Annotated in this window: 103 protein-coding genes (1 of these 103 running past the window's edge); 57 read left to right on the plus strand and 46 right to left on the minus strand. The window is 62.4% G+C overall.

The window, feature by feature from the left end; genetic code table 11:
* On the minus strand, nt 1-820 hold the 5' portion of the coding sequence (locus tag AC1MH0_RS21685) for a restriction endonuclease (RefSeq protein WP_480966205.1). Its footprint begins 329 nt before the window's first position; 820 of the gene's 1149 nt are visible here — the first part of the coding sequence; it begins with the start codon at nt 818-820; its stop codon lies off the left edge, out of view.
* 725 nt (nt 821-1545) lie between these two features.
* Between AC1MH0_RS21685 and AC1MH0_RS21690 the strand changes: the two genes are divergently transcribed.
* Together AC1MH0_RS21690 and AC1MH0_RS21695 are read left to right on the plus strand one after the other, a co-directional pair.
* A complete protein-coding gene (locus tag AC1MH0_RS21690; protein WP_480966206.1) occupies nt 1546-3531 on the plus strand; it encodes an ATP-dependent nuclease in 1986 nt (661 codons plus the stop codon).
* Complete coding sequence (locus tag AC1MH0_RS21695) at nt 3528-5252, plus strand: UvrD-helicase domain-containing protein (RefSeq protein ID WP_480966207.1); 1725 nt, start codon at nt 3528-3530, stop codon at nt 5250-5252. The genes AC1MH0_RS21690 and AC1MH0_RS21695 overlap by 4 nt, the downstream gene beginning before the upstream one ends.
* 216 nt (nt 5253-5468) lie before the next feature.
* Here AC1MH0_RS21695 and AC1MH0_RS21700 read toward each other — a convergent pair whose 3' ends face one another.
* Nucleotides 5469-10016: an NACHT domain-containing protein gene (locus AC1MH0_RS21700; protein ID WP_480966208.1), complete on the minus strand. Its 4548-nt coding sequence runs from the start codon at nt 10014-10016 to the stop codon at nt 5469-5471.
* Between the two features lie 212 nt (nt 10017-10228).
* Here AC1MH0_RS21700 and AC1MH0_RS21705 point away from each other — a divergent pair, with 212 nt between their 5' ends.
* Together AC1MH0_RS21705 and AC1MH0_RS21710 are read left to right on the plus strand one after the other, a co-directional pair.
* Nucleotides 10229-11245, plus strand: a complete 1017-nt coding sequence (locus tag AC1MH0_RS21705) for a hypothetical protein (protein WP_480966209.1) — start codon at nt 10229-10231, stop codon at nt 11243-11245.
* 208 nt (nt 11246-11453) lie between these two features.
* Nucleotides 11454-12434, plus strand: coding sequence for a hypothetical protein (locus AC1MH0_RS21710; RefSeq protein WP_480966210.1), 981 nt, complete (start codon nt 11454-11456; stop codon nt 12432-12434).
* Between the two features lie 15 nt (nt 12435-12449).
* Here the strand turns inward: AC1MH0_RS21710 and AC1MH0_RS21715 are convergent, their stop codons facing one another.
* Nucleotides 12450-12767 carry a hypothetical protein gene (locus AC1MH0_RS21715; protein WP_480966211.1) on the minus strand — a complete coding sequence of 106 codons (318 nt, stop codon included), beginning with the start codon at nt 12765-12767 and terminating at the stop codon, nt 12450-12452.
* Nucleotides 12768-12918: 151 nt separating this feature from the next.
* On the opposite strand from AC1MH0_RS21715, the gene AC1MH0_RS21720 reads away from it, so the two are divergent.
* The 7 genes from AC1MH0_RS21720 to AC1MH0_RS21750 all read left to right on the plus strand — a co-directional run bounded on the left by AC1MH0_RS21720 (nt 12919) and on the right by AC1MH0_RS21750 (nt 22172).
* Entirely contained in the window at nt 12919-17052 is a 4134-nt protein-coding gene (locus tag AC1MH0_RS21720; protein ID WP_480966212.1) for a hypothetical protein, read from the plus strand.
* Nucleotides 17049-18053 (plus strand): site-specific integrase, encoded by a 1005-nt coding sequence (locus AC1MH0_RS21725; RefSeq protein ID WP_480966213.1) that lies wholly within the window; start codon nt 17049-17051, stop codon nt 18051-18053. The genes AC1MH0_RS21720 and AC1MH0_RS21725 overlap by 4 nt, the downstream gene beginning before the upstream one ends.
* Nucleotides 18050-18601, plus strand: coding sequence for a hypothetical protein (locus AC1MH0_RS21730; RefSeq protein WP_480966214.1), 552 nt, complete (start codon nt 18050-18052; stop codon nt 18599-18601). The genes AC1MH0_RS21725 and AC1MH0_RS21730 overlap by 4 nt, the downstream gene beginning before the upstream one ends.
* A 60-nt stretch (nt 18602-18661) precedes the next feature.
* A complete protein-coding gene (locus AC1MH0_RS21735; RefSeq protein WP_480966215.1) occupies nt 18662-19993 on the plus strand; it encodes an AAA family ATPase in 1332 nt (443 codons plus the stop codon).
* The gene (locus tag AC1MH0_RS21740) at nt 19990-20823 is read left to right on the plus strand and encodes a hypothetical protein (protein WP_480966216.1); all 834 of its coding nucleotides are present in this window, start codon (nt 19990-19992) and stop codon (nt 20821-20823) included. Before AC1MH0_RS21735 ends, AC1MH0_RS21740 begins: the two co-directional genes overlap by 4 nt.
* A gap of 190 nt (nt 20824-21013) precedes the next feature.
* The gene (locus AC1MH0_RS21745) at nt 21014-21262 is read left to right on the plus strand and encodes a hypothetical protein (protein WP_121905628.1); all 249 of its coding nucleotides are present in this window, start codon (nt 21014-21016) and stop codon (nt 21260-21262) included.
* 715 nt (nt 21263-21977) lie between these two features.
* The gene (locus AC1MH0_RS21750) at nt 21978-22172 is read left to right on the plus strand and encodes a hypothetical protein (RefSeq protein WP_147453230.1); all 195 of its coding nucleotides are present in this window, start codon (nt 21978-21980) and stop codon (nt 22170-22172) included.
* Nucleotides 22173-22400: 228 nt separating this feature from the next.
* On the opposite strand, the gene AC1MH0_RS21755 is transcribed toward AC1MH0_RS21750, so the two are convergent.
* Complete coding sequence (locus tag AC1MH0_RS21755; RefSeq protein ID WP_259466944.1) at nt 22401-22826, minus strand: MerR family DNA-binding protein; 426 nt, start codon at nt 22824-22826, stop codon at nt 22401-22403.
* A 69-nt stretch (nt 22827-22895) separates the two neighbouring features.
* Between AC1MH0_RS21755 and AC1MH0_RS21760 the strand changes: the two genes are divergently transcribed.
* Genes AC1MH0_RS21760 through AC1MH0_RS21770 form a run of 3 tightly spaced genes read left to right on the plus strand, consistent with a single transcriptional unit; the run spans nt 22896 to nt 23808 of the window.
* Nucleotides 22896-23270, plus strand: a complete 375-nt coding sequence (locus AC1MH0_RS21760; RefSeq protein WP_121905630.1) for a mercuric transporter MerT family protein — start codon at nt 22896-22898, stop codon at nt 23268-23270.
* An 8-nt stretch (nt 23271-23278) separates the two neighbouring features.
* Nucleotides 23279-23563 carry a cation transporter gene (locus AC1MH0_RS21765; protein WP_121905631.1) on the plus strand — a complete coding sequence of 95 codons (285 nt, stop codon included), beginning with the start codon at nt 23279-23281 and terminating at the stop codon, nt 23561-23563.
* Nucleotides 23560-23808, plus strand: a complete 249-nt coding sequence (locus AC1MH0_RS21770; RefSeq protein WP_310886175.1) for a GDCCVxC domain-containing (seleno)protein — start codon at nt 23560-23562, stop codon at nt 23806-23808. Before AC1MH0_RS21765 ends, AC1MH0_RS21770 begins: the two co-directional genes overlap by 4 nt.
* Nucleotides 23809-24102: 294 nt before the next feature.
* On the opposite strand, the gene AC1MH0_RS21775 is transcribed toward AC1MH0_RS21770, so the two are convergent.
* Nucleotides 24103-24411 (minus strand): hypothetical protein, encoded by a 309-nt coding sequence (locus AC1MH0_RS21775; protein WP_121905632.1) that lies wholly within the window; start codon nt 24409-24411, stop codon nt 24103-24105.
* Between the two features lie 521 nt (nt 24412-24932).
* Here AC1MH0_RS21775 and AC1MH0_RS21780 point away from each other — a divergent pair.
* Entirely contained in the window at nt 24933-25472 is a 540-nt protein-coding gene (locus AC1MH0_RS21780) for an Abi family protein (protein ID WP_259466947.1), read from the plus strand.
* 183 nt (nt 25473-25655) lie between these two features.
* Here AC1MH0_RS21780 and arsH read toward each other — a convergent pair whose 3' ends face one another.
* From arsH to AC1MH0_RS21865, 17 genes are all read right to left on the minus strand, one after another.
* On the minus strand, nt 25656-26402 hold the full coding sequence (gene arsH, locus AC1MH0_RS21785; protein WP_121905634.1) for an arsenical resistance protein ArsH: 747 nt from the start codon (nt 26400-26402) through the stop codon (nt 25656-25658).
* Nucleotides 26402-26725: a YnfA family protein gene (locus tag AC1MH0_RS21790; RefSeq protein ID WP_121905635.1), complete on the minus strand. Its 324-nt coding sequence runs from the start codon at nt 26723-26725 to the stop codon at nt 26402-26404. The genes arsH and AC1MH0_RS21790 overlap by 1 nt, the downstream gene beginning before the upstream one ends.
* Entirely contained in the window at nt 26722-28008 is a 1287-nt protein-coding gene (locus AC1MH0_RS21795) for an arsenic transporter (protein WP_480966217.1), read from the minus strand. The genes AC1MH0_RS21790 and AC1MH0_RS21795 overlap by 4 nt, the downstream gene beginning before the upstream one ends.
* The gene (gene arsC, locus AC1MH0_RS21800) at nt 28008-28436 is read right to left on the minus strand and encodes an arsenate reductase (glutaredoxin) (protein ID WP_121905637.1); all 429 of its coding nucleotides are present in this window, start codon (nt 28434-28436) and stop codon (nt 28008-28010) included. The genes AC1MH0_RS21795 and arsC overlap by 1 nt, the downstream gene beginning before the upstream one ends.
* A gap of 11 nt (nt 28437-28447) precedes the next feature.
* Nucleotides 28448-28780: an ArsR/SmtB family transcription factor gene (locus tag AC1MH0_RS21805; protein WP_121905638.1), complete on the minus strand. Its 333-nt coding sequence runs from the start codon at nt 28778-28780 to the stop codon at nt 28448-28450.
* 193 nt (nt 28781-28973) lie between these two features.
* Nucleotides 28974-29324 carry a DUF3147 family protein gene (locus tag AC1MH0_RS21810; RefSeq protein ID WP_121905639.1) on the minus strand — a complete coding sequence of 117 codons (351 nt, stop codon included), beginning with the start codon at nt 29322-29324 and terminating at the stop codon, nt 28974-28976.
* Nucleotides 29325-29356: 32 nt separating this feature from the next.
* Nucleotides 29357-30274, minus strand: coding sequence for a cation diffusion facilitator family transporter (locus AC1MH0_RS21815; protein WP_121905640.1), 918 nt, complete (start codon nt 30272-30274; stop codon nt 29357-29359).
* Nucleotides 30274-30711 carry a CopM family metallochaperone gene (copM, locus tag AC1MH0_RS21820; RefSeq protein ID WP_259466945.1) on the minus strand — a complete coding sequence of 146 codons (438 nt, stop codon included), beginning with the start codon at nt 30709-30711 and terminating at the stop codon, nt 30274-30276. The genes AC1MH0_RS21815 and copM overlap by 1 nt, the downstream gene beginning before the upstream one ends.
* Complete coding sequence (locus AC1MH0_RS21825; RefSeq protein ID WP_121905642.1) at nt 30708-31391, minus strand: ZIP family metal transporter; 684 nt, start codon at nt 31389-31391, stop codon at nt 30708-30710. Before AC1MH0_RS21825 ends, copM begins: the two co-directional genes overlap by 4 nt.
* Nucleotides 31392-31422: 31 nt before the next feature.
* The gene (locus AC1MH0_RS21830; RefSeq protein ID WP_121905643.1) at nt 31423-31803 is read right to left on the minus strand and encodes a hypothetical protein; all 381 of its coding nucleotides are present in this window, start codon (nt 31801-31803) and stop codon (nt 31423-31425) included.
* Entirely contained in the window at nt 31800-32375 is a 576-nt protein-coding gene (locus AC1MH0_RS21835; RefSeq protein ID WP_480966218.1) for an SRPBCC family protein, read from the minus strand. Before AC1MH0_RS21835 ends, AC1MH0_RS21830 begins: the two co-directional genes overlap by 4 nt.
* The gene (locus AC1MH0_RS21840) at nt 32362-32694 is read right to left on the minus strand and encodes a DUF190 domain-containing protein (RefSeq protein WP_480966257.1); all 333 of its coding nucleotides are present in this window, start codon (nt 32692-32694) and stop codon (nt 32362-32364) included. Before AC1MH0_RS21840 ends, AC1MH0_RS21835 begins: the two co-directional genes overlap by 14 nt.
* A gap of 5 nt (nt 32695-32699) precedes the next feature.
* Nucleotides 32700-35945 carry an efflux RND transporter permease subunit gene (locus AC1MH0_RS21845; protein ID WP_465238542.1) on the minus strand — a complete coding sequence of 1082 codons (3246 nt, stop codon included), beginning with the start codon at nt 35943-35945 and terminating at the stop codon, nt 32700-32702.
* A 3-nt stretch (nt 35946-35948) separates the two neighbouring features.
* Nucleotides 35949-37112: an efflux RND transporter periplasmic adaptor subunit gene (locus AC1MH0_RS21850; protein WP_183128848.1), complete on the minus strand. Its 1164-nt coding sequence runs from the start codon at nt 37110-37112 to the stop codon at nt 35949-35951.
* Nucleotides 37112-38482, minus strand: coding sequence for a TolC family protein (locus AC1MH0_RS21855; protein WP_465238543.1), 1371 nt, complete (start codon nt 38480-38482; stop codon nt 37112-37114). The genes AC1MH0_RS21850 and AC1MH0_RS21855 overlap by 1 nt, the downstream gene beginning before the upstream one ends.
* A 65-nt stretch (nt 38483-38547) precedes the next feature.
* Nucleotides 38548-38898: a hypothetical protein gene (locus tag AC1MH0_RS21860; RefSeq protein WP_259466931.1), complete on the minus strand. Its 351-nt coding sequence runs from the start codon at nt 38896-38898 to the stop codon at nt 38548-38550.
* Between the two features lie 67 nt (nt 38899-38965).
* Entirely contained in the window at nt 38966-39616 is a 651-nt protein-coding gene (locus AC1MH0_RS21865; protein WP_121905548.1) for a cation efflux transmembrane domain-containing protein, read from the minus strand.
* A 70-nt stretch (nt 39617-39686) separates the two neighbouring features.
* On the opposite strand from AC1MH0_RS21865, the gene AC1MH0_RS21870 reads away from it, so the two are divergent.
* Entirely contained in the window at nt 39687-40079 is a 393-nt protein-coding gene (locus AC1MH0_RS21870) for a MerR family transcriptional regulator (RefSeq protein WP_121905549.1), read from the plus strand.
* Nucleotides 40080-40182: 103 nt separating this feature from the next.
* The gene (locus tag AC1MH0_RS21875) at nt 40183-40392 is read left to right on the plus strand and encodes a hypothetical protein (RefSeq protein WP_121905550.1); all 210 of its coding nucleotides are present in this window, start codon (nt 40183-40185) and stop codon (nt 40390-40392) included.
* 8 nt (nt 40393-40400) lie between these two features.
* Here AC1MH0_RS21875 and AC1MH0_RS21880 read toward each other — a convergent pair whose 3' ends face one another.
* The 3 genes from AC1MH0_RS21880 to AC1MH0_RS21890 form a co-directional block, all read right to left on the minus strand.
* A complete protein-coding gene (locus AC1MH0_RS21880) occupies nt 40401-40784 on the minus strand; it encodes a MerR family DNA-binding protein (protein ID WP_121905551.1) in 384 nt (127 codons plus the stop codon).
* On the minus strand, nt 40781-43246 hold the full coding sequence (locus AC1MH0_RS21885; protein WP_480966219.1) for a heavy metal translocating P-type ATPase: 2466 nt from the start codon (nt 43244-43246) through the stop codon (nt 40781-40783). The genes AC1MH0_RS21880 and AC1MH0_RS21885 overlap by 4 nt, the downstream gene beginning before the upstream one ends.
* Before the next feature lie 226 nt (nt 43247-43472).
* The gene (locus AC1MH0_RS21890; protein WP_052148874.1) at nt 43473-43841 is read right to left on the minus strand and encodes a hypothetical protein; all 369 of its coding nucleotides are present in this window, start codon (nt 43839-43841) and stop codon (nt 43473-43475) included.
* 279 nt (nt 43842-44120) lie between these two features.
* Between AC1MH0_RS21890 and AC1MH0_RS21895 the strand changes: the two genes are divergently transcribed.
* Both AC1MH0_RS21895 and AC1MH0_RS21900 read left to right on the plus strand, forming a co-directional pair.
* Nucleotides 44121-44336: a hypothetical protein gene (locus AC1MH0_RS21895; protein WP_084214899.1), complete on the plus strand. Its 216-nt coding sequence runs from the start codon at nt 44121-44123 to the stop codon at nt 44334-44336.
* A 26-nt stretch (nt 44337-44362) separates the two neighbouring features.
* Nucleotides 44363-44812 carry a four-helix bundle copper-binding protein gene (locus tag AC1MH0_RS21900; protein WP_052148873.1) on the plus strand — a complete coding sequence of 150 codons (450 nt, stop codon included), beginning with the start codon at nt 44363-44365 and terminating at the stop codon, nt 44810-44812.
* A 1-nt stretch (nt 44813) separates the two neighbouring features.
* Here the strand turns inward: AC1MH0_RS21900 and AC1MH0_RS21905 are convergent, their stop codons facing one another.
* From AC1MH0_RS21905 to AC1MH0_RS21925, 5 genes are all read right to left on the minus strand, one after another.
* Nucleotides 44814-45113, minus strand: coding sequence for a DUF1622 domain-containing protein (locus tag AC1MH0_RS21905; protein ID WP_480966220.1), 300 nt, complete (start codon nt 45111-45113; stop codon nt 44814-44816).
* A gap of 105 nt (nt 45114-45218) precedes the next feature.
* Entirely contained in the window at nt 45219-45923 is a 705-nt protein-coding gene (locus tag AC1MH0_RS21910; RefSeq protein ID WP_480962200.1) for a cytochrome c3 family protein, read from the minus strand.
* Nucleotides 45911-46579, minus strand: coding sequence for an iron reductase (locus AC1MH0_RS21915; RefSeq protein ID WP_037527189.1), 669 nt, complete (start codon nt 46577-46579; stop codon nt 45911-45913). The genes AC1MH0_RS21910 and AC1MH0_RS21915 overlap by 13 nt, the downstream gene beginning before the upstream one ends.
* Entirely contained in the window at nt 46580-48445 is a 1866-nt protein-coding gene (locus tag AC1MH0_RS21920) for an FAD-binding oxidoreductase (protein ID WP_480966221.1), read from the minus strand.
* 85 nt (nt 48446-48530) lie between these two features.
* Nucleotides 48531-48875: a hypothetical protein gene (locus tag AC1MH0_RS21925; RefSeq protein WP_128081994.1), complete on the minus strand. Its 345-nt coding sequence runs from the start codon at nt 48873-48875 to the stop codon at nt 48531-48533.
* A gap of 404 nt (nt 48876-49279) precedes the next feature.
* On the opposite strand from AC1MH0_RS21925, the gene AC1MH0_RS21930 reads away from it, so the two are divergent.
* From AC1MH0_RS21930 to AC1MH0_RS21955, 6 genes are all read left to right on the plus strand, one after another.
* Complete coding sequence (locus AC1MH0_RS21930; RefSeq protein WP_480966222.1) at nt 49280-50773, plus strand: PAS domain-containing sensor histidine kinase; 1494 nt, start codon at nt 49280-49282, stop codon at nt 50771-50773.
* A complete protein-coding gene (locus AC1MH0_RS21935; protein ID WP_183937280.1) occupies nt 50769-51389 on the plus strand; it encodes a response regulator transcription factor in 621 nt (206 codons plus the stop codon). Before AC1MH0_RS21930 ends, AC1MH0_RS21935 begins: the two co-directional genes overlap by 5 nt.
* 66 nt (nt 51390-51455) lie before the next feature.
* Nucleotides 51456-51875 carry a response regulator gene (locus AC1MH0_RS21940; protein WP_480966223.1) on the plus strand — a complete coding sequence of 140 codons (420 nt, stop codon included), beginning with the start codon at nt 51456-51458 and terminating at the stop codon, nt 51873-51875.
* A gap of 97 nt (nt 51876-51972) precedes the next feature.
* The gene (locus tag AC1MH0_RS21945) at nt 51973-53286 is read left to right on the plus strand and encodes a type II restriction endonuclease (protein WP_183937281.1); all 1314 of its coding nucleotides are present in this window, start codon (nt 51973-51975) and stop codon (nt 53284-53286) included.
* Nucleotides 53287-53354: 68 nt separating this feature from the next.
* Nucleotides 53355-54236 carry a DUF4396 domain-containing protein gene (locus AC1MH0_RS21950; RefSeq protein ID WP_037527313.1) on the plus strand — a complete coding sequence of 294 codons (882 nt, stop codon included), beginning with the start codon at nt 53355-53357 and terminating at the stop codon, nt 54234-54236.
* 89 nt (nt 54237-54325) lie between these two features.
* On the plus strand, nt 54326-54658 hold the full coding sequence (locus AC1MH0_RS21955; protein ID WP_480966224.1) for a four-helix bundle copper-binding protein: 333 nt from the start codon (nt 54326-54328) through the stop codon (nt 54656-54658).
* A 46-nt stretch (nt 54659-54704) separates the two neighbouring features.
* On the opposite strand, the gene AC1MH0_RS21960 is transcribed toward AC1MH0_RS21955, so the two are convergent.
* The 4 genes from AC1MH0_RS21960 to fliE all read right to left on the minus strand — a co-directional run bounded on the left by AC1MH0_RS21960 (nt 54705) and on the right by fliE (nt 56878).
* Nucleotides 54705-54974 carry a flagellar biosynthetic protein FliQ gene (locus AC1MH0_RS21960; protein ID WP_480966225.1) on the minus strand — a complete coding sequence of 90 codons (270 nt, stop codon included), beginning with the start codon at nt 54972-54974 and terminating at the stop codon, nt 54705-54707.
* Between the two features lie 43 nt (nt 54975-55017).
* Nucleotides 55018-55944, minus strand: a complete 927-nt coding sequence (gene copD / locus AC1MH0_RS21965; protein WP_480966226.1) for a copper homeostasis membrane protein CopD — start codon at nt 55942-55944, stop codon at nt 55018-55020.
* Nucleotides 55945-55948: 4 nt separating this feature from the next.
* Nucleotides 55949-56317: a copper homeostasis periplasmic binding protein CopC gene (gene copC, locus AC1MH0_RS21970; protein WP_037527181.1), complete on the minus strand. Its 369-nt coding sequence runs from the start codon at nt 56315-56317 to the stop codon at nt 55949-55951.
* Nucleotides 56318-56434: 117 nt separating this feature from the next.
* Nucleotides 56435-56878, minus strand: a complete 444-nt coding sequence (fliE, locus tag AC1MH0_RS21975; RefSeq protein ID WP_480966227.1) for a flagellar hook-basal body complex protein FliE — start codon at nt 56876-56878, stop codon at nt 56435-56437.
* A gap of 511 nt (nt 56879-57389) precedes the next feature.
* Between fliE and AC1MH0_RS21980 the strand changes: the two genes are divergently transcribed.
* The 4 genes from AC1MH0_RS21980 (at nt 57390) to AC1MH0_RS21995 (ending at nt 61781) form a co-directional block, all read left to right on the plus strand.
* Nucleotides 57390-57830: a periplasmic heavy metal sensor gene (locus tag AC1MH0_RS21980; protein ID WP_480966228.1), complete on the plus strand. Its 441-nt coding sequence runs from the start codon at nt 57390-57392 to the stop codon at nt 57828-57830.
* A 9-nt stretch (nt 57831-57839) separates the two neighbouring features.
* On the plus strand, nt 57840-58415 hold the full coding sequence (locus AC1MH0_RS21985) for an RNA polymerase sigma factor (protein WP_037527173.1): 576 nt from the start codon (nt 57840-57842) through the stop codon (nt 58413-58415).
* A gap of 271 nt (nt 58416-58686) precedes the next feature.
* Nucleotides 58687-61011 carry a multicopper oxidase domain-containing protein gene (locus tag AC1MH0_RS21990; RefSeq protein WP_183937217.1) on the plus strand — a complete coding sequence of 775 codons (2325 nt, stop codon included), beginning with the start codon at nt 58687-58689 and terminating at the stop codon, nt 61009-61011.
* A complete protein-coding gene (locus tag AC1MH0_RS21995) occupies nt 61011-61781 on the plus strand; it encodes a copper resistance protein B (protein ID WP_480966229.1) in 771 nt (256 codons plus the stop codon). The genes AC1MH0_RS21990 and AC1MH0_RS21995 overlap by 1 nt, the downstream gene beginning before the upstream one ends.
* Before the next feature lie 307 nt (nt 61782-62088).
* On the opposite strand, the gene AC1MH0_RS22000 is transcribed toward AC1MH0_RS21995, so the two are convergent.
* The 4 genes from AC1MH0_RS22000 to AC1MH0_RS22015 all read right to left on the minus strand — a co-directional run bounded on the left by AC1MH0_RS22000 (nt 62089) and on the right by AC1MH0_RS22015 (nt 64528).
* A complete protein-coding gene (locus tag AC1MH0_RS22000) occupies nt 62089-62559 on the minus strand; it encodes a YybH family protein (protein WP_480966230.1) in 471 nt (156 codons plus the stop codon).
* A gap of 10 nt (nt 62560-62569) precedes the next feature.
* Nucleotides 62570-63259, minus strand: a complete 690-nt coding sequence (locus tag AC1MH0_RS22005) for a DUF2231 domain-containing protein (protein WP_306286113.1) — start codon at nt 63257-63259, stop codon at nt 62570-62572.
* Between the two features lie 78 nt (nt 63260-63337).
* A complete protein-coding gene (locus AC1MH0_RS22010) occupies nt 63338-64105 on the minus strand; it encodes a MauE/DoxX family redox-associated membrane protein (protein ID WP_037527169.1) in 768 nt (255 codons plus the stop codon).
* A 201-nt stretch (nt 64106-64306) separates the two neighbouring features.
* The gene (locus AC1MH0_RS22015; RefSeq protein WP_183937219.1) at nt 64307-64528 is read right to left on the minus strand and encodes a hypothetical protein; all 222 of its coding nucleotides are present in this window, start codon (nt 64526-64528) and stop codon (nt 64307-64309) included.
* 192 nt (nt 64529-64720) lie between these two features.
* Between AC1MH0_RS22015 and AC1MH0_RS22020 the strand changes: the two genes are divergently transcribed.
* Nucleotides 64721-65098 (plus strand): DUF305 domain-containing protein, encoded by a 378-nt coding sequence (locus tag AC1MH0_RS22020; protein WP_037527165.1) that lies wholly within the window; start codon nt 64721-64723, stop codon nt 65096-65098.
* 191 nt (nt 65099-65289) lie between these two features.
* Nucleotides 65290-65619, plus strand: a complete 330-nt coding sequence (locus tag AC1MH0_RS22025) for a hypothetical protein (protein ID WP_128081993.1) — start codon at nt 65290-65292, stop codon at nt 65617-65619.
* An 80-nt stretch (nt 65620-65699) separates the two neighbouring features.
* Here AC1MH0_RS22025 and AC1MH0_RS22030 read toward each other — a convergent pair whose 3' ends face one another.
* Entirely contained in the window at nt 65700-66596 is an 897-nt protein-coding gene (locus AC1MH0_RS22030) for an NAD(P)/FAD-dependent oxidoreductase (RefSeq protein WP_480966231.1), read from the minus strand.
* A gap of 207 nt (nt 66597-66803) precedes the next feature.
* Here AC1MH0_RS22030 and AC1MH0_RS22035 point away from each other — a divergent pair, with 207 nt between their 5' ends.
* Nucleotides 66804-66983, plus strand: coding sequence for a hypothetical protein (locus tag AC1MH0_RS22035; protein ID WP_183937220.1), 180 nt, complete (start codon nt 66804-66806; stop codon nt 66981-66983).
* Between the two features lie 495 nt (nt 66984-67478).
* Here the strand turns inward: AC1MH0_RS22035 and AC1MH0_RS22040 are convergent, their stop codons facing one another.
* Both AC1MH0_RS22040 and AC1MH0_RS22045 read right to left on the minus strand, forming a co-directional pair.
* The gene (locus AC1MH0_RS22040) at nt 67479-68762 is read right to left on the minus strand and encodes a glycoside hydrolase family 130 protein (RefSeq protein ID WP_037527161.1); all 1284 of its coding nucleotides are present in this window, start codon (nt 68760-68762) and stop codon (nt 67479-67481) included.
* Between the two features lie 78 nt (nt 68763-68840).
* Nucleotides 68841-69950, minus strand: a complete 1110-nt coding sequence (locus AC1MH0_RS22045; RefSeq protein WP_480966232.1) for an acyltransferase family protein — start codon at nt 69948-69950, stop codon at nt 68841-68843.
* Nucleotides 69951-70279: 329 nt separating this feature from the next.
* On the opposite strand from AC1MH0_RS22045, the gene AC1MH0_RS22050 reads away from it, so the two are divergent.
* Nucleotides 70280-70957 (plus strand): YgjV family protein, encoded by a 678-nt coding sequence (locus AC1MH0_RS22050; RefSeq protein WP_183937222.1) that lies wholly within the window; start codon nt 70280-70282, stop codon nt 70955-70957.
* Nucleotides 70958-71045: 88 nt separating this feature from the next.
* Here AC1MH0_RS22050 and AC1MH0_RS22055 read toward each other — a convergent pair whose 3' ends face one another.
* Complete coding sequence (locus AC1MH0_RS22055; RefSeq protein WP_480966233.1) at nt 71046-71564, minus strand: DsbA family protein; 519 nt, start codon at nt 71562-71564, stop codon at nt 71046-71048.
* Nucleotides 71565-71922: 358 nt separating this feature from the next.
* Between AC1MH0_RS22055 and AC1MH0_RS22060 the strand changes: the two genes are divergently transcribed.
* The 17 genes from AC1MH0_RS22060 to AC1MH0_RS22140 all read left to right on the plus strand — a co-directional run bounded on the left by AC1MH0_RS22060 (nt 71923) and on the right by AC1MH0_RS22140 (nt 87490).
* Nucleotides 71923-72213, plus strand: a complete 291-nt coding sequence (locus AC1MH0_RS22060; protein ID WP_480966234.1) for an HU family DNA-binding protein — start codon at nt 71923-71925, stop codon at nt 72211-72213.
* Nucleotides 72210-72710, plus strand: coding sequence for a Ros/MucR family transcriptional regulator (locus AC1MH0_RS22065; RefSeq protein ID WP_183937224.1), 501 nt, complete (start codon nt 72210-72212; stop codon nt 72708-72710). The genes AC1MH0_RS22060 and AC1MH0_RS22065 overlap by 4 nt, the downstream gene beginning before the upstream one ends.
* A gap of 442 nt (nt 72711-73152) precedes the next feature.
* Nucleotides 73153-73428, plus strand: coding sequence for a hypothetical protein (locus AC1MH0_RS22070; protein WP_037527298.1), 276 nt, complete (start codon nt 73153-73155; stop codon nt 73426-73428).
* On the plus strand, nt 73425-73865 hold the full coding sequence (locus AC1MH0_RS22075; protein WP_037527296.1) for a periplasmic heavy metal sensor: 441 nt from the start codon (nt 73425-73427) through the stop codon (nt 73863-73865). Before AC1MH0_RS22070 ends, AC1MH0_RS22075 begins: the two co-directional genes overlap by 4 nt.
* A gap of 10 nt (nt 73866-73875) precedes the next feature.
* Complete coding sequence (locus AC1MH0_RS22080) at nt 73876-74463, plus strand: RNA polymerase sigma factor (protein WP_480966235.1); 588 nt, start codon at nt 73876-73878, stop codon at nt 74461-74463.
* Nucleotides 74464-74628: 165 nt separating this feature from the next.
* A complete protein-coding gene (locus AC1MH0_RS22085; protein ID WP_480966236.1) occupies nt 74629-76590 on the plus strand; it encodes a copper resistance system multicopper oxidase in 1962 nt (653 codons plus the stop codon).
* Nucleotides 76587-77822: a copper resistance protein B gene (locus AC1MH0_RS22090; RefSeq protein WP_480966237.1), complete on the plus strand. Its 1236-nt coding sequence runs from the start codon at nt 76587-76589 to the stop codon at nt 77820-77822. Before AC1MH0_RS22085 ends, AC1MH0_RS22090 begins: the two co-directional genes overlap by 4 nt.
* A 14-nt stretch (nt 77823-77836) precedes the next feature.
* Nucleotides 77837-78412 carry a c-type cytochrome gene (locus AC1MH0_RS22095; RefSeq protein WP_480966238.1) on the plus strand — a complete coding sequence of 192 codons (576 nt, stop codon included), beginning with the start codon at nt 77837-77839 and terminating at the stop codon, nt 78410-78412.
* Between the two features lie 25 nt (nt 78413-78437).
* Nucleotides 78438-79196 (plus strand): PepSY domain-containing protein, encoded by a 759-nt coding sequence (locus AC1MH0_RS22100; RefSeq protein ID WP_480966239.1) that lies wholly within the window; start codon nt 78438-78440, stop codon nt 79194-79196.
* On the plus strand, nt 79196-79786 hold the full coding sequence (locus tag AC1MH0_RS22105; protein WP_480966240.1) for a DUF305 domain-containing protein: 591 nt from the start codon (nt 79196-79198) through the stop codon (nt 79784-79786). Before AC1MH0_RS22100 ends, AC1MH0_RS22105 begins: the two co-directional genes overlap by 1 nt.
* A gap of 235 nt (nt 79787-80021) precedes the next feature.
* Nucleotides 80022-80414, plus strand: coding sequence for a DUF305 domain-containing protein (locus AC1MH0_RS22110; protein ID WP_480966241.1), 393 nt, complete (start codon nt 80022-80024; stop codon nt 80412-80414).
* Between the two features lie 74 nt (nt 80415-80488).
* A complete protein-coding gene (locus AC1MH0_RS22115) occupies nt 80489-80938 on the plus strand; it encodes a DUF411 domain-containing protein (protein WP_480966242.1) in 450 nt (149 codons plus the stop codon).
* A 150-nt stretch (nt 80939-81088) separates the two neighbouring features.
* The gene (locus AC1MH0_RS22120; RefSeq protein WP_480966243.1) at nt 81089-81457 is read left to right on the plus strand and encodes a hypothetical protein; all 369 of its coding nucleotides are present in this window, start codon (nt 81089-81091) and stop codon (nt 81455-81457) included.
* A 90-nt stretch (nt 81458-81547) separates the two neighbouring features.
* The gene (locus AC1MH0_RS22125) at nt 81548-82801 is read left to right on the plus strand and encodes a TolC family protein (RefSeq protein WP_480966244.1); all 1254 of its coding nucleotides are present in this window, start codon (nt 81548-81550) and stop codon (nt 82799-82801) included.
* Nucleotides 82798-84012 carry an efflux RND transporter periplasmic adaptor subunit gene (locus AC1MH0_RS22130; RefSeq protein ID WP_480966245.1) on the plus strand — a complete coding sequence of 405 codons (1215 nt, stop codon included), beginning with the start codon at nt 82798-82800 and terminating at the stop codon, nt 84010-84012. Before AC1MH0_RS22125 ends, AC1MH0_RS22130 begins: the two co-directional genes overlap by 4 nt.
* Nucleotides 84009-87164, plus strand: coding sequence for an efflux RND transporter permease subunit (locus AC1MH0_RS22135; RefSeq protein ID WP_480966246.1), 3156 nt, complete (start codon nt 84009-84011; stop codon nt 87162-87164). Before AC1MH0_RS22130 ends, AC1MH0_RS22135 begins: the two co-directional genes overlap by 4 nt.
* 2 nt (nt 87165-87166) lie before the next feature.
* Nucleotides 87167-87490 carry a copper-binding protein gene (locus tag AC1MH0_RS22140; protein ID WP_480966247.1) on the plus strand — a complete coding sequence of 108 codons (324 nt, stop codon included), beginning with the start codon at nt 87167-87169 and terminating at the stop codon, nt 87488-87490.
* 39 nt (nt 87491-87529) lie between these two features.
* On the opposite strand, the gene AC1MH0_RS22145 is transcribed toward AC1MH0_RS22140, so the two are convergent.
* Together AC1MH0_RS22145 and AC1MH0_RS22150 are read right to left on the minus strand one after the other, a co-directional pair.
* The gene (locus AC1MH0_RS22145) at nt 87530-89485 is read right to left on the minus strand and encodes an FTR1 family protein (RefSeq protein ID WP_480966248.1); all 1956 of its coding nucleotides are present in this window, start codon (nt 89483-89485) and stop codon (nt 87530-87532) included.
* Nucleotides 89485-90111: a cation efflux transmembrane domain-containing protein gene (locus AC1MH0_RS22150; RefSeq protein ID WP_480966249.1), complete on the minus strand. Its 627-nt coding sequence runs from the start codon at nt 90109-90111 to the stop codon at nt 89485-89487. The genes AC1MH0_RS22145 and AC1MH0_RS22150 overlap by 1 nt, the downstream gene beginning before the upstream one ends.
* A 94-nt stretch (nt 90112-90205) precedes the next feature.
* Between AC1MH0_RS22150 and AC1MH0_RS22155 the strand changes: the two genes are divergently transcribed.
* Complete coding sequence (locus AC1MH0_RS22155) at nt 90206-90607, plus strand: MerR family transcriptional regulator (protein WP_121905647.1); 402 nt, start codon at nt 90206-90208, stop codon at nt 90605-90607.
* Here the strand turns inward: AC1MH0_RS22155 and AC1MH0_RS22160 are convergent.
* On the minus strand, nt 90604-91836 hold the full coding sequence (locus AC1MH0_RS22160; protein ID WP_480966250.1) for a pepsin/retropepsin-like aspartic protease family protein: 1233 nt from the start codon (nt 91834-91836) through the stop codon (nt 90604-90606). The two genes, AC1MH0_RS22155 and AC1MH0_RS22160, sit on opposite strands and share 4 nt — an antisense overlap.
* 115 nt (nt 91837-91951) lie before the next feature.
* A complete protein-coding gene (locus AC1MH0_RS22165; protein ID WP_480966251.1) occupies nt 91952-92743 on the minus strand; it encodes a transporter in 792 nt (263 codons plus the stop codon).
* 770 nt (nt 92744-93513) lie between these two features.
* On the opposite strand from AC1MH0_RS22165, the gene AC1MH0_RS22170 reads away from it, so the two are divergent.
* The 6 genes from AC1MH0_RS22170 (at nt 93514) to repC (ending at nt 97875) form a co-directional block, all read left to right on the plus strand.
* Nucleotides 93514-93825, plus strand: coding sequence for a hypothetical protein (locus AC1MH0_RS22170; protein ID WP_480966252.1), 312 nt, complete (start codon nt 93514-93516; stop codon nt 93823-93825).
* Nucleotides 93826-94058: 233 nt separating this feature from the next.
* A complete protein-coding gene (locus AC1MH0_RS22175; RefSeq protein WP_480966253.1) occupies nt 94059-94550 on the plus strand; it encodes a helix-turn-helix domain-containing protein in 492 nt (163 codons plus the stop codon).
* A 28-nt stretch (nt 94551-94578) separates the two neighbouring features.
* Entirely contained in the window at nt 94579-94920 is a 342-nt protein-coding gene (locus tag AC1MH0_RS22180) for a hypothetical protein (protein WP_267389353.1), read from the plus strand.
* A 20-nt stretch (nt 94921-94940) separates the two neighbouring features.
* Entirely contained in the window at nt 94941-95420 is a 480-nt protein-coding gene (locus AC1MH0_RS22185) for a hypothetical protein (protein ID WP_267389352.1), read from the plus strand.
* On the plus strand, nt 95390-95860 hold the full coding sequence (locus tag AC1MH0_RS22190; RefSeq protein ID WP_267389351.1) for a MarR family transcriptional regulator: 471 nt from the start codon (nt 95390-95392) through the stop codon (nt 95858-95860). Before AC1MH0_RS22185 ends, AC1MH0_RS22190 begins: the two co-directional genes overlap by 31 nt.
* A gap of 680 nt (nt 95861-96540) precedes the next feature.
* A complete protein-coding gene (gene repC, locus AC1MH0_RS22195) occupies nt 96541-97875 on the plus strand; it encodes a plasmid replication protein RepC (RefSeq protein ID WP_480966254.1) in 1335 nt (444 codons plus the stop codon).
* Nucleotides 97876-98140: the final 265 nt, after the last annotated feature.

Consider the following 98140-nt stretch of genomic DNA (forward strand, 5'->3'; position numbering starts at 1 on the left):
TGAGCGTGGAAACCGCTTGGGGCGTGACCAGCTTCGACTTGTCGCGGATGATCCCGTCCCTCGCGTCCCTGCACCAGTCGCGCACGTCGGCGGAGGTGGCGAGTGTCATGGGGATGCTAGTCCGGCCGGCGAACTTCCGCGCCGAGGGGAGGTAGTCGGAGGTCGTCACGAAGATACTCTTCTGGGCCGCTTCGACGTCGGCCACGCCATGCAGCGCGGCGACCGCGGACAGGTCAATCTTGTTTCTCGGGGCGTATCGCTTGGCCTGCACCAGCGTCAGAATGTCGCCCAGCGGATCCCTCTGGAGCACCCGGACGTCGATGCCGCCGTCGTTCGAGCCGGGGCCCAGCTCGCAGGTGAAGCCCTGGGCCTGAAAGATGCGGAACAGCAGCGTCTCGAACTCGCGCCAGGTGAGGCGGTGCAGGTCCTCCGGGCGCTTCGCAAAGTGCGAATATAGCTCTTCGTGGACGTCCGCGACGTCCTGTTGGACCAGCCCGCACACCCATTGCCAGTTCTCGCGATCGACAAAGGGTCGAAGCAGCGGGCTGTCGTCTTCGGGGTATATGTGCGCGCTGACGCTGTCGCTCCGCTCATACCAGAAGCCCTGACGCTGGAGCAGCTCGAAGAAATCCATGTCGAGACCTTCGAACTCGCCGTCGAGGGCGCGTCCGAGATCGCCGTCGAAGTGCAGGATCGTGACCACGGGTGTTTCCCCAGGCTGACCATCGATCCGATCGGCATAGGTCTGGAAGCCACAGTCGAACCATAGCTCATGGCGGGTCGCCCACTCCTGTATGGAGCGCTGGAGGTCGGCGACCACGTCGTCGAGCTCAGCATCGGTCGGTGCCGATGCGGCAGGGCTAGGGTCGTGGTGCTCAGACATCTCGTGGTTTCAAGCCTGTCAGATGCAGGATACCTGAGTCGCCCGGCGGGCTGATCTGGACCTCATCCGACATTCTGGCGCGTCCTCATGAGGCGGCAGGCGAGCGTCTGATCGCCCCACCGCGTGGCGAACGTTTCGGATATCTCGAACCAACTTCCGTCATTGCCGGCTCCATGGTTGCGTCCCATGCAGGAGCACTGGCACTCGTGTCCGACCGCGTTGAGGCAAGCGGGGGAGCAATTCTCCTGCTCACGGTAGGGCTGGATCACATAGACGGCGCCGAAGGTCGTAAGCGCACGTTCCACGAAGTCGTTGAACCAGGCTTTGGGTATCTCCCAGCAGCGCTTGCCGGTATTCCATGCGGGCGAGGTGCGTCGGTCGTTGTGGAGCCAGGACCGGTTTGTCTCCGCATATGGAAGCCGTAGCCGCAGCAGCTCTCCCTTCCCGGTCCTGCGAAGGATCACCGGGATTTCGCGCTGGTTCCAGATGCTTGTGAGTTGCTCCCCGTCCATACCGATTGCCTCCAAGGTCGATCGTGTAACCGCAGGCGGTCGGGCTGGGCTCGCGCGCAGCTTCGGTCTGATCCCGTTCGGATCGCTTTCACATCACTCTCGCCGATGAATTGCCGCTCGTCTATGCGTACCAATAGAAGAGGGGGATCGATGTTTCTCAAGCGCGTCAAGTTGGCTAACTTTCGTTCCTTCGACGATGCCCATCTCGAGCTGCAGAGGGACCTGACGGTCCTAGTCGGCGAGAACAATGGTGGGAAGAGCAATGCGATCGACGCGATCCGCCTGCTGACGCTCCCGCTGGGTGGTCGTCGGGAGATTTACTGCGAGCCCACCGATGTCCGCTTCCAGTGCGGCGCCGCTCAATTCGAACTGGAGGCGCATTTTGCGGAACTCTCGGTGGGCCAGCAGGGGCGCCTAATCTCTGCAGCCACCGATGCCGGTCTGACGAATGCCTGCTTCGGCCTGCGCTTCGATGGTAGTCGGCAGGGGGCGAGACCGCAGCTGTGGGCCGGCAAGGACGGAAACGCACCCGAACCGAACTGTCATGACATGGTCCGACACGTCTATCTGCCGACGCTGCGCGACGCAAAGCGAGCCCTTGCATCTGGTAACCCGACTCGCATCATGGCCCTCTTGAACCACTTCCTCGAGGGAACGTCCGCCTCTGATCTTGCAAAGCAGCTTTCACGGACGCGTAGGCACGATGTGCTGGTCAAGGTCGACGATGCCGTGGAGAAGGGCCTTTCGGCTTTGACGAGCGGCGTGCGCCGGCAGGCCGCGACGCTGGGCTTCGCGTCGGACGAGGGGTTGATCGACATCGCCCGCGATTTGCGGTTCAAGCTCGCCGATCACGGCGTCGATCCAGAGGATTTGCGATACTCCGGGCATGGCTACGCGAACCTGCTTTTCATGGCGATCATTGCGGTCGAGTTGGAGAAGGTCCGAAGCACGGATCTGACACTGTTCCTCGTAGAGGAGCCGGAGGCGCATCTTCATCCGCAACTGCAGGCCGCGGTTCTGTCGTTCTTGCGCGAGCAGGCGGAGCAGTCGCGGAAGAGCCTCGCGACCGACCACGGTCCCGCGGGCGAGCTGCAGGTGGTTGTGGCAACGCATTCGCCGAACCTCTCGGCTTGGGTCAGCAGCGATAGGCTGGTGGTATTCAAGTCGGTGATAGCGTCGGCTGGCACCGCGGGAGTGGCTAAGCCGCCCGGACCGGGATCAATAGACGCCAGCATCATCGAAGACGTTCTTGGCCATGAGGCGGGTGCCGATGGCAAGGCGGCCGCGGAGTCCGTCGCCGAGGCGATATCGGCCGTCGTGCCGCGTCGTGCGACACGGTGCCTGTCTCTGGCCAACATGCCGCTTAAGGATCTCGATCGTCGCAAGGTCGATCGCTACCTTGATGTGACAAAGGCGGCTCTCTTGTTCGGCGGACGGGCACTGCTCGTTGAAGGGATAGCCGAGGCGCTGCTGCTGCCGGCCATTGCCAAGCGCCACGTCCTGAAGGACCACCCGGAGAAGCTCAGGCTCTTCAGGTCTGCCGTGTTTATTCCCATCGACGGCGTCGATTTCGCGCCATACGTGACTCTTCTCCTGACCGAACTTGAGGGTGCGCGGATTGCCGACCGCGTCGTCGTGATGACCGATGGCGACAGGGGGCTGCAAAAGGACACGGAGGACGAGGGAGAGGGTGACGTTCCGAATGAAGGGACCGCGGCGCCGGCCCACGACGCCGAGGAGGTCTCCGAGATCGAGGCCGCCGCCGACGACGATTACGGGCTGATTCCAGGTGAAAGGAGGAGGCAGGCCTTGGAGAAGCTGGTCGGCGGGCTAGGCGCGATCGACTACTTCACGGCGGTCACGAGTACCTATTCGTTGGAGTCGGAACTGATCGAGGCGGGCAACGCAGACCTTCTTGAGAAGGCCTACCTCGAACTGCATCCGCGTTCGAAGAAGAAGTGGAGCGACGCCATGAAGCTGACTGGCGACGAGCGGGCTGCGGTGATCCACCGCATCTTTAAGAATGCTCGAAAGGGTGACTACGCCCAAGTGCTGGCGCGACTAATCGAGGACGGCGAAGAGTTCGTAGTACCACCCTACATCAAGCACGCCATCGAGCAGCTGGTTGCCAAATGAGCGGAGATTACGCGCCAACCAAGGAGCAGCTAGCGGTGATCGGGCATGACGGCCCGGCGTTTGTAACCGCCTGTCCAGGTGCGGGAAAGACGCGGACGATGGTCGAGCGGGCTCGACTTCTGCTGTCGGATGGCCGGGATCGCCGCGGGGTTGCCTTCCTGTCGTTCACAAACGCGGCGGTCAACGAACTGGAGGTGCGCCTCCGGAGCTTCGGGATACTACCGACGCCGCTGTTCCCCAGCTTCATCGGCACGTTTGACAGGTTTCTTTGGCAATTTTTCGTAGCGCCCTTCGGAATGGTGGGCTGCGACGTCGCGCCCCAGCTGATCCCGGACAAGGGCGACTGGATCGTGCAACCCTATGAGAAGATGCAGGAACTGCCTCTAAAGGCGTTCGACCGCAAGACAGGCAGATTGAACCGCGAAATCGCGGCTGAGGAGGGCTTTGACGCAAATCGAGACGCTACCAAGCACGAGGCTCTCGCACTCCGGATGCTCGCCTCAGCCCGCTCGAAGGGGCATGTTGATTTTGAGGACGTACGCGCCAGCGTGAAGGGACGGCTTGCCGACGGAGACTTCGCCGGACGGCTTGGAAAAGCCCTCGCAGCCCGGTTTAAAGAGATCTTTGTCGACGAGGCGCAGGACTGCAATCCCGACGATCTCGAGATTGTGCATTGGCTTCGGATTTCCGGGCTGATCGTCAAGGTGATCTGCGATCCGAACCAGTCGATCTACCAGTTTCGCGGAGGGATCACCGACGAGCTCTACAGGTTTGCCGAGAGCTTTGAAAATGACGACAGGCTGCCGATGAGCGGAAACTTTCGATCAACGCCGGCGATATGCGCCGCGATCGTCGCATTGAGGCCGTCCTCGGCGCGCGGCGTGCCGGACCGGGCGCTCGGGAATCACAAGCACGATCCCACTACCATGCATGTTCTCTCATACGGTGGAACGTCGGTGCCGGCGGCGATCGGCGTAAAGTTCGGCGAACTCGTGAAGTCGCATGGCATCGCGGTGGCGGATGCGCCCATATTGGCTTCAAGGCTGCAGAGCGCAGCGCGGGCTATTGGGCACCCCGTCACGAAGAACACGCAGCACAAAACCCTAGTCCTCGCCAAAGCCGCCACGGCTTTCCACTTCTCTTTCAACCTGGGCAACCGGCGCGAGGCGCTGTCCAATCTTCACCGCGCGATCCTGCTGGTTCAGGGGAGGATCGAAACCGCTGGCGACTATCACCGATATGTGTTGTCGGAAGGCCTGGAGGATGGTCGTTGGCGCCCCGAGATCATTGATGCTGCGGCGGCGCTGAAGTTCACGCCGGGTATGTCCGCCGACGCGTGGCTAGATAAAGCCCGCAACGCGTTGGCACCCGGGCTCCTGACATCCGGCGGCATCAGGCAGCGGCTGAAGTCTAGCAACGACCTGCCGACCGCCTTGGCCACTCCGGCCGCCGCTGCGCATCCGACGCGGACGATCCACTCGACGAAGGGCTTGGAGTTCCCTGCCGTGTGCGTCGTCCTGACGAGCAACAAGGCGGGGGGCATCCTTCAGCATCTTGAAGGGGCATATCGTCCCGAGTTCGCAGAGGACGCCCGAAAGATCTACGTTGCAGCGTCAAGGGCGGAGAGGCTCCTCGTGATGGCGATCCCGAAAAGCCAAGCAAATCGATTGCAGACCCTTCTTAGAGAGAATGGCTGCTCAATGACCCGTCACGACATCTGACGACACGGTCTATTTCCGCCCGCACGGCTTTAAGCCGGTTTAATTGGAAGGGAGTGATTTCTCGCAGCACACCATTCTGGCGATTGCTGGTGAAGACTACCTGGAATGCGAAAGCGCGCGGCGATCACTTCCCCGTATTGGATGGAAAGCCGCTCGTTAAAGCGGAGCGGCTCGCTCCCGCGGACTCAGGTTCGGGGAACTCCGCTCCGCCTTTTATCAACGATAGGCAAGGAATTCTGCGAGTTGCTCCTTGCCGGGTCCCTTAAGCTGGAATTCGAGTTCGCCGCTAATCTCTGAACCGTCGAACCGGTAGATACCCCAATATTCGAGGTGGCCACCCCAGCCGCTTCGGTGTGGACGCCCGCCATGAGCACTCTTCTCTCCCGTGATTACCCAAATCAGCTCAAGGTCCTCTCGCCCCAGAAACGCGCTGAGCGCCGTACGATCGACAACGGCACCACTGTTCCCCGGCGTATCCGCGGATGGGTCCTTGAACAAAACACGTCCTTGGGCATCGCAATAGGAAAGAGAGAGCCCCTCGGCCAAGCGCAGATCGAGCCCGCGCATTAAACGCGGACCAGGGATGGTAAGATTGAAGCTTTCGACGACAGAATAATTGTGGCCCGAACGCTCGACATAGCGGTCAGCGATGGTTGCGAACGCCTCGATCTTGCGGCGGCCAATCTCCCATTCGCCGCGAATCTGATCATAAGCTGGATGCCAGGGATATTCACCCAAGTAGGCTCGCCAGGGTAGCTCGATCTCGGGCAAATGGTCGCGGTCGCGCTCGCATCGGCGCAATAGCCTGACCAGGCGATCGGCGTCGCCGCGCGGAACGAGCAATGAGTGAATCTTGTGCCAGGTCATGCGCAGCATGACACTCTCGCCTTCATCAATGACCGATTGATTGCGGCCCGCGGAAAGGTCGAGCATCAGCCAGCGACTGCCGTCGGGATCGGTGAGGTCCAACTGAGCCACAGCGTCCGGGACGTCGCGGCTTTCATCTTTCATCCAGGCGAGGCGGGCCTGTGGCGGGTCTTCGCGCCACCGGGGCGCATGAGGCGACCACCAGGTGGCAGGCTGCTTGCTCGAATCTCGGGCTTCAGTGCGCGTAACCAGAATCGTCGGGTCCATCTCGCGGGTGCCGACCTGCCAGGGCCCCCGATAGGGCTGCGGTTCGTCGCGATAGCTGCCATCGACGGCATAGATGTCCGACAGGCGCCCGGTCAGTTCATGAAAAGCGATCCATTGATACTTCTTGCCGATCCGCTCGATAAGGTGATCCCGGCGGTCGCCGCCCTGCATGTTGCGCTCGGCCACTGCAAATCGTGCTGGGGTCCACCCCAGATCATGCGCACGCCATCCGACCCATCGGCGCGCTATGTCGTGGCTTATATTGGGATGGTTTGGCTGCGCGTCGGAATCCCACATCGCGCGTTCCACCCAACCTTCGGCGTAGATATCGAAGTCGCGCTGCTCAGCTTCGTCGAGAAGTGCTCTGAACGCTGCGGCAGCCGCGTCACGCTCCTTCTCCACTTCGTCGCGGGTCGGGCCGTCTTTGGCTGTATTGGCGTCAGCCTGGTTGCGCCGATCGTCGAGATAGAAGTTGAAATCATACGGCATGGCCTTCAGCTGGCCCGAAAGTCTGATTAGCTCTTTCAACGCATCCTCGCGCTCGATCTTTCCCGCGATCGCGCGCGCGCTCCATTCATCATAGCGTGCCTCGTTCGACCGCCCGACTTCCTCTCGGGGCAATTCCAGAAACTGGTTGGCGAGTGGATCGGTTTCGTATCGCGCAAAATCACCATCTTCGACTGCGGAGCCGATAATGTCGTCGTGGAAAGATGAACCGCTGCCGTAGGTCTGCACGTAGCCAGCGAGCGTGGCATCATCGATGAGTTCAATGGGAGCGCCAGCCGGATAGGGCGGCCTGGCACGATCGAGCGAAACCGATGCCGGCAAGACGCCACGGTGTGCAGCCAGTTCGATAATGCCTCGCGCGTGATCTCGGATCAGTGCGTGCGGCGAGATCGTGCTATCCGCAAACACTGCGGCATTGGCAGCGTCCGCCATCGCAGCGAGGCCTTCGTTGCTGTGACTGCGGGTCGCCGCACCATATGCCGCAGCAAGGACGCGATCGACGACATAGGCGTCGTTAAGGCGGCCAAAATCGGCAATGAGCTGCGCGGCCAACTCACGGCGCCTTACTAACAGCACCGCCAACGCCTTCGTCGCCATGTCGCGAACCGCCCGGTGGCTGAGCGTGGTCAGCCAGGCCAGCGTGACTGCCGCCAGCCGGGCGCGCGCTTCCTCGATGGGCTTCAATCCGTTGACCAGCACCCATTGGATCAATGTGTCGATCGCGTTACCTTCATCGCGGGCGTGATAGGTCGCGCGCACGGACCAGAGTTCATCGCGCTCTGGTAGCGTCATCGGGCGCAACCAGCGATCGAGATGATCGGCGTTGAACGCATTGGCAGGCTCGGTCGCAACCGCGATCATCGTGTCGAGCCAGAGATCATCCTCCAGTCGGTCGGCGTTTTCCTCGAGCAGCTCAACGGTCCGCGCGCTGAATGCATCCTGGCGCCGCCACAAAAGGCTGCTGCGAAAGGCCGGCAAATGGTCATAAGCGGCCCATTCGTCATCGATCAGATCAAGCAGCTCGATTCCGTAGCGCTCGGGTAGCTGGACAGCGAAGGCTTCAGCGATTCCGGCGAAGCGATACGCGTTTTGTCCCATGACATAATCGCGCAGCGCGCTACCTTGCGCAAAAGCAGTAGCCGGATCGTTGGCGATGACTTCGGCGTCGAGCAAAGCCTGTGCGATGCAATGGTCGCTCAGACGCTCGAACGTAAAGCGGACCATCTCGGTGATGACCTGACCATCGACCTCTGGTTCGACCGTCAAGACGCCTTCATTCTCGAGTTGGAAAAACAGGCTTTGCTCGGCCTTGTTCTGCGAGGGATGAAGCCCTTCGAGGAGCGCGTGAACAGCATTCATCTGCAGATGGCCGCTCCGAGCGGCGACCATTGCGGCAGTGATGCCACTCAGCGCTTGTTCGATGATCCGAAGCCGGGGAAACAGGCCCATCCTTGCCGTGATCGCTTCCGAGACGGCCCCGAAATAGAAGTCGAATACGCCCGACACGCCAGCGAGCCCGCGGGGAAGCTCGCTCTCGCCGCGGCGCTCCAGCGCATCGCAGCAGGTGCGCAAGAACAACGGGTTTTCGAATTCCGGCGACAGATTGGGTGCCGCCATGCGCACGATCCCGCGCTGGTCGAGATAACGCTGTGCAGCCTCCGCCGCCCGCCCCGCAAAGCCCGGATGAGGGAGCCGCGGCAGCACGTTTTCGTCGATATCCGCGACAATGTAGGGAAGAAAGGTCGTGCGGCATGACAGGACCACCGCCACATGCTGGAACCGGTCCGCTGTCGCCAAGAAAGCGGCCAGACGATCCTTCCAAATCGCGATCCCGCCCCGCTCATTGATCGCATCGATCATGATCAGCGCACGCGTGCCCGCCGCTTCTCCAGCGGCATCAAGCGCGCCAAGCAGCTCGTCCGGGCTGACAGTGGTCAGCCCGAGCTGATCGCGGACCTGACGCCAGATTTCGCCATCGACAAAGCTCCCGCCGACCACCAGCACTGCCGGATAGCCATGCTTGATATGGTGATGTGCCACATCGGCCAGCAGGTGCGACTTGCCTACGCCTGCTTCGCCGGTCACGAGCAGGCGGTGAGCGTTCGCCAGTCGCGCCTCGTGCCGGTTTATCGATTCGGTGACGGTGTGAAGCGCCTCGTAGAGCTGATTGATGTAGTGATGTCCGCGCTGGATGGGATCTCGATCACCGGCACTCTGGCTGCGCAAATTCCAGACCTCAGCTGCGCAACTGCCCAGGGTCGTGCTGGCTTGATCGACCGCCTGCAACCAGAGGTCGAAGGGTATAATATCGGCCGGCCCCATCGTGCTCGTCCGGATACTCAGACTGATTGCGCGAAACGCAGCATCGAGCCCAGAGGCGGGCGCAGCGGCGGGACCATCCGCAAGCAATTTGGCAATATCGTCGGCCCCGCGGTGCCGCGCCGCATCTATATCGTCGGCCAGCTCGCAGAGGTCCTCGATAAAGGTGGGATCGCGTGCGATCGCGAACAGCCCGCGGCGAACCGGGAGCTCAATATTGAGTTCTGGGGTATAGCGCTTGCCGAGCGCAGCGCAGGTGATGTCGAAGCGCGTCTGGAACCAGTCGGGCGTGAAATGCAGTAAATCAAACCAGTAGCGGCGACGGCCGGCATAGCGCGGATCGGTGCGCGTCAGACGCTCGATCAGCTGGGTCTCATCCCACAGCTCGATCGTGACGACACGCGGCAAGATGGCCTTGGCGCGTGCCGCTACCCAATCGTTCCAGCGATCCTTTTGCGACTTGCGGTTTGCGACCCGCCCATCCGGCAGGTTGAACGGCATGCTGACGATGAAAAGTGCGAGATCTGGGTGATGAAGGACCGCGTTATCGAAGGATTCCTTCAGCTGCGATCCCTCGCTGCTGCCAAATTCGAAAAAATATTTTGCCTGCCAGCCGGTCTCAGACCCATCGGCTTCAACCCGGTAACATTCCAGTCCTGCATCGGCGCCCGCGCCCTTGCGGTGGAACGCAAGACTAGCCGGCGTTTCGAGTGCTGCCAACTGGCAGACCAGTTCCTCAAAGCCGCTATGCTGGCTCCCATGATGCGTACGGATGACACGGAAGTCGATTGCTGGTGATGGCATTTATTCTATCTCGAAAGGTGCAAAGACGTCCAGATCTGTAACGCCTAGAGACTGCGGTTATGTTCGAAACTCGACATTGTGCATCTCATCGGGGCCGTCATCATGGTATATGTCTCTGGCACAGCGGTGGAAGTGAGGAAAGAACGCTTCCGGCGCTCCCGAGAGGTGGCGCCGAGTTGATGAATGCCGTTGAAGTCCGCTAAGCTCAGCTCATGCTCACGCCCTATCAGCTTCCGTTCCTGATCCGATATTTCGATGGTATAGACGCGGCCGTTTCCCGGCGTCTGTCCCGCCTTGTCCCGCCAACAGAGACCACGCTGACGCAAGAGTTCTGCGCGTTAATGGATGCCGCGGCACAGCGCCGGGAGAAGTCGCTGACCTTTGATGCCGACGCGCTGCAGGAGGCCTTGGCGAAGCCGGGTGACATGGTCGATGTTGAATTCACGATTGAAGTCCATCAACACGGACAGCGGCTCGAAGCTTTCGTTTCACAGGCAGACTTCGGGCTAATCCTCGAATATGAGAACACGGTTCTTCCCAACCTTAATTGGCGCGCTGCTTACCTCATGCAGGCCAAACGGTTGTTTCCAGACCCGGGTGGCAGCTATTCAATCGCGTCCACCTTCGCGAGCACCTCGCCGGATCAGCAGCAACGGTTGCAGGATCTGGTCGAGATCCTAGGCAAAGAAGGTATTCGCTCTTGGCTCTATATGCCGTCTACCGATGGCTACGAGGCGGACTCGTCGAGCGCCATTCGCAATCTCCACGCCCGCAACGTCGCTGGAAACATCTTCGACTACGCCTTGGGTCTTGCGCTTCGCGACGAGCTGCAACGGTCAGGTGGAATCGACGCCGGCATGTGGGTAGCCGACCTGGCGGTCGGAACCACAGCCGCCGACGTGCACACGAATGCCTTCGTGGAGACGGATCCGTTCACCTGGTTCATTCTACAGCATTTCGGTCGTTTGTCCTCTCATTCGGAACGCTCGACCGAACTGCACGTCGAAAGCGTCCGGCGAGGAGGTTCCGTCGAGCGCGTGGCGAGAATCGCCGCGGGCGATCGCCTCGCCGCTCAGGAGCTGATCGATGAGCTCGGGGATAAAGCTCGCGACAAGAAGTTCGATCCGGGGACCATGACGGTCCTTCCCGGGCAAAGCGTTACGATCCGCGTGCGATCCGGTCCGCCTGACGGAGTCGATCTGCCGGTCAGCCGGGACGACAGGGGCTAAGCTGTAAAAGTGGAAGTGTGGCAGCCTCGACCAAAGGCCCCCCATCGCTGGTACACTATCTGCAACTTGTTGAGTCTTGCATCGGCAAGAACCCCGGGACGGTTCGTGCCGTGTGGAGCGAGACATAGGATATCATCTAGCCTTACCATCATCTCGCGCTTTTGGCGTCGTCTTATCCTCTGGTCTGTGCGCCGCTATGGGGGAGGTCATGTTCGAACATTCAGTCTTTGACCGTTATGATTGGCGAAAGGTGCCTCTCCACCGAGACGTTCATCTGATGGACGTACGGTGGGCACGGGAATGGGAAGTCGAGTGGATTAAGACTGCGCGTGCTGAAGAGGCCGATCCTTACACCGTTGGCTACGTCACGAACATCAGCGTGAACCGCGTCGCCGATAACGGGTTGGAAATCTCGTTCTACGCCAACACCCACGACCGCTTTCATGAGCTCAAGACCTTTCTGCCGGAAGACCGGATCAGGACATGCCTTGATATCTTTGGCTATGACTGCCGCCCCACAATGTTCGTTGATGGTGACTGGCTGGAGCGGCTGCACCTGCGCAGCAATTCGGTCTTCGCGCTGATCGACGCCGCTTACATGACCAACATGATCGAAACGGGCCGTTTATCACGCGAGAAGTTGATCGATCTTCGCGAGGCGATCGACGCCTTGGCCATGCGGACACCGGACGTCTCATTTATATCGTTCGCCGACAGCCTTCTCCTTAAATCAAACTGGACCGTCGGCATGGTCGGCAAAACCGCTGCCTACACCTACAGTCCGGAAGGCATGCTTCTAATCTACCGCGAGATCCGCGACATCTACCGCCGGGTACTTGATCTCGATGTCTATGGTGTTTTTGCACAAGGATCGAACGAATATTATGACGACCCACTGCTCCACATCGGTGGAAGTAACAATCACATAGCGCTGAACAGCCTCGGACTACCGTTCGCCCAGCTGCAGCAGATCGAAGCGGCTGCGCGGGCGGCAATTCGCAAGCGGGAACACGGCAGGTACGAGCTCTACCTCGACGGCGATCTTTTCAACTCACTGCGATTCAAAGATCATAATGACCGGGCGACACCTCAGTTCGCCGCCTACAAACCGAAGATGAGTGCAGTGCCAGGTACGTACTTCTATTATGAATGTGACGACCTCCTATCACGTCTCGAACCGGCAAGCTGAGCTTTAAGCATGCTTCTAGAACGGCGCTTTCTTGGGCCAGCGCTGCGCCCGCACCCGCTTGACCTCGCGCGCGTGAGCGCTACGTCCACGGCTTCCAGCATAGCCCTTGCCGGGAACATGCGTCTGCTTGTTCACCGCGAGCGCCTGAAGCCGCGGCAACTTCATTTCGGCGCAGTAGCGCTGGATCACGCCCAGGAACCAGCTCGCCGCTCGCCAGTGCAGCCCGATGCTGGCGCTGAGGTCCTTATAGCTTAGCGGCTCACCGCGCTTCGCGGCGGCAACGAGCTTTGGCCAGGCGCGCCGCGCGCGGCGGTGGTGCAGTTTCACGTCCATAGTCCGCGTTCCTCCTCCCTGAACATACCCGCCAACCGCGCGCCGGTTCCGAAGCCGAACGACAGCTAGTCGATCCAGTAGCGCTGTCCGATAAAGTCGATTCTCGGACAGCGCTTGGCGAGGGAGCGAAGTGGCGCTAAAACGGTCCTCGATGATCGATCGCCGCGTCCAGATCCTCGACGGTGCCGCCGACCAGCAGCCGATCACGACCGTGTCGGCGCTGCGCGACGTGGCGCACCTCGTGCTGTTGGGCGAGCCCGGTATCGGCAAGACCACGGTGATCGAAACCGAGGCGGCCGTCGCCGGCACCAATGCGATCAAAGTGCGCGAGCTTATCAACGAGACGGTGGAAGCACCGGCTGGCACGCTCTTCCTCGACGCGCTCGACGAGTATCGCATGGGAGCGACCGACCTCGGGCGGGTCGACGAACTCGTCAAGGCGATCCGTCGCTGCGGCGCGCCGCGCTGGCGGCTGACGTGCCGCGCCGAGGACTGGAAGAAGGCAGCCGACATTGCCGCCGTGAAACGCAGCACCGCTGGCGCCCCTGTTACCGTCGCACAGCTTTTGCCCCTCGATGTGACCGAGCAGCTCGCCGTACTATCCGCGCTGGGCGTGGCAGACCCTAACGCTTTCGTCGACAAGGCCCACACACTCGGCGCCGCCGGGCTGCTCGAGAGTCCACTGAGCCTGAAGTTGCTCCACCAATCGGTGATTGGCGGCGGTCCGTGGCCGACCACCCGTTTCGAACTCTTCGATCGCGCAACCTTCGCGCTCGCGCATGAGGACAACGACACCCACCGCCTCGACCATACCCGCGCGACTGCCGAAACAATTCTCGGAGCTGCCGCGAAGGCTTGTCTAGTTCTACTGGCGAGTGGCGGTCGCTTCCTGTGGCGGTCGGCTGCGCTTCCGCCAGGAGGTGACATTCGCGCCTATCTACCCGCGGCCGCAATCGGCTTTGATCCGTCGCTGGTCAGCGACACGTTAGGATCGTCGCTGTTTCGCGGCGAGGGTGAGGCCTTCGAGCCGGTCCACCGTACGATCGCCGAGTTCCTTGCCGGCCGAGCGCTCGCCCGCGCGGTCCAGGGCAGTCCGAGCGAGGCAGCACTCCCCCTCGGTCGGGCGCTGGCATTGATAACCGGGTCGGACGGGCGCGCGCCGTCGGATCTGCGCGGCCTCTATGCCTGGTTCGCCGCGCACCTTGCCGGCTTCGGCGAGGCCGCCGACGCGCGCCAGCTGATCGAGGCGGATGCGGTTAGCACCCTCGTTTACGGCGACGCCGCAGCTTTCGACACCGCTGCCAAGCGCGCGATTCTGACGAACCTCGATCGGCACGATCCGTACTTCCGTGCGTCAGAAGTCGGCGTGACCGCTGTCGGCGGTCTGGCCAGCGAAGAATTGGCCGACGATCTGCGCCAAGCGATCGAGGTGGGCGACGGCACGCATCGAATGATGACCGTGTACGAGGTGCTGGCTGCCGGCCGTCCCGTCGCCTCTCTTATGCCCACGCTTCGCATGATCACGCTCGACCCGGCGCGACCGGAGTGGCAGCGTACCCGTGCAATGGCCGCCTGGTTGAATGGCCAAGCCGACCCCGCCGCCGCACGCCGCGCCCTGCTCGACGCAATGGCGGGGGAAACGCCATCGGGCGCACGTGAATCGATGCGCGCCGAACTGCTTGCGGGCATGCCGGCGGCTGCCGTCAGCGATGAAGATATACGCTCGGTAGTCGCCGCGTTCGCCACGGCTCCCAGTGATAGCACCGTGATGCGGCTGTTCGGGCTGCGGATGGCGATCGAGACCGCGCCGCGTCCGAGTTTGTTCGATGCCCCGCTTACATGGCTTCCGTCCGAAAGCAGCCGCCGGCAATCGATTGATATCGAGAACTTCCTCGATCACGCACTCGCCGCCGCGATCAAGGCGAACCCAGACGTTGGCGCCGACCGGCTTTGGATGTGGCTGACCAACGCGCGCGAGGACCGCCTCTCTGGTCTTGGGGATGCAACGAGGCCCGCGCTGAAGGCCTGGCTCGATGCAGCCCCCGAGCGCAGTCTCGCGCTGTTCGAGGCGGTCCTCGGCTCCGACGATCCGGCCGAGGGGCCTTGGATGATCGGCACCTACTACTCGTTTATCGCCGGTCAGCCCGATGGCATGATGCTCGATCGGCTGACCACCTTGGCCGGAGCGGCGGCGGGGGACCGTCGACGCCGCCTGCTTGCGATCGCGGTGGAGATCGGCCGGCGCTACCCGGTTGGTGAAGCGGCTTACTGGCGCTTGCACGCCTACCTTGACGGGCTGCCGCGCGGTGCCAGGCGACTGCTCGCCGCTCTGTCGACGATCGAGGTAGAAACTTGGCGCCGGCGGCAGGCCCGGTCCACAATCCGCAACAGTCAAGCGGCCGTCACCCAGCGAGAGAAGGATCTTGCGACGCTTCGCCGGCTCGCGCCGTCGATGGCGGTCGGAGGCAACACTCAGGCGCTCAAGTGGGCGGCGCAGCACTATTTCCACCCGCGCGACAAGAAGGAGGAGGCGCAAACTCCGCTCGAGCGGATCACCGCCGTAACCGACGCGCCGGTGCTCGATGCAATCCTGTCCGGCTGGCGCCACCACGCGACCAATGACGTCGCGGGCGTCACGCCGACCACGCTCGGCGAGGTAGAGGCGGAACGGACCGAGTTCTACTCAGAGTATGCCGCTATCGCGGGCTTGCACCGGCTGCTCGCCGAAGCAGCGGCGGTCGATCCGGCGAGCCTACCGCTGACGCTCGCGATCATCGTTCTTCGCACCGGCTGGATCGCTCATGGGAGCGACGCACGGGACGAGCTCGACGCTTGGGCCTGGTCGCGGCTCAACCTCGACACTGCAGCGGGGAGTGCCGCCCTGCTCGCCTATTGGGAAGCGATCCTCGCCAAGGGCTATGTCGATAGCAATGCCTGGCACAAACTAGGCGTGACCGAGGGCGGCGACGCCGCGCGGGGAGCCCTGTCCCAGCTGCTCGGGCGGCATCCGCGCATGTTCGCGAAGATCCTGCGGCCCGTGCTGGCGGCCGCTGGGATGCTCCTCGATCGCGCTCACATTGAGTCGCTTGCCGCGGCGGCCCTAGCGGATACGGACCTCTCCCCCGAGCAAAGGGCGATTTGGTCGCTCGCCGCCTTCGCCACCGACTCTGTGAACCAGAGGGACAGGCTCGCAGGGCATGGAGATGAGCTGCTTTCCCTGTTCGACGGCCCTTCGGGAAGCGCCTTCCTCGACGCCTTTGAGAGGGGAAGCGACGACGAGCAGGTCGCGCTTGCCGCCGGCGTGTTTTCTGTGCTCGCGCCCAGCGCGGCGCCCTATGTGGAGCTGAAAAGCGGCCGCGTCCGCCCAGAATATCGTCTGAGCGAAGCCGCGAACGGCATGCTCAAACGGCTAGGCGGACTAGCCGTGCCGGCCGCAACCAGCGCGCTCGAAGCATTGCGCGCGCAGGTTGTCAGCTTTCCGGCGTGGGAGGCGGCGCTGCGACATGTGGCCGAACAGCAAGCGCGCACGCGCCGCGATCGCGAATATCTCCCGCCCCCGCCCGCAGCCGTGATGGCAGTGTTGGCGGGCAAGGCGCCGATCAACGCGGCCGACCTGCGGGCGATCCTCACGGCCGAGCTGCGACGGTACGGGCGCGAGCTTCGCACCGGCGCGAACAGCCCTTGGCGCGATTACTGGAACACTGACAAGTACGAGAAGCCTACCGAGCCTAAGGTCGAGAACGTCGCTCGCGACATCACGCTGAACCGGCTTCAGGATCGGCTCGCCAAGTACCAGATCGCGATCACGGGCGCGGAGGCACGCCGCGCCGACGGAACGCGCGCCGATGTGCTGGTGGTCAGCGGCGCCGGCCGCAACCTGCCAATCGAGGCGAAGCGCCATTATCATGGCGATCTGTGGACCGCTGCCTCAGGTCAGCTGCAGGGCTACGCGGCCGACGAGGGGGCTGACGGGTACGGCATACTGCTCGTTTTCTGGTATGGCGATATCGAGGCGCCGCCGGCCCGGCCCGACGCTGTCGTACCAGTCAGCGCTGGAGAGCTGGAGGCGTCGTTGATAAGCGACCTTTCCCCCGAGCTGCGCGCCACGACAGACGTGGTGGTACTCGATGTGTCTGCACCTGAGCGCGCGAAGCCCAAAGCCAAGAAGGCGGCGCAGCTGGCAAACTCGATTACCAAGGCGCCAGCCAAGCGGGTGAAGTCCACGTCGCCAAGCAACGCGGCGCCTGTCGGCCGCGGCCGAGCCCCGCGGGGAACAAAGGCGTGACCGAGCCCGGCGCGTCCGCACTCACGCAGGCACCGCGTAGCGAGGACGAGATCGCTCCGGTTTTGCCCGGCATCCTGGTGGCCGAGATCGAGAGTGCGGCCGCTTACGCCAAGGCGTCGCGAGCGACGTCCACACAGCGAGTCTATGCCTCAGACTGGCGGATATTCCTCGCTTGGTGCGAAGCACGATCGATCGAAGCGCTGCCCGCCGACCCGCGCGCCGTCGCGACATTTCTCGCGGCAGAGGCGGACAAGGGCGCTAAGCCAGCGACGATTGGCCGTCGCCTCGCCGCGATCGGCTACTATCACAAGCAGGGTGGCATGCAGCCGCCACAGGCGCGCGAGGGTGCGGCCGTCATCAGCCAGGTGCTCGGCGGCATCCGCCGAACCAAAGGAGTTCGGCCCATCCGCAAGCGTGCGGCGGACGGTGACGCACTCCGCGACATGCTGCGCGCGATCGAGGGAGACGGCCTGCGAAGCGTGCGGGACCGTGCGGTGCTAGCGCTCGGCATGGCCGCGGCGCTCCGCCGATCGGAGATCGTGGCGCTGACACTCGAGGACATCGAACTCGTCGCCGAAGGGCTGAAGGTGATCGTCCGGGGCTCCAAGACCGACCAAGAGCGCGCCGGCGTGGTCATCGCCGTGCCCGAGGGCCGGCGAATCCGCCCCAAGGCACTGCTGCTCGCCTGGATGGAAGCGGCGGCGCACCAGGATGGCGCGCTCTTCCGCAAGCTCACGCCCGCGGACAAACTGACGGCCAGCCCAATGTCCGATCGCGCCATTGCCCGACTCGTGCAGAAGCACGCAGCCGCGGCGGGCTATGATCCCGCTCACTATGCTGGCCACAGTCTCCGCGCGGGCTTCCTGACCGAAGCCGAAGCGACGGGCGCGAGCATCTTCAAGATGCAGGAGGTCAGCCGGCACAAGTCGGTGCAGGTGCTTGCCGCCTACGTAAGGAGCCGCGAGCTCTTCCGCGAGCACGCCGGGGACAAATTCCTTTGAACGTCGGGCTGGAACTGGCCAAGCTTGCCGCGCAATTTCTCGGCGCGCTCGTCGTAGCGAGGCTTGCAGTCGGCTGGGCGCTGCTCCGCTATAAAAGCGAGAAAACCTGGGAGCGTCGCCTCGCCGCATATGTCGATGGGCTGGCGGCGCTGGGCGAGATGCGTCTCGTGGTCGGTCGATGGCACGACGAGCTGATCACCGACCGGCCCGTGTCGGACGAGCAATCGGCCGCTCAGTTCACGCGCTACCAGGCTGCCCGTCGACGTCTCGACGAGGGCGTTGCCGTAGCCGCGCTTCTCCTGCCGCCCGAATCCGCGGGGTTGCTGGCCGGGCTGGACCGATCACTCGAGGCGAGCAGAGCTGGGCGCGACCAAGTCGACGATCTCGATCGGCAATATGGCGTGCTTGACCAGGCCATGAAGGAGTTTACGCGGCAAGGCCGCGCGGCGCTTGGCGCGGAGCTCGTTGCCGAGACCCCGGCGCGCACGAGCTGGGCGACGCGAATATCGGTTCGCTTGCGCCGGAGTGATCTCGGCACAGGCCCCTAATGCTGGCCTCTCGGCCATCCGCCGTATAGTCTCACAACTCCCGCCTGACCGGATACCCAAATGTTCCTACGCCAGCTGCGAATGCAAAATGTGAGGTCGATCCGGGACCTGAGCCTGTCGTTCGTTGCAGGCAAAGAGGGTCGGAAGTGGACTTACCTGCTGGGCGAGAACGGGACCGGAAAAAGTTCAGTCCTTCGCAGCGTCGCGCTAGCGCTTGCCGGTAGCGACAGCGCCGCAGAACTGGTGGGAACTCCCGACGACTGGATCAAGCTCGGCGCCGACCGCGCCCAGGTCGACGTTCAATACGCGAACGCTCAAGGCGACGAACGACGGGCCTGCCTGCGGTTCGAGCGCGGCATGAGCTCGCTCGATTTCGCGGTTCGCAACCGGTCCGATCTCGAGCAAATTGACGCCGCTGTCGCGAAGGCAGAGCGCAACTACTTCGTGGTCGGCTACGGCGTCACCCGCCGACCGCAGAGCTCCCGTCACTCTTTCAGCGAGGTGTCGACCTCGTTTCGCTCGCCGCGCGCGCGGTCAATCGCGACGCTCTTCAATCCCGAGGTGACGCTGATCTCGCTCGAGCAGTGGGCGATGGACCTCGAGTACAGACGCGGTCGTACCGGGCTTACGGCTGTTCGCAAGGCGCTCGACGGCCTTCTTCCAGAGGTTAAGTTCGACAGTATCGATCGCGAGCAGCGTCGCCTGATGTTCCGCACTCGCGACGGCGTGCTCCCACTGTCGGCGCTCTCGGACGGTTATCAGGCCATGGCGGCGTGGTGCGGCGACCTGCTGTGGCAGGTCACCGAGACGTTCGGAGATTACAAGGACCCGCTGAGCGCGCGTGGCCTCCTGCTGATTGACGAAATCGACATTCATCTTCATCCGCTGTGGCAACGCCGTCTGGTTTCGTTTCTCGACGACATGCTGCCGAACGTCCAGGTCATCGCTACCACCCACTCGGCGCTAACCGTTCATCAGGCCGGCGACGGCGAACTCTACTTCTTAAGACGTGACGACGAAGCGGGCGCTACCCTCCACGCCTATGAGGGGGCGCCGAACCGCGTGCTCCTCCCTCAGCTGCTCGAGAGCCCGCTGTTCGGGCTGACCTCGCTCGATTCACCTCAGGTGCAGGAACTACGCGAGGAACTTCGGCAATTGCAGGGCGTCGGAAGCGCCAACGGCCGCCGTTCCACTCGGAAGGAGAAGCGCGTCCGAGAGATCGAAAAGGAGCTCCGTAGCGCCTCCAACTGGGACGAGGTGCCGAGCTACCTGCAGCGAACCAATCGGCTGCTCGAACGCGTAGCGGCCAATCTCGCGCCTGCGGCTGAAGACGCGGCCATCGAGGAGATCGCTAAGCGCTCCAATCCCGATCGGAGAGCCGAAAGCGCATGATCAAGTTGCAGCGTCGCCGTTCGTCGGCGCACGTACCCAAGCGGTTTCAGCAGCCGAAATTGGACGTGGCAGCATCGGCGCTCGCCACGATCTACTACGATGCGCAGATCTCGGGAAAGTTCGCATTTGAGTCCAAGGCCTGGAAGCCAGCCAAGGGTGCGCTAAAGATCGATACCGGCGGAAAGTGTGCCTATTGTGAGACCAGCACCGAAGTGGTCGCGCATGGCGATGTTGAGCACTTTCGCCCCAAATCAATTTACTGGTGGCTCGCTTTCGCCTTCGACAACTATCTGTTCAGCTGCCAGATCTGCAACCAGAGCTTTAAGGGCGATCGGTTCCCTATCCTTGGTGCACCACTCGTGGCGCCCGTGATGCCGGCGGCGCTGCCGACCGGAGCTGCCTTGGAGGCGCTGCTCGCTTCCCTGGTTATCGACTCGACGAAACTCTCCGACCTGCAGGTGGAGGCCCTCTGGTCGGTTGAAGATGCCGACTTGCCCCATCCCTACCATGAAGACCCAGAGCGCCTATTTGTCTATGAACCCGACGACGCAAACCGTGAAATTTGGCTCCGATCCGCAGGTGGCGCCCGTGCCGATCGCGCCCTAGCTGCGGTGGAACAGGTGCTAGGCCTCAATCGCGAAGAATTGAGGCGGCTGCGTTACGCGCATTACCGGCCGATGGTGATCATCAACGCAAGCTTGCCACAACTCACACCATCGTTGCGAAATGATGCGATCACGGAGCTACGTATCCAGCAGGGTCGCACGCAACCATTCGCCGGAATGAAGCGGCATTACGCCCGCTCCTGGGGCCTGCCTGGTCCGTTCTAAACGCATGCAGCAGGTAATTAGCGGGAATCAGCGTTATTGCTAATTACAACGGCGTGGTAGGTGACGTGGAGAGCCTAACCCGGAGAATGAGTTTTGCGACACGGTGCGCCGCAAACGCCGACGCGTTCCTTTTTCGAACTGCATCCGTCGTATAGGTTCAAGGACACCCTCAAGCGTAGGCGGATCCACAATGGGCAATGTCGAGCTAACAGAGATGCAAAGGCAGATCCGCTCCATGAAGTTTGAACGCGGCACGCCGGATCAAATCGCACTTTGGCGCGACGATCTGGCCGAAGCGCGCGCGAACCTCGTCATCGAGGGGCTTGCGCCGACATCAGATGATGATGAGATGTTCGCAATGATGCTTGAAGAGGGCGTTCCACCACGATTGATGCCAACCCTTATACTTCAGCTTTACCGGCAGGACGGTCGCGGCTGAAATCTTGCGTTATCGGACGCAAGAATGAAGTCAGCTTTGGTTAAACCTTCTAGGCGTCTACAACGGGCGACTGAGTTGCATTTACTTAACGCCCATTTCTATCCAACTCGCCTGCGATCGCTGTCAGACCGCTGCTTCTGCCCGTGACTGCCATTTGGCGCCTTTTGGCGGTTACGTTCAAGGCCGGCTGATCGCGCCGCTAAATAAGTCCGTCGTGTCGCGCACTGCTCGATCAAGAAGCCAAGATCGCGTGCGTAAAGGATAGAGGGGCGCTGACATACGTGCTCGTTCTGGCGGCGCGATATAGCCTTATTCGCGATGCTGGTCAGTCACGAATGGTCGTCGAAAGCACGAACTCGCGGCCTTTCGCCTGACCATCCTTGAGTTGCATCTCGCGTATGAGCTTCCCGATTCGTGCTTTTGACGACCGATCACGACGGCGGCTCCGTCAGCACAACGTTGCCGCCCGCGCGGATGTGCGACGTCGCGCAAAGATTGTTGAGGGATCGCTACAGCCCAGACGATAGCTCAGATCTGCGAGTACCACTGGGGAAGCGGACAGGTCCACTAAGCCGCCGCAGGTATGGCGTATCTAGATGCTGTAAGGAAAAAAGCGTGTCTGCCGCGCCGGTGCCGATAAATTGAAATTGGGGTAGAGGAGGTGTGCCACGTGGCACACCTATCTTCCGCGGGAGCGAGAAGGGATATTCGAGCTATGGCAAAGGCGCAGCTTACCTCAACCAGCACTTCGGTTCGTGACCCGAAAACGGGTCGTTTTCAGATGGTTCGCGGCGTTGGTGCGCTCAACGGCCGCCTTATAATTGAAAAGGGCGTCGATCTTACCAAACCGATCGCGTCCCAGGTGATGAAGGGCGGCAGACCCCGCAAGAATGCATCTCCGAACCTGTAGAGACGCCTCGTCGAGAATAAGTCACACGCTTGCCGGCCTGGCGATAATGCCAAACGAACGCGCGGTCGGAATAATCAATTAGCAGTCGGGGCCTGCGCTTTACGCCGCTCCGTGCCGGCGCCCCGGATCTCGGATTGGTTGCCGCCTTCGCTGGTGACGATCGCTAGGCTGATGCGGGCTGCCCTGGCCGGGCGGGCGTAAGGCACGGCTTGGCATTATCAGAACAGGTCATTGACCCTCCGGTCCGGCCTGTAACGCCTCAAGGATAGGGCAGCCCAAACCGCCCCCGCCGTGCTCACACCGCGCAGAGATCGCGACCAACGTCTTCTCCAATCGCGCCAGGTCGCGCAGCTTGGCGCGCACGTCGGCTAGGTGACGCTGAGTGAGCGCATTGGCTTCGCCGCAGGCCTCGGATCCAGATCCGCCTAGACTGAGAAGCCCTCGCAGTTCGTCAATCGAGAAGCCGAGTTGACGACCGCGTAGTATAAACGCGAGTTGCGCCTCGTCGTCGGCCGAATAGAGGCGGTGCCCAGACTCTGTTCGATCCGGCGCGTTGAGCAGGCCGATTTTCTCGTAATGACGCACCGTCTCGATGTTGCATCTGAACCGCCGGGCAACGTCCCCGCGCTTCCTGGACCGTCCTGCAACCGCCATCGAAATACCTCTTGAACCTGTAGTTACTACAGACCCTATAATCTCTTCATACGAGAATCGGAACCTAGAATGGATCGACCTTCAGTACCCGGCAGCCCCGGTGATCGCCGTGCCGGCTGGCTCGCCGCAGGCGGCATCGCAGGCGCGCTGCTTGCGTCGTCCTGCTGCCTGCTTCCTCTCATTCTCGTCCTGATCGGCGTCAGCGGTGCGTGGATCGGCAATCTTGCTGTGCTCGAGCCCTACACCCCGCTGTTCGCGGTCGTGACGTTGGGGCTGATCGCAGTCGGTCTGTGGCACTCCTTTCATGCGCCGCCAACCAGATGCGCCGAAGGGGCCTGCGCCAGCACCCGTCGCCGGACGCTCACCCGGACAGTGCTCTGGCTTGGTGCCGTGCTGGTCATTCTCGCGCTTACCACCCGTTGGTGGGCACCCTTCTTCTACTAGGAATCTCAATGAATCGACATCTCGTGCTCACGCTCGCTGCGTTCTGCCTGCCCTCAGCGGCCGTCGCCGCCCCTGAACGCAGCGCCATGTTTGCGGTCAGCAATCTCACATGCCCGACCTGCCCGATCGCGGTGAAGGCGGCGATGGGACGCGTACCCGGCGTCAGCCACGTTACCGTGGACTTCTCGACCAAGGTCGCGACAGTGAATTACGACCCGGCGCGCGCGACGCCTGCAGGGATCGCGGCGGCCGCGACCAAGGTCGGCTATCCCGCACGGATTGCGACCCGATGAGCCGGGGGGCTTACGCGACGGCGATCGAACCAAGATCGACGATTACCTGTCCGAAGTGCGGACACGTCGAAACCGAGACGATGCCGACCAATGCGTGCCAATTTTTCTACGATTGCAAGGGTTGTGCCGCGGTGCTCCGGCCGAACGCTGGTGATTGCTGCGTCTACTGCTCGTTCGCCGACGTCCCATGCCCGCCCATTCAGGAAGCGCGGCTGACCGGGGGCGCGGCGAGTTGCTGCGGCTAGAGTTGCGGAAATGCAATCATCAAGCGCCGGGAATTAGCAGCCGCTGAGTGGCACTCCTTGAGAGCAGATAAACCAAGGGCCGCCCGTTTCGGGCAGCCCCGGCCTGTTAGTACCCTCTCGGGAAACGGACACGCCCGATAAGCGACCGCAGGTTCAATTTATTATATAGGGGCAGCGGAGAAGAACAAGCTCGATACCTGCCTTACGGCCCAAGGGTCCGGCGAGACTGATCGCGAGGGCCTTTGTGCTTCTTTTAGGTCTCGCGAACTTGGTGGATCGCTTTGATCGCCGGTGTCAACCCACCGCCTTGAAGGCACCATTGACGAAGCTGCCTCGCTCGACCTTACCGTTGAGCTTGCGGATCATCACGTCGGGATTGTCGCTGTCGAGCGAATAGAGCGGCACGTCCTTCTTGGCGTAAAGTCGGACACCGGCTTTTGCCAAACGTCCCGTTACCCGCTCGAGCGCTTGCGTGCTGACCTTCACGTTGTGCTGGACCACCGCCTTGGAAGGCGCGGGTGCAGTCACCGTCACGCTTCCGAAGCGGGTCTTGCGCCTTGTTACCTTGCGATTGCCGAGCTTAATGATCGCATCGGTCGCCATATCATACCCTCCCGCGGTTAGGCTAAATCATCATCTCAAGATAACGCCTGTGGCCTTTCTCGCTACAGCAGGTCGCTTGATCGACGTCGGTATCAAAGCACTTTCCCACAATCGCCGCCGAATGGCACCCAGCAGACGTTGCAGGTGTGCCACGTGGCACACACTCTCCTCGGTCACGCCTCTCTGGCGATACGCCGCACGTTCATCAATGCGACCAAATGGCCGATCAGCAGCGCATCTTCGGGGCGCGATGTTCAAGGCGGTTCCGGCAACGTTGAGTTGAAGGAGTGCGGACATTCCCGGGGGAAGCTGCATAACTGCCTCCCTGACCGGCTTTCGAATCTTATTTGAACCCTCATGCACCGCCGCCTATATCGGACGCAACATGGCCGTCCCCTCTGTTGCCGCTGGCATCAAGGGGCGGCCTTCTCCGTATCTGGGCCGGATGCTTGCGCCCTGTACGACGCCCTGTCTTTAGTTTCGCCGATCAGTTCGCGCTTCTCAAGCCGCGCGGCTTGGTCGTGCCGATCTGGACGGCAGTCGAGGCATGGGATTTTGGCACCTTGTCCTGGTTGCTCAAGATGGCGCATGCCAACGATCGTGCCGCCATCGCTAAACGCTACGGCCTTCTTCCCAACACGCTGGTGAGCTGGATCAAGACGCTGGCGTTCGTGCGCAACATCAGCGCGCATCATGCCCGTCTGTGGAACGCAGGCATCATCAATCAGCCGTTGGTGCCCAAGCCGTTCGAGGCACCGCAGCTCGTACATATTGGTAGCGATCTGGAGCGGCGCACGCGTGTCTGTGGTGCCGCGGCCGTAGCCAGCTACTTCGTCGTGCGGATCAATCCCGGGACATCCTGGCCGTCCCGCATGAAAGCACACTGGCAAGCCTTTCCGGCGATGCCGTTCGGAAGTCCAATCCAAGGCGATTTCTTGGCCGGCTGGGACGCAGAAGCGATCTGGGCCCGATCCAAGGGGTTTGCGGCACGACTCTGCCGGAGCCGGCTTTATCGGCACATTTCTGCCAACCGAGCCACCGTGCCGGCGTCTCAGCCCTGACGGGTTACGATCCTCCCGTGAGGTGTGCCACGTGGCACACCTATGGCCCCGCGCCCATGCGCGGCACTGAGCCCGTCAACCGCCGCAGCCCTCCCCCGGAGGCCCGCCAGCGCAGGGACCACCAAGTGGCTGCTCGCCGAGCGTCGTCAGCATTCACGTCGACTAGCGCTAAAATCTGTCAGGCTATCCTTGGCGGGCGGTCGCAATGCTCGACAGATCCGTCGCCGTGTCGATCGGCACGCCAGCTTCCTTCCGTTCCGAGTAGCGATCGACGAGCTGGACCGCATGAGGGCGCAGCAGCACCGTGAACCGCACCAGTTCCTCCATTACGTCGACAATCCGGTCATAGTAGCTGGACGGCTTCATACGCCCGGCATCGTCGAACTCGTTGAACGCCTTGGCGACGCTCGACTGGTTCGGGATCGTGACCATCCGCATCCAGCGGCCCAGCACCCGCAGCGTGTTGACGCTGTTGAACGACTGCGATCCCGCCGACACCTGCATGACCGCCAGCGTGCGCCCCTGCGTCGGGCGCATCCCGCCCATCGACAGCGGCAGATGATCGATTTGCAGCTTCATGATGCCGGTAATCTGGCCGTGCCGTTCGGGGCTGCACCACACCTGACCTTCCGACCACAGCGACAGTTCACGCAGCTCGTGGACGGCCGGATGGTCGTCGCCGGTGACCTGATCGGGCAACGGCAACGCCGAGGGATCGTAAATGCGCGTTTCGCATCCGAAGAATTGCAGCAGTCGAGACGCTTCCTCGACACACAGCCGCGAGAATGACCGCTCGCGCAAGGAACCGTAGAGAAGAAGAATCCGTGGCGGTGGATCACCAGCGCCGAAGCCAAGAGCAGGCCGATCGATCGCGTAGCGCCGATCAAGCGCGGGCAGATGGTCGGGGTCGGAGAGTGTTCGTACAGGCATCAGGCAGTTCGTGGTCCCAAGAGGATGATGCAGGTGCCGATCAGACAGAGCGCCGCTCCGCCGACATCCCAGCGATCGGGCCGCACGCCCTCGACAGTCCAGAGCCAGGCAAGCGATGCGCAGATGTAAATGCCGCCGTAAGCGGCATACGCCCGTCCTGCGGCATCGCTGTCCACGCGGGTCAGGAGCCATGCGAACAGGATCAGTGAGATGACGCCGGGAGCAAGCCACAAGGGCGACTTTCCCATGCGAAGCCATGCCCAGAAGGCAAAGCACCCGCCGATCTCGGCAAGCGCCGCGCCGATGTAGATCAGGGCTGTCATCCGATCGTGATCCTCAATGCCAAGGCGGCAAGCGTGACCAGCAGCACCGGCACGGTGAGCGTCACGCCGACCCGGAAGTAATAGCCCCACCCGATCCGCACGCCTTTCTGGCCGAGGACGTGAAGCCATAACAGCGTCGCGAGCGAGCCGATCGGCGTGAGCTTGGGACCGAGATCGCAGCCGATGACGTTGGCATAGATCATCGCTTCCTTCACCGCGCCCGTGGTATGAGCCGCGTCGATCGACAGTGCGCCCACCAGCACGGTCGGCATGTTGTTCATCACCGACGACAGGACGGCCGCGATCACGCCGGTTCCGAACGCGGCGACCCACACGCCTCCCTGAGCGGTGCGATCGAGCAGCGCGGCCAGATGGTCGGTCAGGCCCGCGTTCCGCAAGCCGTAGACGACCAGGTACATGCCGAGAGAGAAGATCACGACCTGCCACGGCGCGCCGCGCAGCACCTTGCCGGTCTGGATCACATGGCCCCGCCCCGCGATCACCAGCAGGAGGATCGCGCCGGCAGCGGCGACGGCGCTGACCGGCACGCCGAGGGGTTCGAGCAGGAAGAACCCTGCGAGCAACAACGCCAACACGATCCATCCGGCGCGGAAAGTCGCGACGTCGCGGATCGCTTCGCGGGGCGCACGCAGCGCGCCCACGTCATAGTCTTCCGGTAAGTCGCGCCGGAAGAACAGCAGCAGCGCGCCGAGCGTGGCGACGATCGACACCAGATCGACCGGCACCATCACGGACGCATATGTGCCGAACCCGATTTTGAAGAAGTCGGCCGACACGATGTTGACGAGATTCGACACGACCAGCGGCAGGCTGGCCGTGTCGGCAATGAACCCGGCCGCCATGACGAACGCGAGCGTCGCCTTGTCCTTGAAACCTAGTGCCCGCAGCATGGCGATGACGATCGGCGTCAGGATCAGCGCCGCGCCATCGTTGGCGAACAGCGCGGACACCGCCGCGCCGAGCAGCACGATCAGGACGAACAGCCGGCGACCATGTCCCCTGCCCCAGCGGGCGACGTGCAGCGCCGCCCATTCGAAGAAACCGGCTTCATCGAGCAGCAGGCTTATGACGATGATAGCGACGAACGCGGCTGTCGCGTTCCAGACGATGCCCCAAACGACGGGGACGTCGGACAACGTGACGACGCCCGCGAGCAGCGCCACGACGGCTCCGCCCATCGCGCTCCACCCGATCCCGAGGCCTTTGGGTTGCCAGATGACGAGCGCAATCGTGGTAACGAAGATCAGGCCGGCAAGAAGCATCAGGCGACGCGCTGACCCGAGGCATCGACCACCTGTTGTCCGTCTTCCTTCGCGAACGCGCCGAGCTGATCGTCCGGCAGCAGATCAAGCACGGCTTCGGACGGCCGGCAGAGCTTCACGCCGAGCGGCGAAACGACCAGCGGTCGGTTGATGAGGTCCGGATGCGCCATCATCGCGTCCACCAACGCATCGTTGGACAGTGACGTGTCGCTTAGGCCCAACTCCGCATAGGGTGTCCCCTTCTCGCGCAGCAGATCGCGAGGCCTCATGCTGGCGCGGTCGATCAGCTCGACCAGCAGCGCGCGCGAGGGCGGGGTTTTAAGGTACTCTACGACATGCGGCTCAATGCCGGCATTGCGGATCAGGCCGAGCGTGTTGCGCGACGTGCCGCATTCGGGGTTGTGATAGATGACAATATCGACGGCCATGGCGCGTCCTTTCAGCAGCAGGGGGTGAGTTCGGCGATCAGCGGGGCGCACAGCTCCGCATTCCCGGCGCAGCAATCCTTGACGAGGAACAGCGTCAGCGCGCGCAGGCCGTCCAGATCGGCACGATAGATGATCGAGCGGCTATGTCGTTCGGATCGCACCAGTCCGCCGCGGGCCAGAATACCGAGGTGTGCTGACATGGTGTTTTGCGGCACGTCGAGCTGGCGGGCGATTTCGCCCGCCGCCAGGCCATCCGGTTCGTGCCGCACCAACAGGCGAAACACGTCGAGCCGCGTTCCTTGTGCGAGCGCACCTAGTGCTGAAATTGCCGAGTCATTTTCCATATATCCAGATTAACAGATATCTGAATTAAATCCATCCTTGTTCTTGGCCTTATGCTCAACAAGCAGCTGCGTTTGGATGTACGTCCGTCGTCCAGGATCGCGTCGACGGTGTCGATCACACGCCGTGCCGACCATGAAGTAACAAAGATGCGGGGCGGATCGTCCCGCAAACCGGCATGCGGCGACAATGACGTTAGAGGCGCACACCGAGGCGCGGGGCGATAAAAACTAGCCCAAGATAAAGCAGCATTGTCAGCAGGCATCCTGCGCTAAGCGACAGCCAAAACGGCACATGGCGATCAAGCAACGCCGGGATCAGCAGAAACATCGGCAGCGACGGTAACACGAACCAGAACGTCGCGCCGGCGTGTGAGGCCATCAAAGCCCGATCTTGCGTGTCGCGCCACAACCATATCATGCCCAGCACCGAGACGAGCGGCAACGATGCAACCAACGCGCCGATGCCGGGACTTCGCTTGGCGATTTCCGACACGGCCGCGATGATCGCACCGGAGATCAGTGCCTTGATGACGACATAGAGCATCCGCCGGTTGTGACTTCTAATCGTCTCGCTGACTAGCGGTGAAGGTGTTGATCGTCCTCGCACGCTTGCGAAGGCGCTTCGGTCTGGATCGTCGAATGTTCGATCCCGAACCTTTCATCGAGCGTCGTCGTGACCGCAACCCTGACGCCATCGGGATCAACACCCTCGCCGAGCGTCACGTGCGCGGTGCAGTTGATCTCGTCGGTAGCCATCGACCAGACGTGCAGGTCGTGAACGCCAGCAACACCCGGAATGGCGGCGATCGCAGACCGGATTTCCGGCAGCTTCAGCCCGCCAGGCACGCCTTCCAACAACACGTTGATCGTGCCCTTGAGTAGCACCCAGGTTCGCGGCAGCACCCAAAGCCCGATGCCGACGGCGATGATAGGATCGACCCAGGTCCAGCCCGTAAACCGGATCGCAAGCGCGCCCAGGATCACGCCGACCGAGCCGATCATGTCGGCCCAGACCTCCAAATACGCCCCCTTGACGTTGAAACTCTCGTCCTTGCCAGCGGTCAGCAGCCGCATCGAGGCGAAGTTTACGATCAGGCCGATGACCGCGACGATCAACATGCCGGTCGACTGGATCGCTTGCGGCTCGCGGAAGCGCTGGATCGCTTCGTAGAGGATATACATGGCGACGACGAACAGCAGCATCGCGTTGAAGGTCGCGGCGAGGATCTCCAATCGCTTGTAACCGAACGTCCGCTTGTCGTCGGCAGCCTTCTTGCCAAGATGGATCGCCATCAACGCGATAACGAGACCGGCGACATCGGTCATCATGTGCGCCGCGTCGGACAGCAGCGCGAGACTGTTGAACACAAAGGCGCCGACCACTTCCGCAACCAAATAGGTCGCGGTAAGCGCTAGCGCCCATCTGAGCATCTTCGCGTTGGCACCGGCCGTATGGTCGTGGCTATGTCCGGCTTCGCCGTGGTCGTGGGCCATTATCGGGCTTCCTTCTTCGCGGCCTGCCGCTCGGCGAGCCATGTCTGCATTGTCTGGATTTCGGCTTGCTGCGTCCGGATCACCTCCTGCGCCATCGCACGGATCTTCGGATCAGTTCCGTTGGCTATCTCGGCGCGCGCCATTTTCACCGTACCTTGATAATGCGGGATCATCCCGCGCAGGAAGTCGGCATCGGGATCGCCGGTCGACTGCATCGCCATCCCGGCCTGTCCGTGGGCAGCGTTCGATCCGTGGATGGCATCGGTCGCACCCGCTTCGTTCGATGCGAACTGCCCTGCTGGTTTGCCGCCGGAACATGCGGACAGGGCAACCATGGCGGCCAGAAGCGCGCACCGCGCCGTGACGATCGACATTCTCTTCTCCTGACGGGGTTTGTTGCAGCGCCTATGGACGACGCCCACGATAAGGCCGGTCACATCGCGATCTCTTCGATCAGCAGCAGCGCGAGGAAGCCGACGAAAAACATGGCGCTGATGAGTGGTGAGTCCGGCTTCTCGTGCGCCTCGACCAGCAGCTCTTCGGTGACGAGGTAGAGCAGCGCCATGAGGCCGAAGCTCAGGAAACCGGTGATCCACGCCGGTGACAGGAGCGCCACCGGTTGCGCGACGAGCGCGCCGACCGGCATCAGCAGTGCCAGTGCGCAAGTCAGGCTGATCGCCTTAATCTTGCGATACCGGGACGTCAGGTCGTTGGTCAGCGTCAGGGCCAGGAACAGCACTTCGAGCGTCAATGCGACCGCCAGCAGGGTGCCCGCCTTCTCGCCGGCAATGAAAGCGAGGCCGAGGACCAGGCCATCGATCGCCAGATCAAGCCCGATCGCGGCGAGCAGCGCCACGGGGCCTTCAAATCGGCTTTCCGCCGCCTTGAGGCCGAGCATCACCGCGACACCGATCGCGCCGCCGATTAGCGTCGCGGTTGGCGATCCGCCGTGCATCACCAGCGGCAGGATCTCGGTCGCTGCCGCGGCGAACACCACGCCAGCCGCGAGATGCTGCATCGCCGCTACCAGCTTCTCGCCAGGCGTGCGCCAACCCGCAATGAGCGCGCCGATAATGATCGCCACCATAGGGATCAGGGAGAACTTGAGCGCTGCCATCGTCAGCGCTCCCAGCCATAGAGCGTTGCCATCATGACGCGTTTTCCTTCGTGCAGAGGATCGGGCGCTTGCCCGGTGCCTCGATCTTGATCTGATTGCCGGCGAAGGTGGCGCTTTCCACGTCGCCGACATATTGGAGGCCCTGCATCGGCGCGGTCAGGACGGTCGGCGCCGCGCGCGCGTCGCGCCGGAACTCGACCGTGAGGCCCTGATCCTTGTAATCAACGATGAGCGTCTGATCGTCGTCGCATCGGTAGAGATGGCGGCCAGGCGCCCCACTCGCCACGCCGCTGTCGCCGGCGTGAATTTCCTGCTCGGTTGGCGGCCCCTTCTGGGGTTGCTCGGAACAGGCGGCGAGCGCCAGCGCGAGACAGACACCGGCACGGCCAAATCCGGTTCGAAAGGGTATCATCTGTGCCCCCGGGTTTTCCGACCGCCATGACGTGGCGACGCAGGACGCGGCTTCACACCGGGTTGCACTGCCAACCGCCGCAATTGGCGGTCCAGACACAGATCGGACTGCACGAGTCCGGCCTGTAGTTTCCGGCGCAGCAGCGCTGTCCACATCCCGCTAAGGAAGCCGTGAAAGCACAAGCTATGTCGCAAGCGGGTGCCGACAGGATCGCGCTCCAGCTCATAAATTTCTTCGAACTGCAGAAGCTTCGCCACCCCCGCGGTCCAGGCGAACGCGACCGGCTTTTCGACACGGGTGATGTCGGCCGCAGTCGTTACAGGCTTCCCAAGCCCTCCGATGAGGAAGCTGTACGTTGCCTCGCCACCCTCGACCGCTTCACCCGCGAGTTGGGTGAACGGCTTCCATTGCGAATGCGCGGCGAAGTCCGTGAGGACCGACCACACGCGCAGCGGAGATGCCGTCAGAATCACGACATTCTCGATCGCGGCGCGCCCGGCATTCGCCGGGCGCGCCGCGTCAGGGGAAGCGCCAACTGGACCGATCGCGCCGCCATGCTCAACGTCCGTCATCGCCCGCGTCCGCATCGGCATGAAGGGCGACGATTTCCACCGCCTCCAGCGTTATCAGGCCGATACCCTTCAAGTCGCGCAGTCCCGCTATGAAGGTCCGGAGTTTCGCCTCGTCGTCGACGATCTCGATCACCACCGATCGATCGTTCTCGAGGATATGACGACGGTGCGTGTGCGCCGATCGCCCGATCCCGATCATCGCCTCGATCACCGTCGCACCGCCGAGACGGGCGTCACGCGCCCGCTCGGCAATGAGTTCGAAGACCTTGCGGTCCCCAAAATACGCATTCTCGTCGGTATACACCCGCAGCAGTTTCATCATCGTCATGCCGTGGCCCCCTCGTGTGCGTCGGTCGGTTGGTCGTCATCCTTTGTTCGTTTGCCTGACGTCGCCCCCAAGACGACCTTGGCGATGGCGGGAAGGACCAGCAGCGTCAGGATCGTCGCGGCGACGAGCCCACCGATCACGGTGACGGCGAGCGGCTTCTGCACCTCCGCGCCGGTGCCGTGCGCGAGCGCCATCGGCACGAAGCCGATCGCGGGCACGAACCCGGTCATGATGACCGCCCGCATCTTGTCGGCCATGCCTGCCCGGATCGCCTCCGCGACCGGCATCCCAGCTTCGCTGTGATCCCGGATCGCGGTCATCACCACGAGCCCGTTCAACACCGCCACACCGGCAAGGCAGATGAACCCCACGGCCGCCGACACCGAGAAGTTGATCCCGGTTAAGGCGAGCGTGAACACGCCGCCGGCGAGCCCCAGCGGCACCGCCAGGAACACCGATGCAGCCCTGCCGAATCCGCCGAGCGCCATGTAGAGCAGCCCGAAGATCGCCAGGAAGCAGAGCGGCACGACGATCGACAAGCGTGCCGAGGCCGCCTGCAGGTTCTCGAACTGACCACCCCATTCGAGGTAGTAGCCGGCCGGCAGCTTCACTTTCGCGATCTTTGCCTGCGCTTCTGCCACGAACGAGCCCGCATCGCGTCCGCCAAGGTTTACCTGAACGACGACACGACGCTTTCCGTTCTCCCGGCTGATCTGGTTCAGCCCCTCGGTCAGCCGGATTTGTGCCACCTGTGCAAGCGGCACCTGTGCCCGGGGACGTCCTTCGACTTCCGGCAGCAGCACTGGCAGCGACCGAATGTCGTCGAGGTTGGCACGCGTCGCCTCGGGCACGCGCACGGTGACGTCGAACCGACGATCGCCCTCGTATACCAATCCCGATTCACGCCCGCCCAAGCCTGCCGCGATCGTATCGGATACATCGCGCACCGTGAGGCCGAGCCGCGCGATGGCCGCACGGTCGAGCTTCACGTCGAGCGCCGGCGCGCCACCGACCTGTTCGGCCTTGACGCTTGTGGCACCAGGGACGGTCTGCAGGACACGCACCATCTCATTCGCGGTCTGCGACATCTTGTCGAGATCGTCACCGTAGAGCTTGATCGCGACGTCGCCGCGGACGCCGGCAATCAGCTCGTTGAAGCGAAGCTGGATCGGCTGGCTGACCTCGTAAAGGTTACCGAGCAGTCCGCCCGTCGCCTTTTCAATCTTGGCGACGACATCGGCTTTGGTAACGCCCTCGGCCCATTCATCCTGGGGCTTCAGGATAACAAAACCGTCCGAGACGTTCGGCGGCATCGGGTCGGTCGCGACTTCTGCGGTACCTGTCTTGGAGAACATCAAGGAAACTTCGGGGATTTTCTTCACCGCCTCCTCGACCTTGCGCTCCATCAGCAGCGATTGTTCGAGACTGACCGAGGGCACGCGTGTGGACGCGAAAGCCAGGTTCTTTTCGTCAAGCTGGGGGATAAATTCCGATCCCAGCAACCCGAACGCCGGGATCGCCGCCAGGAAGAAGGCAAGTCCGCCGAGGATAAACGGCCACGGCCGCGCAATCGCCTGATCTAGCAGCGGGAGATAGCGCTCCTTGGACTTGCGGATCAGCCACACGTCCTTTTCCGCGACCTTGCCGCTGATCAGGATAGCAACCAGTGCGGGAACAAGCGTGATCGCAAGCACGAATGCCGCCACCAGCGCCAGCATGATCGTGATCGCCATCGGCGAGAACGTCTTGCCTTCGGTGCCCGTGAAGGTCAGCAGCGGCGCGAATGCGAGTAGGATGATCGCTTGCCCGAAAACGGTCGGCTTGATCATCTCCTGCGCCGCCCGCATCGTCTCTTCCAGCCGTTCCCGAAGCGCGAGCAACCGGCCTTCATGTTCCTGTCGATGCGCCAATCTGGCGAGACAGTTTTCGATGATGATGACTGCGCCATCCACAATCAGACCAAAGTCGAGTGCTCCCAGGCTCATCAAATTGCCGGGGACGTTGAACGCGTTCATTCCCATGGCCATCATCAGGAACGAAAAGGGGATTACCAGCACCGCGATCACCGCGGCACGCCAGTTGCCCAGCAGCAGGAACAGCGCAACCGCAACAAGGATCGCGCCCTCGGTCAGGTTGCGCTGCACCGTAGCCACCGTAGCGCCGACCAGCTCGGCCCGGTTCAGCACTACCTTTACCTGTATCCCGTTTGGCAGGGTCTTGGTTATCTGATCGAGCTTGATTGACGCCTGTTCGGCAACGACGCGGCTGTTCTGCCCGATCAGCATCAGTACCGTGCCGATCACCGCTTCCCGCCCGTTCATGCTACCCGCACCCGTGCGCAGATCGCCGCCGATGCGGACGTTGGCGATCTGGCCGATCGTAATCGGCGTTCCGCCGCGCGTTGCCGCGACTGCGTTGCGGATTTCGTCGACCGTCCGCACGCGGGAGTCGACGCGCACGAGATAGGCTTCGCCGCCCTTGTTATAATAGTTGGCGCCGACCGCGAGGTTGGCGTTTTCAAGCGCCTGCCCCAGCTCGCTGTACGAGATGCCGAAGCTGGCGAGCTTTGTCGGATCGGGCTCGACCACGAACGTCTTGGCAAAGCCGCCGATGGAATCGACGCCTGCCACGCCTTTCACCGAGCGAAGCTGCGGACCGATGATCCAATCCTGCACGGTGCGCAGATAACCGGCTTTCTCGACAGCGTCGGTCAACCGTTCGCCTTCCGGCGTCAGGTAGCTGCCATCGGGTTGCCAGCCGGGTTGTCCCGCCACCTTCTTCGCGCCTTTTCCGTCCGGATTAGCGTAGCCGACTGTGTACATGACGATCTCGCCGAGGCCGGTCGTTACCGGTCCGATCTGCGGTTCCACGCCGTCCGGCAAGTTCTCGGCGGCCTGTCGGAGGCGCTCGCCGACCTGCTGCCGCGCGAAGTAGAGGTCGGTGCTGTCGGTGAAAATCGCGCTGACCTGGCTGAAGCCGTTGCGTGAGATGGAGCGCGTCGTTTCGAGGCCGGGGATGCCGGCGAGCGAGATCTCTACCGGGTAGGTAACGAGCTTTTCGATCTCGACCGGTGAGAGCCGCGGATCGACCGTATTGATCTGAACCTGTTTGGTGGTGATGTCGGGCACCGCGTCGATCGGCAGCTTGGTAAGCTGCCACACGCCGAGGCCAGCGATGACGAGAAATAAGGCTAGGACCGTCCAGCGGGCGCGGACGGAGAGCGCCATGAGGTTGGCTATCATGGTCTATTCTTCCTCACCCGCGCCCTTGCCGAGTTCGGCCTTGAGCAGGAATGCGTTCTTGGTCGCGACTTGGCTGCCAGCGGGCAGCCCCTTCAGGATCTCGACGCGGCCATTGCTGCGCTGTCCGATCGTGATGTTTTGTGCGCGGAAGCCCTTGGCGGTCCGTACGAACACGACATCGCGCCCTTCGAGCGTCTGGACCGCATCTTCCGGCACCACGATCGCATTCGACGTGCTGCCCCGGCTCGGGAGTAGACGCACTCGCACCGCGAGACCCGGTTGCAGTGTTCCCGTCACATCAAGGACTGCGGTCGCCGAGCGCGTGTCGTTGGCGAGGCCCGGCGTGATGGCGCGTACCCGCGCCTCCACCGTCCGCCCATCGGGCAATTCGATGATCGCCCGATCGCCGGGAGAAAGCCGCTGTGCGTCGGTCGGTCCGACCGCAGCTTCGACCTGTATCTTCGACGCATCGGCGACGCGCATCAGCTCGGTTTCGGGCTGGACGAAGGCACCCAGGCTGACATTCTCCGAGGTGACGCGGCCTGAAATCGGGCTCGACACCAGCACGCCGCGTCCATCGGACGTGATGCGCGCGGCGCCCGCCGCGACGCTGGCGCGTCGCGCTTCGGCCGCGGCCGAGGCGGCTTCCGCCTGTGCCTGTTCCAGCTCGACCCGCGCCGAGACCTTCTGCCGATAGAGATAGCTTTCGCGTGCGAGCGCCTTTTGCGCCAGCGTCGACTTGGCAGCCGCAGCACTGCGATCGGCCGCGATCTGTGCCGCATCGCGGCTTTCGACGATCGCCAGCGTCTCGCCGGCACGCACCGGATCGCCGAGCCGCTTCATCAGCCGCGTGACGGCACCGGCTGCACGGGCGTTGACGATCGCCTCGCCTTGCGGCGACGCGCTCACCGTCGCCTGTGCGACGATCTCCGCGCCGAGCCCGCCGGGATTGATCGTCTCGGTCACGATGCCGGCCTGCTCGATCGCCTGCGCGGTCATCGCCACCGTGTCGGATGCTTTCTCTTCGGGTGCAGGCGCGGCCGTATTGCCGGCTGCGGCTTCACTGGCAGAAGGCTTGTCCGCGGTGCAGCGGGCGACGCCGAAACCACCGAGGGCGGCGACGAGCGCGACGGCCGCGCCGCCGCCAAGCAGGCGCTTATCCTTCATCATCGTTCATCTCCGGAAATCGTGGGGGCCGGCGTCGTGAGCCGGTCGAGCCGAGCCTGCGCGTCGTGGTACGCGGCGAGCGCATCGACATAGGTCTGACGGGTCTGTGACAGCGTGCGCTCGGCATCGAGGAGCGCGATCTGGTCGAACTTGCCTTGGCTCCAGCCGATCCGAGCGATGCGCGCAGCTTCCTGCGCCGCGGCCAAGCCGGGACCACCCGCCGCCCGTGCCGTAGCGGCAGCATTGGCCACTTCGGTCTGCGCGCTGGCAATCTGCTGACGGGTGTCGACGATCGCCAGACTACGCAGCGCTTGCGCCTGGGTCTGTTCAGCCTGCGACTGCGCGACGAACGCGCTGCCGTTGTTGAAGAACGGTATCGGGATCGAAAGGCCGACGACGGCCGCAGTGTCGTTGGTCGCCGCCAGTCGTCGCGCGAACGCGCTGACCGTCAAGTCCGGAACCCGCAACGAGCGGGCAACGCGAACCTGCGCATCGGCAGTGCGAACATCGGCTTGTGCCGCAACGAGCGCCAGCGTCCCCTCGATATCGACTGGTCGCTGTGGTCCATAGCCATCGATCCGCTCAAACCAGGCTCGGTCGAGCGGTCCCATTACGGCTGTATTGAGCAACGTCTCGAGATTGGCGCGCGCTGCCTGCGCCTGCCGGGTCGCGCTATCGGCCGCGACCTGCGCGTTGATACGCAGCACGTCCGCGCGCTGTTGCTCGATCGGGCTGACGTCACCGGCCTTCACGCGTTCGCTCGATACGCGGAACGCGTTATTGGCAATCCCCGCCTGCTCCGCCAGTACCTCAGAGCGACGCTCGGTCGCAGCGGCCTCGATGTAGAGCTGCGTGACCCTCAAGCGCAGATCGGCCCGCGCGATCTCGGACTGGATTTGTGCGCGGGTCAGACGAGCAGCCGCAAGGGCGACACGCGCGGGGCGCTTACCGCCCAGCTCGAGCGGCAGCGCCACGCCGACTGTTGTCTCCGAACTCCGGACACCCCTGTAGGCACCGCTGCCGCCGATATTTTCGACCTGCGTCTGAAACTCGGGATTGGGGCGCAGCCCGGCTACACGCCTTGCGGCGGTTGCGGCCGCGACGTTCGCGGTCGCCGCTCCGATCGAAGGCAGCGCGGGTTGCGTGCTGCCGCCGGAACCGGACGCCGCCGCGCCGGAGGTGGTGCCTGTTGCCGGCGTACCGGCAGCCGATGGCATGCCGGCAGCGCCAAGCGCGGCGTCGAGCGAAAAGGCGGGCGTCGCCTGTGACGAAGTGGTCGCCGCCGGGATACCGGGCGGCGGTGACGTTTGCGCCCCGGCCGCACTGGCCAGGGACGCCGCGACCATGAAGGCCGCGATTGTACGATGCATCGATGATGACTCCTGACGAACCTTATTTGCCCCGCGCGGTAGCAGCCGGCGGGGTTAACGGGTTGTCAGGCTTGTGGCGGCCTCAATGCGGGATCGGCCGTGGACAGAGGCAGCATCGATCGGCCTGCGAAAACGGGGGCAAGGCGAAGGTTGCGCATCAGGGTAGTGCTGGCGACTTTTGTCGGCGCTGCGACATGATCGCCGTGGCATCCGCCATGATGGTGGGGATATCCCTTGTCGCCATCCGAGGGCACCTGATCGGCATCGTCGGGCGTATGGCCTTCGGCGATTTGTTCGCCCGGCGTCTCGCTTGCGCTAATGCTGGCATCCGGCCGTTCCAGCGCGTGCGCCGTCGCCGTCGCTCCAAGGGAGCAGACGAGCATGAGGCAGGCAAGGATGTTCAGCAGGCGTCGCACGGGTCGCTCCGTAGCAGTAACGCCGATGATGGGATAGTCATGGCGATGGCGCGGCTAATTATGGCAGTCATCGCAAGACTCTCGGCAACATCGGTCCAGCCTGGCGCCACGCGGGAATCGCTTCGGCGAGTACCCGCCATGCCGATCGCAGGAAGATGAGGGCGATGATGCCGCCCACCGCGATGTCGGGCCAAGCCGCGCCGGTCATCGCCACCACGCCAGCGGCAGCCAGCACCCCGACATTAGAAGCGACGTCGTTGCGCGAACATTCAAATGTGCTGGACATGTTCACGTTCTCGGAGCGGAACCGCCACAGCATGGCGAGGCAGGTTAGGTTCGCGATGAGTGCAGCGCTGCCGAACGCCAGCATCAGAGTCGATGAAGGCGGTACGCCGTTGATAACTTTATTTACGATCTCGAACACGACCGCGATGCCGAACACGAGGATGATGCCGCCCTTGGCGAGCGCCGCCCCGGCTTCCCAACGCGGGCCACGGCTCAGCGCGTAGAGGCTGAGTGCATAGACGACCGCGTCGCCGAGCATGTCGACCGAGTCCGCCATCAGTGCCGACGACCGCGCGAACACGCCCCCGCCGAACTCGGCGACGAACATGACGAAGTTGATGACCATGACGACGATCAGCACGCGCCGCTGATCGGCCTTTCGGCCGAGCTGCGCGATTGTATCGCCTTTCCTGGAACAGCAGTCGTCCGCCATAATGCTCTCGATTCGCGCGTCGGACCCCCCATATGCACCCTCATCCTACTAGAGGGTCAAGGGGCGGCGCATGAAGATCGGCGAAATCGCGAAACTGACCGGCCTGAAGGTCGAAACCGTCCGCTATTACGAAGGCGAAGGGTTGATCGATGCGCCACGCCGCAACGGCGGAAATTACCGGCTTTATGACCGGTCACACCTTGATCGCCTGTCTTTCGTCAAGCGCTCGCGCGACCTTGGCTTTACACTCGATCAGGTGCGCGACCTGCTACGCCTGGCGGACGACCCGCGCGGATCATGTGATGCGGTTGATGAAATGGCCGTGCTGCACATCGCTGAGATCGATCGCAAACTTGCCGATCTGCAGACGCTACGTGACGAGATCGCCAAATGGGGGCGCTGCGACGCCTCGACGATCGCCGAATGCCGGTTAATCGACGCGTTATCTTCACGGCTACCTTGAGCGCGGGCCTGACAATGTCATCCGCGATATCTTCGTTCACCCTGCTCGGGTCAGTTCAACGCAAAGCGGGCAACGATCGCAGGCGACACAAGGACATGTTCGGGTGACCGATCAGCATGGCGCACGCTGGACGGGCGAGGCCGACGCCGAGCTACGCCGGCGTGTGACGGCCAAGCAAACCATCGCGCAGATCGCGCGCGAGATGGGACGAACGATGGACGCGATCCGCGGCCGGGCAGCGTCATTGCGCGTCACGCTTCGCTCGTCGCAACGACCATGGCGGGACGGGGTTGCTCGTCGCCGTAACGAATAGGCGCGACCTCATGCTTCCATGCGGCGAAGAATCGGGCAGTCCGGCCGATCATCGCCGTGGCAGCGGTTTACCAATTCCAGCAGCGTCGATCGCATGTTTTCCAGCATAGCCGCCTTCCGCCCAAGTTCATCAGCGCGCGCCTGGGCAAGCATTTTGACTTCGCTGCTCGAACGGCTGCGATCCGACCAGAGGCCGAGTAACGTCCTGATCTCCTCGATCGGAAACCCCAGGTCACGCGCGTTGGCAATGAAACGAAGGCGGTGAACGTCGGGGTCGGCATAGTCGCGGTAACTCCCGCGCCTTGCCGGCGCGGGCACGAGACCGATTTTCTCGTAATGGCGGATCATGCGCTGCGAGACGCCGCTGGCGTCCGATGCCGCCCCGATGTTCACAGTTTCACCGTGTTCAGCCGGAGCGCGTTGAGGACCACGGTAAAGGACGAGAGAGCCATCGCCGCGCCAGCCAGCATCGGCGACAGAAGGATGCCGGACACTGGGTAAAGCACCCCGGCCGCGACCGGCACACCGATCCCGTTGAACAGGAACGAGAAGAACAGGTTTTGGCGGATGTTTCGCATCGTTGCACGGGCGAGCTTGCGGGCGCGCACGATGGCTGAAAGATCGCCGCGCGTGAGCGTCATGCCTGCGCTTTCGATCGCTACGTCTGTTCCCGTGCCCATTGCGAGCCCGACGTCGGCAGCGGCCAGTGCGGGGGCGTCGTTGATCCCATCACCAGCCATCGCGACCTTGGCACCGGACGCTTTCAGCTCGCCGATGATACGGGCCTTGTCTTCCGGCAGCAGATCGGCCCGCACCTCGTCGAGTCCGCCCACGGCACGAGCGACCGCATCGGCCGTCCCACGATTGTCGCCAGTGAGCATTACGACGCGCAGGCCCTCCTTGCGGAGCGCGGCGATGGCGTCGCTCGCCGATGGCCGCACGGGATCGGCCACCGCGAGCAGGCCCGCGAGTGCGCCGTCGATCGCGACCAGGATGACGCCCGCGCCTTCGCCACGATGACGATCAGCCGCGGCATCGAGCGGCTTGGGATCAGCGCCGATCCGACTGATTTGCGCCGCGTTGCCGATCACGACCGAACGGCCGTTCACCGTGGCGCTGACCCCCAGGCCGGTTTGTGAGGTGAAATCCTCGACCGTGCCGAGCTGGAGCCCGCGTTCCTTGGCGGCGACAACGATCGCATGGGCGAGCGGGTGTTCGGACTGCCCTTCGACGGCCGCGGCGAGCGCGAGCATATCATTTTCGTCGACCGCTCCGATCGTCTCGACAGCGATCAGCTTGGGCTTGCCTTCCGTCAAGGTGCCCGTTTTGTCGATGACGAGCGTATCGACCTTCTCCAGCCCCTGTAGCGCTTCCGCGTTCTTTACCAGCACGCCAGCAGTCGCGCCGCGCCCGGTGCCGACCATGACTGACATAGGCGTAGCAAGCCCAAGCGCGCACGGGCAGGCGATCACCAGCACCGCAATGGCATTGAGGATAGCATGGCCCATGCGCGGCTCAGAGCCGAGCAGCGACCACGTGATGAAGGTCGCAATCGAGATCAGCACGACGAGCGGCACGAACCAGCTCGAGACCCGATCAGCGACCGCTTGGATCGGGGCGCGGCTCCGCTGCGCTTCCGCGACCATGCGGACGATGCGCGCGAGCATCGTGTCCGAACCAACCGCGAGAGCTTCTATGACCAGGCTACCCGTCCCGTTGACCGTACCCCCGGTGACGGCCGCCTCGACCTCCTTGAGTACAGGGGCGGGTTCGCCGGTGAGCATGGATTCGTCGACCGAAGAGCGACCCTCGACGACCACGCCATCTACCGGGATCGCCTCGCCAGGACGTACCCGTAGCCGATCGCCGGTCGCCACGTCAGCAAGGCCGATCTCTTCTTCAGAGCCGTCAGGCCGCAGCCGGCGCGCTGTCTTTGGAGCCAGGTCCATGAGCGCGCGTATCGCGCGCCCGGTCGCCGCCCTGGCGCGCAGTTCGAGCACTTGCCCGAGCAGCACCAACGTCACCACGACGCCAGCGGCCTCGTAATAGACGGGGACCATGCCGCCGTGCATCCGGAACGTCGCCGGGAAGACGCCAGGCGCGAGCGTCGCGACCACGCTGTAGAGGAACGCCGCGCCGACCCCGATCGCGATCAGCGTGAACATATTGAGGTGGCGGGTGCGGAGCGAGGTCCACCCCCGCTCGAAAAACGGCCAGCCTGCCCACAGCACGATCGGCGCGGTCAGCGCGAGCTGGACCCAGGGCGAGGCGGCAGGGCTGACGACGTGCAAGCCCGTCATTTCGGCAAACATGGAGACGATCAGCAGCGGGATCGTGAGTGCGCCGGCTACCCACAAACGGCGCGTGAAATCGACCAGCTCGGGGTTTGGAGTATCGTCGAGTGAGGGTTCTTCAGGCTCTAGCGCCATGCCGCAGATCGGGCACGTCCCCGGCCCTTCCTGGCGGACTTGCGGGTGCATCGGGCACGTCCACATCGCACCCGGGGTCGCCATCGGCTCAGGCTTTGGCTTATCGCCGAGATAGGCGTTTGGGTTAGCGACGAACTTGGTCCGGCACCCGGCGCTGCAGAAATGATATTCGTGGCCGGCGTGCTCGGCATGGTGCGCCGTCGTCGCCGGATCGACCGTCATGCCGCACACCGGGTCCGTCACCTTGGCCGCACCGTCGGGCACCTTAGTTCCCGAACAGCAGCCACCCATTTTGCCGTGTTGTTGGACTTCCACCGGCGCGGTCGACGCCCCCGAGCAGCACGACGAGGGCTCAGCAGCCGGTTCGGCTAGCTTCGCTGAGCAGCCGCAACCCCCGGCTTGGGAATGAGAATGAGGATCGTTCATGGCGTAACTCCTTCGACCCGAAGCCATGTAGGGTCTGACATCGTGTCAAGGTCAACCCCCGCCCATTCTCGACCCCACTTAAGTGATACGCGCCCGCGACCCGTCCCCCTTGGCGATCTGTTGGAGGAGAGACGGTCGGCAAACTCAACGGTCGCTACATCGCGAGCGGGTAACTAGCCGCTCGCGATGGCACCAGCGACGTGCCTCTTTTCAAGGCACGATGCGGCTAGCGAACGGGTCGTTCGAGCTCGACGATATCATGCAGCTTCACGCCGCCAGTGAGCGGGGATGCAGTCGCAAAATGGTCGTTCAAGGTAGAATTGATGCGGACGGTGCCGATTTCGGTCCGCGTAAAGCTCGCACCGCTTCGCGGCCCGGGCCGCGACACATTGCGATAGACCTTGAGAACCTGACCGGCTTCGGCGCCGTCTGCCCGCCCGATGCACACGACAAGATTCTTGCCCGACACATCCACCACGCTTCCGCGCATGAAGAAGGTGTGGCCGATGCCGGGCGCGGCGATGGCCGGCTGCACTGCGCCCATGAGGGGCGCGGCGAGAAATGCGGCTGCAATCAAAAAGCGGCGTGCGGTCATGAAGAATTCCTTGGATTTGCGGGATCGCCTTGCAAGATTCCCCGTCTTTTGGACCGGCGACCGGACACGATGAAGCGTCGGAAAATACGCAGGCCGAGAATTTGTGCCTGCCGCCCTTGGCAGCGACGGCCGATCGCTACCCGTTCAAGTTGACGCGATGGCCTGGGCAAGCTCTGCAATTCAGGATCACTGCGGTATGTAAATCCCGAGTCTTCTTAGCTCGGTCCTGCGATCGTATCGGTGGGAGAGTGTCCCGGAACCATCGTCGAGGATCTCGCTATGAAACGTCTCTTTCTCGCCAGCACCCTGCCGTTTGTCTTGCTTGGAGGCTGCGTCACGACTTCGACCGCAGAACAACGTGCGAGTTGCGAAAAGATGGAAAGCGGGATGGGAACGGCTGACCGTCACGATCACAGCGAGCAAAAGGGAATGGGCAGGAGTTCCATGAACTTGACGCATGACCAATGTCGTCAGATTCTCGCCAAAAGCCGCTGATTGGCTTGCCTCGCTAAGGAGAGATCATGGCAATTGTGTCGACACCCCACCCGGACCGCCGGGCGGTCATGGTCGGTCTCACCGCTATGGTGGCGATGGCGAGCGAAACCGTAGCGCGCGCGGCGAAGCCGAGCGCGCTGTCCCCGATGGCAGCAGCGATGCGCGCCTGTATCGACGAATGCCAGAAGTGCCATACGGTGTGTCTTACCACTGCGACCGAGCTTAGCCGCGCTCCGGCGCTTCACCGGTCATCTCCCGCGCAGATCCTCGCGATGCTCGACGCTGCGCAGATTTGCGCCACAACCGCCGATTTCATGACGCGCGGGTCGGCGCATCACGCGGCGATGTGCCGTTTATGCGCCGACATATGCGAGGCTTGTATCCGCGCCTGTACCGGTATGCCCGGTATGGAGACATGCTTGGCGGCGTGCGTGAGCTGCGCGAAAAGCTGCCGGGCCATGGCAGCCATGGGCTAGGTTAGTTTGGGGGCCTGGTCCGGCGCCATGGCAGTGTCTCTTCGATCTCGACTGAGAGCGAGGCACTGAGGAACGTCCGGATCGCGATGATCAGCGCCAGAATGCCGAGGCTACGGAACGTCGGGGTCACGGCGATCGTCCCGATGATGTCAGCGGCAACCAGCAATTCAAGGCCGAGCAGCACTCCTCTTCCGATGGTTGTGCGAAACGACAGCATCGCGTCGGTCCAGTCTGCACCGCGCCGCAAAGCCCGGCCCAGCACCATTACGGCACCCAGCGCGACCGCGACGATCGTCGCCACGGCAGCAACCTCAAAGCCTACCGAAACCCCGTGAGCAACGGAGCTGACGGCAGCGGTCGTATGGTCAAGTGTCATTGCCGGAACCAAATCGTCGCGCCTTTCGTGTCAATGCATCTTCACCCAGCCGACCCCTTTGATATTATTGAACGAGTCGGTCTGATGACATGCGAAGCATTGCTCGACACGAGCCTTGCCCTGCCCGGCGATCGTTTTGTCCATCATCGAAAAATGCATCATGTAGTGGCTTGGGGGTGCCTTGTGGCACTGGGTGCAATTGGTCGACCGAGGACTGGGATGAAGATATCCCTCGATCTTCCAGGTCTTAACGACGTGGCAAGACGCGCAATCCTGTCCAAAATATCCTTGGTGCTTGTCGCGTGTCGCGTGACAGGAGAAGCAGTTGAGCGAGCCTTCGTGACCCGTGGTCTTAGCGGCCACCTGATCCAAGATCGCATGATCCATCTTGATCGGTCGCGCAGCAGCGGGGTTGTGCTCGACGTGACAACCCCTGCATTCGCCGATGTTCGCGTGAAATGCCGTTGCAGGTTGGCTTAGAAGCTCAGGGGCAGAGGCATGGCAGGTGATACACTTGCTGGCCGCAATCCCGCCAGCCGGCACGTGGCAACTCTCGCATTTGTCGCCGATGAATGCGTGCGCCTTTGACAATGGCCCTGGACTGACGGCGGCTGTCCAACCGGGAACAGCGTTGCTGCCGAAGCGACCGACCGCTAGCGGCACCGCAATGGCGGTGAACAACGCCAAAGCCGCCAGGACGAGGTAAAAGGCACCGGGGAGCTTCAAGCGAGCCACCGCAGGCCGTAATAGATTCCGCTCCAGATGTGCAGGATCAGCAGGGCATACATCAGGATCGCCGAAACGATGTGGAGTATTACCCACCTCGCCAGAACGCGTTTGAGGGTTTCTCGCTCGCTGAGCTGAAATTCAAGGTCCGATATCGCGCCGAGCAATTCGTCGATATCGCCTGCATCCGACCGAGCGATCGGCTGCTCGCCACGGACCAACGCGTCATACCGGGTGCGAAGAGCGCCGAGCGCCTTTTGCTGGTCGCGTAGCTCCTCGCCGATCTGGGCGAGATAGTAGCGGCCAATGAAGCCGGTCCCGACCACGACCAGCATCGAGACGACCAGGGCGATGCCAAGCGGGCTTACGAACTTATGACCTGAATGCACGATGCCGAGCAGCGCGCCGATGGCGCCCGCGTAAACGTGGAACGTCAGCAGGACACCGACCGAAACGGTATTCTTGGTGCGCTCTTTTACCCAAGGGATGCGCTTGGCGATCCAATAGCTGAGCAGGCTCACAAAAAGCAATGCGGCTGCTATTCCGGTAACGCCGCCAGCAAGGCTGCCGGGGAATCGGGGAGCGACGTGGAACAGAAACGCAGGAACGATCAGCACAAGGGCGGTCATGATTCCGCCGACGGTTACTTTTTCAGCTTCCGTCACTCAGGCCGCCACGACCAAATTGCCGGGCGACTTCGCTTGGCAGGCCAGAATCGTTCCGCCGGCCTTCTCCTCGGCGGTCAGGGCGTCCTCGACTTCCATCGTTACGGAGCCCTTGCTTAGCGGCACCTTGCAGCGCCCACAGGTTCCCACTCGACATTCAAAGTCGATGACGACGCCGATCGCTTCGGCCGCTTCGAGCACAGACTGGTCGGGAGCCAATGTTCCCGATTTGCCTGACGTGGAAAACTCGACGGTAGCCTGAGCCGAAGGTGCGCTAACCGCTGCGGCGCCAGCTCCGGTCGGTGCCGCAGCGACTGCGCTTGCCGGCGTCGGCTCTTCCGGTTCGTCCGCGGGAACCGGACCGCCCTTTGGCGGCGCAAAGTCTTCCGTCTTGATTTGATCGGGCGGGACTTTGAGTTGGGCCAGCGCATATTTGACCGCATCCATCATTGCCGGCGGTCCGCAGAGATGAACCCGGCGTTCCGCAATGTCCGGCGCGCATTTGACGATGAAATCGGGTGTGATGAACCCTACCGGACCCGTCCAGTCCGTCCCATCCGCCTTCGACACGATCGAGGCGATCGTAACATTTGGATGGCGCCGCGCCAGATAAGCGATCTCCTCTCGGAAGATCAGATCTTGGGGTGAATTGGCAGCGCAGATGAGGTGAACTCGGTGCTCATACGATCGGTCAGTTAGGTCGCGCAGCACGCTCATCATGGGCGTGATGCCCACCCCCCCGGCAATCAGCACGATACCTTTGGCTTCCGCGCCGGTAAAAAAGAATTTGCCCGACGGAGCAGTGATTTCAAGCAGATCGCCGGTTTTTGCGTGATCGTGGAGGTGTCTCGATTCAAGGCCGTGTTGTTCGCGCTTCACCGTCAGTTCGATGTACTCCCGCTGCGTCGGTGCCGAGGAGATCGTGTAGGAGCGCCGGACCTTTTGACCGTCGATTTCGGAGGTGATCGTGGCGTACTGACCGGGCAGGAACACGAAAGGGAACGGGCCTAGATTGGCCTCCATCAACCGAAAGGTTTTGACCGTTGGTGTCTCGTCGAAGATCGCTTTGATCCTCAGCACCCCCTTCCACGGCCTTTGTACCGCGGGAGGTGCGGAAGGCGGAGGAGCGACGCCTTGACCGCCAAGCGGCCCACTCGCCACGCCCGCTGTTTGTTTGCTATCGCCATTCGGAGTGAGCCGATCAGCCAGCGCGCCAATGCGTCGCAAGCGCTGCCAGCGCAGGAACAGCATCGTTCCCAGCGCGGCTGCCAGGATCAGCATTGCGGCGACGTGGAGCCATGAAAGATCGCGAAAGCCGCCGTCCATTATCATGTCTCCGTTGGGGGCTATGGCGGTCTCGTTCTTGAACCAGGTCAATGCGATCCGTCGTGGCGGCCACGACTGGTTGAGCGCCTGCAATGCGCTTATGCCACTCTCGGCCAGCGATAGACCTTCGCGGGTTGTAGCGACCGCGCTTTGCGCGCTGGCGAGGTCGTTCTTCGATTGGGCATGATGCAGGTCGAGTTGCCCTGCCGAAAGCATCTGACCGCCGGAACCTAAACGCGCGATTGCCTCAGTACGAATGGCCTGTCGGGCTTCGCGCGTGAGTGCCGGCAAGTCCATCATCGCTGGATAGAATGGCTTGCCGCCCCTGGCACCGCAGCATCCTCCAACCGTCGCCGGTGCGCCAATCGCCGCCGGCGACGGCTTCATCATGTCCATCATTCCGGCAGGACCAGCAGGCGGCGCGGATGCAGCCGACATAGGGGCATTGCTGGCCGGGCCGGGGCTCGCGGCGCCGGGATGGTGCGACGCGTGCTCCGACGGCGCCACTTGCGCCAACGCCGCCGACGACCCGGTGGTCATCAGCAGCGCAGCTAATCCCAGCAGAAAAGAACTTTTCGCTCGGTTTATCGGAGCCCTACCGGTCTTCATGCCAGTCCTACTAGGATCACATGTCGTCGGACATCGGCTTTGCCATCGGCGCCTTCGGAGCGGGCTTCGCCGCTGTCGGCTTCGCCTTGGCACGATGGCTATGCGGCTTAGCCTTCATCGGCATCGGCGCTGGCTTGGCGGCCATGCCTCCCATGCCGCAACAACCGGGCTTCTTCGCGGGCATCTTCATGCCACCCTCCATCTGTCCGTCGCCCATCGGCATCATCTTGTCATCACCCATCGGTGCAGGGGTCGATGACGGTGCCGGCGCCATTTGCGCAGCGGCAAGCGCTGGAGTGAACAACATCGCGGTAAATGCTAGGCCGATGGTCGATGCGCGAGCGCTGAAGTGTTGTTTCATTGCGATATCCTTAGTCTCGAGGAGCCCAGTGCGGCGGCAACTACATGCTCCGCCAAAAGGCGGGGCTGCGGGTCGCGAACCAAACTCCATCAAAGATGGACCGCTAGGAATGACACCGCCATCATCGGATAATACGCAGGCCACGCACCGACCCCTCGTTGAGTGCGACATTTATTCGGCATCCCGAGAGCTTGCCGCCTGGTAGGGGATTAAGTGGCCTAGCCTGTGATTTGCGCTTAGTGTCGGATAGGCCGGAGCTGAACGGCGACCTTCAAGACCATCGGAGGTGCGGCGTTGATCGACTTTGCCTACGCATTGAATTGGGCTGCGCGCCTCGCATGACGGAGGCGCTGCCCCCGAATGACGCGAACGCCGTTGCGGCAATGGCGCGGAGCAACTCCGCCATGGCCGAGGAACTTGGCCTGCTCATCGACGGCGCGACCGGCTACGCGATCTATATGCTAGACCCGCAGGGTCGCGTGACGATCTGGAATCTTGGCGCCGAGCGCATCAAAGGATGGGCCGAGGCAGAGATCCTAGGCCGCGACTTTTCAATTTTCTATCCCCCGGAAGACGTGGCTCTAGGAAAACCACAGGCGGACCTCGCGCTCGCCAGCGCTCTCGGTCGTGTAGAGGAAGAAAGCTGGCGGGTGCGCAAGGACGGCTCGGAGTTCCTCGCCAGCGTAACGATAACAGCACTCCGCGACGATGCAGGCGCGCTTCGCGGCTTTGGCAAGGTGATCCGGGACATCACGGATCAAAAGGCGTCGGAAGCGGCGATCCTGCGGCGCGAACAGCATCTTCGCTCGATTCTCGCGACCGTGCCCGATGCCATGATCGTCATCGACGAAAGCGGGATCGTCTCCTCATTCAGCGCCGCTGCCGAACAGTTGTTCGGCTACGTCGAGGCCGAGGTTGTGGGACGCAACGTCGCCATGTTGATGCCCGATGCGGAGAAGCACGATCATGACACCCATCTCCGGACCTACCAGGAAACCGGGATAAAACATGTGATTGGCCATGTGAGGCCGCAAACGGCCATCCGCAAAAATGGCGAAACTTTCCCGATCGAACTCGCGGTAGGCGAGGCATCCATCGCCGGCGAACGCATCTTCACTGGGTTCATTCGAGATCTGACCAAACGACACGAAACCGAGCGACGCTTGAAAGAGCTTCAGTCCGAATTGGTCCATGTGTCCCGTGTCAGCGCGATGGGCACAATGGCCTCGACGCTCGCACACGAAATCAACCAGCCCTTAACTGCGATCGCGAACTACCTTGAGGCGGGTCGCGATATGATCGGCGTTACCGACGACGCCATGCTCAACGAGCTTGCTGAGGCACTCGATCTGGCGACCGCTCAATCACTCAGAGCCGGCACCATCGTTAAGCGGCTAAGGGCATTTGTGGAGGGCGGCGACACCGGTTTCCAGATCGAGCAACTCGACGCGCTTGTGGAAGAGGCGACTAGCCTTGGCCTGCTCGGTGCGCACGAAGCCGGGATCACGGTTACGATGACGATCGCCGCCGGCCGCGATCGCGTCATGGTCGATCGCGTGCAGATCCAGCAGGTGCTGGTGAACCTGATCCGCAATGCGATACAATCAATGGCCGCCACGACCTGTAAGAATTTGACCATCGCGACCGCGCCCGACCGGAAGGGGTGGATGAAAATAACGGTCGCTGACACGGGTGCCGGCATCGACGAAGACGTCCGGGAGCGACTTTTTGAAGCGTTCGCGACCACCAAGGAGGACGGTATGGGGCTCGGCCTATCGATCTGCCGGACCATCATCGAAGCGCATGGCGGTCGTATTTGGGCGGACGCTGTCGTCACTGGCGGCACGGCGTTCCATTTTTGCGTGCCGCTAGCCGCCGATGGCGACGCCAATGATTGATGACCCACGAACCGTGCATGTCGTCGATGACGACGAAGCGATCCGGCAATCCATCAGCTTCTTGTTACGCAAGGCCGGATATACCGTGGAAACGTACCCCGCCGGTACGGCTTTTCTCAAAGCCGTCACCCGGAAAAGCCAAGGTTGCGTCCTGCTGGACGTCCGGATGCCAGATATCGACGGCCTGGAGGTTCAGGCCAGGCTTTCACAGCAAGGTATTGCGATGCCGGTCGTCATGCTCACCGGGCATGGCGACGTGACCCTGGCGGTTCGAGCGATCAAGGCAGGAGCTATCGAATTTCTCGAGAAGCCCTTTGAGCGACTAGTGCTGATCGACGCCATTGAAGCAGCCCTCAGACACGCTGCACGGACTGGACGTGACCATTTGGCGGCTGGCGATGCGGTCGTTAGAATCGCGGCGTTGACGGCGCGAGAGCGAGACGTCCTCGATGGCATGGTGCTCGGCAGGCCGAACAAGCTGATCGCATTCGAGCTGGGTATCGCAACACGCACGGTCGAGGTCCACCGGGCAAGCCTTATGGAAAAACTTTCCGCCCGCAGCTTGTCGGACGTGCTGCGCATTGCGTTCGCTGCGGGGCTGGGCGAGGCAGTGTAGCCTCGCCTTCTACGTACATACGCAGTCACTCGGACATGCAATCGCTTATTCCAACAAGGAATTTGCATGCCCGCTCGGACCGCCCTGAACCCCAACGCCAGTGTCGGTGTCTCGCTCGTTAACGGTGATTCCGCGACCAGGCATGCCCGCCAGATTATGCTGCGATCCTTGGGTTACAACGTCCGATCCTATGCCACATGCGTCGCCCTTCTCACCGATCCCCGCCCGCGCGATCAACAATGCATCATCATCGACATCGATACCCCGAAGGTTGACGGAATTGATCTCCTGCGCGCGATGCGGGCAGGCGGCTGGCGAGGTAAGGGCATCCTGTTGGCCCGTATCCCCCCGGAGAGCGAGGTTGTGCGCGAGGCCGAGCGCCATGGTGATAAGGTATTGGACCACGCCATTGGCGATGGTCGGCTGATCGCGGCGATTGCCACTTCTACAGGAAGCGGGCTGGAGGAGTGGAGCGCCGGAGTGTGAACGCCCGGATCAGCTTTGCCCTTCCCGCGGAAAAAGATATCTACCCGTCGGACTAAAACCGCAGGTGACAGCGCAGCGGCGAGCGCACGGGGGAATAATGGCGGCTCAACTCAGCTTGCGGACCATTGATGAAGATCACGACGGCCTCGTTCGACGCCTCATTGCACGATGGCGCGATGATCCGAGCGCAACCTATCGGAGCTGGTTCCTTTGGAATGAGCGACTGAAGAACTTCCGCTCGATCCGGCGCGGCATAGGCCAGGTGGTGGCGGAGATCGAACGCGGTACGTTCGGTGTCGCCTACCGTGGATCGTCGCTCGAAACTGTCGTCCATTCCGTTGCCGAGCAGCGCCAAATCTTCAAAGGCGCCGATCACGCCTTCCTGTGGAAGCCCAAGCTCCGCATCCCCGATATTTACGAGAGCCCGGAAAACCAGCGCGCGTTCGGCCGATTGCTTGACGCCTGTTCATGTTGCGACACGGCCGAGGAGATCATCGGCCATATCCACACGATTGACCGCTTAAAGATCAAGGGCCTTGGGCCGGCGGTTGCGAACCTGCTCTACTTCCTTCACCCGACGCTGGTGCCGCCCTTCAACACTGCGATCGTGAAAGGCTACAATGCGCTGACCGGCGCGAACGTGAAGCTCGGGAACTGGGAGCATTTTCTGGCAATGAGGTCCGGTGTTCTCGACTTGAACGATCGGCACCGCGACCTGCTATCGAACGACCTGGGCGCGATCGGCGGGCTGCTGTTCGACATCGGCTCCGATCGCTACCCGGCCCCTCCCCTCGACGGCAGCGGCGCGGCGCTGGCGAGTTGGGGGGAAAGGCTTGAGGCGGCGCGCGAGGAAGCGCGTACGCTCAGCAAGGCGGCGTTACGCGAAGGCGAGAACGAGCGCACCCATACTGAAATCCAGGCATGGCTTCGTGATCTAGGATTGGCGCTTGGCTATGACGTGTGGATCGCATCGAACGATCGTAGCCGACCCTTCAACGGCGCGCCGTTGGGGCAAGGGTGCCTTGAGCGCTTGCCCACCTCGATCGCAACCTCCAAAGGGGCGGACTCCATCCGCCTGATCGACGTGCTGTGGCTTGAGCGGGGTGGCGATCATGTCGCAGCGGCGTTCGAGGTGGAGCACTCGACCTCAATCTATTCGGGGATCGTGCGGATGCTCGACCTTGCGCTCAGCGGTAGCGACCTTCACGCGACCGCGGGGCTGTTCCTCGTCGCACCCGACGCCCGCGAGGCGGACGTTCGCGCACAGCTGCAGCGGCCAGCGTTCAGTCGCGTCGCCGACCTCGACATATCCTACCTGCCCTACAGCGAGTTGGAGAAGAACCGCGAGGCCATAGCCCGGTTCGGATCGGGACTGAAAGCGATCAAGGCGGTGTCGAGCAAGCTCGCATGACATCCTCCGGCGAGGGTTAGGAACGGAAGCCGCGTATCCTCTTAGAGTGGAGGAGAGCTGCCGTGACGATGATGCCTTCCCCGGTCCCCTGGCTCGATACGGTGCTGGTCGTATGGTTCGCGCTGACTGCGCTTTCCGTCGCTTACGTCGCCTGGGATGCCTTCATGCACAACCCCGAGCTTAAGGTGATGAAATGGGGTTGGCTGTTGGTCACGCTCTATGGCGGACCGATCATGGCCGCAGCCTATGTCCTGTCCTGCCAGGAGCCGGCGACAGAGCGGCATGAAGACTTCATTCGGCCGCTTTGGAAACAGGCGTTCGGCTCGGCTATTCATTGCATGGCTGGGGACGCGACCGGCGTCATCGCCGCTGCGGCGATCACGACGGCGCTCGGTTTGCCGATGTGGCAGGACGTGATCGCGGAGTATGTGTTCGGCTTCGCGTTCGGGCTGCTTATCTTCCAGGCGCTGTTCATGCGCGACATGGCGGGCGGCTCCTATGCCCGAGCGCTCCGAATGTCGTTCATCCCCGAATGGCTGTCGATGAATGCCGTGATGGCCGGCATGATCCCGACGATGGTGGTGTTGATGAGTCGGGACATGGCCGCGATGCACGCCAGCTCGCTTCGCTTTTGGGGCGTCATGTCGCTGGCGACGCTCGTCGGCTTCGCCGTCGCCTATCCGATCAATCTATGGCTTGTCGGCGTCCGGTTGAAGCACGGCATGGGGACGGTGCGAGCACTTGGGCATGGCGGGCACGAGGTCGCGGCGGAGCCGCGATCGACGCCACCCATGCCCGGCATGGAACACGATACCATGCAGGGGATGAGCGACATGGCGATAGGTTCGCGCGCGACCAGGCCGCAGATCATCGCGATGACGGTGCTGACACTCGTCATGCTCGGCGCGGGGGTCATCATTGCGACGCTGTTCGGCCGCTGGGCCATGTAGCTTTGCCGCGATCGACGAAATTGCGGCAAGGGATGATCGCGCGGGGCGCGTATCTATGAGCAGGCGGGGGCTCACACGGAGATAGACCGATGCACCAGATCGACCCCGCCATGAAGGCGTGCATGGACGCCTGCCACGACTGCCATGTGACCTGTCTTCACATGGCGATGAACCATTGCCTCGAGATGGGCGGCCAGCACGCGGCGCCCGAACACATGAAGATCATGGCCGACTGCGCGCAGATTTGCGCGGTCACGATCGACTTCATGGCGCGCAAGTCCGCCCACCACCAGCATATCTGCCGCGAGTGCGCCGAGATCTGCCGCGCGTGCGCTACGAGCTGCGAGGCGCTCGACGGGATGGAAGATTGCGTTGCCGCGTGCCGCAAGTGCGCGGACGCTTGCGACAGAATGGCGGCCTAAGCGGCGCTCGCGCGGGCGGCCGAGCCGTCCGCGCACCCGCGCAGTGCTAACGCCCGATCCGGGCGATCACGTCAAAAAGCTCGACGGTAAATTCCGTCAGCAGCTCGATCGCCGCGCCTCCGAATATCAGCAGGCAAACCCCAAGAGCGATCAGCTTGGGCACGAAGCTTAGCGATTGTTCGCTGATCGAGGTAGCGGCCTGGATCATGCTGATGATCAAGCCGACGATCATCATGGGCACGAGCAGGACGACGCAGATGAGCCCTAGGACCGCCAGCATCCTGCCCGACTCGTCGAAGAGGATCGACTGATCCATCAGTGCGAAAGGCCGGGAGGCGCGAGGACCACCCGACCAATCATCACATCGCCGAGGAAGGTGGGGCGAGCGTCCCAAGCCACGCGACAAGCCCAAGGACGACGACGACACAGGCAGTTTCAGCTGCCAGGCTCCCCCGCAGCGCCCCGAGCGCGCCACGATGGTCGGCGCTGGCGACCGACCGCTCGAACGCTGGTGTCAGCCGAAAGCGATTGAGCGAGGCAAGGCCCAGCATGGCGAGGAACAGCGCCAGTTTGCCGAGCAAGAGTTGACCGTAGAGCGTCGTGGCAAGTGCTGCGACGTTGTCGATCCCGACCAACATCCATGCGTTGACCAGACCGGTAACTACGACCGTGGCGACCACAATCGTCCCGACCGTGCCGAAACCGTGCAGCGCTCGGTGCGTCAGGCCGAGATGCGCTGCATCTACCTGTGAAGCCGGACGTGCCACTAGCAAAAGCAGGCCGAGCAACGCGCCGACCCAGGCGCCTGAAGCGATGAGGTGAAGAACGTCGGCTGCTAAATGAACCCAGCCGCTCGCGCCCTCGTCCATTGCGCCGTGCCCGGTCCATGGTAGCGTTCCAAGGGCAATGCCTGAGGCAAGCATGACGACCGACAGCCACAGACTACGCTGAGCGGCGAACATCGCAGCAAACGCAGCCACAACGAGCGCAACCATCCGAAGCTTCCAGGCGGCACCGATAGCGGAACCCCTGAGCAGCCCGCCAATCGCTTCCTGGTCGAGCGGCCAGAGCGGCGTTCCAGCCATCGAAGAAGCCATGAGGACGAGCCAGCCGGTTGAAAGCAGCAGGCTCAAGATCGCACTGCCAACCAACCATAGGGGCAGCGCGAGCGCGTTGCTGCGCTCGCGTGCCCGTAGCCCATAAAGGCTGAATGCGGATAAACCGAACAGCGCCGCCATCGCAAAATAGAGCGCAAAGCGGACGCCGATCAGCGACCAATCAGACATCGGCTCACTTTACCGTAAAGGCGTAATTGCCAGCGACCTTGTGCGTGTCGGTCGAGACGATGTGCCAGTCGACGGTGTACCGCCCAGCGGCCAGCCGCCCCTTGGGCGTAACCACCAGCGTACGACCATCCGCCGCAAGCGCCGCAGTGCTCGGCATCTTCATTGCTGCCATTCCGGGCATCGCCGCCATCGTGAGGTCAGCTTTGGAGAACGCTGGCATCAGCTTCTCGCTGAACTGGAGTTTGATCTGTGCGGGCTTCGCTACGGTCGCATTGGCGGCCGGGCTGGCGGAGAGCAGCTTGGGATGGGCATTGGCTGCGCCTGCAAAAGCGACGAGTGCGGTAGCAGCGATCAGGAATGGTAGGCGACGCATGGAGGTCTCTTTCGTGTTGGTTGTCCTTCTCCTTCATACGCGGCTTCGTCGGCTACCCCTCAGATCGCTTCATCGCAGAGCGTCTCGCTCGAAAATTGGTCGTGAGATGCGATGGCATCAAATCGGCATGCTGATGATATCCTTGTAGGCAGAAAGCAGCTTGTTGCGCACTTGCAACGTCGCCTCGAAGCCGATCGAGGCTTCCTGGCGAGCGAGCATCACCTTGGCGATGTCGGTTTCCTCCCCCCGCTCATATGCTACCGTCAGAGCGCCGGCCCGCGCATTCACCGCATTCATTTTTTGCAACTGGGACTGGAATGTCGACGCGAAGCCGCCCTGCTGCGCCGTTCCGACCGGCGCCACTCCCCCGGGGCCATTGTCGTTCCGGATGGAGTTCGGATCCGCGACTTTCTGAAGCGCAGTGTTCATTGCGGCTTCAAAGGTTGGCTTGCCCGCGGCACCGGGACCGGTCAACGAGAGCGGGGTGCTCGCGACGTTGCGAAGCGCAGCGTTCTTTTCGAGAACCGCGCTGCGGATGGCCATGATGTTGTTGATCGACATGCTGCTCACGATCGCCTCTGTGGGTGGAGACAGATCGGGCACGGTAGCGACGCATAAATTAGAAATTGGTTAATAGCGGTTATTCTCAATTGAAAAATTATTAAAGGGTACATTTCCTCATTGGGTTCGGCCAGCAAGCGTCTCGCTCGTACGTCCCGCGGCTCGCTAGCACCGGCTGGGCACCATGAGGGGTTAGGGCTTCGCTCGCGTAACCTATGCTAGAGGGTGGAGTGAACGACATGGACGACCTCGACGCGATGTTGACCAGGCTGGCGCAGGCGCCCTTGCCGAGTAGCATTGACGGAATAGAAGCCAGGGTGCTCGCGCGTATCGCTGCGCGGCCTGTAGCGAGCGCCAGCATGGGGATGGGGGCGATAACGGTTGCTGCGGCGCTCGTGTTTGGCATTGTTGGCGCAGGCATTCCCGCACGCGAGGCTCGTGCAATGACACCCCTGTCACCCTTGGGACCGACGTCGCCACTTGCACCCTCGACCTTACTTGTCGGAACTCCATGAACGGGCGCGCCCGGCTGGCGGTAGGTGTGATTGCGTGCTTCATCGCCGCGATCAGCGGTGTGTTCGTCGGGCGAGCGCTGCTCCCTTCGCTGATTCAGCCCGGAAATGAACTGCATGAGGTGCTGCATCACAAACTGGCGCTAAACGCGAACCAGCAGGCCCGCGTCGAAGCGTTGGAGCAACGGTTCTCGGTGCAGCGGCGGGCCTTTGAGCTTGAACTGAGGGCCGATAATGCGCGGCTGGCCGAGGCGATCGAGACAGAGCATGGTAACGGCCCCCGCGTCGCCGCGGCGGTCGATCGGAGCCACGCCGCTATGGGCGAGTTACAAAAGGCGACGCTCGCCCACGTATTCGCCATGCGGCAGCTTCTCCGGTCCGACCAGACCGGCCAGTTCGACCAGGCGGTGGTCAAGGCGCTCACCGACGATCATCATTAAGCCTGGGCGGTGAGCCTCGACTGGAAAACGCTGTCCGAAGCGGAGCTTGCGACACTTTGTATTGCCGGCCGAGAGACAGCGTTCGCTGAAATCATGCGCCGAAACCGGCGGCCGGTGTTCCGGGTGATCCGCGCTTGTGTGGGTGACACGGACGAGGCGCTCGACCTGTTGCAGGAGACGTTCATCGCCGCGCACCAGGCAATGCACCGCTACGACGGTGAGCGATCAATGCGCACCTGGCTATCGACGATCGCGATCAATAAATGCCGTGACTGGGGACGGAAGCGAACTGTTCGGCGCTTTCTGTCATTGGCTACGCCGATCGGCGCCGAAGCGGAGGCCGTGGGGGACAATCAGGTGGCACCCGATGACGCGGTCGGCGATCGGCAGGAGTTGAATCGAGTAGCAAGGGCTATTGCCGCCTTGCCTATCACATTGAAGGAGCCCTTGGTGCTTCGCACAATCGAAGGGCTCAGTCAGGCCGAGACGGCCGCCATATTGTCGATCAGCGAGAAGGCGGTGGAGACCCGGCTATATCGCGCCCGCACAAAGCTCCTGGAGAGTTTGGGCGGGCGCACCAGGTGACGCGCTGCCAAGCTTGCCAAAGGGCAGCTCCATCGGGCAGCTAGCCCGCTTCGCCCGCGCAATTCAGGTTTCCGAAATTCGATTATCCGGTCACCTTCGCGCACCAGTGCGAAACGTGGATGAGGGGTCAGGCTGCGCCGCACGTAATAGAATGTGAAGCGCCCTTTGGGGTGCTCGCGTCGTTTATGCATGAGCCCGAACTGACCATTAAACTCAGCGACGGCAGGACTTTCTAACATACGGCAGGACTTTCTAACATAAAGGCATCGATATGCGTCGGACAGCTGTTTTCCTCCTGGCCACCACCATCCTTTTTGCCGGCACGGCAGAAGCGCGGACGTATGACCTCGTCCTCGACCGGCAGAAAGTTGAGGTCGAACCAGGTCGAAAAGATATGGCCATCACGGTCAATGGCGGAATTACGGCACCGGTGTTGCGGTTCACCGACGGTGAGACTGCGACTATTCGGGTCACCAACCACCTGAAGGAAACGACCTCGATCCACTGGCATGGCCTGCTGGTGCCAGGATCGAAGGACGGTGCGCCCGGGTTCAATGGCTTTGCCGGCATCAAGCCCGGCGAGACCTACACCTACACCTTCAATCTCCGGCAGACCGGGACCTATTGGTATCACGCGCACTCGGCGACCCAGGAGCAGGAAGGCCAATACGGGGCGTTCATCATCGATCCCAAAGCCGGCAGCGATATCGCGGTCAAAGCGGACCGCGATGAAGTCGTGCTGCTTTCAGAGCATACGCGCACCGCGCCGGAGCGGATATTGCGCAACCTGAAGGGTGATTCGGGATATTACAATTTCTCCAAGCGAACCACGCCCGAGCTGTTTCGCGATGTTGCGAAATTCGGCTTGAAGAAGACCTTGGCGGACCGTGCGGCCTGGAACAAGATGCGGATGGATCCGACCGATATCGCCGACGTTGGCAACTACACGCTGCTCGTGAACGGGCAGCCGAGCAGCCGCAAACCTTACCTTCCGTTCACGCCCGGTGAGAAGGTGCGGCTTCGGATCATCAACGGCTCGGCGATGAGCTTCATGGATGTTCGAATCCCCGGATTGACGATGACCGTCGTTGCGGCCGACGGTCGGGCCGTCGAGCCCGTCACGGTCGATGAGTTCCGCATTGGTGTTGCCGAGACGTACGACGTGATTGTCGAGCCCAAGGCAGGCCAGGCCTATCCGCTGTGGGTGGAGACGCTTGACCGCAGAGCGTCCGTGCTGGCGGCGATTGCGCCTCGGGAAGGGATGGCCGTGACGGCACCGGCGCCGCGTCCGCGCCAGGTCTTGTTGATGAGTGAGATGGGCAGCATGGGCATGTCGATGGGCGGCGATGGCAAGCCGATGGCAGGCATGGATCATTCCAGCGGCTCGATGCCCGGCATGGACATGAGCGGCGGGAAATCGATGGACATGGCTGGAATGAACCAATCTGGAGGCTCGATGCCGGGCATGAACATGAGCGGCAATGCGGGCGCTTCGGCGAAGTCTTCAGCCAGTTCGAAGGCAGGGTCGAGCCATTCCACCTCGGGCGCCATGGCCGGAATGGACATGGGCGATAGCAAGTCGATGGCTATGGCTGGAATGGACCACTCGGGCGGCTCGATGCAGGGCATGGACATGAGTAGTAAAGCTCCTGCGTCGTCAGACCACACGAAGATGCCAGGAATGGCTAGTGCATCGATGATGGCCAGCAACACCCCTGCGCGATCGGGGAGTGCGGTCCAGGCGACCTCATCCGGCAAGAAGGAGACGCCGTTCCCCCGCGTCGATTACGGCATGGGGTCCGATACGACGGCTGGCATGGACGGGATGGCGATGACCGATGGCGGCATGCCGGGGATGACCGGCAATAGTCAGGCAATGGCCGGCGTGGACATGGGCAGCGGCAAGATGGCCATGCCCATGCAGCATACCGGGATGGCCGGGATGGCCGGCGGTAGCGGGTCTATGGCTGGAATGGATATGAGCGGTGGCGGAGGCAGCATGGCTGGCATGGCGGGCATGTCGATGACATCGCTTGCCGACGAGGGCGACACTGACGGATCGGGGCGAGTCTTCGGCTGGGCCACAGGCGCTCCTTATGGAGCGCGCGTGCTTTCGGTAAAAGACTTGCGAGCACTGGCCCCGCAGCGTGACACCCGCGCACCGACCCGGACGATCGTCATCAAGGTGTCGGGCAACATGGAGCGCTATATCTGGACGCTTAACGGCGCCAAGTTCGGCGAGGCACCGCCGATGAAGGTTGCATTTGGTGAGCGGGTTCGCATTACCTTCGTCAACGAGACGATGATGGCGCATCCGATGCACCTGCACGGGATGTTCTTCCAGGTCGAAAACGGGCAGTCGGCAGATCGGCTGCCCGACAAGAACGTCGTGACGATCGCTCCCGGCAAAACGCAGTCGATCCTGCTTACCGCAGACGAAGCCGGGGAATGGCCGCTTCACTGCCACCTGCTCTACCATATGGAGAGCGGCATGATGCAGAAGCTTATCGTGGCGTCGGTCAGTCAGCCAAACGGGATGCCCACGCCTGCAATGCAGTCGATGCCTGGGATGGATCACGGGACGGGAACGAATTGATGTGGTTCATCATGGCTGCCGCAGCTGCGGCAGCGGCAAGCACGCCGGCCGCACCTCAGACCGTGGAGGTCCCGGCGGGTCCGCCTGCACCGCAGGAAAAAGACGTCATGGAACGCCAGATCGAGATGGGCGGAATGGGTCATGAGGAGCGGACCTTTACTTACAATCGCATCGAGGCGGACTATTCACGCCAGCGCGGCAAGAACGTCGGCAATTATGATGCCGAGGGCTGGGTCGGAGGCGACCGGGACAAGTTCTGGTACAAGAGCGAAGGGGAGAAGAATGGCCCGCGGACCGAGCAGCTGGAGTTTCAGGCGCTCTACAGCCGCAACGTCTTCACCTATTTCGATGTCCAGGGCGGCGTGCGCTACGACGTCAAGCCCGATAGCCGGGGGTATGCGGTCTTTGGTATACAGGGTCTGTCGCCGTACCGGCTCGAAACCCAGGTGCATGCTTTCGTCGGCTTCAAGGGCGACGTCAGCATCAGGTATAAGCAGAGTTTCGATCTGCTCATGACCAACCGACTGATCGTGGCACCCACGCTGGAGACCGACTTCTATCTGAACGACGCGCCTAGACGCCGGGTGAAGTCCGGATTTTCGGTCATCGAAACGGGCGTGCAGACGCGCTATGAATTCAGCCGCAAGTTCGCGCCCTACGTCGCGATCGTGTACGAGAGCAAGCTTGGCGGGACCGCCCGGTTAGCCCGGTTGGACGGCGAGAATGCGGGGGGCTGGGCGCTGAGAACAGGTATCCGTGCATGGTTCTGAGTCGCCCCCTCGCAGCGGTCATCAGCGCATTCATGAATTGCGGGGACATTGTGACATGAGAAGAACACGGGTTATCTCGGCCATGCTCTTGTTGCCTCTAGCTGTAGCGGCGTGTGGCACCAAAGATGAAACGCCGAGCATTTCTGAGGACCAGATGAACCATTATGCGGGTGTCCCCGAACACGATCACCCGACGAATGCTGCAACAAGCACGACTCCGGAGCCGACTACGCCGGAATCAGCAAAGAAGCGGTAGAGACCACGTCGTTGATCCCCAGCAAGCTTCGGGATCAACGACGCTGACCGCTCAGGCACATTTCGGCTTGCGACCGCTATTGTGCATGCTGACGATCTTCCAGCTGCTCCCTACGCGCCTCAAGACGCTGGTGGCGACGCCAAGACGTTCAGCAACAGCTCCGGTCTTCGGCTCGATCCTGAAGCGATAGCTTTCGGTCGCGAGCGCGACCGGACCTTCGAAGCGGACGCTGACCTTGTAGTCGGAGAAGTTGAACGACCTGAACGCCGCCAGCTCGGGCCCAAGATGATGGGCGAGATAGGTCGCATAGGTGCCCTCCGATCCGCCCGTTTCAAAAATCTGGGAGTCGGCCGCGAAGAGACGTTCTGTCCCGGTCGCGTCGAGCTTTTCGATCGCCGCTTTGTACTCAGACAGCACCGCTTCCACGGCCTTTGTGTCCGCCATGCGCGACGGAGACTGCGCAGCGACCGCAATCGGCACTACCAGCGACGTGGCCACAGCCACCCTCAGTCCAAGCATCATCTTTTTCCCCTTAGAACGCCAGATGGTTGAGGCCGCCATGCATGAAAGTGCCCCCCAGGAACCCCTGTACCGATATCGCCAGCGTCATCAAACCGAGCAGCCCCCAATATGCAGTGCGAGATCGATCGGGCGCTCTGCGGTGCGCTGTAGCCAGGTAGGCGAGGCCTATCCCGAATACCGCGATCGAGGTGCCAAGCCAGCGATGGGTCATCAGGATCGGATTGCGGTCCCATAGATAGAAGCCGCCAGCGAACCAGCCGAGGAACGCCGCCACGATAGCCCCCAGCGCCCCGACCACGAGCATGACGTGCGCAGCGCGCTGGTAGTCGCGATTTTGGCGCCATAGCCCGAACAGCTCGACCGCGAAGGCGCCGATGAACATCGCGATCGGGAAATGGATGACCATCGTATGGACGCGGCCAAGCCAGCTCACGAGGCGCTCGCCGAAGCTCTTGTTCTTGTTGGCGCCCTCGTCGTGCATGCCGCCCATCGCCATGTCGTCGCCGGCGATATTCGCGTTGAGGCTCGTCATCGAACCCATGGCCATGTGATCATCTGCCTTGGCAGGAGCCGCGCTATTGGCCGCCCCGGGACCTGCGCCCAGCGCGTCATGATCCTCATGCGCGAATGCGAGCGAGCCCGTCGACAGTGCTACAAAGCCCAGCACTATTATCGTAAACCGCTTTGCCGATCGCGTCATCGCATTACCTCGTCTTGAGTGATTTATTGCTCGTGGTGTTTTGGATTGTTGCCCATCGGCAGTGATCTGAACGAGGCTCTAACCCGTCATCTTCAGCATGCCCGGAGCAAGCGCCATCCACATCGCCATGGCCACCATCATCACGTTCTCGGTCAGCGAGATGAAGCCGAGGGGCACGTTGCTATCCCCGCCCACGCAGGCGCATTTCAACTCCCGTTTGTCGATATAGACCGCTTTGAACACCGAGGCCGCGCCAATGGCGCCAATGAACAAGGCGACGGGCACTGACAGCCAGGTCAGCGCACCGGCGATCATCAGCACGCCCGCGCCACCTTCTGCGAACGGGTAGATGTACGAATAGGGCACCCAGCGTTTGGCGAGCAGATCGTACCCGAGGAACATACTGGAAAAGCTCTCGATGTTCTGGAGCTTCAGCAGCGCTAGGACGCACATCGAAAAAGCAATGAACCATTCGCCCGCGCGGATCGTGAAAGGGGTGCCGAACACGGCGTAGCTCGTGGCGAGAGACATCAGCGCCGTCATCGCAAAGACCGCAATCACGGGGCGGTAGGAGACGGCTTTGGGGTCGCTGACTGTCTTGCCGAAAAAGCGGCGCAGATCGTCATAGCCGCCTATTCGCTCGCCAGAGATAAATGTCTGGGGGGTCGTTTTGACCCCATACTCCGCCTTGAAGGCATCGGTTTCTTCGCGGGTCGTAAGCCAATGATCCTCGACCGCGTAGCCCTCGCGCCGCAGCAGATTCTTTGCTTTAAGACCGTAAGGGCACGTGTGTTCCGCCATCACCATCCGGTAGATGGTTGCCTGCTTGGCGGGGCCGGTAGCCATGTGCTTCTCCGCTTCTTTTCTCCGCTTGCAACAGCACGAGCGAATTACCCTAGGTCATCAGTTGAACCGTCCAGGGCGCAAGCTCCTGCGGAACGCCTTTCCACGGTTGCCAAGAGCACATTCAAGGCCCCTGCCCATGCGTCACGGATGCGAGAGGGTTGCCAGGAACGCTCCCGACAACCCGCTGGCAGCTATCGACGTTTACTTGTGCTTGGCTGCCGCCTTGTGCCCACCCTTGTGATGAGCGGCCTTCTTCGGGGCGGCCTTCTTGCTCTTCATGTCCATTTTCGATCCGGGCGCCATCTTCATACCGGCCATCGAGCCGCCATTTGACTGCGCCGATGCGACGCTGATGCCGGCAGTGGCGATACCGATGGCAGCTGCGGTCTGAAGGAGCCTCACGGCGATTTTCATCTTGGTCATAACGTCTCCGATCGTGCCTAGGGCAGCGGCGGTGCAACCGTCGTGCCTACAAGATGATACGCGCCACGAGCCGTTTGCCCTCGGGGGCCAGAAGCATGACAATCGCAAGCAACCATTGCGGCCTAAACCGCTCCAGGTGAACCGGACTGCCGCTTGCTCGTTGAGGATCGAACCACAAAGAAAGGAACCAGCATGACCCGTCTTCTCGGTATGATGAGCATCGCCGCAGTGACCGTCGCCGCCACGCCGGCACTTGCCCAGCACTCGCAGATGGGCGGAATGGCGATGCCCGGGATGCAGGGCATGCAGGGCATGCAGAACATGGGGCCAGCGCAAAAAGAGCTTTCGGCCGCGATGGACCGCATGAACCAGGCGATGATGCAGGGAATGATGGACCCCGATCCCGCCAAGGCATGGATGAAGAGCATGGCCGCTCACCACCGCGGCGCGATCGAGATGTCACAGATTATCATGCGTCACACAAAGAACGCCGAGGTGTTGGCAGAGGCTCGGAAGACGGTCGATGACAATCAGCGGGCGCTCACCGAGCTGCAAGCGAAAATGCGCTGATACTCAGCTGTCCCAGCGGGCCGGTGAGGGGTAGCGACAACGCCACCTTTCACACGTGCGGCTCTGCGAGACAAGATGACAGTCTCGACACTGAAACTCTCGTGAATGGTCGCTGACAGATGCATTCAGAACTGCTTCAACCAGGACGATCTACCAAGACCTCACGTAATGGAACGATGAGGAGAATGGAAATGTTTGGCAAAATGTTTGCGGCTGCCGCACTGGTTGCATCTACAGCTGCTGTTCTAGCACCAAGTGCGGCGCTCGCCCGGGATCGCAACCACGGTGGTTGGCAGAATCAAGATCGTCATTCTCAGGGCGGGTATGGCAACCATGGGTACAACCGTGGCAATGGTGGCCATCGGTATAATCGTGGCGGTGGCCATGGTTACAATGCCGGCAACGGCTATTATAATAATGGCTACTACCCTCGCCAGCATGGCTATCAGCAGCAGCATGGGTATGATCGTGGGTATAACCAGCATTACCAAAGCGGCCACGACAACTATCGCGGCCATTGACGTGGGTTCGCATCCCGAGACTTGACCGGATCGGGGTGCGAGCGCCGCGACTAGCCCTTACAGTAAATATCTCAATAGGGTCACCTGTCCCCGCTACCGCGCAGCAAGTTGTGGATCGCGGTCGCTGCCTGCGCGGCTTGGCCCATTGCGACACTGATCTGATCGAGACTTTCGACAACATCGCCCGCCGCGAACAAACCGCTAACCGAGGTCTGCTGATGCGCGTCGGTGACAACGCAACCGCCTTCGCTAAGCTTCACCCCGATCTCTGCGACGAGTTGCGTGTGCGGTGAAGAGCCAAGCGCAGGATACAGGGTGTCGAACGAGAGCTGGCGTCCATCTGCCAGTCGAACCGCGAGTTGATCGCCATCGATCGATATTTGATCGACCGCTTCTTTGATTATTTCGACACCGAGCCCAACTAGCCGCGCCTCGTCCGGCCAGGAGAGTTCGGGCGAGCGTTGCGCCAGCAGCGTCACGCGTGCGCCGTAGGGGCGTAGGAACTCAGCCTCGGCAGCGCCATGATCGTCACAGCCGAGCACAGCGATATTGGTGCCCTTCGCCTCATAAGCATCGCACACTGGGCAGTAGCGGATCAGGCCGCGCGCCAATGCGTCGTCGTGCGTCTCCTGAGGCATCGAGGGCCGGTGATTTCGAACGCCGGTCGTCAGGATCACGGTACGGCCCTGCCAGCTTGTCGTGTCCGTCGCGACCGAGAACCCGTCCTCGACGATCGCCAGGCGAACCACCCTGCCCTGCTGGATTGTTGCGCCGTACGCCTGCGCCTGCCGTTTCATACGCGACAGCAGATCCGCACCACCAATCCCGTCTGGGAAGCCTGGCAGATTGTGTGACCGCGGGATCGAACTTGCGCGGCCCGCCCCCGCGTCGATCACAACACAGTTGCGTAGAAAACGCCCGAGATAGGTCGCGGCCGTCAGCCCGGCGGGGCCACCTCCGATGATGATGCAATCCACGTTGTTCTGCGACGTCGACCCGTCAGCTGCCGTGCTCATAAAGCCATTCCCCCAAGCCGGCTCTAGCGCGCGCTCTATTCACGTTTACGCGTGCACGGCGATCGTCCCTCACGTCGGGTGTCACGCAGGATCATTCCTGTTCCGCATACGCCCATTGGTCGTCATTTGAGCAAAGTTGGATGGTGGTTCTGCGGCCGAGCTTCCCGCATGAACAAGCCCGAACAGATCGGCGCTTCAATGGCCCCCGTGACCGCCGTGACCACCACCGCCGCCGTGACCGCCGCCACCGCCATGGCTGAATCCACCGCGATGGCCAAAGCCGCCGCCGTGTCCATAACCACCGCCGTGGAGTCCGAAGCCGATCCCAACCGAACCGTAAAAGGGTGACCCATAGCCCGGATAGCCATAGTAGGGGTCGTAATAGCCCCCGCCGCCCCGATAGCGACCGTTATACGCGAGATTTTGGGCCGGCACTGCAATCAGGCAAGATCGTACACCTTGCGTCTGGGCCGCTGGGACCGGCGCGGCTGGAGGCGCGTCCGGAGCTGACAAGGGCTGCGCTACGAAAGCTCCTGGTGTGTTACACGGCACCGCGAAATAGGCGATATTACGACTCGGAAGACCATACGTCGCGCAACCGCCAAGTGCCGCTGCGAGACCGGAAATTGCCGAAAGTTTCAAAATCTGCGGTGACATGTGGAGCCTCCATCGATTGAGCGTGGATCACGACTGTCGCCGAGGCTGCAAGGCGCATGCACGGCCTCAAACGCTGCTGCCGACCCCAGGCGCCGGCCGGACACACCGGCTGACCAGACGCGCCAGAGCCGCCAATATTAATAGATACGCATCTGGCGCGGAAATCCCTCAAAGCGCGCCGCCTGCTCACTCCATCACTGCGAGCAGATCGTCGACCGTCGTGGTCGCGAACGCGGTAAAGCTGTCCGCGACTGCATAGGGGAGCAGCAGATCGCGGCCGACAACGAGCGCGCCGCAACTGTAGACGACATTGGGGACATAGCCATCGCGCTGCTTGGGGCTGGGAGCCAGAACCGGGCGAGGTGTACGCGCCAGAAGCTTTGAGGGGTCGCCCTTGTCGAGCAGGCAGGCGCCGATGCAGTAGTTGCGGACCGTGCCAACCCCGTGCGTCAACAACAGCCATCCCTCGTCTACCTCGATCGGTGAGCCGCAATTGCCCATCTGGACAAACTCCCAGGGATAGCGCGGCTCGATCAGCTTGGCGCCGCCGCCCCAGCGGAGGATGTCGTCAGATCTCAGCAGCCAGATATTCTTGTTGTCCTGGCGGCCCAGCATCGTGAACAAGCCGTCGACCCGACGGGGAAAAAGCGCCATCCCTTTGCCCGTCGAGGCATCGCCGGTAAGCGCGCGCATCTCGAAGGTGCTGAAGTCGGTCGTGGTCAGCAGCTCCGATCGCGCCTCTGCGCCGCTGAACGCGGTATATGTCCCATGGTAAGCGACCGTGCCGTCACCTTCGTCAAAGCGGACCAGCCTGAGATCCTCGATACCCTGGCGTTGGCTAGGCAACACCGGAAACAGCACGGTTTCCGACAAAGTCTCGCTGCCGCCATAGCGGAGGCGGACCGCGTCGTCGGTATCGGCACGCTCGATGATCGGCTGCATCGACACCGAACTGGGATCATCCACGATCAACGCGCCGCCCGGTTTCCATCGCCCCGTGCGAAACGTTACCGAGGAAAGGTGGCCCTCGCCGATCCCGCGCAGCGACAGGATGATCCGAACCTCGCCATCGACAACGCCGCTTTGGTCGGGATGTAGGACGGCGCCGGGATTGAACAACGCTGCGCTCTCATAGGCATATTCCTGGCTGAAATAGGCTCCGATCAGTCGGCGTCGCGCGTCGTCGCAGCGATCGGCACCTTCGAAGTGATCCGCGACCTCGTCAAAACGCCGCCGCAGCATCGCGTCGACGTCGCGGTGGTTCTGGTCGAGTGACGCGGTGACGCCCTCCAGCTGACGGGTCAATTCCGCCTCGTCTAGCGATAGGATTAAGTCGACCGTCTCCTGAGTGCGTGTCGTGCCAGCGTCAAAGCCACGCGGATAGCCGGGCTCGAATGGCCTGACCAAGGTACGCGACGGATCGGGCCGTAGCGTGACATGAGGAAAACGGAGCTTCGCGCGCTGGATCATGTCAGGCTTTCTCGAATTGTGGCATGTGAATAGGCAGGCTTGGCCAATCAAAGGTCATCCCTATGCATCATGAAGCCTCTACCCAGGCTGGAGATGCCGCAGCACCGCAGCGTTCATCCGGCGCCGCGCCGGGATGTCGACGCGCGCGGCCATAAACCACGAGGCGATGCAGAGTGCAGACAACAGGACAAACCCTGACCATGGCGCAGGTAACTGTGGAAGACCTGGTAGAAGTTTGGGCAGGCCCATCACCCCAAGCGTAAAGACGGGGATTTGCAAGACATAGATGGGATAGGAAATCTCCCCCAGAAAAGCGCTGATTCCTCGACTTGGAACCGGGTTGCGCCCAGCCGAAGCGGCTACAATCAGCGGAAATAGAAACAGCACGCAGGCCGCATCAAATAGCCCCCGCAAGGCAGGTGGTATGGGCGCACCAAGGGCGCCGATCGTGATCACGATGATGATGGCCTGGGGTAGCTTGACGGAAGTCAGCGCTGCTAATCTTCCCTCCTCCCGAGCGCGGTGAATCAAAACTCCGACAAAGAAGGAAAAGGTGACCCTGATTGCGGCTAGATGAGCATCAGGCCAATATGCTCCTCCATTAAGATTGCCGCGAATGAGTACCAATGCCAAAAGGACCAAGCCCGATATGCTGGTGATCATTCTCAGTCGTTCGACAGTCAGAAATCTGAAACCAAAGCCGTAAACAGCGTTGGCGAGCAGCTCGAATGACAGAGTCCACGCTACAAAGTTCGCAGGAAACAGCGGTTGATACGGGATACCCACCGGTGGCGAAGGCAACATCGCGACGTTGAACATGCCGGAGAGCATTATCTCCGCTGCGAGATGATCGTTTCGATAGTAATAAGCGAGTTCAACGATGCCCGGCGCCAAGGCCAGCAGATAGAACGGATAGAGGCGGATTAGCCGAGCAGTGATGAAAGCCCCTCCCCCCATTCCGTCTTGAAGCCTCACATCATAAGCGCGGGCGAGCACGAAGCCGCTCATGACAAAGAACAAGTCTACCGCGAGGTATGCTCCGATTGCTACGAAGGGGGCGAAGGCTTGCGGGTAATGCAACGTGATGACGCTTATGGCGGCAAGACCCCGTAAAATGTCTAGGATATGAAAGGACCGTGATCGATCCTCCGCCGTTCGCTCGGCGCGACCTGTCGCAACATCGGCCATCTCGTGATCCCCAACCGCAGGCCGACCCCAAGGTTGTCTGAACACGACAGGCCCCGTTTGATTTACGCGGCAGCGGTGTTTACCCCTCACGGCTCTAGGCGACACAGGGTCCAGAGGCGCGCGAGGAGGTTGGCATACCTCTTCGCCCAAGCCACGCGGCTGCGCATGGCAAGACATCCTGCCCGCAACATCGACGAGCATTTCCACCCAAAGACTCTCGGCGCCGAGCTCGAATCTGACCCGCAGCCGTGCGCATCTCGTACAATGAAGGGCTTATTAACCTCGTATCTTCATTATGCGGATGTAGTCCCACATTTCCGCGAGAGAGCATGCCATCCTTTATTTCCGTGGCGATGGCCGCTGGCAGTGCGCCCAGCATTCTGTTGGGCATGATCGGGCTGGGCTGCGTTGTTATCTGGCCGTTCCTGCGCAGTTTGCGTCGGGTGATCGTCGTCCAGGGCGTAGGCGCGACCGCCTTCACATTTCAGTTCGCCGTCCTTGGCGCCTCGACCGCAGCTGTGGCTTGCGGCATCTCGCTAGCGCAGCTGATGATCGCGCTGACCGTACGGGACCGTCGAACGCGGCTTGCGCTCAATGTCGCGAGCCTCGTCGTCCTTGCCGCGCTGGCTCTTATCACATGGGCAGGCATATCATCGCTTCTGGCCGGTTGCGGTGGCTTAGTAAGCATGGCCGCGCGCAATCAGCCATCGCCTATACGGATGAAGGTAGGCTTCCTGATCGGGGCTCCCTTCTGGTTGGCACACAATATTATAGTCGGCGCGCCGTTTGCGCTGACGGTGGATTTCATCTCCGTCGTCACTAACATCGGTGGACTCGGCCTAGCGGCGTTCGGGGCGCGGCGGAGCCTGCAAGCCGCGGGCTCAGGCGCTGCATTGCGCAATGCAGGGGGCGTTTACCGGGCTTCTTTCAACCGATACTTGGGCTGGGCGGGCTTATTCAGGCTGAACCGCTATCGTGTCGCGGAGCAACGGAAGCGCTGCGCATGATCGATCTATTACAGGCCGTGTCGGCAGCGAACGCGTAGCCGATGCAAGCGCAATGTCATTGGATAGAGGCGGATGTGATCTTTGTGCGTCATGAAGCGCGCGCGCGAGCGAACAATCGAGTAAAATCCGCTTCGTCAATCGCGCCGATGACCAACACCGGCCCAGCAAGGTAGCCCGGCGTGCCCGGAAGTCCGATCGCGAGAGCTTGTCGACCGTTAGTGCGAAGGAGCGCCGAGATTTGCTCGTCGTGCGACGTCAGATAGGCGATGGTCCGGGTCCAATCACCACCCGCCTCAGTTACGACATTCCTGAGCATGCCATCGTCAATAGCTCTACTGTCAGTCATAAGCCGACGATGAACCGCCGGGTAGATGCCCTGCTCGGCGCTCGCGAGCGCCACCCGTGCAGCTTGCTCCGACGGTGGACCGAAAATGGGCCAGTCCTTGTAGATCACGCGCACGTCTGCGTCCTTGCGTATTGCTTCTTCCAACGCCGGGAACGCACGCCTGCACGCTGGGCAGCGATAGTCAGAAAAGACAGCGAGATGCAGGGATGCATCAGCCGGCCCGCTCATCGGAAAACCCTTTCCGTCGAGGATTTTCGCCAAAGCGCTGGACCTGCCGATGTCACGTCCGATCGGCACCGTTCGCCTTAACACCATACTGGCCGCCCATCCGCCAACGACCAATGCACCCAGCTGCATTATTTGGCGACGGGTTAGCGGCGCGGGCATGCTACAGCCCCTGCGGGAGTCTGATGGCGCGGATGCCGCTGCGCGTAAAACATTCCTGGCATGCGCACTTGGTAGCGGGTGGAGGCACGGAGCACAGCCAAAACTGTTCCGACCTCATGGGCATCGAACTCTGCTGAATATATTATCGGTCGACACAGCAGCTCACTCGTGCCCACAAGCCTCCGCTATTTTGCGGTGCGTTGATTCGCTTTGACGGCAAGGAAAGTTTTACATGAAGCTGGACGATCTTGTGAGAAGTGTCGGAACAGAAAGCGAACTTAGCACGGTAAAGGCGCGCGCGCTGATCGACCATGTGTTCGGCAGTATCGGCGATGCGGTTGCACGCGGCGAGGAAGTGTCATTGCCGGGGTTCGGCAAATTCTCCAGCAAGGGTACGAACGCGCGCACCGGACGCAATCCACGTACAGGCGAGCCAATGGAAATCGCTGCGTCGACCAAAGTCGTGTTTGTCCCCGCCAAGGCGTTCAAGGACAAGCTTCCCATCGCAAAGGGTCGCTCATGACGACAGAGACTGACGCCGGTCCAAGCGCTATCGAACTCGCAACCGAGCTGACGATCGCATGGTTGAGTAATCCCAACACCCGCGCGTCGGCCGAGGACGTGCCGGCGTTTCTCGCCACGATGCGAGATAGCGTGCTGCAACTGATCGGTCAGCCAGATGCGGCAGGCGTCGAGGAACCTCCAGCTGACCTGTTCACCCCGGCGGTGTCAGTGCGCAAGTCGCTCGCGTCGAAGGAGCACATCATCTCGATGATCGATGGCAAACCTTACAAGACCTTGCGCCGCCATTTGGGAGGGCATGGCCTGACCGAAGAAGAGTATCGGCGCCGGTATAATTTGAAGGCCGATTATCCGATGGTGGCAGAAGCGTACTCAGCCGCGCGTCGCGCCATGGCAAAGAAAATTGGCCTGGGCCGCAAACCTGGCCTGCGGACGACACCAACTGAATCCAGTCCGCCCAAACGACAAAAGTTGAAGCTGCCGACTATCACCGGATAGTTTTTAGGCAATCAGTCGGACCCTAGCAGCCTCTTCGAGAAACGGTCGCCACGGGAGAGCTATCACGATCGGCCAAGGACGTTGAAACGGCATACCTAGCCTCCCAAAACCGCTTCTTGTTTCCTTCTCCGAAATCCGGCTGGACCGTATTGAGTTTTCGGAGAATGCCTCTGCTCGTCTGCTATGCGCGCGTGTCCACGACTAGTCGCTTAGCCAATCTGCCTAGATAGAGGCTGTCGCTCGACCACCGGGCCTTTGTCCACCCACCCAACCCTGACGCCTCGCCTTGCGGCCCGGCGTGGGCGTAGCGTTTAACCAAACAGGTCGCCGATCATGCGCAGCTCGCAACGTACGCACTTCGACCGGCTACCCCGCACAACCCGAGGGTGAGGGACAGGAGCCCCGCCCGCGTATTTCATGCTAGAGGGGCGGAGTGAACGATATGAACAACCTCGACGCAGTATTGATGAGGCTCGCGTACGCACCCGTGCCCGAAAGCCTCGACGGAATCGAAGCCAGGGTGCTCGCGCGCATTTCTGCGGCGCCAGTGGCCCGTGTCGGCATGGGCTTCGGCGCGATGACGATCGCGGCTGCGCTCGTCATGGGGATATTCGGCGCTGGCGTTCCAGCGAAGGAGGCCAGCGCGGCATCTCTCCTATTCCCGCTTGGGCCAGTGTCGCCGCTCGCGCCATCGACCTTGCTGGTCGGCACGCCGTGAGCGGCCGTACCCGGCTCATGCTTGGTGTGATCGCGTGCTTCGTCGCGGCGATCATCGGCGTGTTCATCGGGCGGGCGCTTCTCCCGTCCCGGGCGCAGCCCGGCGCGGAGCTGCATGACGTGCTGCATCACAAGCTAGCGCTGGACGCCACCCAAGAGGCGCGCCTTCAGATATTGGAGCAGCGGTTCGCGGTGCAGCGGCGCGCGTTCGAGCTGGAGTTGAGAGCCGACAACGCGCGGCTTGCCGAGGCGATCGAGGCCGAGCACGGCAACGGCCCGCGGGTCGCCGCCGCAGTCGATCAGAGCCATGCCGCGATGGGCGAACTACAAAAGGCGACGCTCGCGCACATATTCGCGATGCGACAGCTTCTCCGGCCGAACCAGACCGGGCAGTTCGATCAGGCGGTGGTCAAGGCGCTCACCGACGACGTCCATTGAGTCTTGGTGCGTGAGCCTCGACTGGACGACGCTAACCGAGGGTGAGCTTGCAGCGCTCAGCATCGCAGGAAGGCAGGCCGCTTTTTCCGAGATCATGCGTCGGCATCGCCAGTCAGTCTTCCGCATGGTCAGGGCTTGCGTCGGAGAAGCCGACGAGGCGCTGGACCTGGTGCAGGAGACGTTCGTCGCGGCTCACCAGGCGTTGCCTCGCTACGACGGCGATCGTTCGATGCGCGCGTGGTTATCGACGATCGCGATCAACAAATGCCGGGATTGGGGGCGCAAGCGCACCGTGCGGCGCTTCCTGTCGTTCGCCGCGCCGATCGGCCCCGAGGCCGAAGCGGTGGCAGACGATCAGGTCGCAATCGACGACGCCACGGGCGATCGGCAGGAGCTGGAGCGGGTGACGCGCGCCATCTCGACTTTGCCGGCAAACTTGAAGGAACCGCTTGTCCTCCGCACTATTGAGGGCTTGAGCCAAGCCGAGACGGCCGAGGTATTGGGGATCAGTGAGAAGGCCGTAGAGACCCGCCTGTATCGAGCGCGGCGCAGCCTCGCAGACCGACTTGGGGCGATGACCCGCTCAGCCGTTGGCTGAACAGCCGATTACAAACTACGTCACTGCCGGTTCAGAGCAAGATTGCTGGGAAACGCGGTACCTTCACCCGCTCTCGCTTTTACCTGCAAAGGAGTTGAGGGCTTTGCGCTGGCGCCGCGTATCAAGGCTAGAGGGATACTCCCGTTCTAGAGCCTTGAGGACCGTATGAGCCGCATTCTTGACCGCCGCCAGATGCTACGCGGGGCCGCCTTAGCAGGAGGCGGGCTTGCACTATCGGCCTACATGCCTGCATGGGCGCAGACCAATTCAGCGGGGATGGCGACCCCGCTCCCGACCGTCACCGGCAACGACATTACGCTCCGCATCGCGCGCCAGACGATGTTGATCGATGGCCGCGCGTCCAAGGCGATCGGCATCAACGGCACCGTGCCGGCCCCGCTGATCCGGTTGCGCGAGGGGCAGACCGTTCGTCTCAATGTCATCAACGATCTCGACGAGGACAGTTCGATCCACTGGCACGGCCTGCTCGTTCCCCCGCAGTACGATGGCGTGCCCGGCATCTCGTTTCCTGGGATAAAAGCTCGTTCGAGCTTCCTCTACGAGTTTCCGATCCGGCAGAACGGCACATATTGGTATCACAGCCATTCCGGGCTTCAGGAACAGCTTGGGCATTACGGCCCAATCGTGATCGATCCTGCAGGGGCCGACCCGGTGCAGTTCGACCGCGAGCACGTCATCGTGCTGTCGGACCACAGCCAGCTCAGCCCGGCTACCATCTTTCGCGACATGAAAGTCGACCCCGGTCACTTTAACTATCAGCGCCAGACCCTCGCCGGGGTGCTTTCCGGTAAGGACCAGCCGCTCAAGGACCGCGTGGATTGGGGCAAGATGCGGATGGACCCAACCGACATTTCCGATGCGACCGGCCCCGCCTATACCTATCTCGTCAACGGCCATGGCCCGCGCGACAACTGGACAGCGCTGTTCACGCCAGGGCAGCGCGTGCGACTGCGCGTGATCAACGCTTCGGCGATGACTACCTTCAATGTGCGTATCCCTGGCCTCAAGCTCAGCATCGTCCAGGCTGACGGACAAAACGTCATGCCGGTCGAGGTGGACGAGTTCCAGATTGGCGTTGCCGAGACGTACGATGCAATCGTCACCCCGACCGACAATCGTGCCTATACGCTCGTCGGCGAGGCGATCGACCGATCCGGCCTGGCGCGCGCAACGCTCGCCCCGCGCCCCGGGATGGCGGCCGAGGTGCCTGCGCTCCGTCCGCGCCCGCTCGCGACGATGAAGGACATGGGCATGGATATGTCGTCGATGGGCGGCATGGATATGTCGGGTGGCGATATGGGCAAGATGCGCGGCCCCGACCCGACCAACGAGAAGAATCCGTCCGCCGGTCTCACCACCCCCGGCGCCGGCATCGCAGCAGGCGCGATGGCAATGGGCGGAATGCCGCAAGGCGGCACAATGTCAGGGATGGATCATTCGGCGATGAACCACGGTGCGATGGCGACGAGCGGCAGCGCGGGCGGCATGGCGGGGATGGACCATAGTTCAATGGGCGGCCAGCAAGGCATGGCCGGCATGGACATGGGGTCCATGAAGATGCGCGACTTCTCCAAAGCCCCGCAGGTCAAGAAGGGGCCGGGTGTCCAGACCATCTCGCCGATGCCGATGGATCGCACCGGCGACCCCGGTCAGGGGCTTGAGGATGTCGGCCACAAGGTGCTGGTCTACCGGGACTTAATGGCGCTGGAACGCAACCCGGACGTGCGGGCTCCCAGCCGCAGCCTCGACATTCACCTGACCGGCAATATGGAGCGCTTCATGTGGTCGTTTGACGGCGTGAAGATGTCCGACATGATGGAGCCGATCCCCTTCCTCGAAGGTGAGCGCGTGCGGATCAACCTCATCAACGACAGCATGATGGGGCACCCGATCCATATCCACGGCCACTTTTTCGAGCTGGTGACGGGGCACGGCGATCATGCGCCGCGCAAACACACCGTCATCGTCCAGCCAGGCGGCAAGGTAACGTGGGATTTTACTGCCGATGCGGTCGGCGATTGGGCGTTCCACTGCCATCTCCTCTACCACATGCACGCCGGCATGATGCGAACCGTGAGTGTCCGTCCGCGGGGAGACGCCGCATGACGCGCCTTGCTCCCCTGCTGGCGTCGGCCGCCATGCTCACCCTCGCATCTCCGGTCGCTGCGCAATCGATGTCGGGCATGAACATGCCCGGCATGACGATGCCAGCTCAAAAAAAACCTGCGGCCAAATCGTCCGCACCAGCCAAGGGTGCCAAGGCGAAGCCCGTCGCTGCGAAGCGCAAAACGCCGGCGAAAGCTTCGACTGACCCGATGGCCGGCATGACGGGAATGGATCATTCGGCAATGCCGGGCATGGCCATGCCTGGTGATACCTCACAGCCAGCGCAGGGCGCTTCCCAGTCCATGCCGGGAATGGAGATGCCGGCGACCGGTCAAGTGGCTCCACAGGGCGCGCAGCAGGCGATGCCGGGGATGACTATGTCCGGTGACCAGCACAGTGGTCATGATATGCAGGCTATGCCGGACATGGCTGGGATGGCGATGCCCGGTACGGCGATGCCCGGTATGGAACAAACCGGCACGGCGCTGTCCGCCGGGAACGCGCCGGCCCCCGCGCCGCCGATGGACCATTACGCCGACCGCCAGTTCGCGCCGGCTGATATGGCGAAGGCGCGGAACGCCATGATGTTCGAGCAAGGCGGTAAGCCCTTCTATCAGGTAATGTTCAATCTTGCGGAATATCAGGCGCGCCAAGGCCGCGACGGCTATCGTTGGGATGGCGAGGCGTGGTTTGGCGGTGATATCAATCGCTTGTGGCTGAAGAGCGAGGGTGAGGGCGCGTTCCGGGAGGGTGTCGAAGGTGCTGAAATTCAGGCGCTCTACAGCCGCGCGATCGGTCCTTATTTTAATTTGCAGGGCGGCATCCGACACGACTTTAAGCCGTCCCCTTCGCGCAATTATGCAACAATCGGATTTGAAGGGCTCGCGCCATATATGTTCGAGGTTGAAGGAGCGCTGTTCCTAAGCACGAAGGGCGACGTGCTTGGGCGCCTCGAGGGGTATTATGACCAGCGCATCACGCAACGGCTAATTCTACAGCCTCGCGTAGAGTTCAACCTTTCCGCTCAGAATGTGCCAGAGAACCGGCTTGGTGCGGGGCTGACCGACGCCGAGCTAGGACTCCGGCTTCGCTACGAAATCAGGCGGCAGTTCGCACCCTATGTTGGCGTTTCCTATGTCGCACAGACCGGACGCACAGCGGATTTCACACGCGCCGAGGGCAAGGACCCAACCACGACGAGCTTCGTCGCGGGCGTGCGAGTGTGGTTCTAGACGGGGGCTGGAAAATGGATCGGACCGGATTGAAGCGGCACTTGCCCAGCCTTTCCTTCGTCGCTGCCTTCGCGCTCGTCGTAGCGCTGAGCGCAGGCGTCTTCATTTACCTTGGCGTCTATAACATTGCGGCCGACGAGCCCCACACACAAGCTGTCTATTCGGTGCTCGAACGCTTGCGCGATCGGTCGATCGAGGCGCACGCTCGCGGCATTACGCCACCGGCAGATCTTGCGTCGGCGCAGCGCGTGTCGGTCGGAGCGGGTCTATACGGCGAGATGTGTTCAGGGTGCCATCTAGGTCCCGGCGTCGAGAAATCCGAAATGAGCCAAGGCCTTTATCCGCAGGCACCGGAACTCGCACGCGCCCAGGACCTCACCCCCGCACAGCAATTCTGGATCATCAAGCATGGCGTAAAGCTCAGCGCCATGCCGGCATGGGGCAAGACGCATCCCGATCCGCTGATCTGGGATATGGTCGCGTTCGTGCGCAAGCTCCCCGGTATGACGCCCGAACAATATAAGGCACTGGTGGCCAGCGCCCCGGCCGATCACGATGAGATGATGAAGGCGATGCCAGGCATAAAATGATGCCGGCGACGAGGTTGATGGAGGGGTGGTTCTGAAAAGCGCAAAATTGAGGCTGCACCTTTTCGCAAGCCGCACACATAAATGGCTTGCGATCATCATAGGCGCGCAGCTCCTGCTATGGTTCATGAGCGGCGCCTTGATGAGCTTCCTGCCGATCGACCGGGTGCATGGGGATCATCTCGTCGACCGCAAAGCCGTGACGGCCATCCCCACCGGCATCGCGCTCGCGCCGCCATCGGCGATCGTCGCCGCGAGGGGTGCGCCGATCGAGGCCATGACCTATCGCATGTGGCTTGGGCGCCCCGTCGCCGAGGTCGCGACCGCCAAGGGCACACACCTGTTCGACGCGATGACAGGCGCAGCACTTCCAGCTCCGACTGCCCGCCAAGCCGAAGCGATCGCGCGCGCCGCTTGGCGCGGCAGCGGACAACCAGCGGCAACGGTGGAGCGGATCGAGCGTATCAGCCCCGAATATAGGGGAGCGCTCCCCGCTTGGCGCATTGCCTTCGCCGACCCTGATTCTACTCGAGTATTTGTCGCATCGGACACCGGCCGGATCGCGGCTGTTCGAACCGGAACGTGGCGGCTCTACGACTTCTTTTGGGGGCTTCACATCATGGATTGGACCAATCACGAAAACTTCAACACGCCCTGGCTGCTGGCTTTCGCGATCGGCGGGCTCACGTTGTGGCTCGGGGGAGCGGTCCTACTTTATTTTCGTTGGCCTAAGCGCCGTCGCCGCAATGCTGGGGGGCAACATAAGCTCGAGAAGGGAAACGCGTGATGGATGAAAAAAAAGATAAAATGAGCATGGGTGCGGGTTATGGTCGCTTCGCTGCGATGATCGCGACCTCGACCATCGTGATGTTCGGGCTGATGTACCTGAACAGCTACGCGCTGAGTCATGTCTTCTACAGCCAGACGCGCACCTGGATGGCAATCTACATGGGTGCGGTGATGGCGATCATCATGCTCGGCTTCATGTGGTCAATGTATCCGAACCGGCGCGTCAACCTGGCGATCATCGCGGGGAGCGTCGTCGTCTTCGCAGGCGCGCTGTGGCTGGTGCGCAGCCAGGAGACCGTGGACGACGTGTCCTGGATGAAGGCGATGATTCCACATCACTCGATCGCAATTATGACCAGCGAGCGCGCACACATTAAGGATCCAGAGGTCCGCAAGCTAGCGGACGGTATCATCGACGCACAGGTGCGCGAGATTACCGATATGAAGCGAATGATCGCACGGTTGGAGGCACATCCCACACCTAACAGCGCGCCCGACCTGCCCTCCTACCGGGACAAGGGCGTTGCGCCGCCAGTGCCTGAGACCGACGAGAGCGCCGGCGTTAACACGCTACAGCCGATCCGTTAGGAAGCGGCCGGAGGGGTCGCCCCCTCGGCGCCGTTATCGCGATCCCGACCAGGGAAGCTTTGGCTGTGCAGGACCCGATCAGCAGCCGGCAACGCGATGACTGATCGCCGAGACCCCGCAAGAGTGGATACGGGTGCGCGCCGTTCTCGCTCAGAAATAATGCGGAGGCGACCAGTTAGCTGAGGGATGTAGGCTTTCGCCGCGTAAAAGGCTTAAGAACCCGAGGAGATCGACAATGCGATTTGCATCGACATTAGCAGTTTTAGCCCTGATCACGACGCCCGCGCTCGCGCAGCAGAGCGGAGGGATGCAAGGCATGGATCACAGCCAGATGGGCGGCATGAACGGTGGCGACATGTCAAAGATGATGGCGGGCAACCCGTACGGCCAAGCCGAAATGGACATGCATCAGAAAATGATGGCCGCCAAGCAGGGCGATGCCGCCGAAATGTGGACCCGCAAGATGATCGAGCATCACCGCGGCGCTATCGCTATGTCGCGCGTCGCGGTCCGCGACGCCAAGGACGCGCAGACACGCCAGATGGCGCAGATGACGATCACGAAGCAGGAAAAGGATATTGCGGAGCTACAGGCTTGGCTCAGCAAGCATGGTAAGCGCTCGCAGTAAGGAGCGCTTTCCCCCGCCCTGTCGATCCCCCTATTTCCCCCGGCAGGGCGGGGCTTCTAATTCGGAGCTGATCTATGAAATACGGCCTTCGCGGCATCGCTACCGCCTTGTTGATGACGCTTCCCGCGGTAGCATCGGCCGCAGCCGACATTGCCATGCACCGCGATCCTGGGTGCGGCTGTTGTGAGAGATGGGCGGCCCAGGTTCGCCAGCAATTCGGCCGCAAGGTCCAGATCATCGACGACGCTAACCGTGCCGCCTTCCAGCGTCGCCTGGGCGTGCCGGCGCAGCTCGCGTCCTGCCACACCGCGATCATCGATGGTATGGCGTTCGAGGGGCACGTTCCGATCGGCGATATGAAACGCGTGCTTGCGCGGCACCCGAACGGCGTGCGCGGACTGGCGGTCGCGGGAATGCCGATGGGCTCCCCCGGTATGGAGGTTTCAGGAGTAAAGCCCCAGCCCTACGACGTGATCGCGTTCGGCCCGACCGGCCAGCGCGTCTATGCCCATCACGGCGCCTAGACACACTGTATGGTCCCGATGGCAAAATCTTGGACGACCGGCTCCCCGATGCGCCCGACCGTGTCTTCGTGCCCGATGTAACCAAATCGCTGACGTTGCGAAGAAGTATGGTGGATTGACAGGTTTCGAAGCGACCCGCAGAAAGTGCATGTGAAGCGTCTGTCCCTTTTCCTGATGCTGATCGGCGTGATTGTCGGACTTGCTATACAGCAGCCCGCCCAGGCGCTTGCCGCCCCGGCGGGTGCGATGGACATGGCAGCAATGGCAACGAGCGACATGGCGTCCATGCCGGATTGCATGTCAGCGGCGGAGAAGAACGCAGTCCACAAGCCGTGCAAGTGCGGCTTTGCCGGCTGCATCGTCATGATGGCGTCGGGCGGATCGATGATGCTGTCCGACCCATCGATCGTGCTCCAGGCTGCGGCGCGCTCCGATCGCGATGAGCAAATCGGTATCTTCGCAGCCTTGCGCGGCCGTTCGACCGCCCCCGAGCCAGAACCGCCTTCGATCCTGATCTGATTTCAAGTCCGCGCGCGTGCCCGTCACGCGACCTGGCGCGCCTGCGCCGGGTACGACGCGATGTGAACTCAAGGATCAGGACATGATGAAATGGGAACCCCCTTACGCCACCGCGCGCCGCGCGCGCTGGTATGGCTCGCGCTCGCGTCGGTCAGTATGCCGGCGATTGCCGGACCGCTGACCTTCGACGCGGCGCTGCAAAAAGCCACTGCCGACGCGCCGTCGATCAAGGCGAAGTCGTTCGGTGCCGATGCGACACGATCGGCGCGAAGCGCCGCAGGACAGTTGCCCGATCCGAAGCTCGCGCTCGGGATCGACAGCTTTCCGATCTCGGGACCGCTCGCGTTCGAGCCGCAGCGCGATAACTTCACCTGGGCGCGCGTCGGTATCTCGCAGGACATTCCCAATCTCGCCAAGCGTCGCGCACAACGTGGTCGCGCCGAGGCGGACATTGGCGTCGCCGACGCAGAAACCGGCGTGGAGGCGCGCATCGTGAAGGTCCAGGCCGCGCTTGCATGGATCAGTCTCGCATATGCCGAGCGTCGACTTACGGCGCTCGACACGGTGCTTCAACGGCTCGACCGCTTCGTCAAAGCGTCACCCGGTGCGGTCGCGTCGGGTGCATCGCGGCCAGCACAGGTGCTTGCCGGGCGCGAAGCTGTTGCGAAATTACAGGACCGGCGCGACGAACTGGTGTCGATGGTCGGCCGCGCGCGCGCCGACCTCACGCGCTGGACGGGCGAAGCCGACCCCGACATCGCAGGTCCGATCCCGGACTTCACGGTAGAGCCTGCGCGCCTGCGCGCATCGCTTCGCGAGCATCCGACGCTGGTGTTGGCGGGTGCCACGATCGATCGCGCGGAAGCCGACCTCCGTATCGCCGAGGCCGAACGGCGTCCGGATTTTGGCGTCGATCTGTCTTACCAACGCCGCGATCCCCGGTTCGGCGATTATGTGTCCGCAGGCGTCACGATCGGCCTGCCGTTGTTCAAAAAGCGGCGCCAGGAACCGTTGATCGCGGCCCGCGCTGCCGATGCCAACAGCGCACGCGCCGGCGCAGATGCGAGTTTGCGCGAACTGACCGCCGATCTCGAAGCAGGTCTTGCCGATCACGCGATGCACCACGCGCAATGGTCGCGCGCCCGTGACGTGCTGCAGCCGCTAGCCGAGCAGCGGGTGACGCTCGAGACCGGCAGTTACAGCGCCGGGCGCGCCACCCTCACCGACATCGTCGACGCGCACGCCGCGCTTGCCGACGCGGTTCTCACCACGCTCGATCGCGAGGCGACTGTCGCCGCGGATGGTGCGCGGCTCATTCTCCTGTTCGGGAGCGCCGACCAATGACCACGTCACTTCAACGGTCGCAGCTCGCTGCGACGCTTGCCGCTGTCGCCCTCGTCGCGGGTGCTGGAGGCTATTATCTGGCCGGCTCGCGAAATGGGGCACCTTCCGCAGGGACACCGGATACTCCTCGCAAGCCGCTCTATTATTACGACCCGATGGTGCCGCAGGAGCATTACGACAATCCGGATTCCCTGTCGTCGATGGGGATGAAGACGGTCCCCAAATATGTCGACGCGAGTAGCGGCCCAACGGCAAAGCCAGGCGTCACGGTCGACCCTTCGGCGATGCAGAGCCTCGGGATCCGGCTTGCAACCGCGACCACCGGCACGTTGGCCGGCACGCTCGATGTGACCGGCGCAATCGACTTCAATCAGCGCGACATCGCAATCGTGCAGGCACGTGCCGCTGGCTTCATCCAGCGGGTCTATGGCCGCGCACCGGGAGACGTAATCCGTGCCGGGGCGCCGATCGCCGACGTGTTGGTCCCCGAATGGGGCGGCGCGCAGGGCGAATATGAAGCGGTGCGCAAAACCGGCGATCCATCGTTGATCGCTGCCGCACGCCAGCGTCTGCGACTGATCGGCATTCCGGGCGGCGTGGCGGGCGGGCGTGGGATGACCACCATCCGCAGCCCGATCGGGGGCGTTATCCAGACACTCGATGCCCGCGCCGGCGTTACGCTCGCACCCGGCCAGACGCTCGCGCAAGTCAACGGCCTCGGCACGGTCTGGTTGAACGCTGCGGTGCCGGAAGTGCGCGCAACCGCCGTCAAAATCGGGCAGACGGCGACGGCGGATCTGGCGGGGTTCCCCGGTGAGCGTTTCACCGGTCGCGTCATCGCCGTCTTGCCGACGACGCAGGCGGACAGCCGAACACTGACGGTACGGATCGAGCTGCGTAACCCCGGTGGTCGCCTGCGCCCCGGCATGTTCGCGACCGTCCATCTGGGCGGCACGTCCGACACCGCGCTGCTGGTGCCGAGCGAAGCCGTCATCCGCACCGGCAAGCGCACGCTCGTCATGCTCGCCGACGGCAAGGGTCGTTTCCGACCGGCCGAGGTCCGTATCGGGCGCGAGGCAAGCGGCCAGACCGAAATCCTAGCCGGACTGGCGTCAGGCGAGAAGGTCGTCGCATCGGGCCAGTTCCTGCTCGACAGCGAAGCGAGCCTGACCGGCATCGCCGCGCGCCCGATTACGGGGGACACGAAGTGATCGCGCGGATCATCGAGGCGTCCGTCAAGGCGCGTTTCCTCGTCCTGCTCGCAGCCCTCGCGCTGATCGTCGTCGGGGTGGGCGCTTTGCGCTCGACAGCAGTCGATGCGCTGCCCGACCTGTCCGACGTCCAGGTCATCATCCGCACCACCTATCCGGGCCAGGCCCCACAGATCGTCGAGAACCAGGTCACGTACCCGCTCGCGACGACGATGCTGTCCGTGCCGGGGGCGCGCGTGGTGCGCGGCTATTCGTTCGTGGGTGACAGCTTCGTCTATGTCCTGTTCGACGACGCGACCGATCTCTATTGGGCGCGCAGCCGGGTCCTCGAATATCTGAGCCAGGTGCAAAGCCGCCTCCCCGAGGGTGCGAAGGCATCGCTCGGCCCGGATGCTACCGGGGTGGGCTGGGTCTATGAATATGCGCTGGTCGACCGGACCGGGCGTCACGACCTCGCACAGCTCCGCAGCATCCAGGACTGGTTCCTGCGCTACGAGTTGAAGACCGTGCCGGGGGTCGCCGAGGTCGCGAGCATCGGCGGGATGGTGAAAGAGTATCAGGTCGTCCTCGATCCGCAGAAGCTGGCCGCTTACGGGATTACCCATGAGGCGGTGACCGAGGCGCTGAAGCGCGGCAACCAGGAGAGCGGCGGATCGGTCCTCGAGATGGCCGAGGCGGAATATATCGTCCGCGCGACCGGCTATCTGAAGACGCTCGACGATTTCCGCAGCGTGCCGCTCAAGACGGTTGGCGGCGTGCCCGTGACACTCGGCGACGTCGCCACGATTCAGATCGGTCCCGAAATGCGTCGCGGGTTGGCCGAGCTCAACGGCGAGGGCGAGGTTGCAGGCGGTGTGATCGTGATGCGCCAGGGCAAGAACGCGCGCGAGGTGATCGACGGGGTACGCACTCGGCTCGAGGAATTGAAGAAGAGCCTGCCACCCGGCGTGGAGGTCGTCACCACCTATGACCGGTCGGGCCTGATCGATCGCGCGGTCGACAATCTGACCGCCAAGCTGATCGAGGAGTTCATCGTCGTGGCGCTCGTCTGCGCGCTGTTCCTCTGGCACGTGCGATCGGCGCTGGTCGCCATTCTCACGCTCCCGCTCGGTATCCTGATCGCCTACATTGCGATGCGCGTGCAGGGACTGAACGCCAATATCCTCTCGCTGGGCGGCATCGCCATCGCCATCGGCGCAATGGTCGATGCGGCCGTCGTCATGATCGAAAACGCGCACAAACATCTCGAACATTGGGCGCACGATCATCCAGACGAGACATTGGCGGGTGCCGAGCGCTGGCGCGTCATCACCGCCGCTGCGGTCGAAGTCGGCCCGGCGCTGTTTCTCAGCCTCCTGATCATCACCTTCTCGTTCGTGCCGATCTTCTCCCTTCAGGGGCAGGAGGGGCGCCTGTTCGCGCCGCTCGCCTTTACCAAGACCTATGCGATGGCGGGGGCGGCGATCCTGTCGATCACGCTGATCCCGGTGCTGATGGGGTTGCTGATCCGCGGTCGTATCCCGTCCGAGAATGCCAATCCGATCAATCGCGTCCTCACCCGGATCTACCGTCCGGCGCTCGATTGGGTATTGGCGCGGCCGAAACAGGCGCTGGTCATCGCCGGCCTCGTGTTTGCGACCAGCCTCTGGCCGATCAGTCAGCTTGGCGGCGAGTTCATCCCGCAGATGAACGAAGGCGACCTGCTCTACATGCCGTCCGCGCTGCCCGGCATCTCGACCGCCAAGGCCGGCCAGCTTCTCCAGCTTACCGACCGGCTCATCAAGACCGTACCCGAAGTGGAAAGCGTGTTCGGCAAGGCCGGCCGCGCCGACACCGCGACCGACCCTGCCCCGCTCGAAATGTTCGAGACCACGATCCGCTTCAAGCCCAAGGATCAGTGGCGCGCGGGCATGACGCAGGACAAATTGATCGATCAGCTCGACAAGGCGGTAAAGGTGCCGGGCCTCGCCAATTTCTGGATTCCGCCGATCCGCAACCGGATCGAGATGCTGTCTACCGGCATCAAGAGTCCGATCGGTATCAAGGTGGCAGGCGCGAACCTCGCCGAGATCGACGCGGCTGCGCGCGAGATCGAACAGGTCGCGAAAACCGTGCCAGGGGTGGGGTCTGCGCTCGCCGAACGGCTCACCGGCGGGCGGTATATCGATGTCGATATCAACCGGGCCGCTGCGGCACGCTATGGTCTCAACGTCGCCGACGTGCAGTCGATCGTGTCGGGCGCGATCGGAGGCGAGACGATCGGCCAGACCGTCGAGGGACTCGCGCGTTATCCGATTAGCGTGCGTTATCCGCGCGAGCTGCGCGATAGCATCGAGGGCTTGCGCAACCTGGCCGTGCTGACGCCGGCAGGGCAGCAGATCACGCTCGGCACCGTCGCCGACGTTCGCATTACCGATGGACCGCCGATGCTACGCAGCGAGAACGGCCGGCCGGTGACGTGGATCTACATCGACGGGCGCGGCGCGCCGCTCACCACCATCGTTCGTGATCTGCAGAACGCGATCGCCGCCAAGGTGAAACTGCCGCCCGGCGTCAGTGTCACCTATACCGGCCAGTTCGAGTATCTGCAGCGCGCGGTCGAGCGATTAAAGATCGTCGTTCCGGCGACCTTGGTCATCATCTTCCTGCTGCTCTACGCGACCTTTCGCCGGCTCGATGAAGCCGCGCTGGTGATGGGCACGCTTCCGTTCGCGCTCACCGGCGGTCTATGGCTGCTCTATCTGCTCGGCTACAACCAATCGGTCGCGACCGGTGTCGGGTTCATCGCGCTCGCCGGGGTCTCAGCGGAGTTCGGCGTGGTGATGCTGATCTACCTCAAGCATGCGCTGGATGCCCGGGGCGAGACACCGAACGATGCCGAGGTCGCGGCGGCAGTGCGCGAAGGTGCCCTCCTTCGGGTCCGGCCCAAGGCGATGACCGTCGCGGTGATCCTTGCCGGGCTGTTCCCGATCCTGATCGGGACAGGCACCGGCTCTGAAGTGATGAGCCGGATCGCTGCACCGATGATTGGTGGGATGCTGACGGCGCCACTTCTTTCGATGCTGGTGCTGCCCGCCGCCTATCTGCTGCTGCGACGATCGCGCCAGCCTGCCGCTTCTACGTTCCCCCTTACCTCTTCAATCAAGGATTAGACATGAAAACCATCGTCCTACTCATCGTCGCCAGCCTCACGGCAACCTCCGTAGTAGCGCAGACAATCAAACCGATGCCGGGCACGGCGACGAAGGCCGCCAAAACCGGCAACGGTAGCGGCATCGTCAAGGCGCTTGATCCGAAGACAGCCAAGGTCACGATCCAGCACGGGCCGATCGCCGCACTGGCATGGCCCGGGATGACGATGGCCTTTGTCGCCAACCCGCCAACGCTCCTTAGAAGCGTCAAGGTCGGGCAGCGGATAGATTTTACGGTGCAGGTGACCGCGGCGGGTCCGACCATCACGGCCATCAAGCAACGTTGACGGGCTGCAGGCGGACCGTGGAGGCGGTCCGCCTCTACTTTAGGCCGAGGCAGCTTTCTGGGTCCGGCTTCCGCCACGCCGGTTCCACGCGAACCCGATGGCGATAGCGACCGCCATGAGAATTTGCGCGAGCACCGATTGCCAGGTTGGAAACAGACCAAGCATCGACAGCCGTGGTACGTCTGCAAGCGGCGCTATGTCGATGATCCCAGCTTCCTGGAGTGCGGCAACACCCTTACCCGCAAGCACGACCGTCAACGCCGCCATCAGCCAAGAGCTATAACGGAAGAACTGCGTGATCGGCAGCTTTCTGGTGTAGCGGAGCATGGCCCAGGCGATGACGCCCAGCAAAGCAACCGCTGACCCGGCACCGGCAAGGAGCATCGCGTTGTTCCCCTGCGCCGAGAGAGCCGCATAGAACAGTATCGTCTCGAAGACCTCGCGATAGACCACGACAAACGCCAGCCCGAACAGGAACCAGCCCGAACCGCCCGAAAGCGCGCGGGACATCTTCTCGCGAATGTAGCGCTGCCACTGATCGGCTTGCGCCTTGCCGTGCATCCAGATGCCGACCGAGAGTAGCACGATCGCTGCAAACAGCGATCCGAACCCTTCGGTAAGCTCGCGGCTCGCGCCGCTGATCCCGATCGCATAGGTCGCAATAGCCCAGGTGACGCCGCCGGCGACGAGCGCGCCAATCCATCCGCCATGAACGTAGTGTAGCGCGTCGGTGCGATCGGCCTTGCGCAGAAATGCGATCATGGCGACGACGATGAGCAGCGCTTCGAGCCCCTCGCGCAGCAAGATTGTAAATGCCCCCAGGAAGGTGGACGCCTCCGTGGCGGCATCAGGGGACAGCACGGCTTCCGCATCGTCGAACAAACCGTCGAGCACCGATACCTTTTCTGCGAGATCTTCGGGCGAGGCACCGCGGTCGATCGCGGCGCGGAACTCGCCCATAGCGCCCTCGATACGACCCATCAGGGTCGCATCGCGCGCCGTAAGGGTCGGTTCGATCGGCTCGAACCCGTCGAGATACGCCGACAGGGCCAGCTCCTTCGCCCCGCGCGCATTACCGCGCCGGGCCGCAGAGACACTTTCGGCAAGCTCGGCACGGGCAAGCGAGAGCGATCCCGGCGCCTGTTGCACCACCTGATCGGGGTGGCGACGCAGGAACGCGAGCACGGCGTCGGCCTTGGCTTCGCCGATTGAGGTGGCGAGCGCAGCCGGGGTGAGCGCGACCAGCGTTTTCAAATCCGGAATACGTCTGCGAAGCGCCGGGTCCGACTTCCACAGCCGCGCGCCTTCTCGCGCCTGTTCGTCGGTAAAGGCAAAGCTGCCAGCGCGGAACGCAGCCGCCCAACGCTGATCGTTCGGCAGATCAGCGAAGCTCTGCATCGCCGTCCCGTCAATGCCCTGCGTCACCACCTGATAAAGCGCGAACACACTCCGTTGCCGGGCGCGGGTTACATCGGTGAACGCAATCGGAGGCGTGGAAAGCTTGGCCGCGTCGGGACCGTGCCCGTTCCCTGTCATGCCGTGACAAGCGGCACAGGTCTGCTGGAATAGGGCAGATCCCGATGCGAGATCCGGCACCTTGTCGGGCGCAAGCGGCACCGGATAGGCGCGCAGCAGATCGGCTGCGAGCCTATGCGCGAGGGTAGCGACCTGTTCGGCCGATCCCTTGCGGCCAATAAGCGCTTGGAGGTTGGTGGCGCCTTGAATGAGGCTTTGCCGTTCGGGCTTCGCCGGCAAGCTCAGAAGCCGTGTCGAAACCGATGCAGCAAACTCATTCATTTCGGAATATTCGGACTTGCTCTTGATCCTGCCGGCCTCAACGGCACCACCATAATCGACCGCCACATAGTCGAGCAGCCGCCACGCGGTTTGCACATCAGCCGGATCGGCCATCGCCGCGGTGGGGACGAGCAAGGCAACTATCGTGGCCAAAAAGCGAACCGAGAGCAGCGCCCTGATCACGTCGAGGAAACGCATTATCGCTGCCCTCGTTCGCGCAACGCGCCTGTGACAATCTCATAAGCCGAGTGCAGGAACAGGAGTGCGATTACACCGGCGACCGCCAAGTCCGGCCAGGCGCTCCCCGTCCAAGCGACCAGCCCGGCAGCGGCGATCACTGCCACATTAGCGAGTGCATCGTTGCGGCTGAACAGCCAGATCGCACGGACGTTGGCGTCTCCTTCCCGGAAGCGTGCAAGCACCAATGCCGAGGCGACATTGATTGCCAGAGCGACGACGCCAATCGCGCCCATCAGCTCGGCATCAGGTGCGGTAGCGTTGAGGGCTCGCCAGATCGCGAAGCAGATCACGCCCACTCCGAGAGCCCCAAGAAACAGCCCTTGCGAGAGGGCAATATTAGACCGCGCCCGAGGTGCCCAGGCGAGCGCAAGCAGGCCAAGCAGGCTGATCGAGCCGTCACCTAGAAAGTCGAGCGAGTCCGCCTTCAGCGCCTGACTGTCAGCAATAAATCCGCCGAACAGCTCGGCAACACCGAAGCCGAGGTTGAGCACCACGACGATCAGTAACGCGCGGCGGTAGGCTGGATCATGTTGCGCGCGAGCCGGTTCGCCGGCGCAGCCGCAGCTTGCTTCGTTGGAGGTCATAGCGTCCCCCTACATGCTACAGTAACTGTAGGATCAAGCGGAATCTGCGATCCGTTCGCATTAGCGGGATGACACTATGACGATTGCACCCATGATGATCGGCCAGCTTGCGCGAGAGACCGCGACAAAGGTGACGACAATTCGCTTTTACGAGACGATCGGGCTGCTAGCGGCCCCACCGCGAACCGCGTCCGGACGTCGGACCTATGCCTCTGGGGACGCGCAACGGCTTCATTTCATCCGCAATGGCCGTAGGCTCGGCTTCTCGATCGACGAGATACGCTCGCTGATCCACCTGGCGGAGAACCCAGCCCAGGATTGCAGCGCGGCATCCGCGATTGCCGCCCACCACCTTGCTGATGTGGAGAGCCGTCTTGCGCAGCTCGCATCCTTACGCGACGAGCTAGCGGCCCTTACCCGAAGCTGCACGAACGAACAGATAGCGGATTGCCGGATTATGCAGGCGATTGGTGAGGTCCGTGCGCCAAAGACTTAGTAATAATCCGCAAGTCGGAGCTGACGGTCATGACCGGCCTGATCCTTGAGTTTTATGACCGTTCCGGATGGCATGAAGCGCCATCGCCAACGCGCCCCGTGTGTGTAATCCGCATCGATCGGGAAGCCATTCACTGCAACGATGCGGTTTCCGGGTATCCAACCGTCTTTCCCCGCAGGGCTGTTCGCCGCCACATGGACGACGTCGAGGCCCGTTGGGGAAGCTGCGAGCCCGAGGCCGCTTCGATCCTTCAACATGGGAAGGCGGTGTCCGGAGGCAGGTGGGCGGAGCCATACAAACCCGGCAGTCACATCAAATATGGCGTCGAACTGACCAATTAGCGGCAATCCGATATTGCCGACCGTGCTGGTCGAGAGCCAGTTGCGGTTTCCCAACGTCGGAATGTTCTCGGCAGAGAGCCCGCCGATAGTCAACTTGGGCGTTGTGAAAACGTCGACGGTAGCAACGCCTTCGACACCCCCAAGCGCCGCAGTCGATGTCGCTCGCCCGCGAGTCAGGCCATGCGCATCGACATAAGCCGAAGACAGCATGAGCGCCGCAGAGCTGCCAAGGTCGATCATAAGCGGCACCGCGCTCAAGCCTCCGATCGACGCAGAGACATACAGCTCCTGCTTTGCACCATGCCCCAAAGCTACCGGCGTCCAGTCTGCACCGCCCGGGAAACTGCCGGTCGGCATGAGTGCAAAGCGCCGATGCCCGAAATCCAGAGCTATGCAATTGTCGATGAACATATCTGCGCCGAGCAGCATGTTGATCCGTCTTCCGAAAGCGGCTGACAGGGCGCCCAGGTCCGCGACCACCGCGAACGGCAAGCGGCGTGTCCGGTTTCCGAACAGCACGTCGACATCACGGATCAGGCGGACCGGAGCCTTCCCGCCCAAACCGCTTATCGTGCGCCGTTCGCCGTTCGCCATCCCAAGGGTCTGCGCCAGCGATACGTCGATGATTGACGCACCGCTTCCGCTATCCAGCACCGCCTCGACAGGCGATCCGGCCACTCGGGCCTTCACCAGCAGCGTGTCGCCGGTTGCAACTTCCAACAGCTGCCAATCAGGAGATAGCGGCCCGAAGTTCCACTGTTCGGCGAGATGCGGCGCGACGGCCGCCAAACCAGGCTTGCCAACAGCTGCGGTCGCACCGACACCTAGCAGGCCAGCGATTATCGAGCGTCGGGACACGGTGATGTCACCCGGTTGTGAAAGCAGCACAAAGCGATCTCCAACCTCCCATCATGGGAAGGCTCAGACGCTGCATACAAGCTACAGCCGCTGGAGGAGCAAGCCTCTTCCGATCGCGCTGAAGGAACGAGTTGCGCCCCTCCCCCTAAAAGCGCTTCGAAAATCCGGCAGCGAGGAAGGGGTGCGGTGGCGTGGAGCCCGAAATCCCCGTGCCCACACTAAGATCGAGCTGAATGTCGTGCCCGATTATATAAGCCATTCCTCCATCAATGATGACGGAGGTCTTCCCACCCTTTTCCTCGGGCGTCTGAATGCCAGTGTCGGCAAAGAAATTGACCGTCTTGCTCGGATTGAAGTTCAGCGTGGCAGCGAAAAGACCGGCCGTATAAGTGCGATTCGTGTCGTCCTGAAAGACGCCAACACCGATATTAGGGTTCAATGACCACTTGTCGGCAAACTCCCAATCCGCAGCCAACCGAAAATCACCGGTAGTCCGAGAGTTGCGAAAGTCGCCTGACCCGGATGGTGGGAAGACACGTGCTATCGCACCGACCGAGACCTGTTTTGAGCCCTCAGGGGCGTCTACAAAATTGTATTTGAGTCCGATCGAGGTAGGGGCGAAACCATCCGAGTGCGATGTTCCGGAAGGGTCCTTCTGCCGCATCCACGAATAGGTGTTACCCTCCACGCGGACTTCCAGTTTGTCGGCGAAGCCGTACCGAAGCAGGGTGGGGAAAAACATCGTCCGGTTATGTTCGTCGCCGTCATGGCGGAACTCGGTCTGAATTGCTGTTTCGATCTGGAAGCGGCCCTGGCCCACCGTCGTGCTGCCGTCCGCGATCCCCGGTCGGTCGGGGTTGATGTAATCCTCGTCGGACTGCGCATGCGCTGGCGCGGTCGATAATACGATCGCGATGCCGAAGCTCAGGATTGCCATCAAGGACGTTCGGGACATTGGCTGACTACTTTCGAGGACGGGCGACATGCTTGCTGTGACACGGCCAGTGGATGGTCAAGCGATGCCTTTCCGCAGGAGCCAAAAAGCAAGCGGGCGCGGCCTTACGGGCACGGCTCTATCGACGCGCTAGCGTCGACCGAGCCGCCTCTGGCGTCTCGTCCCATATGAGTGACGATCCTCGCGTGAGGTGTGCCACGTGGCACACCTTTGGACGCGCAGCGCGCGAGCAACACCCGAATTAGCGTCGATGCGGCCCCGGAGCCCGTGCGCCGAAGGGAACGCCAAGTGCTGCTGCCCTTTCGCCGAAGCCTCGCTAGCTCCTCTGCATTACTCGCTTCATGCACAGGCTCGGGAAGGTGCCGGTGAAGCAAGGCGACCGACGCGCCGATCGTCAGAGCGATTCCCCACGCTGTCATCGCATGGCGCTCGCGCGCCGCCCGCCATGCGGCATATCGATCCGGCAACGAGCGCGACGCGTGCTTGCAGGATGCTGGGGTCTGCCTGGATTTGCAATGACAGCGTGTTTTCGCCTGAGCCTTGTGCCATAGTGATGTGGCTTGGGCATGGCTTGAACACCATCCTTGGCCCGCATGTGCGGTCGAATGCTGGGTCCCCGATTTCCGTCGGGCGGCCCGCGAAATACAAGACCTTGCTACTGCTTGTCGGTGCGGGGAATACGTGGGGCGTGGTTACCAGTGTTCCCGCGTGTTCAACCGTCCCGGCTACGGGCGGTTGATGGAACGCGCGCCATGTCCTTGATCAAAAGTCTGCTTACGAGGTTCCGCCGGCGTCAAAGCCCTCCAGAAGGTTTCTCCGGAAATGGTTCGGGAATGCTTCAGGTCGAAGCGCTGGTGCAGGCACATGGTGACTGGCTGGCTCTTTTGGCCACGATACTGGAACGCGAACGCGTGATTACAGGCGCCGAACTCGCCCGCACCCTGTCCGAATTTGCCGCGCATACAGCCGAAGATCGCCCTGCCGAGGGACAGATCCTTTCCTTTTGGGCCTCGCGCTTGAACGACACAGCCGCAACTCTCGGCAAATTTCCGTCCGTTCACTAGGGCGTCAGTCGAACTGAGTGGCGGCCGCTGCCGATCGCCGAGGTGCGCATGGGTTCGGCCACCTTCGAAATTGAGAACTCGGCGAGGCGTCGTGGGCCCTCGAACGAGACCTGTTCGCCGCGTTCGCGCGCCGACTCAACTCATTCGCGATGTCAATTTGATCGACAGAGCCCGTCAGGAGTTATCCCTGATCTGGAGCCGAATCATTCCGCGTTGCGAGTATTTTCAAGAGCATGCTGACCAACGAACCGGGCAGACCTCCTGCCGAACAGGCGCCCCCAACCCCGACGCCCGATGTAAGCGCGCCGGATCGCATTGCCCGCCTGACCGATCGGCAACGGTCTTATCTCCGCCTCGTGCTTCAGAACCGCAACTCGAAGGAGATCGCCGCGGCCACGGGTAGCAGCCACCGGGCGGTCGATAAGCAGCTGTTAAAGGCCAATAATATCCTAGGAGTGCCGACCCGTTTTGATGCCGCGCGGCTCCTGGCGGAGCACGACGGAGGGGTAGAGCCTTTACCCCCTGCAAACGACCCACCTTCCGCGCCACCAACTTTCCCGCTTCCCCCCCCGTTGCCGACCGCTGGGGCGGCAGCGAATATGCTCACCTGGAAGCAGGTTGCCTTCTGGACCGCGATCATCTCGATCGTGACCCCCTTGGGCCTAACTGCGGCCGGAATGGCGATCGTTACGCTGCTCCTTCTGCTCGGGCTGAAACCACTATGATGGGCGCTGGTCGTCCAAGGGAGCCGTAATGCAAGGACTTTCCAATACGAGCCGGGTAATCGCGGATGAGCTCCGCAAGGCGGAGCGGTCGATCAACCTTGCCGCGCGCGACACTGCTCAGTTTCTTTTGACGACACTCGACGCGACGGAGGTGCATAGCCTTTCGCCCGCAATGACGCAGCGGACGGTGAAGGCAACTGTTGCAGCGCTCGCGTCGTTGGTTGAGGGCCAAGACCATATGGCTATGCGAGCGCATCTGGCCGTTGAGCGGGTTGGCCGACAACTTGGTCTCACCGAGACAAACTGGGGCGAAGGCACGCCGAAGCCGACGACGGCTACACTGACCGAGTTGGCCTTGGAGGCAGCGTAAATTGTCTGAACGGAGAATCGATGTCGCTCGGGATATTTTTGGCACTACTGTTCAATTCCACTCTCGTGGGTATCTGCAGTTTTGCTTTCTTCCGGGGCGGTCGACCTGAGCGCTGCGGGGCAGCAATTAATGTTGTTGCCTCTGTGGTGTCGTCGGTTCTTCGTTTGTACGACGTCGCCCGCCTTGCGCCCGCCGACGTGATCATCATGTCCATCGACTTCGGCGTTGCTCTCGGGTTCTACTGGCTGGGCATCACCACGACCCGCTTCTGGCCGATCTGGGCGGCAGGTTTTGCGCTCGGCGATCTGTTCATGAGCGCTCTCGGCGCATTGCTGCCTGGAATCCCCCTCTTCGCCTATCATACCGGGCTCGGGATCTATGCCTATCTCGCGCTTGGAGCCCTTGCGCTTGGCACGTTCCGCCTACCCCGCGACGCCGAGCCCTACATCCGAAACGGATCACGACGATTATGGGTTCAGCATTTGAAAGAGACGACCTGATCGACGTCGTCATGCGGCTGCCGCGCAAGGCGATCGAGGACACTTTGCTGTCTATGCCGCCAGACGCGAGGGGCCTGTCCGAGCGCAGGCTTGCCGAGGCCAGGGCGGTGTTGGTCGGCCGGCGTCGGCGGGCGACCCACTTCAACGGGGTCCGCTTCTATGATCCGAGCTGGGACATGATCCTGGAGCTTTACGTGGCCACGTGCGAGCGGCGCCGCATCGCTGTGTCCCAGCTTTGTAAGCTTAGCGGAGGCTCGACGACCACCGCTTTGCGCCACATCGAGCATCTCGAGGCGCTTGGATACATAGTCAGACAAACGGATCCCGAGGACGGACGCCGCCTGATCGTCGGCACGCTCGCTCCCCTTCTTGCTGCTTCGGAGCAGTGGCTCGATCTTCAAATCGCGGAGTCCCGAATACAGGATCGGAGATCGGGCTGACGATTTTCTACGGCTCACACTAGACTCCGTTCTTTTGGTCATCAGTGACATATCGAACGACTGAAAAGGTCTCGTTCGATCTACCGCTTGGACAGACGGCGTCAGCCAATCTCGAGCACGAACCTGCAATGCCTCGCTAACTTAACTGCGATTGCCCCGCCACGCCTATCCGGCGCGGCGCAGAGGAGGATGCTCTCCTTCTGCGCTACATGTCACGTAAGACAGCCGAATCGCACGATTCTCACGCCGTTACCGAAAGCACGAGCGAGAACGCGACGGCGTTACCGATAGCACGTGTCTCAGCGGCACGGCGTTATCGATAGCACGAGCGAAGATCGACGCTTCGTTACCGATAGCACGTGATTATTGCCCGTTCCGTTACCGATAGCACGATTCATCGCGCACGACCGACCCGCCAGCGATGCTTAACAATCAACGTTGTGGATCGGCTCAACGCTGACCGCCGCCGTCCACCCGGGCGGGCGCCACAACGATCAAGGGGGACGCTGTGCGGACATGAAAAACCCGGCACGAGGCCGGGCTTTTCGGGACGCCTGCTAGGGCGGATGTGAGAACCCTCACTTAGCTGGCTCCCTTTCATATTGCTACCCCAAAGCGTCGACCGTGGCGCCACGGTGTCGCTGTGTCTGCACGGGCTCCCCTCCCAGGGAGAACGAACAATGGCTGCTGCCCAAAGCCCCGGTCGGGGACTACGCCGGTTTGACGAGCATGCCGCCAAGGCGACGAAGCTTGTCGATGAGTTTTGCGGGCTCGAGACCGGAATGGCACCTTCCAACGCGCTTGCGGCGCTCAAAAGGGCGGCTCCTTATATGGGCGTCCCCCTGCGCGTGGTCTCCGTCATCGATCTCCTGTTTGCCTGGACGAAGCCGCAGGACTGGCAGGGTGGACAAATCCCCGTCGTTTGGCCGTCGAACGACCTGCTCGCGCAAAAGCTGGGCGTAACCGTTCGACAGGTTCAAAAGCTCTTGAACCAGGCACAGGCCTTCGGTCTGATCAGCTTTCGGGATAGTCCGAACGGTCATCGTGGTGGACGCCGCGGGGCCGACGGCTTCATCACGTGGGGCTACGGCATCGTGCTCGCTCCGATCGGGACTAGGCTTCAAGAATTTGCTGCCCGCGCGGCCACGGGAGCCGCAGAGGACGCGGCACTGACAGTGCTCCGCAAGCGCCTTGCCGCTGCCCGCAGGAATATCAGGGCTCTGGCCCAAACGGCATTCGACGCCGACCTTCACGATTTGAAGGCGGGTGACGATCTCGCGTTGGCGTTGATGGCCACCGACCAGATGCGCTGCGTCCGCGATGCCGGCCTTCTGACGGCCTGTGTGGAGCAGATCGAAGAGCGTGCGCGTCGTCTTGCCGAGGCTGTTTCGGCCAAGATTGCCGTCCCCAATATGGTTAGCGATCAGGAAGATTGTTCATGCTGGGATGGACCTGAGGACATCCACTCTACAACTACAAACCAACTCCAATCTGCTAAAGCAGATACCAGTAATGGCTTGGCGGATAGAAGTAGTGAGAATGGGGACGCCCTCCCCTCTCAACCTCAAACTGCAGTCGACGACGATCTGGAGAAACACGGTGTCGACCCGGAATTCATGATGTCGATCGCGCCGGAGCTCTGTTCCGGTCTGCTCCACCGGGATGGATCGTGGGGCGAGGTGGTCGCCACCGCGGAGCGGCTTGCGGGCCAGTCGGGGATCAGCAATCACGCGTTCAAGGAAGCCTGTCGCATCATGGGCCAGCGAGGTGCTGCTGCCTCCGTCATCGCCACCATCCAGAAATACCGGCGCGGCGAGGTTCAGCGGCCCGGCGCGTATCTTCGCGGAATGAGCAGCAAAGCTGACAAGGGCGAATTGAACCTTGGGCGGACGCTCCACGGCCTCAAGGACACGAGCCGCGCGGTCGCCATGCGGGGGATGTCCGATGGGACCGATGCGACGCCGATCGGGAGCCTGATGTCGCGGCTGGTTTCCCGAGGAGCCGGACTACGATGACGGGATCTCGTCATCTTTTCAAAGGCCTGGACCTCGTACTGCACACCTGGTCTTTGAACGGCTTTCACGGCGTTACCGATAGCACGAGTCCCCACCGACTTCGCGGTGGCCAGCACCTACCGAAATGTGAAACACACCCCGATTTACCGGCTAAATCGCTCCAAATCCTCGTGCTATCGATAACGCGGTCGCTTATCCGACTGCAGGTTTGCGGCCGATCCGCTATAAGCGGCTTTGCTAAGTGAAGCTGGTGGGAGCCCCGACG

The organism is Sphingomonas sp. AP28 (assembly GCF_056680455.1).

What these genes read in the sequence shown, in the direction of transcription:
- AC1MH0_RS21690 (WP_480966206.1), top strand. Translation starts at nt 1,546, where the DNA reads ATGTTTCTCAAGCGCGTCAAGTTGGCTAACTTTCGTTCCTTCGACGAT.
- AC1MH0_RS21695 (WP_480966207.1), top strand. Translation starts at nt 3,528, where the DNA reads ATGAGCGGAGATTACGCGCCAACCAAGGAGCAGCTAGCGGTGATCGGG.
- AC1MH0_RS21700 (WP_480966208.1), bottom strand. Translation starts at nt 10,016, where the DNA reads ATGCCATCACCAGCAATCGACTTCCGTGTCATCCGTACGCATCATGGG.
- AC1MH0_RS21705 (WP_480966209.1), top strand. Translation starts at nt 10,229, where the DNA reads ATGCTCACGCCCTATCAGCTTCCGTTCCTGATCCGATATTTCGATGGT.
- AC1MH0_RS21710 (WP_480966210.1), top strand. Translation starts at nt 11,454, where the DNA reads ATGTTCGAACATTCAGTCTTTGACCGTTATGATTGGCGAAAGGTGCCT.
- AC1MH0_RS21715 (WP_480966211.1), bottom strand. Translation starts at nt 12,767, where the DNA reads ATGGACGTGAAACTGCACCACCGCCGCGCGCGGCGCGCCTGGCCAAAG.
- AC1MH0_RS21720 (WP_480966212.1), top strand. Translation starts at nt 12,919, where the DNA reads ATGATCGATCGCCGCGTCCAGATCCTCGACGGTGCCGCCGACCAGCAG.
- AC1MH0_RS21735 (WP_480966215.1), top strand. Translation starts at nt 18,662, where the DNA reads ATGTTCCTACGCCAGCTGCGAATGCAAAATGTGAGGTCGATCCGGGAC.
- AC1MH0_RS21740 (WP_480966216.1), top strand. Translation starts at nt 19,990, where the DNA reads ATGATCAAGTTGCAGCGTCGCCGTTCGTCGGCGCACGTACCCAAGCGG.
- AC1MH0_RS21745 (WP_121905628.1), top strand. Translation starts at nt 21,014, where the DNA reads ATGGGCAATGTCGAGCTAACAGAGATGCAAAGGCAGATCCGCTCCATG.
- AC1MH0_RS21750 (WP_147453230.1), top strand. Translation starts at nt 21,978, where the DNA reads ATGGCAAAGGCGCAGCTTACCTCAACCAGCACTTCGGTTCGTGACCCG.
- AC1MH0_RS21755 (WP_259466944.1), bottom strand. Translation starts at nt 22,826, where the DNA reads ATGGCGGTTGCAGGACGGTCCAGGAAGCGCGGGGACGTTGCCCGGCGG.
- AC1MH0_RS21760 (WP_121905630.1), top strand. Translation starts at nt 22,896, where the DNA reads ATGGATCGACCTTCAGTACCCGGCAGCCCCGGTGATCGCCGTGCCGGC.
- AC1MH0_RS21765 (WP_121905631.1), top strand. Translation starts at nt 23,279, where the DNA reads ATGAATCGACATCTCGTGCTCACGCTCGCTGCGTTCTGCCTGCCCTCA.
- AC1MH0_RS21770 (WP_310886175.1), top strand. Translation starts at nt 23,560, where the DNA reads ATGAGCCGGGGGGCTTACGCGACGGCGATCGAACCAAGATCGACGATT.
- AC1MH0_RS21775 (WP_121905632.1), bottom strand. Translation starts at nt 24,411, where the DNA reads ATGGCGACCGATGCGATCATTAAGCTCGGCAATCGCAAGGTAACAAGG.
- arsH (WP_121905634.1), bottom strand. Translation starts at nt 26,402, where the DNA reads ATGCCTGTACGAACACTCTCCGACCCCGACCATCTGCCCGCGCTTGAT.
- AC1MH0_RS21790 (WP_121905635.1), bottom strand. Translation starts at nt 26,725, where the DNA reads ATGACAGCCCTGATCTACATCGGCGCGGCGCTTGCCGAGATCGGCGGG.
- AC1MH0_RS21795 (WP_480966217.1), bottom strand. Translation starts at nt 28,008, where the DNA reads ATGCTTCTTGCCGGCCTGATCTTCGTTACCACGATTGCGCTCGTCATC.
- arsC (WP_121905637.1), bottom strand. Translation starts at nt 28,436, where the DNA reads ATGGCCGTCGATATTGTCATCTATCACAACCCCGAATGCGGCACGTCG.
- AC1MH0_RS21805 (WP_121905638.1), bottom strand. Translation starts at nt 28,780, where the DNA reads ATGGAAAATGACTCGGCAATTTCAGCACTAGGTGCGCTCGCACAAGGA.
- AC1MH0_RS21810 (WP_121905639.1), bottom strand. Translation starts at nt 29,324, where the DNA reads ATGCTCTATGTCGTCATCAAGGCACTGATCTCCGGTGCGATCATCGCG.
- AC1MH0_RS21815 (WP_121905640.1), bottom strand. Translation starts at nt 30,274, where the DNA reads ATGGCCCACGACCACGGCGAAGCCGGACATAGCCACGACCATACGGCC.
- AC1MH0_RS21825 (WP_121905642.1), bottom strand. Translation starts at nt 31,391, where the DNA reads ATGGCAGCGCTCAAGTTCTCCCTGATCCCTATGGTGGCGATCATTATC.
- AC1MH0_RS21830 (WP_121905643.1), bottom strand. Translation starts at nt 31,803, where the DNA reads ATGATACCCTTTCGAACCGGATTTGGCCGTGCCGGTGTCTGTCTCGCG.
- AC1MH0_RS21835 (WP_480966218.1), bottom strand. Translation starts at nt 32,375, where the DNA reads ATGACGGACGTTGAGCATGGCGGCGCGATCGGTCCAGTTGGCGCTTCC.
- AC1MH0_RS21840 (WP_480966257.1), bottom strand. Translation starts at nt 32,694, where the DNA reads ATGAAACTGCTGCGGGTGTATACCGACGAGAATGCGTATTTTGGGGAC.
- AC1MH0_RS21845 (WP_465238542.1), bottom strand. Translation starts at nt 35,945, where the DNA reads ATGATAGCCAACCTCATGGCGCTCTCCGTCCGCGCCCGCTGGACGGTC.
- AC1MH0_RS21850 (WP_183128848.1), bottom strand. Translation starts at nt 37,112, where the DNA reads ATGAAGGATAAGCGCCTGCTTGGCGGCGGCGCGGCCGTCGCGCTCGTC.
- AC1MH0_RS21855 (WP_465238543.1), bottom strand. Translation starts at nt 38,482, where the DNA reads ATGCATCGTACAATCGCGGCCTTCATGGTCGCGGCGTCCCTGGCCAGT.
- AC1MH0_RS21865 (WP_121905548.1), bottom strand. Translation starts at nt 39,616, where the DNA reads ATGGCGGACGACTGCTGTTCCAGGAAAGGCGATACAATCGCGCAGCTC.
- AC1MH0_RS21870 (WP_121905549.1), top strand. Translation starts at nt 39,687, where the DNA reads ATGAAGATCGGCGAAATCGCGAAACTGACCGGCCTGAAGGTCGAAACC.
- AC1MH0_RS21885 (WP_480966219.1), bottom strand. Translation starts at nt 43,246, where the DNA reads ATGAACGATCCTCATTCTCATTCCCAAGCCGGGGGTTGCGGCTGCTCA.
- AC1MH0_RS21890 (WP_052148874.1), bottom strand. Translation starts at nt 43,841, where the DNA reads ATGACCGCACGCCGCTTTTTGATTGCAGCCGCATTTCTCGCCGCGCCC.
- AC1MH0_RS21895 (WP_084214899.1), top strand. Translation starts at nt 44,121, where the DNA reads ATGAAACGTCTCTTTCTCGCCAGCACCCTGCCGTTTGTCTTGCTTGGA.
- AC1MH0_RS21900 (WP_052148873.1), top strand. Translation starts at nt 44,363, where the DNA reads ATGGCAATTGTGTCGACACCCCACCCGGACCGCCGGGCGGTCATGGTC.
- AC1MH0_RS21920 (WP_480966221.1), bottom strand. Translation starts at nt 48,445, where the DNA reads ATGACCACCGGGTCGTCGGCGGCGTTGGCGCAAGTGGCGCCGTCGGAG.
- AC1MH0_RS21925 (WP_128081994.1), bottom strand. Translation starts at nt 48,875, where the DNA reads ATGAAACAACACTTCAGCGCTCGCGCATCGACCATCGGCCTAGCATTT.
- AC1MH0_RS21930 (WP_480966222.1), top strand. Translation starts at nt 49,280, where the DNA reads ATGGCCGAGGAACTTGGCCTGCTCATCGACGGCGCGACCGGCTACGCG.
- AC1MH0_RS21940 (WP_480966223.1), top strand. Translation starts at nt 51,456, where the DNA reads ATGCCCGCTCGGACCGCCCTGAACCCCAACGCCAGTGTCGGTGTCTCG.
- AC1MH0_RS21945 (WP_183937281.1), top strand. Translation starts at nt 51,973, where the DNA reads ATGGCGGCTCAACTCAGCTTGCGGACCATTGATGAAGATCACGACGGC.
- AC1MH0_RS21950 (WP_037527313.1), top strand. Translation starts at nt 53,355, where the DNA reads ATGATGCCTTCCCCGGTCCCCTGGCTCGATACGGTGCTGGTCGTATGG.
- AC1MH0_RS21955 (WP_480966224.1), top strand. Translation starts at nt 54,326, where the DNA reads ATGCACCAGATCGACCCCGCCATGAAGGCGTGCATGGACGCCTGCCAC.
- AC1MH0_RS21960 (WP_480966225.1), bottom strand. Translation starts at nt 54,974, where the DNA reads ATGGATCAGTCGATCCTCTTCGACGAGTCGGGCAGGATGCTGGCGGTC.
- copD (WP_480966226.1), bottom strand. Translation starts at nt 55,944, where the DNA reads ATGTCTGATTGGTCGCTGATCGGCGTCCGCTTTGCGCTCTATTTTGCG.
- copC (WP_037527181.1), bottom strand. Translation starts at nt 56,317, where the DNA reads ATGCGTCGCCTACCATTCCTGATCGCTGCTACCGCACTCGTCGCTTTT.
- fliE (WP_480966227.1), bottom strand. Translation starts at nt 56,878, where the DNA reads ATGTCGATCAACAACATCATGGCCATCCGCAGCGCGGTTCTCGAAAAG.
- AC1MH0_RS21980 (WP_480966228.1), top strand. Translation starts at nt 57,390, where the DNA reads ATGAACGGGCGCGCCCGGCTGGCGGTAGGTGTGATTGCGTGCTTCATC.
- AC1MH0_RS21990 (WP_183937217.1), top strand. Translation starts at nt 58,687, where the DNA reads ATGCGTCGGACAGCTGTTTTCCTCCTGGCCACCACCATCCTTTTTGCC.
- AC1MH0_RS21995 (WP_480966229.1), top strand. Translation starts at nt 61,011, where the DNA reads ATGTGGTTCATCATGGCTGCCGCAGCTGCGGCAGCGGCAAGCACGCCG.
- AC1MH0_RS22000 (WP_480966230.1), bottom strand. Translation starts at nt 62,559, where the DNA reads ATGATGCTTGGACTGAGGGTGGCTGTGGCCACGTCGCTGGTAGTGCCG.
- AC1MH0_RS22005 (WP_306286113.1), bottom strand. Translation starts at nt 63,259, where the DNA reads ATGACGCGATCGGCAAAGCGGTTTACGATAATAGTGCTGGGCTTTGTA.
- AC1MH0_RS22010 (WP_037527169.1), bottom strand. Translation starts at nt 64,105, where the DNA reads ATGGCTACCGGCCCCGCCAAGCAGGCAACCATCTACCGGATGGTGATG.
- AC1MH0_RS22015 (WP_183937219.1), bottom strand. Translation starts at nt 64,528, where the DNA reads ATGACCAAGATGAAAATCGCCGTGAGGCTCCTTCAGACCGCAGCTGCC.
- AC1MH0_RS22020 (WP_037527165.1), top strand. Translation starts at nt 64,721, where the DNA reads ATGACCCGTCTTCTCGGTATGATGAGCATCGCCGCAGTGACCGTCGCC.
- AC1MH0_RS22025 (WP_128081993.1), top strand. Translation starts at nt 65,290, where the DNA reads ATGTTTGGCAAAATGTTTGCGGCTGCCGCACTGGTTGCATCTACAGCT.
- AC1MH0_RS22035 (WP_183937220.1), top strand. Translation starts at nt 66,804, where the DNA reads ATGAACAAGCCCGAACAGATCGGCGCTTCAATGGCCCCCGTGACCGCC.
- AC1MH0_RS22040 (WP_037527161.1), bottom strand. Translation starts at nt 68,762, where the DNA reads ATGATCCAGCGCGCGAAGCTCCGTTTTCCTCATGTCACGCTACGGCCC.
- AC1MH0_RS22045 (WP_480966232.1), bottom strand. Translation starts at nt 69,950, where the DNA reads ATGGCCGATGTTGCGACAGGTCGCGCCGAGCGAACGGCGGAGGATCGA.
- AC1MH0_RS22050 (WP_183937222.1), top strand. Translation starts at nt 70,280, where the DNA reads ATGCCATCCTTTATTTCCGTGGCGATGGCCGCTGGCAGTGCGCCCAGC.
- AC1MH0_RS22060 (WP_480966234.1), top strand. Translation starts at nt 71,923, where the DNA reads ATGAAGCTGGACGATCTTGTGAGAAGTGTCGGAACAGAAAGCGAACTT.
- AC1MH0_RS22065 (WP_183937224.1), top strand. Translation starts at nt 72,210, where the DNA reads ATGACGACAGAGACTGACGCCGGTCCAAGCGCTATCGAACTCGCAACC.
- AC1MH0_RS22070 (WP_037527298.1), top strand. Translation starts at nt 73,153, where the DNA reads ATGAACAACCTCGACGCAGTATTGATGAGGCTCGCGTACGCACCCGTG.
- AC1MH0_RS22085 (WP_480966236.1), top strand. Translation starts at nt 74,629, where the DNA reads ATGAGCCGCATTCTTGACCGCCGCCAGATGCTACGCGGGGCCGCCTTA.
- AC1MH0_RS22090 (WP_480966237.1), top strand. Translation starts at nt 76,587, where the DNA reads ATGACGCGCCTTGCTCCCCTGCTGGCGTCGGCCGCCATGCTCACCCTC.
- AC1MH0_RS22095 (WP_480966238.1), top strand. Translation starts at nt 77,837, where the DNA reads ATGGATCGGACCGGATTGAAGCGGCACTTGCCCAGCCTTTCCTTCGTC.
- AC1MH0_RS22105 (WP_480966240.1), top strand. Translation starts at nt 79,196, where the DNA reads ATGGATGAAAAAAAAGATAAAATGAGCATGGGTGCGGGTTATGGTCGC.
- AC1MH0_RS22110 (WP_480966241.1), top strand. Translation starts at nt 80,022, where the DNA reads ATGCGATTTGCATCGACATTAGCAGTTTTAGCCCTGATCACGACGCCC.
- AC1MH0_RS22115 (WP_480966242.1), top strand. Translation starts at nt 80,489, where the DNA reads ATGAAATACGGCCTTCGCGGCATCGCTACCGCCTTGTTGATGACGCTT.
- AC1MH0_RS22125 (WP_480966244.1), top strand. Translation starts at nt 81,548, where the DNA reads ATGGGAACCCCCTTACGCCACCGCGCGCCGCGCGCGCTGGTATGGCTC.
- AC1MH0_RS22130 (WP_480966245.1), top strand. Translation starts at nt 82,798, where the DNA reads ATGACCACGTCACTTCAACGGTCGCAGCTCGCTGCGACGCTTGCCGCT.
- AC1MH0_RS22140 (WP_480966247.1), top strand. Translation starts at nt 87,167, where the DNA reads ATGAAAACCATCGTCCTACTCATCGTCGCCAGCCTCACGGCAACCTCC.
- AC1MH0_RS22145 (WP_480966248.1), bottom strand. Translation starts at nt 89,485, where the DNA reads ATGCGTTTCCTCGACGTGATCAGGGCGCTGCTCTCGGTTCGCTTTTTG.
- AC1MH0_RS22150 (WP_480966249.1), bottom strand. Translation starts at nt 90,111, where the DNA reads ATGACCTCCAACGAAGCAAGCTGCGGCTGCGCCGGCGAACCGGCTCGC.
- AC1MH0_RS22155 (WP_121905647.1), top strand. Translation starts at nt 90,206, where the DNA reads ATGATCGGCCAGCTTGCGCGAGAGACCGCGACAAAGGTGACGACAATT.
- AC1MH0_RS22165 (WP_480966251.1), bottom strand. Translation starts at nt 92,743, where the DNA reads ATGGCAATCCTGAGCTTCGGCATCGCGATCGTATTATCGACCGCGCCA.
- AC1MH0_RS22170 (WP_480966252.1), top strand. Translation starts at nt 93,514, where the DNA reads ATGTCCTTGATCAAAAGTCTGCTTACGAGGTTCCGCCGGCGTCAAAGC.
- AC1MH0_RS22175 (WP_480966253.1), top strand. Translation starts at nt 94,059, where the DNA reads ATGCTGACCAACGAACCGGGCAGACCTCCTGCCGAACAGGCGCCCCCA.
- AC1MH0_RS22180 (WP_267389353.1), top strand. Translation starts at nt 94,579, where the DNA reads ATGCAAGGACTTTCCAATACGAGCCGGGTAATCGCGGATGAGCTCCGC.
- AC1MH0_RS22185 (WP_267389352.1), top strand. Translation starts at nt 94,941, where the DNA reads ATGTCGCTCGGGATATTTTTGGCACTACTGTTCAATTCCACTCTCGTG.
- AC1MH0_RS22190 (WP_267389351.1), top strand. Translation starts at nt 95,390, where the DNA reads ATGGGTTCAGCATTTGAAAGAGACGACCTGATCGACGTCGTCATGCGG.
- repC (WP_480966254.1), top strand. Translation starts at nt 96,541, where the DNA reads ATGGCTGCTGCCCAAAGCCCCGGTCGGGGACTACGCCGGTTTGACGAG.